This window comes from Caulobacter sp. GW821-FHT09B11 (assembly GCF_059418205.1).
Genome location: NZ_JBWKPK010000015.1, coordinates 44,177 through 133,992, shown reverse-complemented (window position 1 = coordinate 133,992; position 89,816 = coordinate 44,177). Strand labels below are relative to the sequence as shown.

Annotated in this window: 95 protein-coding genes; 48 read left to right on the top strand and 47 right to left on the bottom strand. The window is 69.7% G+C overall.

The window, feature by feature from the left end; all coding sequences use genetic code 11:
* The first annotated feature begins 497 nt into the window (after positions 1-497).
* From AC07N1_RS13255 to AC07N1_RS13245, 3 genes are all read left to right on the top strand, one after another.
* Positions 498-917, top strand: coding sequence for a Ros/MucR family transcriptional regulator (locus AC07N1_RS13255; protein WP_494672244.1), 420 nt, complete (start codon positions 498-500; stop codon positions 915-917).
* Positions 918-1,141: 224 nt separating this feature from the next.
* Positions 1,142-1,639 carry a motility/cell cycle regulatory protein MopJ gene (gene mopJ, locus AC07N1_RS13250; RefSeq protein WP_487287933.1) on the top strand — a complete coding sequence of 166 codons (498 nt, stop codon included), beginning with the start codon at positions 1,142-1,144 and terminating at the stop codon, positions 1,637-1,639.
* A 260-nt stretch (positions 1,640-1,899) separates the two neighbouring features.
* Positions 1,900-2,664: an alpha/beta fold hydrolase gene (locus tag AC07N1_RS13245; protein ID WP_494672243.1), complete on the top strand. Its 765-nt coding sequence runs from the start codon at positions 1,900-1,902 to the stop codon at positions 2,662-2,664.
* Positions 2,665-2,683: 19 nt separating this feature from the next.
* Here AC07N1_RS13245 and AC07N1_RS13240 read toward each other — a convergent pair whose 3' ends face one another.
* From AC07N1_RS13240 to AC07N1_RS13225, 4 genes are all read right to left on the bottom strand, one after another.
* Positions 2,684-3,043 (bottom strand): hypothetical protein, encoded by a 360-nt coding sequence (locus AC07N1_RS13240; protein ID WP_494672242.1) that lies wholly within the window; start codon positions 3,041-3,043, stop codon positions 2,684-2,686.
* A 184-nt stretch (positions 3,044-3,227) separates the two neighbouring features.
* Positions 3,228-4,139 (bottom strand): ribokinase, encoded by a 912-nt coding sequence (locus tag AC07N1_RS13235; RefSeq protein WP_487287681.1) that lies wholly within the window; start codon positions 4,137-4,139, stop codon positions 3,228-3,230.
* Between the two features lie 40 nt (positions 4,140-4,179).
* On the bottom strand, positions 4,180-4,977 hold the full coding sequence (gene fliP / locus AC07N1_RS13230; protein ID WP_494672241.1) for a flagellar type III secretion system pore protein FliP: 798 nt from the start codon (positions 4,975-4,977) through the stop codon (positions 4,180-4,182).
* A complete protein-coding gene (locus tag AC07N1_RS13225) occupies positions 4,977-5,297 on the bottom strand; it encodes a flagellar biosynthetic protein FliO (protein ID WP_494672240.1) in 321 nt (106 codons plus the stop codon). The genes fliP and AC07N1_RS13225 overlap by 1 nt, the downstream gene beginning before the upstream one ends.
* 110 nt (positions 5,298-5,407) lie before the next feature.
* On the opposite strand from AC07N1_RS13225, the gene flgB reads away from it, so the two are divergent.
* From flgB to fliE, 3 genes are read left to right on the top strand one after another with little or no spacing between them, the layout of a single operon-like run.
* On the top strand, positions 5,408-5,851 hold the full coding sequence (flgB, locus tag AC07N1_RS13220) for a flagellar basal body rod protein FlgB (RefSeq protein ID WP_494672250.1): 444 nt from the start codon (positions 5,408-5,410) through the stop codon (positions 5,849-5,851).
* An 11-nt stretch (positions 5,852-5,862) separates the two neighbouring features.
* Entirely contained in the window at positions 5,863-6,282 is a 420-nt protein-coding gene (gene flgC / locus AC07N1_RS13215) for a flagellar basal body rod protein FlgC (protein WP_110120876.1), read from the top strand.
* A 12-nt stretch (positions 6,283-6,294) separates the two neighbouring features.
* Positions 6,295-6,600, top strand: coding sequence for a flagellar hook-basal body complex protein FliE (fliE, locus tag AC07N1_RS13210; RefSeq protein WP_110120875.1), 306 nt, complete (start codon positions 6,295-6,297; stop codon positions 6,598-6,600).
* A 166-nt stretch (positions 6,601-6,766) separates the two neighbouring features.
* Here the strand turns inward: fliE and AC07N1_RS13205 are convergent, their stop codons facing one another.
* On the bottom strand, positions 6,767-6,940 hold the full coding sequence (locus AC07N1_RS13205) for a hypothetical protein (RefSeq protein WP_494595961.1): 174 nt from the start codon (positions 6,938-6,940) through the stop codon (positions 6,767-6,769).
* A gap of 110 nt (positions 6,941-7,050) precedes the next feature.
* On the opposite strand from AC07N1_RS13205, the gene AC07N1_RS13200 reads away from it, so the two are divergent.
* From AC07N1_RS13200 to AC07N1_RS13160, 9 genes are all read left to right on the top strand, one after another.
* Entirely contained in the window at positions 7,051-7,827 is a 777-nt protein-coding gene (locus AC07N1_RS13200; protein WP_494672239.1) for an ATP-binding cassette domain-containing protein, read from the top strand.
* Entirely contained in the window at positions 7,820-9,364 is a 1,545-nt protein-coding gene (locus tag AC07N1_RS13195) for a glycine betaine ABC transporter substrate-binding protein (protein WP_494672238.1), read from the top strand. Before AC07N1_RS13200 ends, AC07N1_RS13195 begins: the two co-directional genes overlap by 8 nt.
* Positions 9,365-9,422: 58 nt before the next feature.
* On the top strand, positions 9,423-11,096 hold the full coding sequence (locus AC07N1_RS13190; RefSeq protein ID WP_494672237.1) for an alkaline phosphatase family protein: 1,674 nt from the start codon (positions 9,423-9,425) through the stop codon (positions 11,094-11,096).
* 576 nt (positions 11,097-11,672) lie between these two features.
* Positions 11,673-11,936, top strand: a complete 264-nt coding sequence (fliQ, locus tag AC07N1_RS13185; RefSeq protein WP_110120873.1) for a flagellar biosynthesis protein FliQ — start codon at positions 11,673-11,675, stop codon at positions 11,934-11,936.
* Between the two features lie 13 nt (positions 11,937-11,949).
* On the top strand, positions 11,950-12,705 hold the full coding sequence (gene fliR, locus AC07N1_RS13180) for a flagellar biosynthetic protein FliR (RefSeq protein ID WP_494672236.1): 756 nt from the start codon (positions 11,950-11,952) through the stop codon (positions 12,703-12,705).
* Between the two features lie 9 nt (positions 12,706-12,714).
* Positions 12,715-13,797: a flagellar biosynthesis protein FlhB gene (gene flhB, locus AC07N1_RS13175; protein WP_494672235.1), complete on the top strand. Its 1,083-nt coding sequence runs from the start codon at positions 12,715-12,717 to the stop codon at positions 13,795-13,797.
* A gap of 173 nt (positions 13,798-13,970) precedes the next feature.
* Positions 13,971-16,034 carry a cell cycle histidine kinase CckA gene (gene cckA / locus AC07N1_RS13170; protein ID WP_494672234.1) on the top strand — a complete coding sequence of 688 codons (2,064 nt, stop codon included), beginning with the start codon at positions 13,971-13,973 and terminating at the stop codon, positions 16,032-16,034.
* A 33-nt stretch (positions 16,035-16,067) separates the two neighbouring features.
* Entirely contained in the window at positions 16,068-16,322 is a 255-nt protein-coding gene (locus tag AC07N1_RS13165; RefSeq protein WP_494672233.1) for a hypothetical protein, read from the top strand.
* Positions 16,319-16,540 (top strand): type II toxin-antitoxin system RelE/ParE family toxin, encoded by a 222-nt coding sequence (locus AC07N1_RS13160; protein ID WP_494672232.1) that lies wholly within the window; start codon positions 16,319-16,321, stop codon positions 16,538-16,540. The genes AC07N1_RS13165 and AC07N1_RS13160 overlap by 4 nt, the downstream gene beginning before the upstream one ends.
* 69 nt (positions 16,541-16,609) lie before the next feature.
* Here AC07N1_RS13160 and AC07N1_RS13155 read toward each other — a convergent pair whose 3' ends face one another.
* Positions 16,610-17,161, bottom strand: coding sequence for a GNAT family N-acetyltransferase (locus AC07N1_RS13155; RefSeq protein WP_494672231.1), 552 nt, complete (start codon positions 17,159-17,161; stop codon positions 16,610-16,612).
* 72 nt (positions 17,162-17,233) lie between these two features.
* On the opposite strand from AC07N1_RS13155, the gene AC07N1_RS13150 reads away from it, so the two are divergent.
* Positions 17,234-17,614: a YybH family protein gene (locus AC07N1_RS13150; RefSeq protein WP_494672230.1), complete on the top strand. Its 381-nt coding sequence runs from the start codon at positions 17,234-17,236 to the stop codon at positions 17,612-17,614.
* 124 nt (positions 17,615-17,738) lie between these two features.
* On the opposite strand, the gene AC07N1_RS13145 is transcribed toward AC07N1_RS13150, so the two are convergent.
* Positions 17,739-17,951 carry a hypothetical protein gene (locus tag AC07N1_RS13145; RefSeq protein WP_487287665.1) on the bottom strand — a complete coding sequence of 71 codons (213 nt, stop codon included), beginning with the start codon at positions 17,949-17,951 and terminating at the stop codon, positions 17,739-17,741.
* A 369-nt stretch (positions 17,952-18,320) separates the two neighbouring features.
* On the opposite strand from AC07N1_RS13145, the gene AC07N1_RS13140 reads away from it, so the two are divergent.
* Positions 18,321-19,421, top strand: coding sequence for a cell wall hydrolase (locus tag AC07N1_RS13140; protein ID WP_494672229.1), 1,101 nt, complete (start codon positions 18,321-18,323; stop codon positions 19,419-19,421).
* On the opposite strand, the gene AC07N1_RS13135 is transcribed toward AC07N1_RS13140, so the two are convergent.
* The gene (locus AC07N1_RS13135; RefSeq protein WP_494672228.1) at positions 19,384-20,181 is read right to left on the bottom strand and encodes an SDR family oxidoreductase; all 798 of its coding nucleotides are present in this window, start codon (positions 20,179-20,181) and stop codon (positions 19,384-19,386) included. The genes AC07N1_RS13140 and AC07N1_RS13135 overlap by 38 nt on opposite strands.
* Positions 20,182-20,265: 84 nt before the next feature.
* The gene (locus tag AC07N1_RS13130) at positions 20,266-20,448 is read right to left on the bottom strand and encodes a YegP family protein (protein ID WP_494672227.1); all 183 of its coding nucleotides are present in this window, start codon (positions 20,446-20,448) and stop codon (positions 20,266-20,268) included.
* A 145-nt stretch (positions 20,449-20,593) separates the two neighbouring features.
* Between AC07N1_RS13130 and AC07N1_RS13125 the strand changes: the two genes are divergently transcribed.
* The gene (locus AC07N1_RS13125; RefSeq protein ID WP_494672226.1) at positions 20,594-21,145 is read left to right on the top strand and encodes a DUF1003 domain-containing protein; all 552 of its coding nucleotides are present in this window, start codon (positions 20,594-20,596) and stop codon (positions 21,143-21,145) included.
* A gap of 131 nt (positions 21,146-21,276) precedes the next feature.
* Here the strand turns inward: AC07N1_RS13125 and AC07N1_RS13120 are convergent, their stop codons facing one another.
* Positions 21,277-22,218: a GlxA family transcriptional regulator gene (locus AC07N1_RS13120; protein ID WP_494672225.1), complete on the bottom strand. Its 942-nt coding sequence runs from the start codon at positions 22,216-22,218 to the stop codon at positions 21,277-21,279.
* Between the two features lie 98 nt (positions 22,219-22,316).
* On the opposite strand from AC07N1_RS13120, the gene AC07N1_RS13115 reads away from it, so the two are divergent.
* Positions 22,317-23,018, top strand: coding sequence for a DJ-1/PfpI family protein (locus AC07N1_RS13115; protein WP_494672224.1), 702 nt, complete (start codon positions 22,317-22,319; stop codon positions 23,016-23,018).
* 107 nt (positions 23,019-23,125) lie between these two features.
* Here the strand turns inward: AC07N1_RS13115 and ygiD are convergent, their stop codons facing one another.
* Positions 23,126-23,896 carry a 4,5-DOPA-extradiol-dioxygenase gene (ygiD, locus tag AC07N1_RS13110; RefSeq protein ID WP_494672223.1) on the bottom strand — a complete coding sequence of 257 codons (771 nt, stop codon included), beginning with the start codon at positions 23,894-23,896 and terminating at the stop codon, positions 23,126-23,128.
* Positions 23,897-24,087: 191 nt separating this feature from the next.
* On the opposite strand from ygiD, the gene AC07N1_RS13105 reads away from it, so the two are divergent.
* Entirely contained in the window at positions 24,088-25,212 is a 1,125-nt protein-coding gene (locus AC07N1_RS13105) for an acyltransferase family protein (protein ID WP_494672222.1), read from the top strand.
* A gap of 175 nt (positions 25,213-25,387) precedes the next feature.
* On the opposite strand, the gene nadC is transcribed toward AC07N1_RS13105, so the two are convergent.
* The 5 genes from nadC to AC07N1_RS13080 form a co-directional block, all read right to left on the bottom strand.
* Complete coding sequence (gene nadC / locus AC07N1_RS13100) at positions 25,388-26,230, bottom strand: carboxylating nicotinate-nucleotide diphosphorylase (protein WP_494672249.1); 843 nt, start codon at positions 26,228-26,230, stop codon at positions 25,388-25,390.
* 14 nt (positions 26,231-26,244) lie between these two features.
* Positions 26,245-26,871: a Uma2 family endonuclease gene (locus AC07N1_RS13095; protein ID WP_494672221.1), complete on the bottom strand. Its 627-nt coding sequence runs from the start codon at positions 26,869-26,871 to the stop codon at positions 26,245-26,247.
* Positions 26,872-26,900: 29 nt separating this feature from the next.
* The gene (locus AC07N1_RS13090; RefSeq protein ID WP_494672220.1) at positions 26,901-28,415 is read right to left on the bottom strand and encodes an L-aspartate oxidase; all 1,515 of its coding nucleotides are present in this window, start codon (positions 28,413-28,415) and stop codon (positions 26,901-26,903) included.
* Between the two features lie 160 nt (positions 28,416-28,575).
* Complete coding sequence (gene nadA, locus AC07N1_RS13085) at positions 28,576-29,661, bottom strand: quinolinate synthase NadA (RefSeq protein ID WP_494672219.1); 1,086 nt, start codon at positions 29,659-29,661, stop codon at positions 28,576-28,578.
* Positions 29,662-29,868: 207 nt separating this feature from the next.
* Positions 29,869-32,262: a hybrid sensor histidine kinase/response regulator gene (locus AC07N1_RS13080; RefSeq protein ID WP_494672218.1), complete on the bottom strand. Its 2,394-nt coding sequence runs from the start codon at positions 32,260-32,262 to the stop codon at positions 29,869-29,871.
* 78 nt (positions 32,263-32,340) lie between these two features.
* Here AC07N1_RS13080 and AC07N1_RS13075 point away from each other — a divergent pair, with 78 nt between their 5' ends.
* The gene (locus tag AC07N1_RS13075; protein WP_494672217.1) at positions 32,341-32,817 is read left to right on the top strand and encodes a Dps family protein; all 477 of its coding nucleotides are present in this window, start codon (positions 32,341-32,343) and stop codon (positions 32,815-32,817) included.
* 15 nt (positions 32,818-32,832) lie between these two features.
* Entirely contained in the window at positions 32,833-34,074 is a 1,242-nt protein-coding gene (locus AC07N1_RS13070) for a cell wall hydrolase (RefSeq protein ID WP_494672216.1), read from the top strand.
* Between the two features lie 223 nt (positions 34,075-34,297).
* On the opposite strand, the gene trxB is transcribed toward AC07N1_RS13070, so the two are convergent.
* Entirely contained in the window at positions 34,298-35,305 is a 1,008-nt protein-coding gene (gene trxB, locus AC07N1_RS13065) for a thioredoxin-disulfide reductase (protein ID WP_494672215.1), read from the bottom strand.
* 27 nt (positions 35,306-35,332) lie between these two features.
* Here trxB and AC07N1_RS13060 point away from each other — a divergent pair, with 27 nt between their 5' ends.
* From AC07N1_RS13060 to AC07N1_RS13040, 5 genes are all read left to right on the top strand, one after another.
* Positions 35,333-35,578 (top strand): DUF433 domain-containing protein, encoded by a 246-nt coding sequence (locus AC07N1_RS13060; RefSeq protein ID WP_494672214.1) that lies wholly within the window; start codon positions 35,333-35,335, stop codon positions 35,576-35,578.
* On the top strand, positions 35,575-35,907 hold the full coding sequence (locus AC07N1_RS13055; protein ID WP_494672213.1) for a DUF5615 family PIN-like protein: 333 nt from the start codon (positions 35,575-35,577) through the stop codon (positions 35,905-35,907). The genes AC07N1_RS13060 and AC07N1_RS13055 overlap by 4 nt, the downstream gene beginning before the upstream one ends.
* Positions 35,908-35,924: 17 nt before the next feature.
* Positions 35,925-36,257 (top strand): glycine zipper domain-containing protein, encoded by a 333-nt coding sequence (locus AC07N1_RS13050; RefSeq protein WP_494672212.1) that lies wholly within the window; start codon positions 35,925-35,927, stop codon positions 36,255-36,257.
* A gap of 54 nt (positions 36,258-36,311) precedes the next feature.
* On the top strand, positions 36,312-37,367 hold the full coding sequence (gene pseI, locus AC07N1_RS13045; protein WP_494672211.1) for a pseudaminic acid synthase: 1,056 nt from the start codon (positions 36,312-36,314) through the stop codon (positions 37,365-37,367).
* Between the two features lie 79 nt (positions 37,368-37,446).
* The gene (locus AC07N1_RS13040; protein ID WP_494672210.1) at positions 37,447-37,671 is read left to right on the top strand and encodes a hypothetical protein; all 225 of its coding nucleotides are present in this window, start codon (positions 37,447-37,449) and stop codon (positions 37,669-37,671) included.
* Between the two features lie 369 nt (positions 37,672-38,040).
* Here the strand turns inward: AC07N1_RS13040 and AC07N1_RS13035 are convergent, their stop codons facing one another.
* From AC07N1_RS13035 to AC07N1_RS13015, 5 genes are all read right to left on the bottom strand, one after another.
* Positions 38,041-39,042 (bottom strand): mitochondrial fission ELM1 family protein, encoded by a 1,002-nt coding sequence (locus AC07N1_RS13035; RefSeq protein ID WP_494672209.1) that lies wholly within the window; start codon positions 39,040-39,042, stop codon positions 38,041-38,043.
* 97 nt (positions 39,043-39,139) lie between these two features.
* Positions 39,140-39,613, bottom strand: a complete 474-nt coding sequence (gene greA, locus AC07N1_RS13030) for a transcription elongation factor GreA (protein WP_110121313.1) — start codon at positions 39,611-39,613, stop codon at positions 39,140-39,142.
* A gap of 165 nt (positions 39,614-39,778) precedes the next feature.
* Positions 39,779-41,392, bottom strand: a complete 1,614-nt coding sequence (locus AC07N1_RS13025) for a methyl-accepting chemotaxis protein (protein ID WP_494672208.1) — start codon at positions 41,390-41,392, stop codon at positions 39,779-39,781.
* On the bottom strand, positions 41,389-41,646 hold the full coding sequence (locus AC07N1_RS13020) for a hypothetical protein (RefSeq protein WP_494672207.1): 258 nt from the start codon (positions 41,644-41,646) through the stop codon (positions 41,389-41,391). The genes AC07N1_RS13025 and AC07N1_RS13020 overlap by 4 nt, the downstream gene beginning before the upstream one ends.
* Before the next feature lie 249 nt (positions 41,647-41,895).
* Positions 41,896-42,561, bottom strand: coding sequence for a glutathione S-transferase (locus AC07N1_RS13015; protein WP_494672206.1), 666 nt, complete (start codon positions 42,559-42,561; stop codon positions 41,896-41,898).
* 114 nt (positions 42,562-42,675) lie between these two features.
* Here AC07N1_RS13015 and AC07N1_RS13010 point away from each other — a divergent pair, with 114 nt between their 5' ends.
* Positions 42,676-44,889, top strand: a complete 2,214-nt coding sequence (locus AC07N1_RS13010; protein ID WP_494672205.1) for a methyl-accepting chemotaxis protein — start codon at positions 42,676-42,678, stop codon at positions 44,887-44,889.
* Between the two features lie 180 nt (positions 44,890-45,069).
* Here AC07N1_RS13010 and AC07N1_RS13005 read toward each other — a convergent pair whose 3' ends face one another.
* The 5 genes from AC07N1_RS13005 to AC07N1_RS12985 form a co-directional block, all read right to left on the bottom strand.
* Positions 45,070-46,173 carry an HPP family protein gene (locus AC07N1_RS13005; protein WP_494672204.1) on the bottom strand — a complete coding sequence of 368 codons (1,104 nt, stop codon included), beginning with the start codon at positions 46,171-46,173 and terminating at the stop codon, positions 45,070-45,072.
* 58 nt (positions 46,174-46,231) lie between these two features.
* Positions 46,232-46,513, bottom strand: a complete 282-nt coding sequence (locus AC07N1_RS13000) for a DUF1294 domain-containing protein (RefSeq protein ID WP_233245151.1) — start codon at positions 46,511-46,513, stop codon at positions 46,232-46,234.
* The gene (locus AC07N1_RS12995) at positions 46,510-46,959 is read right to left on the bottom strand and encodes a hypothetical protein (protein ID WP_494672203.1); all 450 of its coding nucleotides are present in this window, start codon (positions 46,957-46,959) and stop codon (positions 46,510-46,512) included. Before AC07N1_RS12995 ends, AC07N1_RS13000 begins: the two co-directional genes overlap by 4 nt.
* A gap of 284 nt (positions 46,960-47,243) precedes the next feature.
* A complete protein-coding gene (gene carB, locus AC07N1_RS12990; RefSeq protein ID WP_494672202.1) occupies positions 47,244-50,540 on the bottom strand; it encodes a carbamoyl-phosphate synthase large subunit in 3,297 nt (1,098 codons plus the stop codon).
* Positions 50,541-50,722: 182 nt separating this feature from the next.
* A complete protein-coding gene (locus AC07N1_RS12985; RefSeq protein ID WP_494672201.1) occupies positions 50,723-51,343 on the bottom strand; it encodes a DUF2306 domain-containing protein in 621 nt (206 codons plus the stop codon).
* A gap of 118 nt (positions 51,344-51,461) precedes the next feature.
* On the opposite strand from AC07N1_RS12985, the gene AC07N1_RS12980 reads away from it, so the two are divergent.
* Positions 51,462-52,220 carry a LytTR family DNA-binding domain-containing protein gene (locus tag AC07N1_RS12980; RefSeq protein ID WP_494672200.1) on the top strand — a complete coding sequence of 253 codons (759 nt, stop codon included), beginning with the start codon at positions 51,462-51,464 and terminating at the stop codon, positions 52,218-52,220.
* On the opposite strand, the gene AC07N1_RS12975 is transcribed toward AC07N1_RS12980, so the two are convergent.
* On the bottom strand, positions 52,217-53,395 hold the full coding sequence (locus AC07N1_RS12975) for a patatin-like phospholipase family protein (protein WP_494672199.1): 1,179 nt from the start codon (positions 53,393-53,395) through the stop codon (positions 52,217-52,219). The genes AC07N1_RS12980 and AC07N1_RS12975 overlap by 4 nt on opposite strands.
* A gap of 172 nt (positions 53,396-53,567) precedes the next feature.
* The gene (locus AC07N1_RS12970) at positions 53,568-53,777 is read right to left on the bottom strand and encodes a cold-shock protein (protein WP_110118155.1); all 210 of its coding nucleotides are present in this window, start codon (positions 53,775-53,777) and stop codon (positions 53,568-53,570) included.
* A gap of 277 nt (positions 53,778-54,054) precedes the next feature.
* Between AC07N1_RS12970 and AC07N1_RS12965 the strand changes: the two genes are divergently transcribed.
* A complete protein-coding gene (locus AC07N1_RS12965) occupies positions 54,055-54,255 on the top strand; it encodes a hypothetical protein (RefSeq protein WP_110118154.1) in 201 nt (66 codons plus the stop codon).
* 143 nt (positions 54,256-54,398) lie between these two features.
* A complete protein-coding gene (locus tag AC07N1_RS12960) occupies positions 54,399-54,545 on the top strand; it encodes a hypothetical protein (RefSeq protein WP_494672198.1) in 147 nt (48 codons plus the stop codon).
* A 4-nt stretch (positions 54,546-54,549) separates the two neighbouring features.
* Here the strand turns inward: AC07N1_RS12960 and AC07N1_RS12955 are convergent, their stop codons facing one another.
* The 3 genes from AC07N1_RS12955 to pgsA all read right to left on the bottom strand — a co-directional run bounded on the left by AC07N1_RS12955 (position 54,550) and on the right by pgsA (position 57,728).
* The gene (locus tag AC07N1_RS12955; protein WP_494672197.1) at positions 54,550-56,025 is read right to left on the bottom strand and encodes a hypothetical protein; all 1,476 of its coding nucleotides are present in this window, start codon (positions 56,023-56,025) and stop codon (positions 54,550-54,552) included.
* On the bottom strand, positions 56,022-56,984 hold the full coding sequence (locus AC07N1_RS12950; protein ID WP_494672196.1) for a hypothetical protein: 963 nt from the start codon (positions 56,982-56,984) through the stop codon (positions 56,022-56,024). Before AC07N1_RS12950 ends, AC07N1_RS12955 begins: the two co-directional genes overlap by 4 nt.
* Before the next feature lie 126 nt (positions 56,985-57,110).
* Positions 57,111-57,728, bottom strand: a complete 618-nt coding sequence (gene pgsA / locus AC07N1_RS12945; RefSeq protein WP_494595896.1) for a CDP-diacylglycerol--glycerol-3-phosphate 3-phosphatidyltransferase — start codon at positions 57,726-57,728, stop codon at positions 57,111-57,113.
* Positions 57,729-57,856: 128 nt separating this feature from the next.
* Between pgsA and AC07N1_RS12940 the strand changes: the two genes are divergently transcribed.
* From AC07N1_RS12940 to AC07N1_RS12930, 3 genes are all read left to right on the top strand, one after another.
* Complete coding sequence (locus tag AC07N1_RS12940; protein WP_494672195.1) at positions 57,857-58,600, top strand: SDR family NAD(P)-dependent oxidoreductase; 744 nt, start codon at positions 57,857-57,859, stop codon at positions 58,598-58,600.
* A gap of 177 nt (positions 58,601-58,777) precedes the next feature.
* Complete coding sequence (locus AC07N1_RS12935; protein ID WP_494672194.1) at positions 58,778-60,055, top strand: MFS transporter; 1,278 nt, start codon at positions 58,778-58,780, stop codon at positions 60,053-60,055.
* Positions 60,056-60,202: 147 nt separating this feature from the next.
* Positions 60,203-61,879 (top strand): sensor histidine kinase, encoded by a 1,677-nt coding sequence (locus AC07N1_RS12930; RefSeq protein ID WP_494672193.1) that lies wholly within the window; start codon positions 60,203-60,205, stop codon positions 61,877-61,879.
* A 148-nt stretch (positions 61,880-62,027) separates the two neighbouring features.
* On the opposite strand, the gene AC07N1_RS12925 is transcribed toward AC07N1_RS12930, so the two are convergent.
* The 5 genes from AC07N1_RS12925 to AC07N1_RS12905 form a co-directional block, all read right to left on the bottom strand.
* Positions 62,028-63,143, bottom strand: coding sequence for a hypothetical protein (locus AC07N1_RS12925; RefSeq protein WP_494672192.1), 1,116 nt, complete (start codon positions 63,141-63,143; stop codon positions 62,028-62,030).
* A 49-nt stretch (positions 63,144-63,192) separates the two neighbouring features.
* Positions 63,193-64,545 (bottom strand): lipocalin-like domain-containing protein, encoded by a 1,353-nt coding sequence (locus tag AC07N1_RS12920; protein ID WP_494672191.1) that lies wholly within the window; start codon positions 64,543-64,545, stop codon positions 63,193-63,195.
* 161 nt (positions 64,546-64,706) lie between these two features.
* On the bottom strand, positions 64,707-66,632 hold the full coding sequence (gene uvrC, locus AC07N1_RS12915; protein ID WP_494672248.1) for an excinuclease ABC subunit UvrC: 1,926 nt from the start codon (positions 66,630-66,632) through the stop codon (positions 64,707-64,709).
* Positions 66,633-66,651: 19 nt separating this feature from the next.
* Complete coding sequence (locus AC07N1_RS12910) at positions 66,652-66,903, bottom strand: type II toxin-antitoxin system RelE/ParE family toxin (RefSeq protein ID WP_494672190.1); 252 nt, start codon at positions 66,901-66,903, stop codon at positions 66,652-66,654.
* A gap of 33 nt (positions 66,904-66,936) precedes the next feature.
* Positions 66,937-67,320 carry a hypothetical protein gene (locus AC07N1_RS12905; protein WP_494672189.1) on the bottom strand — a complete coding sequence of 128 codons (384 nt, stop codon included), beginning with the start codon at positions 67,318-67,320 and terminating at the stop codon, positions 66,937-66,939.
* On the opposite strand from AC07N1_RS12905, the gene AC07N1_RS12900 reads away from it, so the two are divergent.
* From AC07N1_RS12900 to AC07N1_RS12870, 7 genes are all read left to right on the top strand, one after another.
* On the top strand, positions 67,319-67,939 hold the full coding sequence (locus AC07N1_RS12900; protein WP_494672188.1) for a TIGR02466 family protein: 621 nt from the start codon (positions 67,319-67,321) through the stop codon (positions 67,937-67,939). The two genes, AC07N1_RS12905 and AC07N1_RS12900, sit on opposite strands and share 2 nt — an antisense overlap.
* A gap of 126 nt (positions 67,940-68,065) precedes the next feature.
* Entirely contained in the window at positions 68,066-70,150 is a 2,085-nt protein-coding gene (locus AC07N1_RS12895) for a multicopper oxidase family protein (protein ID WP_494672187.1), read from the top strand.
* A 76-nt stretch (positions 70,151-70,226) separates the two neighbouring features.
* Entirely contained in the window at positions 70,227-71,936 is a 1,710-nt protein-coding gene (locus tag AC07N1_RS12890) for a tyrosinase family protein (protein WP_494672186.1), read from the top strand.
* Positions 71,937-71,972: 36 nt separating this feature from the next.
* A complete protein-coding gene (locus tag AC07N1_RS12885; protein WP_494672185.1) occupies positions 71,973-72,386 on the top strand; it encodes a hypothetical protein in 414 nt (137 codons plus the stop codon).
* Positions 72,383-73,201, top strand: a complete 819-nt coding sequence (locus AC07N1_RS12880) for a DJ-1/PfpI family protein (RefSeq protein ID WP_494672184.1) — start codon at positions 72,383-72,385, stop codon at positions 73,199-73,201. Before AC07N1_RS12885 ends, AC07N1_RS12880 begins: the two co-directional genes overlap by 4 nt.
* A 339-nt stretch (positions 73,202-73,540) precedes the next feature.
* Positions 73,541-74,299 (top strand): phosphocholine cytidylyltransferase family protein, encoded by a 759-nt coding sequence (locus AC07N1_RS12875; protein ID WP_494672183.1) that lies wholly within the window; start codon positions 73,541-73,543, stop codon positions 74,297-74,299.
* Between the two features lie 147 nt (positions 74,300-74,446).
* A complete protein-coding gene (locus AC07N1_RS12870) occupies positions 74,447-74,890 on the top strand; it encodes a hypothetical protein (protein ID WP_494672182.1) in 444 nt (147 codons plus the stop codon).
* Here AC07N1_RS12870 and AC07N1_RS12865 read toward each other — a convergent pair.
* Complete coding sequence (locus AC07N1_RS12865) at positions 74,887-75,807, bottom strand: phosphodiester glycosidase family protein (protein ID WP_494672181.1); 921 nt, start codon at positions 75,805-75,807, stop codon at positions 74,887-74,889. The two genes, AC07N1_RS12870 and AC07N1_RS12865, sit on opposite strands and share 4 nt — an antisense overlap.
* A 218-nt stretch (positions 75,808-76,025) precedes the next feature.
* On the bottom strand, positions 76,026-76,760 hold the full coding sequence (locus tag AC07N1_RS12860) for an SDR family NAD(P)-dependent oxidoreductase (protein ID WP_494672180.1): 735 nt from the start codon (positions 76,758-76,760) through the stop codon (positions 76,026-76,028).
* An 85-nt stretch (positions 76,761-76,845) separates the two neighbouring features.
* Here AC07N1_RS12860 and AC07N1_RS12855 point away from each other — a divergent pair, with 85 nt between their 5' ends.
* Positions 76,846-77,262, top strand: a complete 417-nt coding sequence (locus AC07N1_RS12855; protein WP_494672179.1) for a winged helix-turn-helix transcriptional regulator — start codon at positions 76,846-76,848, stop codon at positions 77,260-77,262.
* Here AC07N1_RS12855 and AC07N1_RS12850 read toward each other — a convergent pair.
* The 7 genes from AC07N1_RS12850 to AC07N1_RS12820 are packed head-to-tail and all read right to left on the bottom strand — an operon-like array spanning position 77,259 to position 82,976.
* On the bottom strand, positions 77,259-77,888 hold the full coding sequence (locus AC07N1_RS12850; protein WP_494672178.1) for a hypothetical protein: 630 nt from the start codon (positions 77,886-77,888) through the stop codon (positions 77,259-77,261). The two genes, AC07N1_RS12855 and AC07N1_RS12850, sit on opposite strands and share 4 nt — an antisense overlap.
* A gap of 36 nt (positions 77,889-77,924) precedes the next feature.
* Positions 77,925-78,323: a hypothetical protein gene (locus AC07N1_RS12845; protein ID WP_494672177.1), complete on the bottom strand. Its 399-nt coding sequence runs from the start codon at positions 78,321-78,323 to the stop codon at positions 77,925-77,927.
* Between the two features lie 19 nt (positions 78,324-78,342).
* Positions 78,343-79,104 (bottom strand): nucleotidyltransferase family protein, encoded by a 762-nt coding sequence (locus AC07N1_RS12840; protein ID WP_494672176.1) that lies wholly within the window; start codon positions 79,102-79,104, stop codon positions 78,343-78,345.
* The gene (gene bcerS / locus AC07N1_RS12835) at positions 79,101-80,255 is read right to left on the bottom strand and encodes a ceramide synthase (RefSeq protein WP_494672175.1); all 1,155 of its coding nucleotides are present in this window, start codon (positions 80,253-80,255) and stop codon (positions 79,101-79,103) included. The genes AC07N1_RS12840 and bcerS overlap by 4 nt, the downstream gene beginning before the upstream one ends.
* Positions 80,255-81,316, bottom strand: a complete 1,062-nt coding sequence (locus tag AC07N1_RS12830; protein WP_494672174.1) for an LptF/LptG family permease — start codon at positions 81,314-81,316, stop codon at positions 80,255-80,257. Before AC07N1_RS12830 ends, bcerS begins: the two co-directional genes overlap by 1 nt.
* On the bottom strand, positions 81,313-82,506 hold the full coding sequence (locus AC07N1_RS12825; RefSeq protein WP_494672247.1) for an LptF/LptG family permease: 1,194 nt from the start codon (positions 82,504-82,506) through the stop codon (positions 81,313-81,315). The genes AC07N1_RS12830 and AC07N1_RS12825 overlap by 4 nt, the downstream gene beginning before the upstream one ends.
* Before the next feature lie 32 nt (positions 82,507-82,538).
* Positions 82,539-82,976 carry an HIT family protein gene (locus AC07N1_RS12820; protein ID WP_494672173.1) on the bottom strand — a complete coding sequence of 146 codons (438 nt, stop codon included), beginning with the start codon at positions 82,974-82,976 and terminating at the stop codon, positions 82,539-82,541.
* Between the two features lie 72 nt (positions 82,977-83,048).
* Here AC07N1_RS12820 and AC07N1_RS12815 point away from each other — a divergent pair, with 72 nt between their 5' ends.
* Complete coding sequence (locus AC07N1_RS12815) at positions 83,049-83,534, top strand: DUF2141 domain-containing protein (protein WP_494672172.1); 486 nt, start codon at positions 83,049-83,051, stop codon at positions 83,532-83,534.
* Between the two features lie 195 nt (positions 83,535-83,729).
* Here the strand turns inward: AC07N1_RS12815 and AC07N1_RS12810 are convergent, their stop codons facing one another.
* Positions 83,730-84,617: a metallophosphoesterase family protein gene (locus AC07N1_RS12810; protein ID WP_494672171.1), complete on the bottom strand. Its 888-nt coding sequence runs from the start codon at positions 84,615-84,617 to the stop codon at positions 83,730-83,732.
* Positions 84,618-84,767: 150 nt separating this feature from the next.
* Between AC07N1_RS12810 and AC07N1_RS12805 the strand changes: the two genes are divergently transcribed.
* From AC07N1_RS12805 to AC07N1_RS12785, 5 genes are all read left to right on the top strand, one after another.
* On the top strand, positions 84,768-85,829 hold the full coding sequence (locus AC07N1_RS12805) for a CDP-alcohol phosphatidyltransferase family protein (RefSeq protein ID WP_494672246.1): 1,062 nt from the start codon (positions 84,768-84,770) through the stop codon (positions 85,827-85,829).
* Complete coding sequence (locus tag AC07N1_RS12800; protein WP_494672170.1) at positions 85,829-86,740, top strand: diacylglycerol/lipid kinase family protein; 912 nt, start codon at positions 85,829-85,831, stop codon at positions 86,738-86,740. Before AC07N1_RS12805 ends, AC07N1_RS12800 begins: the two co-directional genes overlap by 1 nt.
* The gene (locus tag AC07N1_RS12795; RefSeq protein ID WP_494672169.1) at positions 86,737-87,663 is read left to right on the top strand and encodes a hypothetical protein; all 927 of its coding nucleotides are present in this window, start codon (positions 86,737-86,739) and stop codon (positions 87,661-87,663) included. Before AC07N1_RS12800 ends, AC07N1_RS12795 begins: the two co-directional genes overlap by 4 nt.
* Positions 87,664-87,695: 32 nt before the next feature.
* Positions 87,696-88,241 carry a helix-turn-helix domain-containing protein gene (locus tag AC07N1_RS12790; RefSeq protein ID WP_494672168.1) on the top strand — a complete coding sequence of 182 codons (546 nt, stop codon included), beginning with the start codon at positions 87,696-87,698 and terminating at the stop codon, positions 88,239-88,241.
* Positions 88,242-88,475: 234 nt separating this feature from the next.
* Positions 88,476-89,687: an MFS transporter gene (locus AC07N1_RS12785; RefSeq protein WP_494672167.1), complete on the top strand. Its 1,212-nt coding sequence runs from the start codon at positions 88,476-88,478 to the stop codon at positions 89,685-89,687.
* Positions 89,688-89,816: the final 129 nt, after the last annotated feature.

Below are 89,816 nucleotides of genomic sequence, written 5' to 3'. Positions count from 1 at the left end.
GCCTTGTGCCCAGGATCCATCGTTCAGCTGCTCAGACCTTTGCAGGACGGCCTGGGTCTGAGCGGTCGCCGGCATGGACCCTCGCCACAAGGGCGAGGGAGGCGGAATTTCCCGATGTCGGAGGGCAAGGCGACCGACGCTTCGGAAGCTGAAAACCGGCCCCCTCCGTCGCTCCGCGACACCTCCCCCACAGGGGGAGGCGTGAAGTTCGGCGGAAGCCTTCTCCCGTACGGAAATCGAGCCCCTCCTTGAGAAAGCGACGCAGTAACTAGTCCGGCCGGTCAAGTTGGCTGAACGTGTTCAGTCAATATTACGGAAAATGCAAATTTCAACTCACGACCTTGAGTTGTCGTTTGGCTTATGTCGGCTATCCATCAGTCAATATTCCCTGGATTCAGCTATTGCCCGGATTTACTGGCAAGCTTATCCATATGTGCACTTCGCGTGTGAGGCGGCGCGCGTCGAATAAAAGAAAACAGAGAGAACGGGAGAGCGCCATGGAAGAAGACATCCCCCTGGTCGAACTGACCGCGAGCATCGTCGCCGCCTTCGTCGGCGGCAATGCGGTGTCGGCGGCCGAGATGCCGGCCCTGATCCGCAGCGTGCACGGGGCCCTGGCCGCCGTCGGCGCGCCGCAGGCGGCCGCGCCCGAGCCGAAGGAGCCGGCCGTGCCGGTCCGCCGCTCGGTGACGCCCGACTATATCGTCTGCCTGGAGGACGGCCGGCGCTTCAAGTCGCTGAAGCGGCACCTGCGCACGCAGTACGATCTGAGCCCCGAGGACTATCGCGAGAAGTGGGGCCTGCCGTCGGACTACCCGATGGTTGCGCCCAACTACGCCAAGGCGCGCTCGGACCTGGCCCGGCAGATGGGCCTGGGTCAGACCGGGCGAGGGACGCGCGGCGCCCGCAAGGGCTGAGTCTGAGCGTTCATTTACCTTAAATCAATCAATCACTTGTGGTTAAGCTCGAGCGAAACGCCGACGCCCGGTCGCTGTCCCAGCGGCCGGGCGTTGTGCTTCCAGATTGACTCGCCAGCAGAATCTTTGTTGGCGAACGCGATTTTTCGCTTCCGCCGATTCGGTGCTTAAGACATAGTGAATGCGCGGTGAATCACCGTGATTCCAAAGACTTGTTAAGGACTCTGAAGATGTCCGCGCAATTGAGCGCATCCGCCACGGCGGCGCGCGCTCATCAGGAAATGTTCGCTTACTGGGCGTCCCTGCGCCGTGGGGCGAACCTGCCTGCGCGTGTCGATCTTCAACCTTCCGGCATCAAGCGCCTGCTTCCGACCGTCAGCCTGACCGACGTGGTGCGCGAACCGCGCGACTATCGCCTGCGTCTGGCGGGCACCGGCCTCTACGGCGTCTATGGCCGCGAGATCACCGGCCGCAAGCTGGACGAGGTCTACAACACCGCCGCCGCCGACTACTGGCGCAAGGAACTGGACAAGGTGGTCGACGAGCGTCGTCCCGGCGTGGGCGTGCACAGCCTGGCCTGGCGCGGCGCGCCGCACGTCTCGATCCTGTGGCTGCGCCTGCCGCTGGCCAGCAACGGCAAGGACGTCGACATGATCCTGGGCTACGACGCCATCGTCGGCGCCCAGGCCGAAGGCTCGTTCAGCGGCATCCGCGCGGCCTAGAAGCGGCGCATCCAGCGCCTTGCGTGTTCGTCGTCCTTCGACAGGCTCAGGATGAGGAACAATGACAGGCCCGGGCGTTAGAAAAACCTCATCCTGAGCTTGTCGAAGGACGAGGTTTTCGCCCGTGGGGCAGTTCCTGTCTTCGACTTGATCCACCGCGCTCCTCCGGGAGGGGGTGTCCCCCAAGCTTGACCTCAAGTTGCGCCCGCCGCCCCGCTGCGCTAGCAATCGAAACGATTGTTTGAATTGTGGTGGATCGCATGCCCAGCTTCACGACCTCGGACGGCTTGTCGATCGCCTATCAGGTTTGGGGCGAGGACGCGGATCGGCCGCCGGTGGTGCTGCACCACGGCTTTTCGGCCAGCGGCCTGATCAACTGGAAGGGGCCGGGCGTGGTCGACGCCCTGGTCGCGGCGGGGCGCAAGGTCGTGGCGATCGACGCGCGCGGCCATGGCGCGTCGGACAAGCCGCATGATCCGGCCTTCTACGGCGAGGCGCGGATGGCCCGCGACGTCGGCGAACTGATCGACCATCTGGGCGTCCCGGCCATCGACCTGGCCGGCTATTCGATGGGGGCGATCGTGTCCCTGATCTGCGCCAGCCAGGAGCCTCGCGTGCGGCGGCTGGTCACCGGCGGGGTGGGCGAGGGCGTGGTCGCCACCGGCGGGGTCGACACCCGCCACGTGCCCAGCGACGCCATCGTCGAGGCGCTGCTGACCGAGGATCCCTCGACCATCCGCCATCCGGCGGCCGCGCCCTTCCGGCTGTTCGCCGACGCCATCGGCGCCGACCGCAAGGCCCTGGCGGCCCAGGCCAGCGTCGTCCACGCCAAGCCGATCGCGCTCGACCGCATCGCCGCTCCGACCCTGGTGATCGCCGGCGACGACGACCCGCTGGCCGTGCGGCCCGAGCGGCTGGCCGAGGCGATCCCCGGCGCGCGGTCGCTGCTGGTCGGCGGCGATCACCGCACGGCGGTGGCCAATCCGGCTTTCGCCCGGGCGATCGTGGACTTCTTCGCGGCATGACGGCTTGCGGCGCGCCCACTCAGGCGCATTCGTAGTCCCAGACGCTCTCGGTCCAGCGGGAGCCTTGCCTTATGTCGAGGGTGAACCCGTCGAAAAGGTCCTGCGGACGCTTGCCGCGCTCGTCGGCGATCTCCTGCAGTTCCTCGAAGTCGACGTTGTAGGTCAGGCCTACCCGAACATATACGGCGCCGAGGTCGTGGCCCGGGCGAGTCTCCAGCAGGGTTTCGGTCCGCGCCTGAGCAGGGACGCCGTTGTGGCCCAGTTCGCCGTCATACCCGTCGCGGCGGGCGTCGAAGAGGTCGGCCATCGAGCCGCAAAGCGCGCACTTCAGCCCAAGACCGCTAGCCTGCTCGTCGCCTTGCGGCCTGTGCTCGAACACCACGAACATGCCCCAGACGCAGTGCGTGCAGGCCAGCTCGAATCGCGCCGTCGGCGGGGTTCCGTCGTGGCTGCTGAAGGTGCTCTCAAAGCGTGCAACGACCGGAGGCGGTGCTTCGCGGGCCTGGGCCAGGATATCGGGTGTTGTCCTGTCCAGGGCGGCCTCCCTTGTGATCCGAAGGGCCTCAGCCCTCCAGGAACTGCTCGACTTCGCGCTTGCCCGGCATCGAGGGCGCGGCGCCCGGCTTCTGCACTGACAGGGCGGCGGCGGCGTTGGCCTGCTCGACGGCCTCGCGTAGGTCGAGATTGGCCGACAGGCCCGCGGCCAGGGCGCCGCAGAAGCAGTCGCCGGCCCCGACGGTGTCGACCGCCTTGACCTTGCGGCCCTCGACCAGGAAGGCCTCGTCGCGGCGCACCGCGGCGACGCCGGCCGAGCCCAGGGTTACGATGATCGTCTGGTCCGGGCGGCTCATCAGCTTGCGGGCGGCCTTGGAGACCTCTTCCAGCTTGGCCGGCTCGTGGTCGAGGCGGGCGTAGGTGGCCAGCTCGGTCTGGTTCAGGATCAGGATGTCGGTCAGCGGGAACAGGGCCGCGCCCTGGGGCAGGGCGGGGGCGGCGTTCAGCACCCGCAGGCCGCCCTTGGCCGCGCCGGCCTTGAACAGGGCCTCGATGGCGGCGGCCGGGGTCTCCAGCTGGGCCAGCAGCACGCGCTGGCCCTCCAGCGGGGTGGCGGCCACCTGCTGGGGCGTGATCATCATGTTGGCGCCGCCGGTGACGACGATCATGTTCTCGCCGCTGTTGGACACCCAGACGTGGGCCTGGCCGGTGGGGGCGCCCGACAGCTCGACGACGTCGGCCACCTGCACGCCGTAGCCAGCGAGCTTGGCCTTCAGGCTGGAGCCGCTGTCGTCCTTGCCGACCGCGCCCATCAGGCGGGTGGGCGCGCCCATGCGGGCGGCGGCGACGGCCTGGTTGGCGCCCTTGCCGCCAAGGAACAGCTCCAGCGACAGGCCGGCCACCGTCTCGCCCGGCCGCGGCAGGTCGTCGACCCGCGCCACGGCGTCCAGATTGATCGAGCCCAGTACGAAAACGCCCATCGGTCTTGGTCTTCTGTTCTTGTCTTCAAAGAGTAGCGCGTCAGCCTGCGCCGCCGCCGCGCTGGAAGCTTTCCACCAGGCTGCCGCAGACGAGTCGCCAGCCATCCACTAGCACGAAGAAGATCAGCTTGAACGGCAGGCTGACCGTCGCGGGCGGCAGCATCATCATGCCCATGCTCATCAGCACGCTGGCGACCACCAGGTCGATGACCAGGAACGGGATGAACAGCAGGAAGCCGATCTCGAAGGCGCGCTTCAGTTCCGAGATCATGAAGGCCGGGGTGACCACCTTCAACGGGGTCTCCTGGGCGGCCTTGGGCTTCTCGATCTTGGAGAGGCGGATGAACAGCGCCAGATCGTCCTCGTCGACCTGGCGCAGCATGAAGGTCTTCACCGGGCCGCCGGCGGCCTCGAAGGCCTCGGGCAGCTCCATCTGCTTGTCGAGCAGGGGTTTGACGCCGGCGTCGTAGGACTGCTCGAAGGTCGGGCCCATGACGATGGCGGTCAGGAACAGCGCCAGGCTGATGATCACCGGGTTGGGCGGGCTCTGTTGCACGCCGATCGCCGTGCGCAGCAGGCCCAGCACCACGACGATGCGGACGAACGAGGTCGTCATGATGACGATCGACGGGGCCAGCGACAGCACGGTCAGCAGGCCGACCAGCTGGACGACGCGCTCGGTGAGGCCCGCGCCGGTGCCGAGGTTCACGTTGACCGCCGACTGGGCCATGGCGAAGGACGGGCCCAGGGTGGTGGCGAAGGCGGCCAGCACGGCGATGACCGCGGCGCGGCGCAGGTCCTGCGGGTGGGCGCCGGTGAGGGACTTGAGCAGGCTCATCAGGCCACGGGCTCCGGCTGGGCGGGGGTCTCGGCGGAAGGCGTCGAAGCGGCGGAGACGCCGGCGGGCGTCCAGTCCAGCAGGCGGCCGTCGCCCAGCAGCACCAGGCGCTCCTCGCCGTCCATGCGGCACAGCACCAGGCGGCGGGCGGGGTCGAGCACCAGGGTCTCGATCACCTGCAGCCGGCGCTCGCGGCGCTGGGAGACGAAGCGGCTCAGGGCGTCGGGGCCGAATCGGCGCAGGGCCACGGCGGCCAGGCCGATGAGGCCCAGCGTGACGGCCAGCGCCGCGACGGCGCGGATGAGCAGAAAGACGTCCATGGCCGCGGCGCTGAAATCCCTGGCGTGAAAGGCGCGGCGTGGCGCCGCATCCCTGGTGTGCCTCACGGGTATTAATGCGCGATTAACCCTGTTTCTTCACCATGATCCGCATGGGTCCCGACGACATTCCCCTCTTTGCGATGCTCAAGAGCCGGCTCGGCTATCTGAACGAGCGGCAGAAGGTCGTCGCCCAGAACGTGGCCAACGCCGACACCCCCGGCTACCAGCCGCGGGACCTGAAGGCCTACACCTTCCAGGCCTCGCTCGACGCCCAGGCGACCGGCTCGTCCTATCGCGGCGGCGGCGCCGCGCCGGTCGGCCCGGTGAAGATGCTGGCGACCAGCAGCGGCCACATGGCCCCGGCCACGACGGCCAGCCCGTGGCGCTCGCCGCAGGGCGCCGACAGCGAGACCACCCTCGACGGCAACTCCGTGAGCCTCGAGGACCAGATGCTCAAGATGACCGATGCGCGCATGAACTACGACGCGGCGGTTTCCTTCTATCAGCGCTCGCTGGCGATGCTCCGCACCGCCTCGCGCAAGCCCAACGGTTGAGGACGCGCTAGATGGCTGAAATTCGATCCCAGTCGACGGCGGCGATGGCCGTGGCGGCCAGCGCGCTGAAGGCCCAGCAGGGCCGCATGCGCATCATCGCCGAGAACATCGCCAACGCCAATTCGACGGCCCGCACGGCCGGCGGCGACCCCTACCGTCGCCAGGTGCCGGTGTTCCGCCCGACCAAGGTCGAGGGGGCGGAAGGCGTCAACATGATCCGCGTCGACGGCGACGAGAGCGCGTTCAAGACCGAGTACGACCCCGGCAACCCGGCCGCCGACGCCAAGGGCTACGTCAAGCTGCCCAACGTCGACACCCTGGTCGAGGCGCTGGACATGAAGGAGGCGCAGCGCGCCTACGAGGCCAACCTCAACGTGATCGAGACCGCGCGCAGCATGCAGTCGCGCACGCTCGACATCCTGAAGAAGTAGGGGGCTTAAGCGATGATCACCGCGCTCGCCGCTTCCAAGGCCTACGCCGCCACCGGCTCGACGCCGCTGTCGCTGGGCAAGAGCTCCAGCGAACCCAAGAAGATGGACTTCGGCGACATGCTGAAGTCGGCCATGACCGACACGGTCCAGTCCTCGCGCCAGGCCGAGCACAAGATCGCCCAGCAGGCCGCCGGCAAGGCCGAGATGATCGACGTCGTCACCGCCATCTCGTCGGCCGAAGCCAGCCTGGAGACCGTGATCTCGATCCGCGACCAGGTGATCTCGGCCTATCAAGAGATCATGCGGATGTCGATTTAAGGACCCTTCTCCCCTTGCGGGAGAAGGTGGCGCGAAGCGCCGGATGAGGGGTTTCTCAGACGCAAAACGCCGCGACTGGCCGATCGGCCGTCGCGGCGTTTTTGTTCGTGCGACCCCTCACCCGACCTCCTTCGGAGGCCACCCTCTCCCGCAAGGGGAGAGGGATTTAGAGCGGCGGCAGCAGCCCCGCCACGTCGATCCCGCGCAGGGCGGCGACGACGCCGGCCCAGACGGCGAGGTTGGCCAGCAGCATCAGGGCGACGGCGACGCGCAGGCGGCGCTGGACGAGCTTGCGGCGCTTGCGGGCCTTGAAACCGGGCATGGATAGGGCCGTGGCCATTGTTCTGCTCCTGATCAGCCCCCCGTTAACCCACATTAACGCGTCTGATTTGGCTTGGTGCAAGCGGGACGGCTTGTCGCAGCGGTCGCTAGCGCGGAAGGTGAGGGGGCATGAGCCCCGCTCCAGTCCCCGCCATCGTTCTCGAGAAAGTCGGCAAGACGCACGGCGACGCCGTGGCGCTGGAGGCCGTGGACCTGTCGATCGCCAAGGGGCAGTTCGTGGCCCTGGTCGGCGGATCGGGGGCGGGCAAGACCACGCTGCTCAAGACCATCAACGCCCTGGCGACGCCTACGGCGGGCGTGGTGCGGATCGACGGCCAGGCGGTCGGAGCGCTGGACGGCCCGGCCCCGCGGCGGCGGATCGGCTACGTCTTCCAGGAGATCGGGCTCTTTCCGCACATGAGCGTAGCCGAGAACATCGGCGTGGTCCCGGATCTGCTGGGCTGGCCGAAGGCCGAGATCGCCGCGCGGGTGGACGAACTGCTCGATCTGGTGGACCTGCCGCGCGCGCTGGCGCAGCGGCGGCCGTCGGCGCTGTCGGGCGGGCAGAGGCAGCGGGTGGGCGTGGCCCGGGCGCTGGCCGGGCGGCCGTCGATCCTCTTGATGGACGAGCCGTTCGGAGCGCTGGACCCGATCACCCGCACCGCCCTGGGCGACGACGTGCGGCGGCTGCACGAGACCCTGGGGCTGACCACGGTGATGGTCACTCATGATGTGGCCGAGGCCTTGCTGCTGGCCGACCGGGTGGTGGTGCTGGAGCATGGCGGGATCATCGCCGACGCCGCGCCGCGCGACCTGATGGCCGGCCACGCCGATCCGCGCGTCGAGGCCCTGATGGCGGCCCCGCGTCGCCAGGCCGAGCGGGTGAGGGCGCTGCTGGATGGCTGAGCTGCTCGCGCTTCTGCCCCAGCGCCTGGCCTGGCACGCGGCGCTGTCGGCGGCCGCCCTGCTGCTGGGCCTGGCCGTCGCCCTGCCGCTGGGCTTCGCCGCGGCCAAGCGGCCGGGGCTCCGCTGGATCGCGCTGGGCGCGGCCAGCCTGGTGCAGACCGTGCCGAGCCTGGCGCTGCTGGCGCTGTTCTATCCGCTGCTGCTGCTGGCCTCGAACCTGACCAAGGCGACGTTCGGTTTCGGCTTTCCGGCCCTGGGCTTCCTGCCGGCGTGGCTGGCCCTGGCGCTCTACGCCATGCTGCCGATCCTGCGGAACACGGCGGCGGGGCTGTCGGGCGTCGATCCGGCGGTGACCGAGGCGGCCAGAGGCGTGGGCATGACCCCGCGCCAGAGCCTGCTGCGGGTCGAGCTGCCGCTGGCCGCGCTGGTGATCCTGGCCGGGGTGCGGACGGCGGCGGTGTGGACCATCGGCGGGGCGACCCTGGCCACGCCCGTCGGCCAGACCTCGCTGGGCGACTACATCTTTTCGGGGCTTCAGACCGAGGCCTGGGACATGGTGCTGGTCGGCTGCGCGGCCTCGGCGGCGCTGGCCCTGATCGTCGACCAACTGCTGGGTCTGGTCGGGCGCGGGATCGAGCATCGCCGGCCCATGCTGTGGGGCGGAGCGCTGGCGGCGCTTGGCCTTGGCCTGCTGGCGGCGCTGGCGCCGATCGCCGCGCCGGCCCTGACGCCGCGCCCGCAGGCCTATGTGGTGGGGGCCAAGAACTTCTCCGAACAATATGTGCTGGCCGAGCTGATCGCGAACCGGCTGGAAGCGCAGGGCGCGCGGGTCGAGCGACGGATCAACCTGGGCTCGGCCGTGGCCTATCGGGCGCTGGCCGCCGGCGAGCTCGACGCCTATGTCGACTATACCGGCACCCTGTGGGCCAACGTCCTGCACCGCACCGACAGTCCCGGCCGGCAGGCGGTGCTGGACGCGTTGCGGACCGAGCTGAAGCGCCGCGACGGCGTGGTGCTGGCCGCGCCGCTGGGTTTCGAGAACGCCTACGCCTTCGCCATGAAGCGCCGGCAGGCCGAGGCCTTGGGCGTGAAGAGCCTCTCTGACCTCGCGGCCAAGGCGCCGGACCTGGTCATGGGCGGCGACCTGGAGTTCTTCTCGCGGCCCGAATGGAAGGCGGTCGAGACGGCCTACGGCCTGCGCTTCAAGGCGCGGCGGCAGTTCCAGCCGACCTTCATGTACCGCGCCCTCGGTTCGGGCGAGGCCGACGTGATCTCGGCCTTCTCCAGCGACGGGCGCATCGCGGCCGACGACCTGGTGGTGCTGGAGGATCCGAAGGGCGCGCTGCCGCCCTATGACGCGGTGCTGCTGGTGTCGCCCGGGCGGGCCGACGATCCGCGCCTGAAGGCGGTGGCGGCGCAGCTGTCGGGCAAGCTGTCGGTGCAGGCCATGCGGCAGGCCAACTACGCCGTCGATCGCGACACCGACAAGCGCTCGCCCGCCGCCGTCGCGCGCGAATTGAGCGACGACATTCCCTGAACGCCGTCCGCCCAAGCTTCATTTGCGACGCTTTTGTGAATGGGGCAGGTTGCGCGCCATGAGCAAGCTTACCTCCACGGCGGCGCTTTCGGCGCTGGCCGGCGTCGCCCTATTCGCTTCCGTGCCCGCTCAGGCGGCAGACCAGGTGAAGCCCAATCCCAAGCTGGTGGTGGTGATCTCCATCGACCAGTTCAGCGCCAACCTGTTCGAGCAGTGGCGCGGCCAGTGGAAGGGCGGTCTGGGCAAGCTGGGCCGCGAGGGCGTGGTCTATCCCAACGGCTATCAGTCGCACGGCATGACCGAGACCTGTCCGGGCCACTCCAGCCTGCTCACCGGCGCCTATCCCAACCGCACCGGCATCGTCGGCAACAACTGGTACGACCCCGAGACCGGCAAGAAGTCGTACTGCCTGCTCGACACCTCGGTCACCCTGGCCGCCCCGTCCGACCAGGACCCGGTCAGCGACAAGAACCTGATGGTCGGCACCTATGGCGACTGGCTGAAGGCCGTGTCGCCCAAGAGCCGCGTCTACGGCGTGTCGGGCAAGGATCGCGGCGCGATCACCATGGCCGGCCACAAGGCCGACGGCGCGTTCTGGTACCAGGCCGGCTACGGCTTCAACACCTTCGTGCGTCCCGGCGAGGACGCGGCGACCAAGCTTGCGCCCGTGGCCGCGCTGAACGCGCGCCTCGCCGCCGAGCAGAAGAAGAAGCCCTTCGTCTGGACCTACGAGAACAAGGCCTGCGCGGCCCTCGAAAAGACCTGGACCACGGGCGACCGCACCTGGGACGCCAAGCTGCCCCGCCCGCTGCCGACCAACGAAGCCGAGACCCTGCGCGACCTGGCCGCCAGCCCCTATACCGACGCCGTGACCCTGGAGGCCGCCGCCGCCCTGCGCGACGAGTTCGGCCTGGGCGACGGCCCGCAGGTCGACGTGCTGACCGTCAGCCTGTCGGCCACCGACTTCATCGGCCACCGCTACGGCACGCGCGGTCCGGAGATGTGCGATCACCTCAGCCGCCTGGACGCGCGCCTGGACGCCTTCCTGTCGCGCATCGGCAAGGCCAAGGGCGAGGTGCTGGTGGTGCTGAGCGCCGACCACGGCGGTTCGGACTTCCCCGAGCGCCTGCACGACGAAGGCTACGACGTCAGCCGCATCGCCACCTCGGCCTGGCTGAAGGGCCTGAACGCCCAGCTGCGCACCGATCTTGCGCTCGACTACGACCCGGTGATCGCGCCGGGCGGCATCGACACCCTGGTGATCGTCGGCGCCGACAAGAAGGTGCTGCCGGCCACGGAGCGCGCCCGCGTCGCCTCGGCGGCCCTCGCCCTGGTGCGCGGCCGCCCCGAGGTGGCCGAGGCCTATGAGATCAACGACCTGCTGACCACGCCGCCGGTCGCCAAGGGCACGCCGCCGGATGCGATCAACGTCAAGGAACGCCTGCGCCGCAGCGCCTGGCCGGGCCGTTCGGGCGACATCCTGGTGGCCTTCAAGCCGAACCTGGTGCCGGCCACGGCGGCGGCGACCTATGTCGCCACCCACGGCACGCCCTGGGACTACGACCGTCGCGTGCCGATCCTGTTCTGGTGGAAGAGCGCCCAGGCCCGCGAACGCATCCTGCCGATCGAGACCGTCGACATCGCCCCGACCATTGCGGCGGTCACCGGCGTGCCGGTGCCGACCCCGATCGACGGCCGCTGCCGTCCGCTGGGCGCGGGCCACGATTGCTGAGCCGCGGAGCCCTCTCCCCCTTGCGGGAGAGGGTGGCCTCCCGGAGGGAGGTCGGGTGAGGGGTCTCTCAGACCTCAAAGCCGCGTGCAGCTGTCAGGCTTGGTGAAGGCGTCTCACATCTGAGAGACCCCTCATCCGACGGCCTTCGGCCGCCACCTTCTCCCGCAAGGGGAGAAGGGCGCTTAGAATCTCAGCGAAGCAGGGCGAAGCCCAGCACGTCCGCGCCGACGAAGGCGATGATCGCCCAACCAATGACCAACCCGGCGAACGGGTGGCGCTGCCACCAGCGCAGCTTGACGTCCGAATGCATGACAGTTCCCCAACTGAAGGTGGCATTCTGTACGCAACCGGATAGTTTCGCCAGCAACCATCGCGCGGCGCCGTAGCGTAAAGTCGTACAAATCGGTGCGGCGCGGTGTCGCAGGCCGCGGGGCGGGGCTCAGCGACCATGCGCCGCGCCCGGCTTACCGCCGGCGGGGGCGTCGTGTTAACAGTCCCTAACTCCCTGTTAACCATGTCGGCCCCATGGTGCGGGCCGTACCAAAACCGTCCAGAGCGCCCGCAGAAAGCCCGTTCATGACCGGAGCCGAAGTCCTCGACGTGGGTCGCGACGCGATCTGGCTGACTTTGCAGCTTTGCGCGCCGGTGCTGATCGTCGGCCTGGTGGTGGGCGTGGCCATCGGCCTGTTCCAGGCCCTGACCCAGATCCAGGAACAGACCCTGGTCTATGCGCCCAAGATCGTCGCCATCTTCATCGCGCTGCTGCTGTGCCTGCCGCTGATGGGAGCCCTGATGTCGGGCTTCATGCGCCAGATCGCCGCCCGCATCGCGGCGATGTAGGGAGGGGCGGGGCGTGGACAGCTTCGCGACGACCGCTCAGGTCTATGTCGCCGGTCTGGTCTTCGCCCGGATCGGGGCCATGCTCATGCTGATGCCGGGCATCGGCGAGACGGCCGTGTCGCCCCGCATCCGCCTGTCGCTGGCCCTGCTCATCGCCCTGATCATCACCCCGACGGTCGCCAAGGGCGTGGGCCCGCTGCCGACCACGGTGGGCGGTCTGGCCGGCCAGCTGATCCACGAGATCCTGATCGGCCTGATGATCGGCGCGGTGCTGAAGATGTTCATGAGCGCCATGACCACGGCCGGCGAGATCATCTCGATGCAGACGACGCTGTCGTTCGCCCAGACCACCAACCCGATGGGCGTGCAGTCGAGCACGGCGGTGGCCACCTTCCTGTCGATGCTGGGCCTGACCCTGATCATGGCCACCAACCTGCATCACCTGTTCATCGGGGCGATGGCGCGGTCCTACGACCTCTTCCCGTTCACCAAGACCGTGCCGGTCAACGACGCCGCCGCCCTGGCCGTGCGCACCGTGGCCCAGAGCTTCACCCTGGGCGTGCAGCTGGCCGCCCCGGTCATCGTGTTCTCGATCGTCTTCAACCTGGCGACCGGCCTGGTCGGGCGGGTCATGCCGCAGTTCCAGATCTTCTTCGTCACCTCGCCGCTCAGCGTCATCCTGGGCCTCTCGTTGCTCGCCCTGTCGTTGGGCGGCATCGCCATGGTGTGGAGCGATCGCTACCGCGATCTGCTCAACGTCTTCAGTTAGGAGGGCGCCGTGGCCGACGACACAGACGACGCCTCGAAAACAGAAGAACCGACACAGAAGAAACTTTCGGACGCCCGGAAGAAAGGCGACGTTCCCAAAAGTCCCGACTTCTCGCAGCTGGCCTCGCTGGCCGGCGCGTTCGGCGTCGTCGTCATCGCCGGCGGCTGGCTGGCGCGCGACCTGGTCTCGGCCCTCGTGCCGTTCATCGCCCACGCCGGCCAGATGGACGTCGAGGGCGGGGCCAACCTGATCGCCAAGAAGGTGGTGCTGGCGGCGCTGCCGCCGCTGATCCTGGTGATGCTGGTCTCGGGCTTCATGGGGGCTGCGGCCAACATCGCCCAGTCGGGCTTCCTGTTCTCGGCCGAGAAGATGAAGCCGGACTTCGCCAAGCTGAACCCGATGAAGGGCCTGGGCCGCATCTTCGGGCCCGACGGCCTGATGCAGTTCGCCAAGTCGGCCCTGAAGTTCATCGTCACCGGCGTCATCGCCTGGTTCGTGCTCAAGCCCGACGCCAAGATGGTGATCGGCCTTGTCGGCATGGACCCGGCGGCCATGCTCCCGCTGGCCATCGACCTTTGCAAGAAGCTGTTCTGGGCGGTGCTGATCTTCCTGCTGGTCACTGCCGGCTTCGACTGGTTCTGGCAGCGCATGCGCTTCAACAAGCGCATGCGCATGACCCTTCACGAGGTGAAGGAAGAGCACAAGCAGTCGGACGGCGACCCGCACATCAAGGCCAAGCGCCGCCAGATCCAGATGCAGCGCTCGCGCCAGCGGATGATGCAGGCCGTGCCCAAGGCCACCGTCGTCGTCATGAACCCGACCCACTACGCCGTGGCGCTGAAGTACGAGCAGGGCGAGACCCCGGCTCCGATCTGCGTGGCCAAGGGCGTCGACGAGTTGGCCCTGAAGATCCGCGCCCTGGCCGAGGAGTCCGGCGTGCACGTGCTGGAGGATCCGCCCCTGGCCCGCGCCCTCTACGCCGCCGTCGAGATCGACCAGCAGATCCCGGCCGAGCACTTCGAGGCCGTCGCCAAGGTCATCGGCTTCGTGATGAGCAACAAGAAGGCCAGGCGCCGCGCCTGGGCCGACTGACGGCCCGCCTGATCCTTCGGACGCTTGTCCGGGATCATCGGGACATCACATTTCCGCCGTAGAATCAGAGACCTGCTTTCTGAACGCGCTCTTGCGCCGCGTAAGGAGTATCCTTACCGGACGAATCGTCGGGGCCTTCATCCCCGCCAAGTTGCAGAAGGATTTCGGTCGGCATGGCCGAGACGCCCGCGAAAGACATGACGGCGGCCCGCCGCCGCGCCGACCCCCTGATCTGGGGCGCGGCGATCTTCTTCGTCCTGGCCGCCGGCTTCGCCACGGCCCCGGCCCTGAGCGCCGGACCCGCCACCCTGGCCGGCCTGCTGCTGCTGGCGGGCGTCGCCGGCGTGGCGATCCTGGGGCTGGTGGCGATCCGCGCCTCGGCCGCGCACGACAACGGCCTGGACGTGGCCGACAGCTTCATCGAGGCCCTGGGCGAGCCGGCGGCCCTGACCGTCGCCGACGGCCGCATCCTGGTGGCCAACCAGGCCTGGCGCGACACCATGGGCGAGGCCCGCCGCCTGCCCAAGGACGCGGCCCTGTTCTCGGCCCTGACCCGCGCCCGCAAGGGCGAGACCGCCGAGACCCTGGTCGTGCTGGCCGGCCAGGAGCGCTCGGCCGTGGCCGCCCGCGTGGCCGGCGGCCGTCTGCTGGTGCGCCTGCCCGTCGCGGCCGAGCCCGTCGCCGCCCCGCTGCCGCCCGTCGCCGTTCCCATTCCTCAGGCCGCCCCGCCGCCGCGGGCCCTGGACGCCTTCTCCGGCGCCTCGCCCTTCGGCGCGGCCCTGCTGGAGGGGCTGGATCCCTTCAACTCGCAGGTGCTCGAGGCCAATCCGGCCCTCTCGGCCATGACCGGCGCGGTGAGCGCGGGCATGACCCTGGGCGAGCTGATCGACCCGCCGTCGCGCGCCGAGGCCGAGACCCGCCTGGCCGAGGGCAAGGCCGGCCCCTTCGAGGTGCGGCTGGCCCGCGATCCCTCGCGCATCGCCCATCTCTATCTCTACCGCGCCGAAGGGCGGCTGGTGGCCTATCTGATCGACGTGTCGGAGCAGAAGCAGATCGAGCTGCAGCTGGCCCAGGCCCAGAAGATGCAGGCCATCGGCCAGCTGGCCGGCGGCGTGGCCCACGACTTCAACAACCTGCTGACCGCCATCCAGCTGCGCCTGGACGAGCTGCTGCATCGCCACCCGGTGGGCGACCCGTCCTACGAAGGCCTCAACGAGATCCGCCAGACCGGCGTGCGCGCCGCCGACCTGGTGCGCAAGCTGCTGGCCTTCTCGCGCAAGCAGACCGTCCAGCGCGAGGTGCTGGAGCTGGGCGAGCTGATCTCGGAGTTCGAGGTCCTGCTGCGCCGCCTGCTGCGCGAAGACGTCAAGCTGATCACCGACTACGGCCGCGACCTGCCGCAGGTGCGGGCCGACAAGAGCCAGCTCGAAACGGCGGTCATGAATCTGGCCGTCAACGCCCGCGACGCCGTGCGCGCGGCCAAGGGCGGCGGCGTCGTGCGCATCCGCACCGCGCGCCTCAACGAGGACGAGGCTCGTAGTCTCGGCTTCCCGGGCGCCGAGGGCGACCAGGCCTTCATCGAGGTCAGCGACGACGGCCCCGGCATCCCGCCCGAGGTGATGGGCAAGATCTTCGACCCGTTCTTCACCACCAAGCCGGTGGGCGAGGGCACGGGCCTGGGCCTGGCCACCGTCTACGGCATCGTCAAGCAGAGCGACGGCTGGATTCACGTCCACAGCCGTCCGGGCGAGGGCGCGGCCTTCCGCATCTTCCTGCCCGTGCACGAGCCGACCCCCGCTCAGGCCGCCGCGGCCGCCGTCGTGGCCGCCGAGCCGCCCAAGCCCCGCGCCGCCCGCGACCTGTCGGGCGCCGGCCGCATCCTGTTCGTCGAGGACGAGGACGCCGTGCGCGGCGTCGCCGCCCGCCTGCTCCGCGCCCGCGGCTACGAGGTGCTGGAGGCCAGCGACGGCGAGGAGGCCCTGGTCATCGCCGAGGAGAACGCCGGCAAGATCGACCTCTTGATCAGCGACGTGATCATGCCCGGCATCGACGGCCCGACCTTGCTCAAGAAGGCCCGCGGCTATCTGGGCAACGCGCCGGTTATGTTCATCTCGGGCTATGCCGAGGCCGAGTTCAGCGACCTGCTGGAAGGCGAGACGGGCGTGACCTTCCTGCCCAAGCCCATCGACATCAAGACCCTGGCCGAACGGGTGAAGCAACAGCTGCAGGCGGCTTGAGGACAAGGGTCCAGGCTTGAGGTAGGGTGAGCCATGGCCGATGGTTTTTCCTTCGATGTCGACGCCGATCTCGCCGAGCGATTGTCCGCCGCCGCGGCCGACGCCGGCGTATCGCGCGAGGCCTATGTGCGGGCGCTCCTGGAGCAGGAAAGCCATGGGGGGCTCGACTGGGTCATCGCGCGGGCGCGGGCCTACGATTTCGATCGAACCGGCGAGGCGATGACAATCGACGAGGCGTTCGCGGAGCTTGACGCCTTGGTGCTCGAACGGCGGGCGCACAACGCTTGAACCGCCGCCGCGTCGTCCTGGCCCTTGCCGTTCGACGCGACCTAGAACGGTTGGCCGATTTTCTGGCCGCCAAGAGCCCGCGAGCCGCCAAGCGGGCTGCGGCCGCGATCAAGGGGGCCATTCGATCTCTGGAGACCTTTGCGTCGCGAGGGCGGCCGGTCGTCCACGAGCTGCGTGAACTCAGCGTGGACTTCGGCCGGGATGGCTACGTGATCTAGTATCGCGTCGAACCCGAGCGGGTCGTCGTGCTCCGTATCTTCCACACGCTTGAAGACCGCGAAGGCTGATCACCCCCGCCGCAGCAGGACCGTCGGGCTTTCCTTGTAGGTGGTGCGGGTCTGTTCGACGAAGCCGGTCTTGGCCGCCAGGGCCAGGGAGGCGGCGTTGTCGGGGTGGATGATGCAGACGACCGGAGCCGCGCCCCAGCGGGTTTCGCCCCAGGCCAGGCCCGCCTTTACGGCCTCGGTCCCGAAGCCCTGGCCGTGCATGCGGCTGCCCAGCACCCAGCCCATCTCCGGCACGCCTTCGAACGAGGGGGTGATGTCGCGGTGGAAGTCGGCGAAGCCGACCTCGCCGACATAGCGGCCGGTGGCCGTTTCGCGCACCGACCAGTAGCCGTAGCCGAGCAGGGCCCACAGCCCCCGGGCGCGCAGCAGGCGGGCCCAGCTTTCCTCGCGCGTCGAGGCCCGGCCGCCGACATAGCGATAGACCTCCGGATCGGCCCACATGGCGACGCTGTCGTCGAAGTCGGACAGCTGCGGCGGGCTGAGCGTCAGCCGCGCGGTGACCAGGACGGGCGGGGCGGAGGCGCGGGGGGCGAAATCGTCGAGGGGCGGCATCGGGGTCCGGGTTTGCGGAGGAGCGACGGCGCAGCCTATATCGCCGTGCAGCACTAGGGGACCCGCAAGTTCATGACCTCGCCGCAGGACGCCGTCGCCGCCCGCCGCAAGCTCACCAACCGCCTGATCGCGGGCAAGGACGCGGGCCGGCTGATCCCGTTCTTCCTGCCCGACGCCAAGCTGATCGCCGGCGACGGCTCGCTGCTGCTGGGCCGCGACCAGATCATCGAGGCCTTCGCCGGCCAGTTCGCCGACCGCGACTTCGTTTCCTACGTCCGCACCAGCGAACTGATCGAGCTCGACGCCGACGGCGAGCGGGCGGCCGAGCGCGGACGCTGGGTCGGAACCTGGAAGGGCGAGGGCGCGACCCAGAGCGGGACGTACCTGGCCACCTGGCGCAAGATCGCCGGACAGTGGGTGATCGAGAACGAGCTGTTCGTGACCCTGGCCTAGGAACCGCTGCGCGGCCCCCTCAGTCGCTCCGCGACAGCTCCCCCAGAGGGGGAGCATCTTTCCGGCGAGGCGTCAGATCAGATCCTCCCCCTTTGGGGGAGGTGGCCCGGAGGGCCGGAGGGGGTCAGCGCCGCTTCTTCGGCGCGGGCTTCGAGGCGGCGTCCACCACGGCGCCGGCGCCGGCGCCCACGACCGCGCCCACGGGGCCGGCGACGACAGCGCCGGCGATGGCGCCGGTGGCCGCGCGCTGTTCCATGTTGTGGCCGCAGGCCGAGGCGAGGGCGGCCAGGGCGAGGATCGCGGCGAGGCGCGGGACGTGCGGCGTGAGACGGGTCATGGGGCTTTCCGAACGGCGAATTTACCGCACGGGTTAACGGTGAGGCTTGGTCGGGGTTCCGACAGAGGCAAGCGGATGCGTCGAAAATCCCGCTGCTGCGGCGTTTTCTCGCGCGTCGAGGTTTTTCCTGTGAATCAAAGTGTTAATAGCGCGGGCAGCCAAAAAGCCGGGCAAAATCAATGCTGCAGTGCAGCAGGCGCTTGCGACTCGGTCATAGTTCGGTCATAAGGCGAGGCATAAGCAGGATCTCGACCTTATTGCGAACGGTCGAACCTCGCTTCCAGACCGGCCCGATAGTGCTTTTTCCGGGTGTCTTGGAAGTGTTTTTGTCGGGGGGCCGGAGCGCCCTCGTCGCGCAGGACGCAAGCTTTGTTTATCAAGTCGCAGACGTGCGCTGACGCGCGCGGGCTGATCGGCGCTGTATTGGTCGGATCCGTCACGGGTCTGGCCTTGGGCGGCGTCTATCTGGCGGGGGGCATGGCCCAGACCGCCTCTCAGCACGCTCGCGTTACGCGCCTGGCCGACGGCGCCGCGGGAAGTTATTCCGAAGCGGCGCTGCATCAGGCCGCGTCTCGCATGGACGCCGGGGCGCTCGCCATCGCCCGTCGCCATGACCCCTATACCGTCGCCGGCGACGCCCAGCGCGATCGCCAGGCTTCCCTGCTCGCCGCCCGCCTTCAGAGCGGCGGCGAAAAGTCCGACGACCAACCGCTTCTGCTGCGCGCCAGCCTCGGCGGCGCGTTCAGCCCGGCCGCCGCGCCGTTCCACCTGACCAGCGCCCTCGAAAGCTCGCGCGAACTCGAGTGCCTGGCCCAGGCGGTCTATTACGAAGCCCGGGGCGAGACGCCCAGCGGCCAGGCCGCGGTGGCTCAAGTAGTCTTAAACCGCGTACGCCACCCTTCGTTCCCCAAGTCGATCTGCGGCGTCGTGTTCCAGGGCGCCTACGCCCGCACCGGCTGCCAGTTCAGCTTCGCCTGCGACGGCTCCATGCGCAGCCCGCACGAGCGCGGCGCCTGGAACCGGGCCAGGAAGGTCGCCTCGCGCGCCCTGGCCGGCACGGTGATGTCCGAGGTCGGCTCGGCCACCCATTTCCACACCACGGGCGTCGCCCCGAACTGGGGGCCGCGCCTGATGCGCGTCGCCCAGGTCGGCATGCACGTCTTCTATCGCTTCGGCGGCCGCGCCGGCGCGCCGGGGGCCTTTACCGGCCAGCCGCGCCCCTCGACGGTGGACGACCTGCCCGACGCGCCCGTGCTGACCAGCCTGCCGCAGGCCCCGAGCGCCGACGGCAAGCCGGTGATCTACGTCGCCAGCGCGCTCTCCGTCGCCAAGACGGTCGAGGGCGGCATGGGCGGTCCGGAAAAGGTCGGCCCCGAGCCGGCCTCGGCCCCGGCCATGCACCCGACCAAGACCGGCCCCGACAAGTCCGACGTCAGGCCGGTTGCGGTTGCGACCGGAGCCGGTTCCTGAGGAACCCGGGGGCCAGGCGGGCCATGAACCGCATCTGCCTGGCCCGCTTTCCCACCAGATAATAGAGCTCGCGGCCATGGGCCGCCTGCCACACCGTCTGGGCCGCCTCGTCGACGCCGTAGACAGGCATGCCGCTCTTGCGCAGCTCCTCGCCCATGTCGATGTTCTTGCCCGGCTGGGAGTTGTGCAGGATCGGCGTCTCGACGAACCACGGCATCACGCAGGCCACGCCCACGCCGTGGGGCGCGAACTCGGCGTCCAGCGCTTCGGAAAGGCCCCGGACGGCGAACTTGGTGGCCGAATAGACCGCCAGGCCCGGCGCGCCGTAGATCCCCGCGCACGAGGCCATGTTGAGCAGCCGCCCGCCGCCGGGCGTCGCCTTCAGGAAGGGCAGGCCGGCCCGCGCGCCGTTGATCACGCCGCGGATGTTGACGGCCAGCATCAGGTCGTCGCCTTCGGGATCGATCTCGGCGAAGGCCCCGAAGCGGGCGACGCCGGCGTTGTTGAACAGCACGTCCAGCCGCCCGCCCGAACGGCTCGTGAAGGCCTGGAGCGCCGGGGTCCAGGCCTCGCGGTCGCGGACGTCGAGGGGGTGGACCGAGGAGTCGTCGACGCCGAGCTCGGCCTGGGCGCGGGCAAGGCCCGCCTCGTCGATGTCGGACAGGCCGACCAGCCAGCCTTCGCGGGCGAAGCGCCGGGCGCTGGCCAGGCCGATGCCGCTGGCCGCCCCGGTGATGAAGATCGCCTTGCGAGCCGCCATGGCCGTCTCCCCGTCGTTGTTGATTATCGCCGATCAGACAGCGATCGACGGGGAGGGGTCAAGATCACTTGAGGGTTTAGGGGATCAGTCGTCGCTCTGGTCGTCGGTCGGCGCTTCGGGGCCGTTCTTCTTGATCGACTCGATGGCGTTCTTGGCGCCGGCCTTCGAGGAATAACCCTCGGTCCAGAAGATGTTCTCGCTGTTGTAGACGAAGTAGGCGACGAACTCGCCGGCCTTGTTCTTCTTGATCACGAACTTATGGGCCATCTGGAACTCCCACGATGATGGCGGGCCGTTGGTCGGCCAGCCGACGGATGCGAGCCTCGCGCTCAGGATGCGGTGGTGTCAACCGCGTTGCCGTGACGCTCGCGGCGCCGGATGATGCGATTTGCACCAAGCAGGCGGGATATCGATGAGCGCGGAAAAACTGGATCACCTGTCGCGCACCCTGCTGGGCGTGTCCTATGGCGATCTCACCGAAGTCCAGCGCAGCGTCATCGACCTGATCGCCGCCGAGGCCCCGACCGCCGTCGCGCCGAGCCTGCGCGAGAAGGAGGGGACCTACTGGGAGCGCTTGGCCGACAAGGTGGCGGCGATCGGCGGCTCCTGGGGCTTCATCGGCAGCTTCTCGGCGATCCTGGCGGCCTGGGTGATCCTGAACCTGGCCCTGATGCCGTTCCACAAGGCCTTCGACCCCTATCCCTTCATCTTCCTGAACCTGGTGCTGTCGACCCTGGCGGCGATCCAGGCCCCGATCATCATGATGAGCCAGAACCGCCAGGCCACGAAGGACCGCGAGGCGGCCGAGCACGACTATGTCGTCAACCTGCGCGCCGAGCTGGAGATCATGCGCCTGCACGACAAGCTCGACGCCCTGCGGGTGGCCGAGCTGTCGGAGATGGCGCGGGCCAACACCGCGTGCCTGGACGAGCTGCGGGCGGAGGTCAGGGCGTTGCGGGGCTGAACCCCCTTTCCTCCGTAAAATCCCCGCGAAAGCGGGGACCCAGGCTTTTTCTGAAACGCGTGGCGCTCGACGACAAAACACCTGGGTCCCCGCTTTCGCGGGGATTTTACGGGGGAAGAGAGATCGAGAGCCTAACTCGCCTTCGCCGCGCGCCTCAGCGCCTGGGGCGGCTGGCCGAAGACGCGAATGAAGGCGCGGCGCATGCGTTCGGAGTCGCCGAAGCCGGATTCCAGCGCGATGTCCTCGACCTGCAGCGGGGCGCTGTCGAGCAGGGCGCGGGCGGCCTCGACGCGCAGGCGCTCGATGGCCTTGGCCGGGGTCGCGCCGGTCTCTGCGGTGAACAGGCGCGCGAAGTTGCGCGGGCTCATGGCGGCGCGCTCGGCCAGTTCCTCGACGGTCAGCGGGCGGGCCAGGTTCTCGCGGGCCCAGGCCAGCAGCGGATCGAAGCGGCCGCCCTTCATCTCCAGCAGGGCCGAGAACTGCGACTGGCCGCCCGGGCGGCGGTGATAGACGACCAACTGCTGGGCCGTGCGCTTGGCGATCGCTTCGCCCAGATCCGCGCCGATCATGGCCAGGGCCAGGTCGATGCCGGCGGTGATGCCCGCCGAGCTCCAGATCGGGCCGTCCTGCACCCAGATGCGGTCGGCCTCCAGCCGCACGCCCGGAAAGCGCCGCTGGAAGTCCTTGGTGCGGCTCCAGTGGGTGGTGGCGCGCCTGCCTTCCAGCAGGCCGGCGGCGGCCAGGACATAGGTTCCCGAACAGACGCTGGCCGTGCGCCGCGCGGTGCGGGCGGCCTGCCGCACATAGGCCAGGGTGGTCTCGCAGGTCGCCGGGGCCTTCACCCCGTCGCCGCCGGAGACCAGCAGGGTGTCGAAGGCCGGCGCCTTGTCGAAGGGCAGGGTGTCGAACGCAGCGCCGGAACTGCTGGCCGTCCAGCCGCCGTCGCGCGAGACCAGGAACAGGCCGTAGGCGCCGGGATCGAAGCGGGCGGCGATCTCGAAGGCCGAGATCGGGCCGGCGGCGTCCAGGAGCTGGAAGCCGGGATAGACCAGCATGCCGACGGCGCGAGGCATCGCATTTCCCCGAGTGATGGCGGAAATCGAGGGATCTCCGTCATTTCCGCCGAACGCTACCTGGGAGACCCTTGGTCGTCAAATGAGGAGGGCTCTCCATGACCGACCAGATCCGCATCGTCTTCGCCCTGTTTCCGGGCGTGACCCATCTCGACTTCACCGGTCCGCACCAGATCCTGGCGCGGTTGCCGGGCGCGGCGATCACCGTCGCCAGCCTGGAGGGCGGCGAGATCGAGGCCGACGGCCTGATCTTCGCCCATCTGGCGCGGCTCGACCAGATCGAGGCGTGCGACATCCTCTGCATTCCCGGCGGTTTCGGCGTGACCCAGGCCATGGGCGACGCGGCGTTCCTCGAGCAGATCAAGCGGCTGGCCTGGAGCGCGCGCTACGTCACCAGCGTCTGCACCGGCTCGCTGGTGCTGGCGGCGGCGGGGCTGCTGGAGGGCAAGCGGGCCGCCTGCCACTGGGCCTGGCGCGACCAACTGGCCTTGTTCGGCGCGATCCCCGACGAGAGCCGCGTGGCCCGCGACGGCCGCTTCGTCACCGGCGGCGGGGTGACGGCCGGCGTCGACTTCGCCCTGACCCTGGTCGCCGAGATCGCCGGCCCGGGCGTGGCCCAGGCCATCCAGCTGGCGGTGGAATACGCTCCCGATCCGCCGTTCCAGTCGGGCCGGCCGGAACTGGCCCCGCCGGAGGTGCTGGCGAGGGTGCGGCGGATCTACGACAACGGCATGGACGAGCGGGTGGCGGCGGCCGTGGCCGCGGCGGCGAAGCTGAAGGGGGCGCTGGAGACGGCCTGAGGGGCCGAAACCTCGTCCTTCGACAAGCTCAGGATGAGGTTTCTATTGCACGACCTTTGCCATGATCCTCACCCTGAGCTTGTCGAAGGGCGAGGATCACGCAGGCCTCACCCCACCTGCACGCCCGTCATCGAGATCGCCGCGAAGACGTCGTCGGCGAAGAACGACACCGGCTCGTCCTTCTGCTGTGCGCCCAGCACGTAGAGCAGGGGCAGGTAGTGCTCGGCGCTGTTGATCGACAGGGCCGCGTCGTCGCCGAGGTTTTCCCAGTCGATCAGCGGCTGGTGGTCGCCCGAGGCGATCAGGGACTTGGCCGTCTCGTTGAAGCGCGGCGCCCAGTCGGGTGTCTCGCCGGTGCGGAAGTTCACGGCCCGCAGATTGTGGACGATGTCGCCGCTGCCGATGATCAGCACGCCCTCGTCGCGCAGGGCCGCCAGCCGGCGACCGGCCTCGTAGTGCCAGGCGGCGCCCTGGCCGCGGTCGAGGCTGAGCTGCACCACCGGCACGTCGGCGTGCGGATACATCGGACGCAGCACGCTCCAGGCGCCGTGGTCGAGGCCGCGGGTCGGGTGCTGGACAGTGCGCTGCGGCGAGAGGAGTTCGGCGGCGCGGGCGGCCAGGGCCGGATCACCCGGCGCGCGGTACTGCACGTCGAACAGCGCCTGGGGGAAGCCGCCGAAGTCGTGGATGGTTTCCGGACGCTCCGAAGCGCTCAGCGCCGTACCGCCCATGGTCTCCCAGTGGGCGCTGACCATCAGCACCGCCTTGGGGCGGGGGAGGTCGCGGCCGAGCTGCGCCCAGGCGCGGCTCCAGGCGTTGTCCTCGATGGCGTTCATCGGCGAGCCGTGGCCGATGAAGAGGGCGGGCATGCGGGTCATGGCGGCGAAGTCCAATTAGATACTTGTGCGGTTACAGATGGGGCTCGCGCGTCGGTGGTCAAGCATGGCCCAGCGCGACCTTCCGCCGCTTCCCCCCGGGGCTCGGCTTTGTTAAGGCCACGGGCGTGAGCAGTCCGTCGTCATCCTCGGAGTCGGTCCCCCCGGCCGGCGCCGCCCCCAGAGTCGCCCCCGTGGCGCCACCAGTCGCGTCACCCGTCGTCCACGCCCCCCGTCCGGCCACCCGCGGCGGCGCGCTGGACCTTCTGCGCCTGGTCGCCGCCCTGCTGATCGTGGTCTACCACTTCGGCGCCGAGAGCCCGCTGCGCATCGAGCGCTTCCACCCGGTGTTCGCGCGCGGCTACCTGGCCACGGACTTCTTCCTGATGCTGTCGGGCTACGTGCTGGGCCGCGCCTACGGGCCGTCGGCGATCTCGGGCCGCATCACCCACTTCCAGTTCTGGCTGCGCCGCGCGGCGCGGGTGTGGCCGGGGCACCTGATGGTGCTGGCGGCCATGGCGGGCCTGGTCTTCGCCCTCAACGTCATCGGCACCGACGCCCACAAGCCCTCGCGCTTCGCCTGGGACCAGCTGCCGCTGCAGGCCATGCTGATGCACGCCTGGGGCTTCAACAGCGACGGCTGGAACCTGCCCAGCTGGTCGCTGTCGGCGCTGATCGTCTGCTACGCCCTGTTCCCGTGGTTCTGGCGCGCCGCCAACCTGACCCGGCGGCCGTGGCTGCCGATCGCGGCGGCCGCCGTCGTGGTCGTCGCCTTCGACGTCGCCTCGCGCCAGACCAATGGCTTCGGCTTCTCGGAAGTCTCGATCGGCCTGTCGGACCTGCCGCTGCGGATCGGCGTGCTGCGGGCCTTGCCGCTGTTCCTGCTGGGCCTGTGCCTGGCGCGGGCGGTCGAACTGAACTGGCCGTCGGAAAAGGCCGCCAAGATCCTGCTGACCCTGGGCTGCGCGGGCCTGGTGATCCTGCAACTGATCGGCCGCTTCGACCTGCCCAGCCTGGTGTGCCTGGCCGCCATCATCCTCGGCGCCGGCCGCCTGCCGGTGAAGCATCCCCAGGCCTGGATCGAGGAGGGCGCCAAGCTCTCCTTCGCCCTGTTCATCACCCACATCCTGGTCGGCGTGATCTACTGGAGCGCCGTGCACAAGCTGATCGACAGCGTGCCGATCGGCATCGGCTGGCAATGGCTGATGTGGATCGCCGGCTTCCCGCTGGCCATCGGGGCTGCCTGGGTGTTCCACACCTATATCGACCAGCCCGTGCAGGACCGGATCATGCCTTGGGTGCGGGGCAGGGGACGCTAGGAGCGCTCCCCCCATTCTCCCGTCATTCCCGCCCTTGTGGCGGGAACCCCTGGTTCCGCTTGCACGAGAAGCGCCAGCGGCGTGCTCGGCACGCCGCCTCCTCAGCCCTTGCGGCTGATAGAGGGTTTCCCGCCACAAGGGCGGGAATGACGGGAGTTTAGAAGAGGGAGCGGCCTCAGGCCGCGTCCAGCCCGATGTCGAGCACCGGCGCGGAGTGGGTCAGGGCGCCGACGCTGATCACGTCAACGCCCGTCTCGGCGATGGCGCGCACGGTGGTCAGGTTGACGCCGCCCGAGGCCTCGAGCACCGCGCGGCCCTTGGCCAGCGACACGGCGGTCTTCAGATCGTCGAGGCTGAAGTTGTCGAGCATGACCACGTCGGGGCCGTGCCGCAGAGCGTCTTCCAGCTGGTCGAGGCCATCGACCTCGACCTCCACTTTCACCAGGTGACCGGCGAAGGCGCGGGCGCGGCGGACGGCTTCGCCGACCCCGCCGCAGGCGGCGACGTGGTTGTCCTTGATCAGGATGGCGTCGTCGAGGCCGAAGCGGTGATTGACCCCGCCGCCGCAGCGCACGGCGTACTTCTCCAGGGCGCGCAGGCCCGGCGTGGTCTTGCGGGTGTCGACGATGGTCGCAAGCGTTCCCTCGACGAGGCGCACATAGGCCCGGGTCAGGGTGGCGATACCGGAGAGACGGCCCAGCAGGTTGAGGCCCGTGCGCTCGGCGGCCAGCACGGCCCGGGCGTTCCCTTCTGCGCGGGCCAGAACCGTTCCCGGCGCGGCGTCGGCGCCGTCGGGCATGATGACCTCGAAGGTCGCGGTCGGATCGAGGGCGGCCAGGGCCAGGCGCGCGCAGGCCAGGCCCGAGACCCGGCCATCCTGGCGGCTGGCGAAGACCACCGATAGCCGGGCGTCGGCGTCGATGCAGGCCAAACCCGTGATGTCGCCGGCCCGGCCCAGATCCTCGGCCAGGGACAGATCGACGATGGGGCGGACGAGAAGGTCGGGCAGCGGCTCGATGCGGGGCAGGACGGTCAAAATACGCTCTTCAGGGCAATGTCGGCGTCGGGGGCGAACAGCGGTGAGACGCTGTCGTCGGCGGTGAGGAGCAGGCGCTCGGTCCAGTCGCCTTCGAACGGGCGGCGGAAGACATGCAGCTTGGCGCGCTTGACGTCGATTACCCAGTATTCGGCGATCCCGGCGGCGGCGTAGGCGCGGCTCTTCAGGCCGAGGTCGCGCGCGAGGGTCGAGAACGAGGCTTCGATGACCAGGAAGGCCTGATCGGAGCGCATGAAGAAGCCTTCGGCGTCGCGGGCGATGACCGCGCCGTCCGGGGTGAAGGCGGAGAGGTCGGAAACGCGGACGGTACCGCCGTTGAGCACTTCGTAGCGGTCGGTCAGGTCGAGCCGGGCGAGGGCCATATTGAGCGCCAGGCACAAACGGGCGGCGGTCCGGGCGTGGGGCATCGATTCCGGCGACATCCGCACCAGCCTTCCGTCTTCGAGTTCCACGCGGGTCGCATCGTCGCGATCGAAGACGCCGGCCCTGACCATGGTCTCCAGGTCGTCGACGGTCAGCAGGAACTCGGTCACGCCCTGCTCGGCGAGGCCTTCGCTTGAATAGTCGAATGCGCTGTCAGATGGACCGAACGGCGTGCTCATGGTCGCGTCTCCGTTCTCCTTCCGTACCATTATTCCGCGGCGTGGCGCAAACCGGCCTGGACGGGGTCGAGGGTTACGAAAGTGCGGACCGGATCGGCCTTTTCGGGGAAGTCCGAGCGGTAGTGACCGCCCCGGCTTTCCTGGCGGGCCAGGGCGGCGTCGACGATCAGGCGGGCGGCGACCAGGGGCGGGCAGGGGCCGTGGGCGGCCTCCAGGGCGGCGACCTCGGCTTGCAGGCGGGCCAGGCCCTCGGCGTCGCGGATGACGCCGGCGTCGCGGCTCATGGCGCGGCGCAGGGCCTGGAAGGCGTCGTCCGGCAGGTCGGGCAGGGGCGGGAGCGGCACGGGCTCGCCGCCGACTTCACCTGCGGCCGCGGCCGCGCGGCCGGCGCGGGCGCCGAACACGGCTGCTTCCAGCAGGCTGTTGGAGGCCAGGCGGTTGGCGCCCTGCACGCCGGTGGAGGCGCATTCGCCGGCGGCGTAGAGGCCTGGCAGACTGGCGCGGCCGTCCAGATCCGTGGCCACCCCGCCCATGTGATAGTGCACGGCCGGGACGACCGGGATCATCTCGCGGCGCGGGTCGATCCCGGCGCTCTGGCAGGCCTCGAACACGGCCGGGAACTCGTGCGGGAAGTGGGCGCCGACCGCCGTCGTGGCGTCGAGGAAGGCGCCGCGGCCGGCGGCGCGCTCGGCGTGGATGGCGCGGGCCACCACGTCGCGCGGCGCCAGCTCCTTGGCCGGGTGATAGTCGGCCATGAAGGCGCGGCCATCGGTGTTCCTGAGGATCGAGCCTTCGCCGCGCAGGGCCTCGGTGGCGAGGGGCGCGGGATCCCTGCCGATGTCGATGGCCGTGGGGTGGAACTGCACGAACTCGGGGTCGGCGATCTCGGCGCCGGCCAGGGCGGCCAGGCCCAGGCCCTCGCCGCGCACCTGGGTCGGCGTCGTGGTGACGGCGTAGAGCCCGCCGACGCCGCCGGTGGCCAGGATCACGGCCTTGGCGCGGACTTCCACGAGCTCGCCGTCGATCTCCGCGATCAGCCCGACGATGCGACCCGTCGCATCCTGAAGAAGCCTGCGGGCGCGGGCGTTCTCGCGGATCTCGATGGTCGGCGTCGCGCGCACCGTGGCGATGACGGCGGCCATGATCGCAGCCCCGGCCCCGTCGCCGCCGACGCGGGCGACGCGGGCCTTGGAGTGGGCGGCTTCCAGGCTCAGCACGAAGTCGCCGTCGGCCTTGCGGTCGAAGGGGGCGCCGAGGGCGGCCAGGGCGCGGACGGCGGCGGGGCCTTCGCGGGTCAGCAGCGCCACGGCGTCGCCGTCGCAGAGGCCGGCGCCGGCGGCGATGGTGTCGGCCGCGTGCAGCGACGGGGTGTCGTCGCCGGCCAGGGCGGCGGCCAGGCCGCCTTGCGCCCAGGCGCTGGAGCAGCCGGTCGCCAGCGGCGTCGGCGACAGCACCAGCGCCGTCTTCGCCGCGAGCGCCGCGCTGAGGCCGGCGAGACCCGCCCCGAGGATCACGGGGCCGTCGAAGGTGATGCGGTCGACCATCTCATACTCCACTCCCTTCCCCCTCGATGGGGGAAGGGCCGGGGATGGGGGTGAACACGGCGGTTCGGCCATCCGAGAAAGACGCGGGGAGGACGTTGCAGCGGAAAGGCCGCGCCAACGTCATCCCCAACCCTTCCCCCATCGAGGGGAAAGGGGGCTTTTAGATCAGCTCCACGTCCACGTGGTGGCGCGCCTTGACGAGGTCGTAGCGGGCCGGGGCGGCGGGCGGGGGCAGGTCGATCATCCGCTGCACGGCCTGGCGGGCGCGGTCGAGGATGTCGGCGTCGACCGTCACCTCGTACTGCTCGTGCACCAGGGCGTCGTAGATGTTCTGCAGGGTGATCCGCTTCATGTGCGGGCACATGTTGCAGGGACCGATGAACTGGGTGCCGGGGCTTTCGGCCTGGACGTTGCTGGCCATCGAGCATTCGGTGATCAGCACCACCTGGGCGGGCTTGCGGGCCGCGACATAGTCGTTCATCGCGGCTGTCGAGCCGGCGAAGTCCGAGGCCTCGAGGATCTCGGCCGGGCATTCGGGGTGGGCCAGCACCTCGGCGCCGGGCCAGGCGGCGCGCATGTCGGCGATGTCTTGCGTGGTGAAGCGCTTGTGCACCTCGCAGTGGCCCGCCCAGGCGATGATCTTGACGTCCGTCTGGCGGGCGACGTTGCGGGCCAGGAACTCGTCGGGGATCAGGATGACCTTGTCGGTCCCCCATTCCTTGGCGGCCCACTCGACCACCTGCACGGCGTTGGCGCTGGTGCAGCAGATGTCGGTCTCGGCCTTCACGTCGGCGGTGGTGTTGACGTAAGTGACCACCGGCACGCCCGGATGGCGCTCCTTGATCAGCCGCACGTCGGCGCCCGTGATCGACGAGGCGAGGCTGCAGCCGGCCAGCAGGTCGGGGATCAGGATCTTCTTCTCGGGGCTCAGGACCTTGCTGGTCTCGGCCATGAAGTGCACGCCGGCCTGGACGATGATCTGGGCGTCGCTCTTGGCGGCCTCCTTGGCCAGCGCCAGGCTGTCGCCGACGAAGTCGCCCACGCCGTGGAAGATGTCCGGCGTCATGTAGTTGTGGGCCAGGATGGCGGCGTTCTTCTCGCGCTTGAGCCGGTTGATCTCGACGATCAGCGGCGCGTGCAGGCGCCATTCCATCGGTGTGACATGGTGCTTGACCTTGTCCCAGACGGCGGCGGTCTCCGCCTCGATGTCGGCGGTGAAGGCGAGGGGCGCGAAACCGTCGGCCATGTCGTCCTCTCTTATGCTCAAAGTGAGCATTTCCTGGGCCTCAAAAAACGCCGAGACCGAGTTGCGGCTCCGTCCGGCGTCGCGACTTATGCTGAAACTGAGCATAAGGGGCTATCCACATATAGCCGCTCGTTCCGAAGATGCAAAGCATGCGGACGAAAAATCGTACGCGGCCGTACGATTAAGCGGCGGATAGGCGCCGGGGGCTCAGTGCATGCGGCGGGCCTCGAACGCCTGGTCGATGGCCCGGATCAGGGCGTCGAGGGCGTAGGGCTTGCGCAGCAGGGGCCAGGGCGTGGCGCGGGCCTGGGCCAGCTCCTGGCCGGTATAGCCGGAACTCAGCAGGATCGGCAGGTCGGGACGTTCGGCCGAGAGGATGGAAGCCAGGTCCACGCCGCTCTTGTCGCCCGGCATCATCACGTCGGTGACCAGCAGGCCAAGCTCGGGATGGGCGCGGGCGACGCTCAACGCCTCGTCGGCGTCGCCGGCCCGGCGCACGTGGTGGCCCAGCTCCGTCAGCATGGCCTCGACCAGGTCGCCGACCTCGGAGTCGTCCTCGGCCAGCAGCACCTCGACACCGGGGCGAGGGGCGGGGGCGGCGACCGGGGCGTCCTGCAGGATCGCGCCCTCGTGGCTGGCCGGCATCAGCATCGACACCGTCGTGCCCTTGCCGGGCTTGGAGGCGATCTCGACCTCGCCGCCGCTCTGGCGCACGAAGCCGTAGACCTGCGACAGGCCAAGGCCCGTGCCCTTGCCCGAGGCCTTGGTGGTGAAGAACGGCTCGAAGGCGCGGGCGATGGTGTCGGCGTCCATGCCGGCGCCCTCGTCGCGCACCGAGACGCGCAGATAGGCGCCCGGTTTCAGCTCGCCGCGGGTCTTGGCCAGGGTCTCGGGACCGGACTCCACGACGATGGTCCCGCCGGGCGGGCTGGCGTCGCGGGCGTTGACCACCAGGTTGAGCAGGGCGGCCTCGAACTGGCCGGAGTCGATCAGGGCGGTGCGGGTGCCCGAGCCGAGGCTGAGCTTCAGCGGCAGCACCTCGCCGACGGCCCGCCGCAGCAGGGCCTCGCTCTCGGCGATCACCCGGTCGACGCGGCAGATCTGCGGATTGAGCGGCTGGCGGCGAGCGAAGGCCAAGAGGTGCTGGGTCAGCTTCTCGCCGCGGCGGGCGGCCGACAGGGCCGCATCCACCATCTTGTCGCGCCGGCGGGCGTCGTCAGGATGCCGCTGCACCACGTCCAGCGCGCCGATCACCACGGTCAGCAGGTTGTTGAAGTCGTGGGCCACGCCGCCGGTCAGCTGGCCGATGGCCTCCAGCTTCTGCGACTGGCTGAGGGCGGCCTGGGCCAGGTCGCGCTCGGCCAGGGCGGTGTCGACCTTGTCGGCCAGCAGCTCGTTCATGCCGGTCAGCTGGGCTTCAGCCTCCTTGGCCTCGCTGACGTCGAAGGCGATGCCGATGAAGCCGGCGAAGGTTCCGCCGGGGCCATAGCGGGGCTGCGAAAACGACTTCAGCCAGCGCCATTCGCCGTCGGGCCGGCGGTAGCGGGCCTCCAGGCTGAAGGGCTTGCGCGAGGTCTCGCCGGCCAGCTGGGATTTCAGGATCGACGGCAGGTCCTCGGGATGGATGCGGGTGCGCCAGTCGAGGGTGAGGGCGGCGCGATAGTCGGCGCCGGCGAAGTCCACATAGGCCGCGTTGACGAAGTCGCGGGCGCCGCCCTGGCCGGTGATCCACATCAGGGCCGGGGCGCTGTCGGCCAGCGCCCGGAAGCGCGCCTCGCTCTCGCGCAGGCCTTCCTCGGCCTGGCGGCGCTTGGTGACGTCGAAATTGACGCCCAGAACGCGCACGGCCCGGCCGGCGGAATCCCGCTCGATCTGGCCGCGTCCGTGAATCCAGCGCTCGCCTTCCTGGCTGTCGGTCAGCCGGTATTCGACCTCGTAGATCGGTCCGCTCTTGATGGCCTGGCGGATCTGCTCGCGCACCTTGGTGCGGTCGTCGGGATGCACGGCGCCGGCGACGTCGTCGAAGCTCAATGGGCCTTCAAGCGGCAGGCGCAGGTTGCGGCGCGCGGCGGAGGAGAGATGCAGGGCGCCGCTGGCGACGTCCCATTCCCAGGGGCCGACCCCGGCGGCGGCCTGGGTGACGTCGAGCCGGGCCTCGGCCTCGACCTGCCGCCGCCGGGCCTCGCCCAGGTGCGCCACCGCTTCGCGCAGGCCGTGGGCCACGGCCGTCGTGGCCGTCGCCGAGATCAGGTAGAGCACCAGCGAGGCCGATTCCGCCTCGCTCAGGGCCTCGCCGTAGCGGCCGGCCCACAGCCACCAGCCCAGCAGCCCGCCGCAGACGAGCGGGGCGACGCCCCAGCGCCAGCCGGCGTACAGCGTGACCAGCACCATGGCGGGGAAGAAGGCCTGGGTGGCGCCGATCGCCTGGTCCGGGCCGAGCAAGGCGAAACGCATGCCCAGGGCCGTCAGCGTCGCCACGACGGCGGCCGTCGCCGCGCGCCAGAACGGCGGGGGAACCTCGGGTATCAGCCAGGCGCTTAGCAGGGCGGATGTCGAACGGTGTGGCTTCGACGCCGGGGGGAGCTGATCATTCTTGTTCATTCTTGCTCCGCGCTCAGAAGCGGGCTTGCCATGAGCATGGACACGCTTACCTAGGACACGCAACACGGGAGATCATGAATGGCGACCGCTCCGAACATCGGCATTTCGGCCAAGCAACGCGCGGACATCGCGCAGGGACTGAACAAGGTCCTGGCTGACAGCTATGCGCTCTACCTCAAGACGCACGGCTATCACTGGAATGTTCGCGGTCCCTACTTCCAGTCCCTGCACATCCTGCTGGAAGGCCAATACAACGAAGAGTGGGCCGCTCTGGACCTGATCGCCGAGCGCATTCGCGCCCTGGGCGAACTGGCCCCGCAAGGCTACGGCGCCTTCGGCAACCTCTCCAGCATCAAGGACGGCGACGGCGAGCAGGACTGGGAGGCCATGATCAAGGAACTCCTGGCCGACAACGAGACGGTGATCGCCACCCTGCGCGCGGCCTTCCCGGCGGCCGAGGACGCCGGCGACGAAGCCACCGCCGACCTCTACACCCAGCGCCTGGCGGCCCACGAAAAGCACGCCTGGATGCTGCGCTCGACCCTGAGCAAGTAGTCCGAACGCACCCGCGTGCCGTCCATCCGACGACAACGGGACCTGAAGGCCGCCGCGGCGCTGATCGCCGTCGGCGGCCTTTCTGCGTGCGCGACGGCCTATCACCTGCCGCGCCAGCACGGGCGCGCCGCGGGGCTGGCGAGCCAGGCCGGAACGCTGTCGGACGTGGGGCTCGCCCGCTACGTCGCCGACATGGACCCGGCCATGCTGGCCCTGGCCCGCCGGCACGATCCTCGGCCGCGCAAGGACTATTGGGGCCGGGTCAGGGGCTGGGAGGTGATCGAGATCGCCACCATCCCGACCCTCGGCGACACGGTTCCCGACTTCGAGGACGCCCGCCTCATCAACGCCTACCGCCTGCCCGCGCCCCTGCCGATCGAGGCGGCCCGGCCCTTCGTGCTGAGGGCCTCGGGCGAGGAGCGGGCCATGGCGCTGCACTGCCTGGCCCAGGCGGTCTATTTCGAGGCCGGTTTCGAGCCGGCGGACGGCCAGGCCGCCGTGGCGCAGACCGTGCTCAACCGGCTGCGCCATCCCGGCTATCCCAAGTCGATCTGCGGGGTGATCTACGAGGGCTCGCTGCGCAGCACCGGCTGCCAGTTCAGCTTCACCTGCGACGGCTCGCTGGAGCGGGCGGTCTCGCCGGCTCTTTGGAAACAGGCCCAGGCCGTGGCGCGGCGGGCGCTGTCGGGCTTCGTGATGAAGGACGTGGGCGTGGCCACCCACTACCACGCCGACTACGTCTCCCCGTACTGGGCGCCGACCCTGGTCAAGCTGCGCCAGGTGGGCACGCACATCTTCTATCGCTGGACCGGTCCGGCGGGGACGCTGGCGGCGTTCAAGGGGCGCTACGCCGGCGGCGAGACCAAGATATCGGCCGACACCCTGATGGGCGCCGATCCCCGCACCCTGGAGGCCGCGCCGCCCGAGGTGCTGGCCCAGACCCTGTCTGAGACGCTTTCCCAGACCCTGGGCGGCCCCGCGCCGGCCGCGGCCCTGAAGGACGCCCGCATCGTAGTCATCCCCGACGTCGCCGCGCCGGGCGGCGAGCGGTTGAAGGTCGAGGGCACGGTGGCCGGCCGTCGCATCGCCACCCCCGAGGAGATCGCCCGGATCAACAAGGCCCTGGAGGCCATGCCCGAGGTCCAGGCCCAGGCCGCCGCCAAGCCCGCGCCTGCGCCGGTGGTGACCGCTCCGCCGCCCCCGCCGCCCAAGCCGAAGCCGAGAGCGCCGAGCCTGCTGGATCCGCTGGGGAATTAGGATCCCTCTCCCCTTGCGGGAGAGGGTGGCCTCCCGGTGGGAGGCCGGGTGAGGGGTCTCTCAGACCTCAAAGCTGCATAGAGCGGTCAGGCCGGGTGAAGCGTCTCACATTTGAGAGACCCCTCATCCGACGGCTTCGCCGCCACCTTTTCCCGCAAGGGGAGAAGGGCAAAGAAAAAGGGGCGACCGGCGGCCGCCCCTCGTTTCTCGAATGTCCGAAGACCTACCAGGCCCCGATCTCGTTGGCCTCTTTGTGGCTGATCGGGTGGTGGGCTTGTCTGTGGTCTTCCTCGGCCAGGAAGCGGACGGCTTCCAGGGCGGCCATGCAGCCCATGCCCGCGGCCGTGACGGCTTGGCGGTAGACGTCGTCGGTGACGTCGCCGGCGGCGTAGACGCCTTCGATGGCGGTAGAGGCCGTGCCCGGCTTGACCTTCAGATAGCCGCCAGGGCCGGTTTCCAGCTGGCCCTTGAACAGCTCCGACGACGGGGCGTGGCCGATGGCGATGAACACGCCGTCGGTCTTCAGCTCGGTGGTCGCGCCGGTCTTGACGTTCTTCAGACGCACGCCGGTGACGCCGGCCGGATCGCTGTCGCCCAGGACCTCGTCGATGGCGCTGTCCCAGACCACCTCGATCTTCGGGTGGGCCAGCAGGCGCTCCTGCAGGATCTTCTCGGCCCGCAGCTCGTCCTTGCGGTGCACCAGCGTGACCTTGCTGGCGAAGCTGGTGAGGAACAGGGCCTCTTCGACGGCCGTGTTGCCGCCGCCGACCACCACGACTTCCTTGTTGCGATAGAAGAAGCCGTCGCAGGTGGCGCAGGCGCTGACGCCGAAGCCCTGGAACTTGCTCTCGCTCTCCAGGCCCAGCCACTTGGCCTGGGCGCCGGTGGCGATGATGATCGTCTCGGCGATCCAGTCCTGGCCGCTGTCGGTCTTCACGGTGAACGGTCGCTTGGAAAGGTCGACCGACAGCACGATGTCGTTGACCAGCTCGGTGCCCACGTGCTCGGCCTGGGCGCGCATCTGGTCCATCAGCCAGGGACCCTGGATGACGTCGGCGAAGCCCGGATAGTTCTCGACGTCGGTCGTGATGGTCAGCTGGCCGCCCGGCTGGATGCCGGCGATGAGCACGGGCTTGAGCAGCGCGCGGGCGGCGTAGATGGCGGCGGTGTAGCCGGCGGGGCCCGAACCGATGATCAGGCAGCGCGTGTGGCGGGGAGCGGTGGTGGACATGGCGGATATCTAGGCGCGATTCCGCTCGTGCGCTACATTGACGCCATGAACCCGCTGCTGGAACGCATTACGATCGAACCCGGCAAGGCCGGAGGCCGTCCCTGCATCCGCGGTCTGCGGATGCGCGTGCAGGACGTGCTGGAGATGCTTGCGGCCGGCATGACCTCCGCCGAGGTGCTCCAAGAGTACCCATATCTGGAACCGGACGACATACGCGCGGCGCTGGCCTACGCCGCCGCCGCGGTCGCCGACACCGCCGTCGTCGCCGCTTGAAGCTTCTGGTCGACGCCCAGCTTCCACATGCCTTGGCCGAGTGGCTGCGCAGCCAAGGCCTATCGGCGGATCATTTGGCCGAACTTGGACTGCTGTCGGCGTCCGACGGCGAAATCTGGGACCTCGCCTTGAACGAGGGCTACGTGATCGTCACCAAGGACCGCGACTTCGTCGAATGGTCTCGACACAGAACGCCGCGCGCCAAGGTGTTGTGGGTTCGGTTCGGAAATATGAGCCGGGAGTTTGTCCTGGCGCGAATGGAAGGCGCCTTGAGTGAGCTTCGGCAGGCTCTGGCGGGAGATGCGGCCGTCATCGAGATCGGTCGCTGAGAATTGAAGGGGGAGCCATGAAGGGCGGATTGACGATCGGCATCGGGGCCGGGACGGCGATCGGGGTCGCGCTTGGCGTGGCGACCAACAACATCGCCATGGGCATCGCGATCGGCGTCGCCATCGGGGCGGGCCTGGGCACGGCGCTGGAGGCGGCAAAGCCGGCCGGCGGGAAGCCCGGCAAGGGCGGCGACGGGGGCGATGCGTCGTCTTCGACGTATTTCGACAGCGGTTCCTCGACGTCGGATTCTTCGTCGAACGCGTCGGACTGCGGATCCTCATCCGACAGCGGCTCGTCGGACGGGGGAAGCTGCGGCGGTGGTGACGGCGGGGGCGGTGGCGGCGATTGACGCCTCGTCCACGATTTCAGGGTTAATATGGCGGGGACACGCGTGAGTTCGCCCATGACCGCTTCGCCCGAAATCGAGATCGCCGGCCGCAGGATCGGCGCCGACTATCCGCCCTATGTGATCTGCGAGTTGTCGGGGAACCACAACGGCAGCCTCGACCGCTGCCTTTCGATGGTCGACGAGGCCGCCGACACCGGCTGCGACGCGATCAAGATCCAGACCTACACCGCCGACACCATCACGCTCGACGTCGACCGGCCCGAGTTCAAGATCAACGGCGGCCTGTGGGATGGTCGCAGCCTCTATGAGCTCTACCAGGAGGCCCAGACGCCGTTCGAATGGCACGCGGCGATCTTCGAGCGCGCCAGGAAGCGCGGCGTGACGATCTTCTCCAGTCCCTTCGACGAGACGGCGGTCGACCTGCTGGCAGGGCTCGACGCCCCCGCCTACAAGATCGCCTCGTTCGAGGCCGTCGACCTGCCGCTGATCCGCTATGCGGCGGCCAAGGGCAAGCCGCTGATCATCTCGACCGGCATGGCCAACCTGACCGAGATCGAGACCGCCCGGAACACCGCCCTTGAGGCCGGGGCGGCCGGGGTGCTGCTGCTGCACTGCGTCTCCAGCTATCCGGCGACCTTCGCCGACGCCAACGTCCGGACCGTGGCCGACATGGCCGCACGCTTCGGCTGCCCGATCGGCCTGTCGGACCACACGCCGGGCACGGCCGCCTCGGTGGCGGCGGTGTCGGTGGGCGCTGCCGCCATCGAGAAGCACTTCACCCTGGCCCGCGCCGACGGCGGGCCTGACTCGGCCTTCAGCCTTGAGCCGACCGAGTTCCGGGCGCTCGTGAACGACACCAAGAACGCCTGGGCGGCGCTGGGCCGCGCGCACTACGACGTGCTGGGTTCCGAGCAGGCCAACCTGCAGTACCGCCGCTCGCTCTACGTCACCGCCGACGTGCCGGCCGGCGCGATCCTGAGCCGCGACAACGTCCGCTCGGTGCGTCCGGGCGTCGGCCTGCCGCCGGCCGACCTCGACAAGGTGCTGGGCCGCCCCGCCGCCCGCGCCCTGACGCGCGGCGAGCCGCTGGCCTGGGACATGGTCGGCTGAGGCCGGCCGCCGCATGACCGACAAGGCTTCCAGCGCCCTGGCCCTGTCCTAGGGCGGGGTGCGCTGGCGGGGGCTGTGGGTGGCGCGAGGCGGATATCTGCCGTGGGGCCGCGTCGCCGCCGTGCGCCTGGAGGCCTATCGCGGCAGGTATGTGGATCACACGCGGCTGCGGATCTCGCTGCGGCCGACGGGACAGCCGACGCTCATCACCGAGCCAATGATCGCGCTGGACGGCCTGGACGCCGATCCCGAGGCGATCCTCGAGGCCTTCAGCCGCTACGTCTTCGTGCAGGACGACCGCTAAGCGCCGTCAGCGACGGTCGAACCGGCTTACCAGCCACGCGGCCAGGAGGGTCAGCGGTACGAAGGAGAACGCGATCAGCGTCGATTGAATGAATGGGTTCATGCTCAATCCTCCACGCGACCCAAAACGTAGTGCAGGACGCCTTGTTAGACAAGAAACGCGGTTGCCGAGAGCAGGACAACGCCCAAGTCAAAGTGGCGAGCCGATAGGGGTTGCAGAACCGCAGTGACCAGCAGTGCGACCGAAATCGCATTGAGGGTAGTCGCGACCGCCTTGCGACGCTCGTTGCGCCCCGCCTTGCTGATCTCCGGTCTTTGAACCCCTGGCTCTCACGGTGAGAACATAGGGTGAACAATTCAAGATTGCAATTCAGTCCTTCGCTCGCGCCGCGTCCATCCGCGCCAGCACTTCGGCGGCCGCGCGGCCGGTCTCGTCGACCGGGTCGTAGGTCCAGCCGTGGAAGGCGCCGCCATAGGGGCGGGCCGCGCCCTGGCGTTCCAGTTCCTCGTGGAAGAGGCGGAACTTCAGGCTCTGGCCTTCCATCTTGAGGATGAACACCGGCTTGCCGGTCGAGGCCGCCTCGGTGGCCATGTTGGTCGAGTCCTCGGTGACGAGGATGTAGTCGGCCGCCGCCAGGAAGGCGAAATAGGGGTTGGGGCCGTCGCCGTCCCAGATGATCCCGGGCAGGTCGCGCAGGCGGGCGGCCAGCAGGGCGCGGGCCGGCTCGGGCGTGCGGCGCGAGAAGGTCAGCAGCAGGCTGCCGCCTTCCTGCTCCAGCGGCAGCTGGATCTCGTGGGCCATCTGGGCGGCGCGCTCGACCGACAGGTCGAAGGCCTTGGACTTGCCGCCCAGCAGCACCGCCACGCGCGGGCGGGGCAGGGCCTCGATGGCGTCCTTGAACTTCTCGTACTCGGCGTCCAGGCGCTCCTGGCTGACGCGGTGCGGCGAGCCGGTGATCGGGATCACGTTGTCGCCGGTCAGCCGGTCGTGCTTGGGCGGGATCACCAGGTCGAACATCTGGGCCGGGACGCGCGGGTCTTGGATCTGCACGACATAGGTCTTGCCGGCCGACCATTTCTTGAGGCGGATCGACAGGGGCAGGGTGGCGCGGCCGGCGGCGACCCACAGGTCGGGCCACGGCGCGGTGATCTCGCTTTCGGGCGTCAGCCAGCGCCTGGGCAGCCAGGCCAGCCACCAGGGCAGGCGGCCGGTGCGGCCCTTCCAGGACACGCGCTTGATCACGATCCTGGCCGGACGCCGGCGCGCGATCGCCTCGGCCAGGCCCACGGCCTGGGCCTCGATGCCGGCGCGACCGTCGGAGACGGCCCAGATGGTCAGCGGTTCGGGACGAGGCTTTTCGCTCGCGCTCATCAGTCCAGCCCTCAAACGGCGAACGCCGCGGACCCGCCTTCGAAAGGGCGGATCCACGGCGATTGGCCGAACTTCATGGCGGGGTTAGGGCTAAGCCCTAGACCCACTCGACCTTGAGGATCTCGTAGGCCTTCACGCCGCCGGGGGTGTTGACCTCGACGACTTCGCCCACTTCCTTGCCGATCATGGCGCGCGACAGCGGCGAGCTCAGCGAGATGCGGCCCGACTTCACGTCGGCTTCGTGGTCGCCCACGATCTGGTAGCGGGCTTCTTCTTCGGTGTCCTCGTCGACCACGCTGACCGTGGCGCCGAACTTCACCTGAGCGCCGGACAGCTTCGAGACGTCGATGACCTGGGCGCGGGCGATCTTGTCCTCGATCTCGGCGATCTGGCCTTCGATCCAGCCCTGGCGTTCCTTGGCGGCGTGGTACTCGGCATTTTCCGAGAGGTCGCCATGCGAGCGCGCCTCGGCGATCGCGGCGATCACGGCGGGCCGTTCAATCGTCTTCAAACGCTTCAGTTCTTCGTCGAGGGTTTGATAACCCAAGACGGTCATCGGCACTTTTTCCATTGCGGATTTTAGCTCGGTTCGCCGTAAGGGGAGGAAGACTCCCAGTCGCTGGCGCACGCGACCGGGGGCTGAGAGGATAGGCACCGCATTCTGGATAAGCAAGCCTCACGCGTCGGGCGACGCGCGCGGCCAAGCTGGCGGTGCTTCTTCCGCTTCAGACCCCCGTCAGGCCCGCTTCAGCGCGCCGGGCCGCGAGCCCAGGCGGCGATCGCCGGGCAGCTGGAACTGGCCGACCAGGCGGGCCAGCTCGCCGGCGTCGTCGTTGAGGGCGTGGGTGGCCGCGGCGGTCTCCTCCACCAGGCCCGCGTTCTGCTGCAGCACCTGGTCCATCTGGTTCACCGCGGTGTTGACCTGGGTCAGGCCCTGGGCCTGGTGCTGGGCGCTGGCGGCGATCTCGGAAACCAGGCCGTCGATCTCGGCGATCTGCGAGACGATGCGCTCCAGCGCCTCGCCCGTGCGGCCGACCAGTTCCACCCCTTCGCCGACCTGGCGGGTCGAGGTGGTGATCAGCTGTTTGATCTCCTTTGCCGCTTCCGCTGAGCGCTGGGCCAGGCCCCGCACTTCTGAAGCGACCACCGCGAAGCCCTTGCCGGCCTCGCCCGCGCGGGCGGCTTCGACGCCGGCGTTGAGCGCCAGAAGGTTGGTCTGGAAGGCGATCTCGTCGATGACGCCGATGATCCGCGAGATCTGGGTGGCCGAGGTCTCGATCGCGCCCATGGCGTCGACGGCCTCGCCGACCACCTCGCCCGAGCGGCGGGCGTCGTCGCGGGCCCGGGCCACGACGGCGGCGGCCTTGCGGGCGCCGTCGGCCGTCTGCCCGACGGTGGCGGTGATCTCGTCCATGGCGCTGGCGGTCTCGGCCAGGTTGGCGGCCTGCTGCTCGGTGCGGCGCGACAGGTTCGAGGCGGCGTCGGCGATCTGGTCGGAGCCTCGGCGCACGCCGCCGGCGCGCTCGTCGATGACGGCCAGGGCGTCGGCCAGCTTGACGGCCGCCTGGTTGAAGTCGGCGCGCAGCTGCTCGTAGGACTCGGAGAACTGCTCGACCAGGCGGACCGACAGGTCGCCCTTGGCCAGGCGCGACAGGCTCCGGGCCAGGGCGTCGACCATGTCGGCGCGCTGGCGCTCGGCGGCGGCCTGGACGGCGGCGTGGGCGGCGCGGCCTTCCTCTTCCGAGCGGCGGGCATGGTCGGCGGCGGCGTCGGCGTCGCGGGCCTCCTGCATGGCCTCCTCGGCCTTGGCGCGGGCGCGCTCGGCCAGGCCGATGACGCGGTGCAGGCCTTGGGTGGCCATGATCAGCGCGCCGGCCTCGACGATCAGGATCACGGCGTGGACCAGCACGCGGCCAAGGCTGGCCGAACCGGGGAAGACGGCGGCGGGGAGCAGGTAGCTGAGAGAAAGGTGGTGGACGGCGACGGTGGCGGCCGCGGCGGCGATGACGGTCCAGTCGCAATAGACGACCAGCAGCGCCAGGGCCGCGAAATAGGCCATGTGCATGTCGATCTGCCAGGCGTGGCCGTCGAGGGCGGCGACCAGCAGCGAGACCTGAGCCATCAGCGCCACGCCCGACAGGATGCGTCCCGTCTGGGTTCCGCCGCGCTGCAGGACGGCGCCGGCCGCCAGGGCGGCGGTCATCACCGCCGCGATGGCGATGCCGAGCACGTGCTCGCCGACCAGGAAGCGGGCGCCGATGACGATCGGGGCCATCACCGCGGTCAGGGTCAGGATCAGGCGACCGCCGAGGCGGCGCTGGACGTCGAGGTTCGAGGTCTTCGAGCTCATGGGCGGGGCTCCAGAACGGACTTGGCGGCGCAGACGCCGGCGGCCTCGGGATCGAGAAGGACCAGCGCGCCGGCGGCGCGCAGGCGCTGACCCAGGGTGGCGGGATCGCCGCGCAGGATCAGAATGAAGGGCACGGACCCGGCGCCGGCGATATCGCCGGCCGTGGTCGCCGCGCCGGCGGCGTGGGCGGCCGACCACCACGGCGGGAAGACGGCGGCGACGCGGCCCGGATCGCGGGGCGAGGCGCTGGACAACGTCACCGCCAGAAGCGTCAGAACAATCGCGCAGGTTGCGGCCAGTGTTCGACCCAGGGCGTGAAGCAGATCACGCCAGGTTCGAACACGCTGCAGGGACAACCTCGATCTCCGGGGCAAGGCGCGCCTGAATCGCGCACGTCAGGGGGCGATCTTTTGCGCCTTCGTGGTGATCATAATCTTAAGATCACGGTCGAGCGTCGCCATGTCGCAGGCGATGAGCTTGACCGTGAGTTGTGTTTCCTTTGTTCAGTCGGCGTAGGCGTACTCGCCGCCGCGCTCGAGGGCTGTGCGATAGGCCGGGCGGGCGTGGATGCGCTCGAGGAAGGCCTTCACCCGCGGGCGTGAATTGGCCCCGGCGCGCGAGGCGGCGGCCTCCAGCGGGAAGCTCATCATCACGTCGGCGGCGGTGAAGTCCGAGCCGGCGAGCCATGCGGACTTGGCCAGTTCGGCGTCCCAGTAGTCGATGTGGGCCTTCAGCTGCGGATCGACGAAGCCGCTCTGGGCCTTGCCGGCGATGGCTTTCACCAGGGGCTTGAGCAGGCCCGGCGAGCGGGCGGGCAGGGCGCTGAACACCAGCTTCAGCAGCAGCGGCGTCATGGCCGAGCCCTCGGCATAGTGCAGCCAGTAGGTATAGCGGAGGCGCTCGGGCGTTCCGGCGGCCGGGATCAGCCGGCCGTTCCCATAGGTGTCGAGGATATATTCGATGATCGCGCCGGTTTCGGCGATGGTCTTGTCGCCGTCGGTGATCACCGGCGACTTGCCCAGCGGGTGGATGGCCCGCAGCTCGGGCGGCGCCAGCATGGTCTGCAGGTTCCGCTCGTAACGCTTGACCTCGTAGGGGACGCCCAGCTCCTCCAGCAGCCAGAGGATGCGCTGGCTGCGCGAGTTGTTCAGGTGGTGGACGACGACCATGCGGGCTTTCCCTGCCTTCTGCTTAAGGGTCGGGACGATGGCTGGCCATTCAGCGTTCGGCAAGGTTTACCGCGTCTTGTTCGCCCTCAAGTCGAGTCGGGGGACCTGATGAGTATGCGTAGGACGTTCGGCCGGCTGTCTCTGGCCGGCAAGCTGATGGCCGCCGGCGGCGCCGCCCTGGGCGTGCTGCTGATCGCCGGCTCCCTGCTGATCTCGTGGCAGAGCGGCAAGGCGGTGAAAAGCCTGGCCCAGCGCTACGCCGCCAGCGTCACCGCCCAGACCGCCCAGGAGATCAAGAACGACCTCGACGACGCCGACGCCGTCGTGCGCTCTTCGGCGGGCCTGTTCGCGGCCAGCTACCAGGCCGGCCAACGCGACCGCGCGGTCTATCTGGCCCAGCTGAAGCCGATCGCCAGCGCCTCGCGCACCGAACTGGGCGCCTGGCTGATGTTCGCCCCCGGCGCCCTGGGCGACGACGCCGCCTTCGCCGGCCGCGCCGACCTGGGCTCGACCCCGCAGGGCCGCTTCATCGGCTACTGGGTGAAGAGCGGCGACAGCCTGAGCCTGGAGCAGGGCGAGGACGCCGAGTTCGGCGAGGACTTCTACACGACCAGCGCCGCCAGCGGCCGGCCGGCGATCCTGGAGCCCTATCGCGACAACATCACCGACGGCGGCGAAACCAGGATGCTGCTGATGACCTCGGTCACCTATCCGGTGATCGTCGACGGCAGGACCGTGGGCGTCATGGGCGCGGACCTGGCCCTGGACGATATCGCAAATCGCCTGACCGCCCTGAAGCCGTTCGACGACGGCCGGGCCATGCTGGTCTCGCCGGGCGGCCTTTGGGTGTCGCACCCCGAGGCGGACCTGCGGATGAAGCCCTACGCCGACCCCGGCCTCGACACGATCAAGGCGGTGATCGCCGGCGGCGGACCGACGGTGATCGAGGGCGTGAAGATCAAGGGCCAGCGGGCCGAGCGGCTGGTGGCGCCGGTGCGGCTGGCTTCGGGCGCGACCTGGGCCATGGTAGTGGACGTCACCGAGGACGCCCTGCTGGCGCCGGCCCGCAAGCTGGCCATGGGCCTGGCGATCGGCGGCCTGTTGCTGCTGGCCTGCGCGCTGGGCGTGCTGGCACTGGCCTCGCGCCGACTGATCGCCCAGCCGCTGCTGGCCCTGCGCGGCGCCGTGGGCGTGCTGGCCGAGCACCGCTACGACCAGCCGGTGGCCGAGGCCGCCCGCGCCGACGAGATCGGGGCCATCGCCCGGGCGCTCGACACGCTGCGGCAGGAGCTAGCCCGCGCCCAGGCCATGCGCGAGGAGCAGGAAGGCCTGCGCCGTGCCGCCGACGCCGACCGCGACCGGGCCGCGGCCCTGACCCTGTCGATCGACGAGCAGACCGACGTGGTCCGCCAGGTGGGCGAGGCCCTGGCCGCCGTGGCCGAGGGCGACCTCGGTCGTCGCATTTCCGGTCCCTTCGCCGAGGTCTATGAGCCGCTGCGCCGCGACTTCAACACCGCCGTCGAGAGCCTGGAGCAGGCGATCGGCGAGATCGCCGAGGCCAGCGCCGCCATCGGCGAGGCCACGACCGCGCTCAGCCGCGCCTCGGGCGAACTGGCCGGCCGCACCGAGCGCCAGGCCGCCGGCATCGAGCGGGCCGCGGGCTCGCTGAACGAGATCACCCAGGCCGTGGGCGAGGCGGCCGGCGGGGCCGACGAGACCCGCCGCCTGGTCGCCGCCGCCCGCGCCGAGGCCGACCAGGGCGGGACGGTGGTCACCCAGGCCGCCGCCACCATGGGCGAGATCGACGCCTCGGCCCGCCAGATCGGCGACATCGTCGGCCTGATCGACGAGATCGCCTTCCAGACCAACCTCCTGGCCCTGAACGCCGGGGTCGAGGCCGCCCGGGCCGGCGAGGCCGGTCGCGGCTTCGCGGTGGTGGCCCAGGAGGTGCGGGCCCTGGCCCAGCGCTCGGCCGGCTCGGCCAAGGAGATCAAGACCCTGATCGGCGCCTCGGCCGTGCGGGTCGAGGCGGGCGTCGGCCTGGTGCAGCGCACCGGCTCGGCCCTGCACGGCGTGGCCGGACGCATGGCCGGCATCGACGCGGCCGCCACCCGCATCGCCTCGTCGGTGCGCGAGCAGGCCCAAGGCCTGTCGGCGGTCAACGCCGAGGTCGCCGAGATGGAGCGCTTCACCCAGGAGAACCTGGCCATGGTCGACCAGACCCGCGCCGCCGATCAGGCCCTGGCGGGGCAGGGCGCACGGCTGGAGGCCCTGGTGGGGCGGTTCCGGCTGGGACGAACGGCGGGGCGGCGGAGAGTGGCGGCTTAGGCTTCGAGCCTTCGCCTTTCCCTTTCTCCCGTCATTCCCGCCCTTGTGGCGGGAACCCCTCTGTCAGCCGCAAGGGCGGAGGGGGCGGCGTGCTGAGCACGCCGCCGGCATTTCACGTGACAGCTGAACCAGGGTTTCCCGCCACAAGGGCGGGAATGACGGGCGGATAGGGGGAGCGGGCTAGATCACGCTCTCGACGATGTGCGCCCTGTAGAGCACGGCGATCAAATCCGTCTGGGTGATTACGCCGACCAGCTTGCGGTCGCGGTCGACGACCATGGCCTCGTGGGTCTGGCCGCTGGAGAGGATCGGCAGCAGGGCGGCGATCGGGGTGCCTTCGCGCACGCGGTGAACGAAGGGGTCGAGGGCGGCCTCGACGGTGCGGCGGCGGTTGGCCTGGAGTTCGGCGCGGCGGGCCATGCCGATGACGCGGCCCTCTTCGTCCACGACCGGGGCGACGCGCAGGTCGTGTCTCTGCAGGAAGGCCAGTGCGCTTTCGGCCGACTGGGCGCGGTCCAGCCGGATGACGTCGCGGGACATCACGTCGCCGCAGCGGATCTGCGAGTGCAGGCGCTGGTGGGCCTCGATCTCGACCTCGCGGAACAGGGCGTCGAGGTCTTCGCGGCTGACGTCGAGCAGTTCGCCGTAACGGGCCAGGGCCTTGTCGAGGTCGCCGGTGCTGTAGCCGATGCGCGAGGCGGGCGGGGCGTCGGCCGTGCCGTGCGGGCTGGGCGGCGGAGCCGGGGCCTTGTGCGGATAGGAGCGGCCGACCGCGCGGTTGTAGGCCATGCCGGCCAGGACCAGCAGGATCGAGTCCACCGCCACCGGATTGAGCGCGAAGAGATAGCCGGCCTTGGTCACGGCCGGTCCGCCGATGACGGTGATCAGGGCCACCGCGCCGCCGGGCGGGTGGAGGCAGCCCAGCAGCACCATGGCGGCTATGGCCAGGCCCACGGCCAGGGGCGCGGCGAGCAGCGGCTGGGTCGGCAGCAGCAGGGCCACGGTGACGCCGATCAGCGCCGAGACGACGTTGCCGCCGATCACGCCGCGCGGCTGGGCCAGCGGGCTGGCGGGCACGGCGAAGACCAGCACGGCCGAGGCCCCGATCGGCGCCACCAGCAGCGGATGCAGCCAGTCGCCGCCGCCGACGGCGAAGCGTCCCAGCACTCCGGCGAACAGCAGACCCAGCAGGGCGCCGCCGCCGCCTTTCAGCGCGTCGGCGGGCCGGATCGGCATCTTGCCGCGCAGCAGGGTCAGAAAATGGTCGGTGGTCAGCGCGCTCATGGGCGTTTTGATAGGCGATGCGGGCCGACGATGGCGCCGAAAATCGCTGTCGGACGGCTCAGCCGCGCTGGAAGGCGAGGGCGACGAGGCCGGCGACGATACAGGCCTGGGCGAAGACGATCAGGGCCAGCCAGGCGCCGAACGGCTGCTTGCGGGTCTTGTGGCGCAGCCAGCGCTGGGCCAGCAGCGCGCCGGGCGCCGCGCCCAGGCAGGCCGACAGCAGCAGCACCCGCTCGGGCACGCGGCGGTCGCCCTCGACGGCGGCGGCCTTGTCGTGGGCGAACAGCATGAAGCAGAAGAGGTTGGCCGCCAGCAGGGCCAGAACGACGATGAAGGTCACCGCACCCGTTCCGGCGGGACGTGGTCGAGGGGCGCCAGGTCCGGCTCGACCCAGCCGCGGCGGGCGGCGACGCTGAACAGGCGCTCGCGCGACCAGAAGCCCAGCGGCCAGGCCTTGTCGCCCAGCGGCGTGGCCAGCAGGCGGGCGGCGGCCTCGGCGTCGTCCGCATCGGCGGGCAGGGCGGCGGCGAAGGCGCGGATGGCGGCCAGATAGGCCTGGGTGATGGTCTCGTGATAGCCGCTGGTGTCGTCGTTCACCCCGCCGGCTGCCTCGTTGTAGGCGCGGATGATCCCCGGCAGGTCGCGCTCCAGGCCCGCGTCGCGGGTGCGCACCAGGCGCAGCGTCGCCGTCAGGTGGGCCGCGTGGGTCCACTCGTCCTTGGGCAGGCTGCGGTCGAGCAGGCGCTCGGCCAGGCGGGCGATTTGGGTGGTGGTGTAGGCGGTCATGGGCGGGTTCCGTGGAACCCGTCTGTAGGGGAGGCGGGCGAGCGAGGCTAGGCATGATCCTTCTCCCCTTGCGGGAGAAGGTGGCGGCTGAAGGCCGACGGAAGAGGGGTTTCTCAGACATCCGATATCGCACCCGGCCGGGCCGCCGCATGCAGCTTTGAGTTTTGAGAGACCCCTCACCCGACCTCCTTCGGAGGCCACCCTCTCCCGCAAGGGGAGAGGGGCAACGAAAAGGCCGCCCGGATCGCTCCGGGCGGCCTTTCTGTCTCGAAGCTATAGATGCCTTACGACGCGTAGCTTTGCAGCGGGCGCACTTCCAGGGCCTTGGCCGGGGCCGAGGAGATGGCCTGGGCGGCGGCCAGGGCGCCGGCGCTGGTGGTGTAGTAGGGCACCTTCATCATCAGCGCCGTGCGGCGGATGTCGAAGCTGTCTTCCAGGGCCTGCTTGCCTTCGGTGGTGTTGAACACCAGCTGCACGCCGCCGTTCTTCATCACGTCGACGATGTTCGGGCGGCCTTCCAGCACCTTCTTGACCAGCTCGACCTCGACGCCTTGCTGCGCCAGGTAGCCGCGGGTGCCGACGGTGGAGATGACCTTGAAGCCGGCCGCCTGCAGCAGCTTCACCGGCTCGACGATCCACGGACGGTCGCTTTCCTTGACCGACACGAACGCAGTCCCGGACGTCGGCAGGGTGACGCCGCCGCCCAGCTGGCTCTTGGCGAAGGCGCGGGCGAAGGCGGGGCCGAGGCCCGTTTCGCCTTCACGGATCCAGTCGAGGCCCATGACCTCGCCGGTCGAGCGCATTTCCGGGCCGAGGATGGTGTCGACGCCTGCGAAGCGGGCGAACGGGAAGACCGCTTCCTTGACCGCGATGTGGTCGTAGGGCTCGTCCTTCAGGCCGAACTCGGCGAGCTTGGCGCCGGCCATCAGCTTGGCGGCGATGGCGGCGACGGGTTGCCCAATGGTCTTGGCCACGAACGGCACGGTGCGCGAGGCGCGCGGGTTCACTTCCAGCACGTAGATGCGCGGGGCGTCCGAGTGCGGCTCCTCGATGGCGAACTGCACGTTCATCAGGCCGCGCACGTTGAGGGCCAGGGCCATCTGCACGGTCTGGCGCTTCAGTTCGGCGATGGTCTCGGCCTTCAGCGAGAAGGGGGGCATTGAACAGGCGCTGTCGCCCGAGTGGACGCCGGCTTCCTCGATGTGCTCCAGCACGCCGGCCACGAACACGCTTTCGCCGTCGCACAGGGCGTCGACGTCCACCTCGGTGGCGCGGCTCAGATAGTGGTCGAGCAGGATCGGGTGCTCGAACGAGATCTCGCCGGTGTTGGCGATGTAGCGTTCCAGCTGCTCGTGGTCGCGGATGATTTCCATGCCGCGGCCGCCCAGCACGTAGGACGGACGCATCACGAACGGGAAGCCGATCTTGTCGCCTTCGGCGCGCGCTTCGTCCCAGGTGCGGGCGATGGCGTTTTCCGGCTGGGCGATGTTCAGGCCGTTCAGCAGTTGCTGGAAGCGCTCGCGGTCCTCGGCCAGGTCGATGGCGTCGGGGCTGGTGCCCAGGATCGGCACGCCGGCCTCTTCGAGCGCGTGGGCCAGCTTCAGCGGGGTCTGGCCGCCGAACTGGACGATCACGCCGGCCAGCTCGCCCTTGCTCATCTCGACATGCAGCAGCTCCAGCACGTCCTCGGCCGTCAGCGGCTCGAAGTACAGGCGGTCGGAGGTGTCGTAGTCGGTCGAGACGGTCTCGGGGTTGCAGTTGACCATGATCGACTCCACGCCGATCTGGTCTAGCGCGAAGGCGGCGTGGCAGCAGCAGTAGTCGAACTCGATGCCCTGGCCGATGCGGTTGGGGCCGCCGCCGAGGATGACGGCCTTCTTGGCGCCCGACGGCTCGCTCTCGCACTCGGGAACCTGGCCCAGGACGCCGAACTCGTAGGTCGAGTACATGTAGGGCGTGGAGGCCAGGAACTCGCCGGCGCAGCTGTCGATGCGCTTGAAGACCGGGCGGACGTTCAGGCCCTGGCGGGCGGCGCGGACGGCCTTTTCGTTGGAGGCGGTCAGCTTGGCCAGACGGGCGTCGGAGAAGCCCTGGGCCTTGAGGGCGCGGAAGCCCTGCGCGTCGGTCGGCAGGCCGCCGGCGCGGACCAGGCCTTCCTGGCGGACGATCTCGGCGATCTGGCGCAGGAACCAGGGTTCATAGGAACAGGCGGCGTTGACCTCTTCCACGGTCAGGCCGTGGCGGAAGGCCTGGGCGATGACGCGCAGGCGATCGGGGGTCGGCACGCCCAGGGCGCGGATGACCGCGGCCTTGCCGGTGTCGGGATCATCGGCGCCGGCGATCTCGACCTCGTCGAAGCCGTTGAGGCCGGTTTCAAGGCCGCGCAGGGCCTTCTGCACGCTTTCCTTGAAGGTGCGGCCGATGGCCATCACTTCGCCGACCGACTTCATGGCGGTGGTCAGCAGCGGCTCCGAACCCGGATACTTCTCGAAGGCGAAGCGCGGGATCTTGGTGACGACGTAGTCGATCGACGGCTCGAACGAGGCGGGCGTGGCGCCGCCGGTGATGTCGTTCTTCAGCTCATCGAGCGTGTAGCCGACGGCCAGGCGCGCGGCGACCTTGGCGATCGGGAAGCCGGTGGCCTTGGACGCCAGGGCCGACGAGCGCGACACGCGCGGGTTCATCTCGATGACGACCATGCGGCCGTCCTTGGGGTTCAGGGCGAACTGGACGTTCGAGCCGCCGGTCTCGACGCCGATCTCGCGCAGCACGGCGATCGAGGCCGCGCGCATCCACTGATATTCCTTGTCCGTCAGGGTCAGGGCCGGGGCGACGGTGATGCTGTCGCCGGTGTGGACGCCCATCGGGTCGATGTTCTCGATCGAGCAGACGATGATGCAGTTGTCCGCCGTGTCGCGGACGACCTCCATCTCGTATTCCTTCCAGCCGAGGACGCTTTCCTCGATCAGGACTTCGGTGGTCGGCGACAGGTCGAGGCCGCGTTCGACGATCTCCTCGAACTCCTCGATGTTGTAGGCGATGCCGCCGCCGGTGCCGGCCAGGGTGAAGGACGGGCGGATGATCGCCGGCAGGCCGACGAAGGCCAGGCCTTCGCGGGCTTCGTCCATGTTGTGGGCGGCTTTGGACTTGGGGCTTTCGAGGCCCAGCTTGTCCATGGCGTCGCGGAATTTCTGGCGGTCCTCGGCCTTGTCGATGACCTCGGCCTTGGCGCCGATCATCTCGACGCCGAACTTCTTCAGGACGCCGGCTTCCTCGAGGGCGAGGGCGGTGTTCAGCGCGGTCTGGCCGCCCATGGTCGGAAGGAGGGCGTCGGGACGCTCCTTCTCGATGATCTTGGCGACCATGTCCGGGGTGATCGGCTCGATATAGGTCGCATCCGCCACGTCCGGATCGGTCATGATCGTGGCCGGGTTCGAGTTGACCAGGATGATGCGGTAGCCCTCGGCGCGCAGGGCCTTGCACGCCTGGACGCCCGAATAGTCGAACTCGCAGGCCTGACCGATGACGATCGGGCCGGCGCCGATGATCAGGATCGAGGAGAGGTCCGTTCTTTTGGGCATCGTAAACTCGCGCGCAGAGACACGGTCGCGCACATCCGCGCGCCCGCTGCCGACCATCTTGCAGGTTAAGCCGCCCCTTTAGAGACGGAGTCAGTTGGGCGCAACCCCAAAGCCGGGGAGTCTGGAAAAGCGCTGTTAGCTGTGAAGCTTAGGCGGCCGGCGCGGGAGGCGTCGGGGCGTTGTCAGGCCCCGATCGTGGAGGCCGGCGCCCAGGACGGGCGACGCAGCCAGAGCTCGGCGATCAACAGGTTGGGGATCCAGGCCAGGAAGGAAATCGCCAGGTAGGCCTCGCGCATCGGCAGGCCCGAGATCGCCGCCAGGGGCAGGTAGAGCCGCAGGGTGACGGCCGCGAAGGTCAGGGCGAAGGAGCGGATCATCCAGGCCCGGTGCTCCGGGATGCGGCGGGCGATGGCGTGGCGCACGGCCTGGCCGGTGGTCCACAGCCAGGCGAGGGCGAGCAGGCCGAAACCCGCCGTGGCGATCGGGCCGGCGGTCGAGCCGAGCGAAAGGACGAGGCCCGCGAGCCCGCCCACCAGGCAGCCGGCGACATAGAGCCGGCCGAGCGCGCGGTGCAGGGCGGGGCGACGGGCGCGCAGGCCGGCCAGGAACTGGAAGGGGCCTGCTAGCAGGGCGGTGGCCGCTCCGGTCACGTGCAGCAGCAGGAACGGCGAGAAGAACGGGTTGGCGCGGACGCCCGGCGGCGCGGGCGCGGCCGGCGCCAGGTAGCGGTAGGCGTAGAAGGCGACGGCGACGCTGAGCAGGGCGCCGAGCGTCCAGAGCGTGCGGGAAAGAGCGCGGGGCAAGAAGGGTCTCCGGTCGGGTTCTCGCCGAGATTGCGAGGGGCGGCGGAGCGCGCTACCGGGGTTGCGCGAGCGGCGCCCATTCTGCGCGAGCGGCGCCGCGGGATGTCGGGGACCAAGGATGACGCCCATAGACGGTTGGCCCATCGGGCGGCGGCTGGCGGCGGACCTGGCGCTGCTGACGGCCCTGGGTCTGTTCATGGGCGTGCTGGCGCCGTGGGGAACGGCCGACCTTGGCCCGGTCGGCAAGGCCACCTACTGGTTGGCCTGCATCGTCGGCGGCGGCGTCATCGGCGTTGCGGTGGACGAGGCCCTGGGCCTACGGCTTGGCGGCTTTTGGAAGCGTCTTGTCGTCGTGACCCTGCTGATGACGCCGCTGGTCACCGCCTGGGTGGCGTCGATCGAGGTCTTCTACGGCGCCGACGACGTCCATATGCCGCTCGAACTCTGGTGGCGGGTCTGGGTGATCAGCGCGCTGGTCATGGCCGTGCGAGCCCTGGTCTGGCGGGCGCCGCGCAGGGTGGTCGAGACCCGGGTGCTGGTCGAGCCGCCGCTGCCGCAGGCCGAGGCCGCCTTCCGTCGCCGCCTGTCGGCCCGGCGGCGGAGCGCGCGGCTGGTCGCGGTGGAGGCCCACGACCACTACCTGAAGGTCCACACCGATGCGGGCGAGGAACTGCTGACCTTGCGCTTTTCCGACGCCCTGAAGGATCTGGCCGGCGTTCACGGCCTGCAGGTGCACCGGTCCTGGTGGGTGGCGGCCGAGGCGATCGAGGGCGTGCGCTGGCGGCGCGGGGCGGGCGAGTTGCTGTTGGCGGGCGGGGTGAACGCGCCGGTCAGCCGGCGACATGCGCCGGCGGTGCGCGCGGCGGGCTGGGTCTAGCGCTTGGCCGGCGGCGCGGGGACCAGCGGGGGCTCGGCGGGCGGGGCCGCGAGGCTCCAGGCCCAGCCGGCGACGGCGCGGTCGTAGCCCATGCGGAACAGGGTCTCGCGGTTGCCGGAGGCGAAGTCGAGGCCCGAGGTGTCGGCTTCGGCGGCGTCGGGAATGGCGCTGTAGAACAGCTGTCCGCCGTTGCGTTGGGCGAAGCCGGCGCTGGCGGCCAGGTGGGTGCGGATCAGGGCCTTGCTCATGGTCTGCCACGAGCGGCCGACGATCGAGGCGGCGCTGCCCTTGGTGAAGCCGAAGACGCCGCTGACCTGGCCGTTGACGACGACGTAGATCCGGCCGGGGCGGGCCTCGCCCTTCTCGACGGTCCACAGCAGCAGGGACTCGGGCGCGACGAAGAACGGGATCGAGACGCCGCCGTCGACATGCATTTCCGACAGCCGCCGGCCGTGGCCCTCGACCTGGATCAGGGCGGGCGGGAAGACGCCGGGGATGCTGGCCGAGGCGACCAGCACGTCCTGGAACAGCTTGCGCGAGGCCTCGTCGCCCTTGGAGGCGATGGCGCCCATGTCCCAGATCACCGTCTCCTCGGTGTCGAGGTTGGTGGTGGCGATCAGCAGGCGGCGGCCGCGGCGGTGCTCGGCGGCGATGGCCTGCATCATGTTGGCGTCGGCGTATTTGGCGACCAGGCCGCGCAGAGCGTCGCTGTCGTAGAAGCTGGGATGGAACAGCACGCCCAGGCCGCGGGACTTGAGGATCCGGTCGGCGGCCGAGCCGGTGTAGACCTCGGTCAGCCGCTCGTCCCAGGTCGGGCCCAGGAAGGCGAAGGGGGCGGTGAGGGCGCCGGTCGAGACGCCGGTGACGATGTCGAACTCGGGGCGTTCGCCGGTCTTGGTCCAGCCGGTGATGACGCCGGCCCCATAGGCGCCGTTGGAGCCGCCGCCCGACAGGGCCAGGACGTCGAAGGTCTTCTGGCCGCGGGCGCGGTTGCGGGCGGCCTCGGCGAAGCGGATGCCGGCGGCGCTGTCGCTGGCGTTGAAGCGGATGTCCGACAGGCCGGTGGGCGGCGGGCCGACCATGTCGCTGGCCTTGAAGGCGTCGCGCGAAACCGAGCCGCAGGCTGTCAGGGCCAGCAGGGCGAGGGCGGCGAGGAGGAGACGGAGCGGACGCATGACGGACTGGGGAGCGGACTGGACGGGCGGGACTGGGCGGGAGGCGCCGCGCGAACCTAGGCGGGGAGGGCGCTCGCGTCCACCGGATGGCGCCGGCGTGCAAGCCATGAGCCGTAAACGCAAAACGGGCCGGCTTTCGCCGGCCCGTCGCGGGTCGTCAGGTCAGTGCGGCTTACGCCGACTGAAGTTGACCGGCCGACATCTTGCCGCTGCGACGGTCTTGTTCCAGCTCGTAGCTGACCTTTTGACCTTCGTTCAGCGAGCCCAGACCGGCGCGCTCAACGGCCGAGATGTGCACGAACACGTCGTTGCCGCCGTCGTCCGGCTGGATGAAGCCGAAGCCCTTGGTGCCGTTGAACCATTTCACGGTGCCGATAGCCATTTGGGTAGTCCTTTAGTTCATAGTTCGGGGCGTCGCGCGGCGCTTGCCGGCGACGATCAATTTCGTTGAGGGTCGGAGGGCTGGCTCGGCGCTCCTTGGAAGGAAGCATGGAGTAGCAGATCGAGCGGCAGCGAATTCGATGGGTGATCTGTAAAAGGCGCGGCCGGGGATGGCAAGCGAAATATGGGGATTTTATTTTTTCGCCCGCAAGCGTCACCTTCGAAGCTCTTTGCGCGTTGTGGTTAGCGACACCGCTGAATTTGAGTGGAGCGTGACCATGACGTTGATCGACCGCATTCCCACCTTGAAGGACTCTGAACTGGCGCAGTTGCTCAGCAACGTGCGTCGACTGGACGTGAGCGGCACGCCAGACGAACGCCGTCAGGCGGCCGAGGTTGCGCCTCACCTGGAGCGCGAGGCCTCCCGCCGTCGCGAGAAGGTGCTGATGTCGCGTCGCGCGGCGACCGCGCGCTTCTAGAGACAGGGCCGCTACGGCGCGCTTCTGAAGAGAGCGCGCGGCGGCTGCGCTTGCAGATCGGAAGCCCTAAGTGTCGAAATCGTCTTGATCAGGTCGCTATTGAGAGTCACTCTCAATAGCGACCTTGAGTCCTGGAGGCGATCATGGTGTTGCGGATGACGGGAACCCGCTGGCTGGCCCTGATGATGATGGCCGAACGCGCCGGCGGCGACGAGCGGCCCGACAGCGAATGGCTGCTGCACGGCCCCTCGGAAGACGACGAAGACGACGAGATCCTGGCCGGCGAGTAGGCCGCTACTTCTCGTCGTCGTCGAAATCGTCGTCCCAGGTCTCGGCCACCTTCTTGGTGAACATGCCGAACACGGCCTGTCCTCCCTGCACGCCCATCCAGGCGATGGGCAGCAGGATGAGCCGGTAGCTGAAGACCGACAGCAACAGAAACGCCAGCAACAGCATCAACTGGTTCTGTTTCATCCAGCCGACAGGCCAGAAGTCCATCTTCCTGAGCTGCTGCTGAAACGACCTCTGGGTGACGCCATACTCCTTGGCCAGGATCGCAAGATTGTCCTTGCTGTGCTGACGCGCCGAGCGTGCGGTCTGGCGGAGCAGCCACCAGCTCAGGCCCACAGCCACCAGCATCGTCAGCGCCATGAGGATAACGCCCAGGCCTGTCTGGGGATTGGCCGCCACGCGTTCGGCCGGCTCGAAGAGCCACATCACCCATTTGAATTCGACCAGATCGTCGATCTTTCCCCCGGCAATCTTGCTCTTCAGCGTGGAGGCGTCGCTAAACATGAAGTCGAAGATGTTCGAGCGTTCGGGGTCGCGCAGGTAGGCGTTCTGGATGATCATCGCCAGGCAGCCGATGACCACGGAAATGGACAGCCCGAACAGAGCGCTGAAGAACGGGCCGAAGATCTCGAAGCCGCCTCGGGTGTCGCCCTTGGCCCGCGGGACGGCGACATAGGTGAAGCGCTCGCTTGGCGGCGCCACGCCCCCGCACAGGTAGCCGATGAAGAGCACGGCCGCGAGGCAGCTGGCGAAGGCGCCGGCGGTCGCGATCACGGCGATGAGCAGATAGGCCACCGCTCCGAAGATGCCGTTGGCCACGCAGGAGGGACCGCCCGGATAGCGGCAGGCGATGGACCAGTCGAACTCCATGGTCGGGTGGGACAGTTTCACGTTCCGCAGTGTTTCGGCGTCGATCAGGGGGCGAAGGACGACCTCCCACCAGTCCCAGCCGACGAAGGCCGTGACGCAGAAGGCCAGTATCGCGAACAGTCCCACGCACTGGCGCTGGGCGCTCTTCCAGCGGAGTTCGACGGTGTCACTGTCGATGCGCTTGAGATTGGCGTCGCGCAGCATTCCGGTTTCGGCCGCTTGGCGCAGCACGGTCGGCATCAAGCGCCAGAGGCGGATCCCGAACAACGCCATCAGCGGGATCACGACGACGCTGTAGGGCCCCCAATTGAGGGCGAACATGTAGCCGACTTCCTTGGACGTCTGATGGGCGATATCCTTCTTGCCCAAGAAGGGGACGATGTAGTCGCGAATGGGGTCTTCCAGGCGGCCGTCGAACTGCACCGAATGGATGCCGACGGGCGCCGACAGCGCCGCGAGCGCCAGCATGATCGCCACGACGTAGAGCATGCACAGCACTTCGTGATCGGAGGCCCACTTGGCCCATCCGCCCAGCGTCGAGACGATCGACGACCAGAGGCTGGTCTTCGGCGCGGGAACGGCGGCCGTGTCCGGGGTGGTCTTGGTCATTGCAGGCAGCCCTTCGGATCGTCGGACTTCAGGAGGCAGGCCAGCTGCCTGCCGCGGGCGGGGCCGTGGATCTTCTCCAGCTCAGCCTCCAGCGAGAGCCAGCGGGCGCGGGTGTCGAGGGCGGCGGCCTGGACGGCGCGGGCGAAATTGCCGTCGGCGCCGCGGCCCTGGCCGCCGGTGCTGCGGTCGGGCGCGGCCTCGTCGATCAGGCCGGTGTCCTTGCTGAGGTCGGCGTGGCGGATCCGGCCGCGGCAGAACAGCGACTCCGGGATGAACACGAAGCAGCCGGACACCAGTTCGTTCGGCGGAAGAGCCGCCTGCGTGCGGTCCGAAAGCCAGGGCGAGGGGCCTGTCCCGCCCAGGCCCGGCGGCTTCAGCGTCGGGCCGGCGTCGGTCCAGTTGGTGTGCGAGTAGAAGTCCTGCACCGCGTGCAGCACCAGGCCCATGTTCTCGATCGCCCGGCAGCGGGCTGGCGAGCTGCGACGGTTGTTGAACCGGCAGCGTTCGGCCGCGACGACCTGGTCGGGCCGCAGGCGTCCGTCGGCGTCCAGCATCTCGCCGGCTGCGGCGACGGCGGCGGCCTGGCTTTCGAAGATGAAGGCGCGGCATTCGAACAGGGTGCGGCGCGCCTCCTCGGCCTTGTGCGGATAGTCGCCGCCGCCATGGTCGCCGTTGTCGCAATGGGCCTTGCTCTTGAGGATCAGGCCGCGGCCGAGCCGGTCGGGCGCGCCGACCGCGCCCATCTTGCCGCCGCCGCCCGCCAGGACGTGCAGGGTCTGCGGACCAAAGCCCAGGCCCGACAGCCCCGCGCGGGTTATCCGGGCGTGTTCTTCGTTCTGGCCGGCGTAGGACACCGTGCCGAAGGCCTGGCTCGGCGACGGCGGCGCGGTCGCCGCCAGCGTCGCGGCCAGCAGAACGCCCGCGAAGACGCGTCCGCGCGCGAACATAGGTCGTTTCATGATGATCCCCCGTTCCCCGGAAGGGATCATGCCTGAACAACCATAGGTGACAATGGATTATTTTCCTCCATCGCCGGTGGCGACGGAGACGCCGAAACGCCGGGCGTCCGGCGCCCGGCTCTTGTCCTAGGTCAGGGCTTTGCGGGCGGCTTCCCAGTACTGGGCGCCGGTGATCAGGGTGACCACGGCGGCCAGCCACAGCAGGCCGTGGGTGATCCACGAGGCCGGCTCGAAGACCGCTGGGTCCTGCGGCAGGTTGAACGCGCCCCACGAGACGATGATCATCTCGGCGCCGATGGCCACCAGCTGCAGGGTGGTCTTCCACTTGGCCAGCAGGGTCACGGGCAGCTTGATGCCCTTGCCGGCGCCGACCTCGCGCAGGGCGCTGACGGCGAATTCGCGGAACAGGATCAGGCCGGCCGGCAGGATGACCAGCGGGTTGGGACCCAGGGCCATCAGGCCCAGCAGGGCGCCGCAGACCAGGATCTTGTCGCCGATCGGGTCGAGGATCGCGCCCCAGATGCTGACGGCGTCGAGCTTGCGGGCCAGCCAGCCGTCGAAGAAGTCGGTCACCGCCGCCACCACGAACGCCCAGAACGCCCAGCGCTGCAGCGAGAACTGCTGGTCGGCGGTCAGCTGCTCGCTGAGCCACGGCACGCCGCCGGCGGCCGCCGCCAGGGCGACGAACATGAACAGCGCGATGACCAGGCGGGCGGAGGTCAGGATGTTGGGCAGGGCTTTCATGGCGCCGTTCTAACGCATGAGCGCGGCGGAGGGCTATGCCGCATGCGCGACATGGTGGCGCTCGACGACGGCCGTCCCCAGATAGCAGGGTGGGGCGTACAGTGTAACAGTAAGTGGAGTAGTCCCTGATGAGCACGGAATTCGCGAACAAGGTGGCCATCGTCACCGGCGGCGCCTCGGGCATCGGCGAGGCGGTGGTGCGCGAGCTGGCGGCCGGCGGCGCCAAGGTGGTGATCGCCGACTTCAATCTCGAAGGCGCGCAGGCCCTGGCGGCGCAGGTCGGTTCGGCCGCCGCCTTCAAGGTCGATGTCGGCGATCCGGAGCAGGTCGAGGCCATGGTCAGGTTCGCGGTCGACACCTATGGCGGCCTGCACCTGGCGGTGAACAACGCCGGGATCGGCGGCCCCAGCGCGCCGACGGCCGACTATCCGATCGACGCCTGGAAGCGGGTGATCGACGTCGACCTGCACAGCGTCCTCTATTCGATGAAGTACGAGATCCCGGCGATGCTGGCATCGGGCGGCGGCTCGATCGTCAACATGGCCTCGATCCTCGGCAGTCACGGCTGGGCAGGCTCAGGTCCCTATGTCGCCGCCAAGCATGCCCTCGTCGGCATGACCAAGACGACCGCCATCGAATATTCCGGCCAGGGCTTGCGCATCAACGCCGTCGGCCCGGGCTTCATCGACACGCCGGCGGTGCGCGCCTCGATGAATGATGCCGCCATGGCCGGCCTGGTGGCCCTGCACCCGATCGGGCGCCTTGGCCGTTCGGAGGAGGTTTCGGCCCTGACCTGCTTCCTGCTGTCGGACCGCGCCTCGTTCATCACCGGCAGCTACCACCTGGTGGACGGCGGCTTCTCGGCCCGCTGACGGGATCGGCCCCGCCGCCGTCGCGGCGGGGCAAGTCTCTTCCTGAACGGGCGGCCGCGCGAAGAAAACGCATCGATATCGGGGTAATTCTCCAAGGCGGCGGGTGATTTTTATCCGCTGCGCGGTTGACGTGGCGGTCTGCGGAAGCCAAGCCGTGGTCAAGTTCCCGAGGACGCCATGACCGCCAGCGCCGATCCGACCGCCAATTCCTCCCGCCGCGTGCTGCTGGCCAGCCTGGTGGGCACGGCGGTGGAGTTCTACGACTTCTACATCTACGCCACGGCCGCCTCGCTGGTGTTCGGGCCGCTGTTCTTCCCGTCGCACTCGCCGTCGATGCAGCTGCTGGCCTCCTACGCCAGCCTGGCGGTGGCGTTCTTCGCCCGGCCGGTCGGGGCGATCGCCTTCGGCCACTTCGGCGATCGCATCGGCCGCAAGTCGACCCTGGTGGCGTCGCTGATGCTGATGGGCGGCTCGACCCTGCTGATCGCCTTCCTGCCGACCTACCAGATGGCCGGCTGGCTGGCGCCGGCCCTGCTGTGCCTGCTGCGTTTCGGCCAGGGCTTCGGCCTGGGCGGCGAGTGGGGCGGGGCGGCGCTTCTCGCAGTAGAAAACGCTCCCGTGGGTTGGAAAGCCCGCTTCGGCATGTTCCCGCAACTGGGCGCGCCGGTCGGCTTCATCGCCGCCAACGGCCTTTTCCTGATCCTGGGCCTGCTGCTCAGCCCCGAGCAGTTCGAGGCCTGGGGCTGGCGCCTGCCGTTCCTGGCCAGCGCCGTGCTGGTGGGCCTTGGCCTGTGGGTGCGGCTGAAGCTGACCGAGACCCCGGCCTTCGCCGCCGCCCTGGCGCACGAGCCGCCGCCGGCCGTGCCGCTGGCCGAGCTGCTCAAGCGCCACTGGAAAGAGACTCTGGGCGGCACCTTCGCCGTGGTCTGCTGTTTCGCGCTGTTCTACCTGACCACGGCCTTCGCGCTGGGCTACGGGGCCAAGACCCTGGGCTACGACCGCCAGCTGTTCCTGGGCGTGCAGCTGTTCGCCATCCTGTTCATGGCCGGCGGCATCCTCGCCTCGGGCTACTGGTCGGACGCCTCGTCGCCGCGCCGGGTGCTGATGGCCGGCTGCGCCATGACCGTGGCCGCCGGGGCGCTGCTGCCGGTGATGATGGGGGCCGGCTCGCTGGCCCTGATCTGCGCCTTCCTGTCGCTGGCCCTGTTCGCCATGGGCTTCGTCTACGGCCCGCTGGGCTCGTGGCTGCCCGAGCTGTTCCCGGCCCGGGTGCGCTACACCGGCGCCTCGATGGCCTTCAATGTCGGCGGCATCATCGGCGGCGGCCTGACGCCGATGGCCGCCACGGCCCTGGCCGCGAAAGGCGGCCTTGTTCCCGTCGGGATCTATCTGGCGGTCGCCGCGGGCATCAGCTTCATCGCCCTGGTCTTCCTGAAGACGCGCACCGCCGAATAACGCCGATCTCTTGCCGGGTGACAGGGCCGACGCATCGCGTAAGGTTGCGTCATCCGGGGCGGGGCGGGAGACGACCATGGCGATGACGGGCGGGTTGAGCCATAAGGCGCTCGGCAACCTTCGGTCAGTCATCGCGTAAACCCTCCCATGGCCTCCGCTTACTCCGATACGCCCGCGTCCAGGCGGCGCGGGCTGCGCGGCTCGGTCCGGGGCCTGCTGGTGCTGCTGACCGTCAGCCTGCTGGCGCCGGCCCTGATCGCCACGGCCCTGCTGCTGGAGCGCGCCAACAGCCAGAGCCGCGACCAGCTGGACGAGCAGCTGATGGCGACCGCCCGTGCGCTGTCGGGCGCTGTCGATCGCCAGGTGGCCGAGGGCGTGGCCGTGGCCGAGACCCTGGCCACCGACCAGGCCCTGCTGAACGCCGACTGGAAGAGCTTTCACGCCCGCGCCAAGCGCACCACCGCCAACCGGCCCGGCTGGATCGTGGTCACGCGGCCCGACGGCCAGCAGATGGTCAACACGCTGGTTCCGTGGGGCGCGTCCCTGCCCAGAACCCCGCCGCCCGACTACATGGTCCGCGCCCGCGAGGAGGGCCGCACCGTCGTTTCGGACCTGCGCATGGGGGCGCTGGCCAAGCGCTATGTGGTGACGGTGGGCGCGCCGGTGACCATCAAGGACGAGCCCTTCGTCGTGGCCTATGTGGTCGAGGCGTCCAGCTTCACCTCGGTGTTCCGCCAGCAGCGCGCGCCCGACCGCTGGGTGGCGACGATCCTCGACAACCAGCGCAAGGTGATCGCCCGCTCGGTGCGCAACGAGCGCTGGATGGGGGCGACGGCCTCGCCCGACATGGCCCGCAACCTGGCGCGATCCACCGAAGGGATCAGCAAGAGCGTCTCGCTTGAGAAGGTGAAGACCCACGTGGCCTACACCCGCTCGCCCCGGACGGGCTGGACCCTGGTGGTGGCCATTCCGCGCGACGAGATGGCCCGCAGCGGCGTCTCGGTGGCCCTGGGAACGGCGGCGGTGTTCCCGCTGCTGCTGCTGCTGGGCATCGGCCTGGCCCTGTTCTTCGCCAACCGCGTCAACCGCGAGGTGGCCGACCTGGTCGAGGACGCCGCGACGATCGGGGAGGGGCGGCCGCTGGGTCCGGGACGGGGCTACGGCCTGGCCGAGATCGCCGCCGTGCGCGAGGCCCTGGTCGCCGCCTCCCGCGAACTGGAGGCGCGCGAGGCCCGTCAGGCGGTGATGATCAACGAGCTGAACCATCGCGTGAAGAACAACCTGGCCACGGTGCAATCGCTGGCCCGCCAGACCTTCGCCAAGCTCGACGCCGAGCAGGTGCGGATCTTCACCGAGCGCCTGGTGGCGTTCTCGGCCGCCCACGACCTCCTGACCCGCACCGGCTGGACCGAGGCCGACCTGACCGACGTGGTGGCGATCTGCGTGCGGGCCCATGGCGACCGCATCGACGCCGAGGGGCCGAGCGTGGCGCTGAGCCCGCACGTGGCCGTGTCGCTGTCGATGGTGCTGCACGAACTGGCGACCAACAGCGCCAAGTACGGCGGGCTGTCGGCGCCGGAGGGCCGCGTGGCCCTGCGCTGGAGCCTGGACGAGGAAGCGCGGCAGCTGCGCCTGACCTGGACCGAGACCGGCGGGCCGACGGTCAGCGAGCCGGCCACCTTCGGCTTCGGCGCGCGGCTGATCGAGAACCTGACCCAGCGCGAACTGAAGGGCCGCTCGCGCTTCGACTTCCGGCCCGAGGGCCTGGCGTTCGAGGCCTGGCTGCCCCTGGCCTCGATGCAGCGCTGGAAGAACGACTTCTAGGGCGAGCGATGTTCACGCACGGTGTGTGGTCCTCTTCCTTCGACAAGCTCAGGATGAGGACCAATTACAGGCCCGAGCAGTAGAAAAACCTCATCCTGAGCCTGTCGAAGGACGAGGTTTTCGTCTCAAACGCCGCATGTCGCCACCCTTAGGGCTCTGGGACGTAGGGCTCCTCGAGCGGGCCCTGGCCGGGGCATTCCCAGGTGCGCACGCGCTTGACGTAGCGCAGGTCGCGCAGGCCGGTGGCGACCACGCCGGCCACGCACAGGCTGCCCTGGCGGGCCAGGTCGCCTTCCTGCTTGGTCAGGACCCAGTCGGTCGGGCGGTCGGCGACGCTGACGGTCGCCTCGTAGTCCGTGGGGTTGGGGTCGTCGTGGTCGTAGCGCAGCTCGGTCAGCACGGCGGGGACGTCGGCTTCCGACCGCGTCAGCCAGCGGTTGGCGCGCAGCTGCAGCAGATCCGCGCTGAACGGGGTCAGCACCAGGGTGACCAGTCCGAGGGTCAGCAGCGTGCGGTGGGCCGCTGGTCGGCGCAGGCCCGCCAGCAGGTAGGGGACGAACGCGACGCCCAGCCAGACGCCCAGGCCCAGCCAGTCGATCTGGGCGTAGGTCTCGATCTGGCGGGCGGTGATGGTCTCGCTGTTCCAGGCGGCGATCGGCACGGCCGCCAGCACCAGGGCGGCCCAGCCCAGACCGATGGACTGGAAGACCGCGCCCGCGCTCGGCCCCGGGGCGGGACGCTCGGGCCACAGCGAGGCGACGGCGCTGATCGCGTCGCCGGCGGCGACCAGGTCGTGCTCGCCGTCGGGATCGTCCGGGCGCAGGCCGCCGGTCATGCTCGCCTGGACGCCGCTCTTGTCGACGGTGATGGTCTTGGCCCCGGCGTCGAGCAGGGCGATGACGGCGGCGCGCAGCGCCGGCTGGGCGCGGAGGATGTCGGCCAGGCCCGGGTCGTCGGTTCCCAGATAGACGCGGGCGTCGAAGTCGGGATCGCCGGTCTGGTGTTCGGCGGCGTAGCCGATCCGCTTGGCCAGGCGGTCGAAACCGGTCTCGGCGAACAGTTTGCTATGGCGAAGACCCCGCCGGTAGGCCGACAGGGTGTTGGACAGGCGCATGCTGTTGCGCTGGCCGTCGAACAGGCCCGAGCGCGAACCTGAAAAGGCCAGGGTCTCGCCGCTTGGACCCGCGCCGGTCCAGTCGTGATTGCCCTGGTCGGTCCAAAGGGAGCGAGAGGGCGGGGAAGCGGTGGATTCGGCCAGGGACATGGCTGCAAGCTAAGCTTGCAGCCATGGGTTCGTCATCCCTTCGGAAGGCTCAGAGCGCCTGTTCGATCCAGCCCGTGCCCGAGGTCGGCTTGCCCTGGAAGGTCCCCTCGGCCGAGGCGATCCCTTCGTAGATCGAGCCGGTGGGCAGGAGTGGGAACTCCTGGTCGGGAACCAGGGCCTTGAAGTTCAGCACCGCGTCGAAGCCGGCGATGTCGAGCTGGTAGTCGAGATAGTAGGTCGTCTTCGAGTGCGGGCTGATCCAGGGCCGGTCGGCGGTCATGACGCCCGAAACCAGGTACATCTGGCCCTCGGGATCCTGCAGCGTGACCTCGCAGGGCACGGGCTCGCCCGGCTTGGGCATCTTGTTGGGGCCGTACAGCACGTAGTGGTTCGACAGGGTCCAGCCGTTGTCGAGCTGGGCGTTCTGCAGCAGCCACTTCACCGGATTGGCGGCCGAGCCGAAGAAGCCGTACTCGTGATCCATCCAGGTCTTGCCGGTGACCTCGAAGACCTCGCCGTCGATGGTGATCGTGCCGGCGGCGGCGACGTTGGTCAGCGAGTAGTAGTAGTTGCCGGTCTGCAGGTGCGAGCCCCAGGCCGGCGGCAGGATCTGGCTGACGCCCGTGCCCCAGACCAGGAAGGGGTCGCCTTTCTGCGACATGGTCAGGTCGAACACCACCTCGGTTCCGGTGGCGTCGTCGGTCAGCTTGGTGACGACGGCCATGTTCTGGGTCGGATCGCCCCAGGCCGCGTCCATGGTGATGAAGGTGTGCACGGCCTTGGCCGTGGCGCCCGAGCCGACGCCGCTCGCGTCGGTGATGGTGATCTCGGGCAGCGAGGTATAGCCGCGGCCGAGGTTGGCGACCTGGATCGAGGCGATCATGCCGCCGACGATCACCGGATAGGCCACGGCTTGCGAGCCGCCGCCGCCCGAAACCGTCACGACCGTGTGGGCCGGGTCGTAGCCGGAGCCGGGATTGGTCACCTTGACGGCGGTGAACAGGCTGCCGGCCTTGCCCAGGCCCACGTGCCAGTCGCGGGCGACGTCGTGCTCGGCCCAGGTCGCCGGATCGTAGCCTGCGGGCGTGTTGTAGACCGTGGTGGCCTGGTAGTGCTTCTGGTTCTGCACGTCGGTCAGCATGATCTGCGAGAAGCCGAAGGCCGGCGCGCGGCCCGGGAACGAGGCGGCGTTGATCTCGAAGCCGAACACCCGGTCGCCGGCCTTCAGCGTGCCGATGTGCCACCACCACTCGGTGGGCGCGTCGCGGTGCAGATAGTGGTCGGCCGGCAGGTGGATCACCGACTGCGAGCGCGGGACCGGCGTGGGCGCGGCTGTGTCGGCGCAGGCGTCGGCGAGTGGGCGTGCGAAGCCGCGGCCCCGCAGGAACGGCAGAATGGTCATGGCGATGTTTTCCCCAGGCGGCTCCGTGCGGCGCGCCCGGCGCGCGCCGCATGTCGGGTTGCAGACATGTCCAGAGCGGCCGGAGGTTGCGTTCGGGGAACGGTGTTGTCAATCGCCGCCCCGGGTCGTTTTGGGCGGCGCTTTTCGCGAGGGGGAAGGGGTCAGCTCTTGCGGAAGAAGGCGTGGATGCGCTCGGCCAGGGCCTGGCTGACGCCGTCGACCTTCACGAGGTCCTCGACGCTGGCCCGGCCGACGCCCTTGGCCGAGCCGAAGGCGTGCAGCAGGGCCTTCTTGCGGCCGGGACCGACGCCCTCGATCTCGTCGAGCGGGTTCTTTTTCAGGTCCATCGAGCGGCGGGTGCGGTGGGCTCCGATGGCGAAGCGGTGGGCCTCGTCGCGCAGGCGCTGGAGGTAGTAGAGCACCGGCGACTTGGGCTCGAGCATGAACGGCGTCTGGCCCGGGATGAAGAAGCGCTCCAGCCCCGCGTCGCGGTCCGGCCCCTTGGCGACGCCGACCACCGGGATGTCGTCGACCCCCAGATCGGCCATGATCTCCAGCGCGGCGTCGAGCTGGCCCAGGCCGCCGTCGACCAGCACCAGGTCTGGACGGTTGGCGTCGTCGCCTTCTTCCTCTTCCTTCACGAGGCGGGCGAAGCGGCGCTTCAGCACCTCCTTCATCATGCCGTAGTCGTCGCCGGGCGTGAGCTCGGTGCTCTTGATGTTGAACTTGCGGTACTGGCCCTTCATGAAGCCTTCCGGCCCAGCCACGATCATGCCGCCGACGGCGTTGGTGCCCTGGATGTGGCTGTTGTCGTAGACCTCGATCCGCTCGGGCGGGGCGTCCAGCTTGAAGGCCTCGGCGACGCCGGCCAGCAGCTTGGTCTGGGCGCTGCCCTCGGCCATCCGGCGGCCCAGGGCCTCCCTGGCGTTGGTCAGGGCATGGCCGACCAGGTCGGCCTTCTCGCCGCGCTTGGGCACGGCGATCTCGACCTTGCGGCCGCTTTTCAGCGCGAAGGCCTCGCTCAGCAGCGCGACCTCGGCCGGCTGGACGTTGGCCAGGATCAGGCGCGGGATCGGCTTGTCGTCGTAGAACTGGCCCAGGAAGGCGGTGATGATCCGCTGCTCCTCGGTGGCGCCTTCCTCCTCGTCCCCGCCTTCTTCTTGGGTGGCCGCGCCGGTGATCCGCGGGAAGTAGGCGTGGTTGCCCCAGTTCTGGCCGGCCCGGAAGAAGAACACCTGCACGCAGGCCTGGCCGCCCTCGACGTGCAGGGCGACGACGTCGGCCTCGTCGACGGTCTCGGGGTTGATCTGGCTTTCCTGGGCGACGGCGGCCAGGGCGCGGATGCGGTCGCGCAGGCGTGCGGCGCGCTCGAACTCCAGGTCCTCGGCGGCTTCTTCCATCTGCTTGGCCATGGACGCCATGACGGCGCGGGACTTGCCACGGAGGAAAGCCTCGGCCTGGTCGACCAGGGCGCCGTAGTCCTCCAGGCTGACCAAGCCCGTGCAGGGGGCGGCGCAGCGCTTGATCTGGTGCAGCATGCAGGGCCGGTCGCGCGTCTCGTAGACGCTGTCGCTGCACGAGCGCAGGAGAAACGCTTTCTGCAGGGTGTTGAGCGTGCGGTTCACGGCCCAGGCGCTGGCGAACGGTCCGAAATAGTCGCCCTTGATGGTGTGGGCGCCGCGATGTTTCCGCAGTTGGGCGGCGTCGTGGTCGCGACGGATGAGGATTTCGGGAAAGCTCTTGTCGTCGCGCAGCAGCACGTTGAAGCGCGGCTTCAGCTGCTTGATCAGGTTGATCTCGAGCAGCAGGGCGTCGGCTTCGGTGCGGGTGGTGACGAACTCCATGGCCCGCGTGGCGTCGACCATGTGGGCGATGCGGTTGGTGTGGAAGCGGCCTTGCGCGTACTGCACCACGCGCTTCTTCAGGCTTTTCGCCTTGCCGACATACAGCACCTCGCCGCCGTCGCCGATCATGCGATAGACGCCCGGCGCGTCGGGCAGGCGCGTCACCTCGTCCTTGATCAGGGCGGCGCCGGCGAGGCGAGGGGAGGCGTCGGTGTCGGTGGTGGTGTCGGTCACGAGGCAGATATAGGCGAGTCCGGCGACTTCAGCGACGTTCGAGGCTGTGTCGAACACGCAGGATCACGACGGTGTCGCCGCGGACCTGATACTGGATGACGTATTGGTTCGAATGGAAGGTCACGTGGAGTTCGCGATAACGACCGTCTCGGCTCATCGGCGTGCGCTCGGGATGGTCGACGAGCGTGGCTGAAGCATCGGCGAGCGCGCCGCCGAGTTCGAGGCCATGGGCGAGGCTGCGTTCGAGCAGCCAGTCTTCCAGATAATCGACATCGGCCATGGCCGCCCGTGTGACGACGACCCGATACATGGATCAGCGGCGCTGTCCGAGGTTGCGAAGGCGCGCCTGGAAGACCTCAAAAGGAATCCCGCCGGTTCTCAGCGCCTCCTCGGCGATGCGATCCATTTCCTCGGCATAGGCTTCGGCGTCCTCACCGAAGCCGTTGTCCTGCGCGACGCGAGCCGGCGCCCCGTTCCACGGCGTTTCGGCCTCTTCGACGCCAGGCCGCTCGACGGCGCGCCACAGAATGTTGAGCGCATACTCTTCAACGCTCTGACCGGCAGCCTCGGCGAGGACCCGAAGGCGCTTGGCGCGCGCCGCGTCGATCTTGAGGGTGAGTGCACCGTCCGTCATGTTCTCATGATGTTCCAATAGCCGTTTGTCGTCAATCGCGAGGGGCGCTATGACCCGCGCCATGACCACCCGCTCTCTCTTCGTCACCCCGCTCTATGAAGCCAGTCTCGCCGGCGAGAAGGACTTCGAGACCTTCATCGACGAGTTGCACGACGCCTGCATCGCCGTGGCCGAGGACGACGAGGCCGGCCAGGCCTGGGCCGAGCGCAAGGGCTATCTGGGCTACACCTCCTACGCCTCGCTCGACGACCTGCCGCAGCGCGACAGCCTGTTCGCCGACCTCAAGAAGAAGCTCGACAAGCACGCCGCCGCCTTCGCCAAGGAACTGCGCTTCGACCTGGCTGGCGGCAAGCTGGTGATGGACAGCTTCTGGATCAACATCCTCGATCCGGGCGGCCAGCACACCGGCCACATCCATCCGCACAGCGTGATCTCCGGCACGGTCTACGTGACCATTCCGGCCGGCGCCTCGGCCCTGAAGTTCGAGGATCCGCGCCTGCCGATGATGATGGCCGCGCCGACCCGCCAGGACGACGCGCCCGAGACCTTGCAGCCCTTCGTCTATGTGCAGCCCGAGCCGGGCTCGATCCTGATGTGGGAAAGCTGGCTGCGGCACGAGGTGACGCCCAACCAGGCCGAGGAACAGAGGATCAGCATCAGCTTCAACTACGCCTGGCGCTAGGCTCCTAAACCTGTGCGAAAGCGCACAAAAATTATGACTTCAAGTTTAGTGGCGCAGGAGTACAGTTCTCCCAGGGGTTGAAGGATCGGGGAGGCTGCGATGGGCTATGCTCACGGGCGCTGGACTATGCGTGGACGACGTCTGGCTATGGCGGCGGGGGCGGCTTTGGCCGTCGTGGCGCTGCAGGCCGAAAGCGCGGCGGCGCAGGACCGGGTCGTCGATGATCCGCGGGTGCTGGGCGCGCCGCTTCCCTCGCCGGGCCTCGGCGCCGCCAAGCCGGCCGAGCCGCTGGCCCTGACCGGCACCGCCTCGAAGGACAAGAGCTACGTCATCGCCCCCGCCAGCACGGCCGAAACCAGCGACCGGCGGCTGAACCTCAACGTCGTCTACACCGACGGCCAGCTCTACAATCCGGCCAACGGGCGCAACGACAAGGTCCACCTGCGCAGCTACAACGGCACCGACGTCTCGCCGACCACGCCCTATGTGGCGCCGACCATCCAGGTGCGGCCGGGCGACACGGTGCGGGTGGCGCTGGACAACAAGCTGCCCGCCGACCCCAGCTGCACCGACCCCAACTGGCTGATCAACGTGCCGCACTGCTACAACGGCACCAACCTGCACAGCCACGGCCTGTGGGTCAGCCCGACGGGCAACAGCGACAACGTGCTGCTGTCGATCAATCCCGGGGTGCAGTTCGAGTACGAATACAACATTCCGCGCGACCATCCGGCCGGCACCTTCTGGTACCACACCCACCGCCACGGCTCGACGGCGCTGCAGGTCTCCAGCGGCATGGCCGGGGCCCTGGTCATCAGGGGCGACCGCAAGCCGACCCCGACCACCAACGGCGACCTCGACACCCTGCTCTATAAGGGCCGCTCGCCGATCCCCGAGAAACTGCTGGTGTTCCAGCAGATCCAGTACGCCTGCCTCGACAGCAGCGGCAACATCAAGGTCAAGACCGACGCCCAGGGCAATGTGATCGAGTGGGTCTGCGACCCGGGCGACACCGGCGTCATCGAGTTCTACAGCGACGCCAACGGCAACGGCTTCGGGCCGGGCAGCTGGGGGCAGTCGGGCCGCTACACCAGCATCAACGGCCAGGTGCTGGCCACCCTGCCGGCCAAGCAGGGCGAGCTGGCCCGCTGGCGGATGATCCACGCCGGGGTGCGCGACACCATCTCGCTGCAGTTCGTGAAGATGGCCGACGGCGGCGCCGCGGCCCTTGATCGCCTGGCCGCCGCCGACGGTCCCAAGTTCCAGAAGACCTACTGCGTCGGCGAGCCGGTTCCGGTCTACATCGTCGCCGACGACGGCCTGACCGACGCCCAGGCCCGCAAGACCACGGTCGTCACCCTGCAGCCGGGCTACCGCAACGACCTGCTGGTGGTTTTCCCCAAGGCGGGCAACTACTGCATGCTCGACGCGCAGACCTCGACCGCCGGCACGGTCAACGGCGAGGCCGTCGGCACCCGCCTGCTGGGCAAGGTCGCCGTCGCGCCGGGCCAGGAGGTCAAGGACATCCCGGCCTTCGTCACCGCCGAACTGGTCGCCGCGGCCAGCGTCCAGATGCCGACCGACGTGCGCGCCAGCGTCGTGGCCGACCTCAAGGACGGGCTGAAGCTGACCCGCTTCGTGCCGCACCCGACGATCACCGACGCCGAGATCAAGGGCTCGAAGACCGAGAAGGTGCTCTTCAACATCGCCATTCCCGGCCAGAACACCAACATGCCGGTGCAGTTCGAGGTCGGCTCGCAGGATTATGCGCCGCGACCCTACGCGCCCGACCGCATCGACCGCACCCTGGTGCTGGGCACCGCCCAGGAGTGGGAGCTGCGCTCGGAGTTCGTCAGCCACCCGTTCCACATCCATGTGAACCCGTTCCAGATCGTCAAGATCCTGGACCCGACCGGCAAGGACGTCAGCGTGCCGGGGGCGGTCGACGAATTCGGTCTCGACGGCGTGGATCCGCAGTATCCTGGCTTGAAGGGCGTCTGGAAGGATACCCTGTGGGTCAAGAGCGCCCAGAAGGTCGAGAACGGACCCTATCTGCCCTACACCCTGATCGTCCGCACCCGCTACCAGCGCTACATCGGCGAGTACGTCCTGCACTGCCACATCCTCGACCACGAGGACCAGGGCATGATGCAGAACGTCCAGATCGTGCTGCCCGACGGCGCCGGCGGCGTCTCGCACGGCCACCACTGAGCCCATGCCTTCCGGCCTCCGGCGCGATGAGCGCGCCGGAGGCCGTCGTTCGTCTTCAAATTCCGAGAGCCCTTCCATGACCCATGACCCTGCCGCCGGTCCCTCCCTGCCGCTGTCGCGCCGCGCCTTGATGGCCAGCGGCGGCGCGGCCGCCCTGGGCATGCTGACGGCGGGGCAGGGGCTGGCCCAGCCGGCCGCCCCGACCAAGGCCCGCTGGCGGCGCTGGAACGTTAGCAGCCCGCAAGGCCAGAAGGCCCTGGCCAGCTACGCCAAGGCCGTCAAGATCATGCTGGCCCTGCCGCCGGAGGATCCCAACAACTGGTACAATCACGCCCTGACCCACACCGTCGACTGCCCGCACGGCAACTGGTGGTTCGTGGTCTGGCACCGCGGCTATGTCGGCTACTTCGAGCAGGTCGTGCGCAAGATCAGCGGCGATCCCGATTTCGCCTTCCCCTACTGGGACTGGACCGCCGACCCGAAGGTGCCGGCGCAGATGTTCGAAGGGGTGCTCAACCCGAACAACGGCGCCTACATCCAGAGCCTGGACGCCTTCAACAAGGCCTATGGGCCGGTGCTGGAGACGTTCTGGAACAACCTGACCCCGGCGCAGAACGGGCAGCTGCTGATCCGCGGCCTGCGCTTCCCGGCCGACCTGCTGTTCGACATCGGGCCCAAGGGCGGGCCGATGTTCTTCGCGCCGCCCAACGCGCGCGGCTCGACCCCGCAGAACCCAGGCTTCGACGGCGTCACAAACCGGGCCGTGTCGTCCTGGATGCTCGACAACGCCCTGTCGCCGCGCGACTTCATCGGCTTCGCCAGCCCCAAGTCGCAGTTCCATAGCAGCATCACCGGCTTCGGGGTGATGGAGGGCCAGCCGCACAACAAGGTGCACAATTGCGTCGGCGGCATCTGGACCGACGACAAGGGCAACACGACCTACGGCGACGGCTTCATGCAGTCGAACCTGTCGCCGGTCGATCCGCTGTTCTTCCTGCACCACGCCAACATCGACCGCATCTGGGACGTGTGGACCCGCAAGCAGCAGGGCTACGGCTATCCGACCCTGCCCGACGACAACAAGAGCTACCTGAACCCGCGCGGCGACCTTGGCCAATGGCGCGCCGAGCCGTTCCTGTTCTTCCACGACTCCAACGGTCAGCTGGTGACGGGCGACAAGGCCCTGGCCGGCGCCTACGAGACGATCGGAACCTTCGACTACGACTACCAGCCCGGCTCGGGCGAGAACGTCGTGCCCCCGGCGGGGACGACCAAGCTGAAGGCCGGCAAGCCGGCGCCGGCGACGAAGTACGCCGCCAAGCTGAAGGCGCCTGGTCCGGGCACCCTGGGAGTGGGCGACGTCGCCGTGCCGGCCGCCGTCCTGGCGCAGGCCGCCAAGCCGGGCGGGACCAGCCTGCTGGCGACCATCACCATCGACCTGCCGCCGTTCGAGCACGCCAACGACTTGGCGGTGGTGGTCAACACGCCCGAAGGCCAGGCCGTCGATGTCAATTCGCCCGGCTTCGTGACCACCCTCTCGATGTTCGGCCGTCACCTGGTGACCCGTCCGGTCAGCTTCACCGTGCCGCTGTCGCCGCCGCTGGCGACCCTGGCCAAGGCCCGGGGGCTGGGCGCCGCCGCGCCGGCCTCGGGGCTGAACATCCGCCTGGTGCGGCTGGGCGGCGCGCCGCGCCTGTCGGCCGCCGCGCCGCACGCCCATCACGGCGACGCCGGGGCGACCGCGGCCGTGCCGCAGGTGCTGGACATCGTCGTACACGCCCAGTGACGGGGCGCGAACCGAAGGCCTGAGAGGGAGGATCCCATGACGTTCGACGGCAAGTGGACCTATCGCAGCTACCTCAACAATCCCGAGCTGGTGGACGGCGACGCCCAGACCGCGCTCAGCCTGATCTGGGGCGAGGGGGTGTTCACCTTCGAGAGCCCGACGCCGAACACCCTGGTCGGCACGCTCGACATGGGCGGCGGCTACGTGCTGGACCTGAAGGGCGTGATCACCACCGACTGCGAGGGGCCGGTCACCCTGGCCATCGACGGCTACGGCCGCGACGGCACGCCCACCGCCGGCTGGGAGTACGACTATCACTGCTGGCCGGGCTACACTTGGCCCGACGGCGTTGACCAGGTGCCGTCGCTGGTGGGCACGGTGGTGCGCGCCAAGCCGCACAACGGCGAGCCGGCCGGGGTGGTGGCCTCGTTCATCGCGGTGTCGCAATGAGCGATGCGCGACTGGCGGCCCCGCCGCAGCCCGATCTGCCGCCGTTCACGGTGGGCATCGTGCTCTACCCGGGCGTCGACATCCTCGACGTCTCGGGTCCGCATGAGGTGTTCGCCTTTTTCGACGCCTCGGTGATCGGCCGGACGAGCCAGGTGGCGGTGGTGGCCGCCACCACCCAGCCGATCCAGACCTCCGGCCCGCTGAAGGTGGTGGCGGAATACGACTTCTGCTCGTGCCCGCATCTCGACATGCTGTTCGTGCCGGGCGGCGGAAACGGCCTGCAGGAGACGATCGGCGACAAGGACCTGCTGGCTTTCCTGGTCGAGCGGGCCAAGACGGCGACCTATGTCGTATCGGTCTGCACCGGCGGGCTGATCCTGGCCTCGGCCGGCCTGCTGGACGGCTATCGGGCGACCACCCACTGGGCCTTCATCGACTGCCTGAAGCTGTTCCCCGACGTGACGGTGGTCAACGGCTGCCCGCGCTGGGTGAAGGACGGCAACCGCGTCACCGGCGGGGGCATCTCGTCGACGGTCGACGAGTCGCTGTTCATGGTTCAGACGATCGTGACCGATCTGGCGGGCGGGCCGGACGCGGCCGACAAGGCCGCCCTGGCGACCCAGAAGGTGCAGCTGTCGATCCAATACCATCCCGACCCGCCGTATCAGGGCGGCGATCCTTGCTCGGTCGACTACGCCGTCTACGAGCCGGTCAACGCCGGCATGGTGGACTTCCGAGCCAGCATCGACGCGGCGATCGAAAAGCGGCTGCATCCGACGGCGGCGGCGAAGGTCGGGGCTACGGTCGAGGCCTGATCCTCTCTGGTCGTCATCCCGGCCGAACGCCCGCGAAGGCGGGCGGTAGAGCCGGGACCCAGGTGACTGGGCGCGGCGGCGACCTCGAGCGTCTGGCCGCTCGGTGCGCCGGCCCTCGGTCCCTGACAACGGCTTCACCGTTTCCGGGATGACGATCGGGGGCGAGGGAAGGGCGCGCCGACCGGCGCACATTGTCGCAAATCGGGCTTTTGCGGGACGTCGGGCCTTGCCGCGGCTATGGTCGCGACCAATTTGCGCTGGTAAGGCTCGCTTCGAGTCGCTTCCTCGCCCTTTTCGTTCCGCCTTCGCCGCCTCGCGCGGCGCGTTCGAGTTTCCCGCATGCAGTCGCCGGTCAAAGCCATCATCCTCAGCGCCGGGCAGGGCAAGCGCCTGTCGCCGCTGACCGACACCCGGCCCAAGTGCCTGGTCGAGCTGTCGGGCCGTTCGGTCCTGGAATGGCAGATCCGCCACCTGCACCGCGCCGGCGTCGCCGAGGTGGTGGTCGTCACCGGCTTCGCCGCCGACCTGGTCGAGGCCGAGCTGGCCAAGCTGCGCCTGCCGGGCCTGACGCTGCGCACCCTGTTCAACCCGTTCTACAGCGTCAGCGACAACCTGGCCTCGGTGTGGATGGCGCGCGCCGAGATGCAGGGCTCGTTCCTGCTGCTGAACGGCGACACCCTGTTCGAGCCGGCCATCGCCGAGCGCCTGCTGTCGGCCCCGCCCGCGCCGATCACCGTCACCATCGACCGCAAGGGCGGCTACGACGCCGACGACATGAAGGTGCGCACCGACGGCGACGCCCTGCGCGAGATCGGCAAGACCATCACCACCTATGACGCCGAGTCGATCGGCTTCCTCCGCTTCGAGCCCGAGGGCGCGGCCCTGTTCACCGACATCGTCGAGCGGGCCCTGCGCACGCCCGAGGGCCTGCGCCGCTGGTACCTTTCGGCCATCGACCAGATCGCCCGCGCCCACGACGCCGTGGCCGTGCGCTCGATCGAAGGCCTGGACTGGGCCGAGATGGACTTCCCCGAAGACCTGCCCAAGAACCGCGAGCTGGCGGAAGCCTGGGCGGCCGCCGAGGCGACCCCGGCCTGAAACGGCGGAACGGCGCCCGCTCTTTCGGCAGGCGCGCGATCCTCTTCCTGGGAACGGCGATCGTCGTTCCTCCAAAGAATGTGTCATGCGTCAATGCGATCATAGGTTGCGCGAAATCGTCGCGCCGCCACGGATCGAGGATGCGCCATGCCCGACGCCACCACCCTCAAGCTGACGGTCTACAAGCCCGACATCCTGGCCGACGGCCAGGTGGGCTTCGAATACGAACTGGCCCTGGTCGTTCCCGAAGACAAGGTCGGCCTGCTGGCGGCGGCCTGCACCGCCCCCGAGGCGGCCTCGAGCGCGCGGTGCGAGGTGGTTCCGGTGACGGGAACGCTGTCGTTCCCCAATCCGGCCGCGCCGGTGATCTCGCCGTTCACCGGCCTGCTGTTCATCTATGACGACGCGCCGGCCATCGGCTTTCCGCTGTCGATCATGGCCGCCAGCACCAGCGACGAGCTGCTGAAATTCAGGCTGAACCTGTGCTTCCCGTCCGTGTCGACCGACCCGCTCTCGGGCTCCATCGTGTTCGGCGACTGGCCGGGGCCGCTCAGCAACGTCGCTGCCAGCTTCCTGTCGCCACAGGCCTAACGGGCGTTCGGCGCCCGCACGCCCAGATGGTTGGCCACCGGCCGTTCGCGACCGGGCACGCCGGTGTGGATCGGCGAGTTCAGCACGCGCGGGCGGCCGAAGCCGTCGTCCACGGCCAGGGTGGTCGAGCCGCCGCCGTCCAGATTGATGGCGTCGGCCGCGCCCAGGTCGCGGAAGAAGGCGGTCAGCTCGGCCAGGGTCGCGCCCTCGCTGATCACGGTCTGGCGGCCGTCGACCACCACCAGCCAGCCGGTGCGGCCGTCGGCCGAGACGCCCAGGGCGGTGCGCGGATGGCGGTCGGCGGCGTATTTCGGTCCCGCGTGCCTGAACGACTGCTCGGCCCCGTCGACCAGCAGCACCGGCCCGGCGGCCACCGCGTCGATCACGTCCCAACGGCAGGTGTGGCCCGAGCGGATCTCGACGAACGACGGGTGGATGCAGAGGATGGCGTTGACGCGCGGATCGACCTCCGGAACCTCCGGCGGGGCGACGACGGCGCCGGCGACGATCACCTTGCCGACCGGATCGACGTGCTCGCCGGCATGCGGCACGAAGTCGTCGCCGCCGCGCGCGCCGGGCTTGAAGGGTGTGAAATAGCTGGCGTTGACGGCCAGCAGGGCGCCCGAGGCGGTCACGAAGTCCGACGTGGTGCGGGCGTGATACTGGCCGGCCCCGTCATTGGGCGGCGAGACGAACAGCTGAACCTTCGGATTGGCCAGATCCAGCCGCACGACGTGGAACACCTGCCGCAGCGGGTTCTCGCGCGTCTCGCTCCAGTAGGTGACGCCTTCGGAGAGGGTGCTGGTCTCGCTGCGGCCGAAGGCCGTCTGCGGCGTGGCGGGGATATGGACGCTGGCGCAGGCCGACAGCAGCAGAAGACCGCCGAGGGCGGCGGCGCGGACGAGAGATCGGAACACGGACAAGCTTACGAGACTGTGGATCGGCCCCGTCACGCCGCAGGCGGACGGTTTCCCGCCAGATAGGCGCCGGACACGGACTTGGAAAGGCTCCTATCGGGCGATAGCGCCGAAAACCTTTGATTTTCAAGGTGCTGCTCGCCAGTCGGCGACCACTGGGGAGGGGAGTTGAGGGCTTCGGTTCGGCCGAAGCCCTCGTGTTCACATGGCGGGCCGTGTCAGACCTGGGCCAGGCCGCCGTCGACGAAGACCTCGCCGCCGGTCATGAAGCTGCTGTCCGACGAGGCCAGGAACGCGGCTGCCGCGCCCGTCTCGGACGGATCGCCCAGGCGCCCGACCGGCGTCGTGGCGCCCAGCGCGTCGAAGGTCTCCTCGCCGACGATCTCGAGCGCCAGTTCGGTGCGGATCGGTCCCGGCGACAGCACGTTGACGCGCACGCCCGTGCCGCGCAGGTCCAGCGCCCAGCTGCGCGCCAGGTTGCGGACGGCCGCCTTGGTGGCGCTGTAGATGCTGAACGCCGGGGTGCCCATCACCCCCGTACTCGACCCGGTGAGGATGATCGACCCGCCCTCCGACATCAGCGGCAGGGCCTTCTGCACCGTGAACACCAGCCCCTTCACATTGACGTCGAAGATCTGGTCGTAGTGCTCGGGCGTGATCTCGCCGAGCGGGGCGAACGATCCGGTCCCGGCGTTGGCGAACACGATGTCGAGCCCGCCGCGTTCGGCCTTCACCGTCTCGTACAGCCGGTCGAGATCGGAAAGGTCGGTGACCGAGCCGGCGATGGCCCGCGCCGAAGATCCGAGCTGGGCCACGGCGGCGTCGAGTTGCTCCTGTCGCCGTCCGAAGAGGTAGACGAACGCGCCTTCCTCGATGAACCGCTTGGCGGCGCCCAGTCCGATGCCGGTTCCGCCGCCCGTGATGACCGCCGTCTTGCCCTGTAGTCTGCTCATGATGTGCTCCTTCGATGAGGTTGCACAGAGCTGGCGAGCTACCCACCTATCGACAAGTATGCACCTTTTGGTAAGTGCCCAAGAAATGTCGTCAGACCCTTCGAACCCGTTCCCGCCGCAGGTCCAGGCCTGCACCCCGACGCTGCCCGGCTTCACCTGCGGCCTGGACGCCACGCTGCGGGTCGTCGCCGGCAAGTGGAAGCCGCTGATCCTCTACTTCCTCGCCCAGGGCGGCCCGACCCGCTACGGCGAGCTGCGGCGGGCCGTGCGCGACGTCAGCGACAAGATGCTGATCCAGCAGCTCAAGGAACTGGAGGCCGACGGCCTGGTGAAGCGGACCGACTACAAGGTGGTGCCGCCGCGGGTGGACTACAGCCTCACGCCGCTGGGCGTCAGTCTGGCGCAGGCTCTGGTGCCGCTGTGCGCCTGGGGCGAGGAGAACATGGCCGAGGTGACGCGGGTGTTCGCCCAGCGCGAGGCGCTGAACGTTGCGAGGCGCTAGCGCGGTTCGCGGCTTACGACGAAATCTGCGAACGGCGAGGCGGCCAGTTCGCGACCGATCACCTCGGCCGCCACCTTGTAGTCGACCACCAGACAGAAGGCCTCCATCGACCCCGACCCGTTGGAACCGCTGTCGCAATGGCCCAGGCCCAGCCAGCCGGTGATCTCGTCGAGGAAATCCTCCAGGGCGTGGCGGCGGTCGAGGTCTTCGACAGAGCCCATGCCGTCGATAGGAACGCTGACCAGCAGGCCGGCCATCCGCGATTCCGCAATGGCCTTGAAGCCGTCGGCGCGCGCGGCGGAGGCGATGCGCTCGATGATCTTGCGCTGGGTGCGGGCATCGGCGGCGGGGTGCTCGACGATCGCGCCGCATTCGCCGCAGGGACCGAAGTGCTCGACCACCGTATCGCCGTCGACCCACGCCTCGTGATAGTGCAGGCGTCCGTCGATGCGCTTGTGCAGCTTGATCGTCGCGACGGGCTCTTCGGCCGGGCGGAAGCTGGCCAGATAAGCGGCGATGTCGGCAGGCTGCACCTCGACCGGGCTAGTCGTCAGGAGCGAGGCCATGGCGGCTGGCGGCGGCATGAAGCCGATGGACTGTATTCCGCCCTCGGCCGTCGCATGCACGTAGATTGGCTTCAGGGTCGCCGGGGTCTCGGGCGGCTAGGCCTTCAGGGCCTTTGCCGCGCGATCGATGGCGGCGGTCATCGCGTCACGCTCGGCCGGCGTGATCCGCGTCTTGTGAACGGCGGTCAGGGCGGCCTTGGCGCCGGCGGTGACGGCCTCGACGCGGTCGGGCCAGCGCTGGCCGATCCAGGCGTCGTAGTCGAGGCCAGCGCTGGCGATGAAGGTCCGGTCGGCGCGCGAAAAGCTGCCGCTGCTCTCGCGCCGCGTGGACGAGGCGGGGTGATCGACGCCGAAGGCGAAGCAGAGTTCTTCGATGTGCTCAAACGGCGGGGCCGTCTCGCAGTCGGCGGCCAGCAGGGGCGCGAAGGCATCGACCGTCTGGCCGACGGCGTCGGTGTCCGGGTAGCCCCAGAAGATCCGCATGGTGACGCGCATGGTTCCCCCCAGTTCGCGTTCAGACCGTCTCGCCAACGATCCTGCGCACCAGGTCGAGGTCCGCCGGCTTGTCGACGTCGACCGCCGCCAGGCCGTCCTGGGCGCGGACGGCGGCGGCCTTGACGCCGGCCAGGGCGCCGAGGCGGGCGATGGCTTCGTCGAGGGTCAGTAGGCCCAGCAGGTAGCGGACCAGCAGGCCCGGGCCGAGCATGGCGGCGATCTTCCAGGGCTGCTTGCGGTTCTGTTCGACGCGGCGCCACAGGGCGATGGCGGGCAGGGCGGCCTCGCTGCGGAACAGGAAGAGATTGCAGCCCGAGAAGCGGCCGTCGCGGAACTTCAGATAGGTGCGCTGGGTGTCCGGCGCGGCGGCGCGCACGCGCTCTTCCGGGGCCAGCATCAGGGCGACGTCGGCGCCCTGCGGGGCGTCGGCCAGGAACTGGGTGATCCACTCGGGCTTCAGCAGCGCATGATCGACCGTGGTGATCAGCAGCGGGAAGCCCAGCGCCTCCGCGCCCTCGCGCACGCTCTGGCTGGGGCCTTCGGTCGAGGCGGCGATGGCCGCGACGCCGGCCGGCAGGGCCGAGACGATGGCCGCGTCGGAGGTCGAGACGCCGACCGATTGCGCGCCCGCCGCCTGCACCGCGCCCAGCACCCGGTCGAGCAGCGTGCGCCCCTCCAGCGTGATCAGCCCCTTGTGCGAGACGCCGGCATAGGCGGCGGCGCTGTCGATCTCACCCGGCCGCGAGCCGGCCAGGACGAGGGCCTTGAAGCTGGTCGTCACAGCGCCTTCTCGTAGACGCGATAGGTCTTGTAGATCTCCGAGCCGATGGCCTCGGCGATGCGGCGCATGGGCATGTTCTCTTCCAGCACCCACGAGATCTCGAAGCGCTCGTAGCCCAGCGCCAGGGCCGAGGTGCGGCCGGCGTGCATCATCTGGAACGGCAGCATGCGGCCGCGGATGCCTTCGGCGAACTTGCGCTTCACGCCCATCAGCGGAATGCGGGCCGACTTCACGCGCTTGACCTTCAGCCGCCACAGCAGCTTGGCCCAGCCGAACGGCAGCAGTTTCCCGCCCAGGTCGCGGATGGCCTCGTTGACGTTGGGCAGGAACACCAGGAAGCCGGCGGCCTCGCCGTCGATCTCGGCGAACCAGGTCAGGCGCTTGTCGATCACGGCCTTGAGGGCCTTGGCCAGCTGGGCGGTCTCGGCCTCGGTGGTGGGGGTGAAGCCCCAGTTGTCCTTCCAGGCGTCGTTGAGGATGTCGGTCAGGGTGGCGACCTCCTCGTCGTAGCGGCTCATGTCGAGTTGGCGCAGCACCACGCCGTCGGCCGGCGGGCGCTCGGCGCGGCGGCGCACGGCCGGCGGCAGGTCGACGTGCATCGGGGCGTAGTAGGCGTAGACGTCCTTGGCCTTGGCGTAGCCCTGCTGCTCGACGCGGCGGCCGGCATAGGCCGGGTCATGGCCCATCATCACCATCGGCGGGGTGTCGAAGCCGTCGACCAGCAGGCCGACCTCCTCGTTGATCGACAGGTTGAACGGACCCATGACGTGGGTGCGGCCACGCTCGCGAAGCCAGGACTCGGCCGCTGCGAACAGGGCGGCGAAGACGTCGGCGTCATCCTCGGCGGCGATCAGGCCGAAGTGGCCGTCCAGGCGGCCGGGGGTCTTCTGCGGCGTCAGCTCGTCGATCTGGGCGCTGATCCGGCCGACGTCGCGGCCGCCGCGCACGGCCAGGAACAGCTGCACCTGGGCGTGGGCGAAGAACGGGTTGGTCTTGGGCGACAGGGCCTCGGTCCGCTCAAGGAACAGCGGCGTGATCCAGTTGGGATCCCTGGCGTTGAGGCGGGCGGGCAGGGCGATGAAGCGCTTCAGCTCCTCGGGCGTGCGCACGGGCAGGACCGAGATCGCCTCGGCCGCGGAATCGAAAGGCATCATCCCTCCAGGGATACGAAGGCGCGCACCGCGAGGGCGGCGAAGACGGCGGGGGCGGCCCAGGCGGCCAGGATCGGCGACAGGGCGCCGGATTCGCCCAGGGCCGACAGCAGGCCGTCGGCGACCAGGTAGACGAGGCCGGCGGCTAGGCCCGAGGTCAGCAGGACCGCGCCCTGGCCGCTGCGGAAATTGGCCCAAGCGACGGGCGCGCTGAGCAGCAGCATGACCAGGGCCGCCAGCGGTCCGGAGAAGGCCGTCTGCAGGCGGGTGGCGTAGAAGCTCTGCGGCCGGTCCGAGCCGCCGTTCTCCAGCGCCCGGCGGGCCGAGGCGGCCGAAGGGGCGGGGGCGTCGGCGAACAGGGCCTGCACGTCGGCGGGGCGTAGGGCGGTGGGCCAGGTGGCCGAGGCGGCGACCATGGGTTCCACACGGTCGCCGATGAAGCGGGTGGTGACGGGCTTCACCAGCCGCCAGGCGCCGTTCTGGAAGCTGGCGACGGGGGCCGCGACCCGTTCGGTCAGGGCGCCGGACTTGTCGCGGCGATAGATGGTCAGGTCGCGCAGCTCCCCGCCGTTGGCGACCGCTTCCTTGGCGGTGACCAGGTCCTCGCCGGCGCGGAAGGTGCGGGCGGTCGGCGGCTTGCGGTCGGCGACCGGCGTGGTGGCGGCCCACCAGGCGCTGAGCGTCGGGTCGGTGCGCGGCGAGATCACCTGGGCGCACAGGGCGTCGAGCGACAGGACGGCGACGGCGACCGGCACGGCCATCAGCACGATGCGATAGCCCGAGATGCCGCTGGCGCGCATGGCGACCACGGCGTTCTCGCGGGCCAGCTGCGAGAAGGCGAACAGGCCGCCGGCCAGCACGCCCAGCGGCGCGACCTGCTCGAACAGGCGCGGGGCGCGCAGGGCGGCGTAGTAGAACACCCCGGCGACGCCGAGGCCGCGGTCGAGGATGTCGGTGGTGACCTCCAGCAGGTCGAGGATCTGCAGGATGGCCATCAGGATGAGGATGGCGCCGAGCACGCGGGTGGCCACGGCGCCCAGGACGTAGAGCGGCAGCTTCATGCGGCGCGCTCCTTGGGCTGGAGAAGTTTGATCATGCGGCGGAACCAGGCGCTCATGGCCAGGACGAGGCGCGAGATCGGCGTGTCGCCGGGCCGCGTGCGGCTGCCGACGAACAGCCAGACGGCCAGGCCCGTGAAGATCAGGAACGGCGCGCCGACGGCGGGGATTGCCGCCAGACGGCCGGACTCTGCCAGGCTCTGGCCCAGCAGCAGGCTGTGCTGGAAGGCCAGCAGCAGCACCCCGGCCAGCAGCAGGCCCGGCGCGCGGTTGCCGCGCTTGGCGGCCAGGCCCAGCGGGAAGGCCAGCAGCGGCAGGAACGGCAGGAAGGCCGCGCGGGCCAGCCGGCCGTAGAACTCGGCCCACAGGGTGGCCTTGGGCACCACCGGGTTGGGCGACTGCGCCTGGCGGACCAGCTCGCCGAGGGTCAGTTCGCGCTCGTCGCCGCCCCTGGCGCGCAGGAGCCCGGCGGCGGCCTTCAGCGGGGCCTGGGTGGTCAGGTCGTCGAAGGCCAGGCTCCGGTAGTTGCCCCGCGCGTCGCTGCCGATGCGGCGGCCCGACCTCAGGCGCATGGTCACGGTCTTGCCGTCGGCGGCGACCTGCAGCGTGGCGCTGGCGGCGGTGATCAGCTCTTCGTGGCCGGCCGCGTCGGGGCGGCGGATGAAGACGCGGGTCAGGGTCTGGCCGGCGAGGTCGGCGCTGTCGGCCGTCATCAGCGAACCGTCGTCGTCGATGAAGGCGCCGCCCGAGAGGCGGCCGTTCCAACCGGCGTTGACGGCTGCGTGCATGACGGCGCGATAGGCGTAGCGGCTGTAGGGCTGGACGTAGCCGAACACGGCGATGCTGAAGACGCTCAGCGCCAGGCCGATGCAGACGAAGGGGGCGGCGACCCGCTCCAGCGACTGGCCGCCGGCCAGCAGGGCGTCGATCTCCGAGCCGTCCGACAGCTTGCTGATGACGATGAACAGCGCCACGAAGAACGCCACCGGCAGGGCCAGGCCCAGATAGTGCGGCACCAGGTTGAGCGCCAGCTGGGTGACGTAGTCGAAGCGGGCGCTGCTCTGCGACAACAGGTCGAGCAGGCGCAGCACGCGCTCCAGCAGCAGGGCGACGACCGTCAGGCCCAGGCACCCGACCAGGGGCCAGACCAGCAGGCGCAGCAGATAGCGGTCGATCAGGCCAAGGACCGTCAACCGCCGCGGATCGGGTTTCTTCCTCTTGCGGCTCACGCGGCGACCCACGCCTCGGCGAAGTCCTGGGCCAGGCGGGCGACGGCGTCGTCGTCGAGCGCGACGGCCGTTCCCAGGGCCGGGGCGGCCGGCCAGCCGGCGTCGGGGAAGCTCGTCCCCTCGTGTTCGCGCGCGCCCTCGTAGCGGGGCAGCACGTGGAAATGGACGTCGCGGTCGACCATCATCAGCATCAGGTAGTTGATCTTCTCGTACGCAACCTTGGCCTTCAAAACGCGTTCGATCCCGGCGATCGCCGTCTGCATGTCGGCGAAGGCTTCGGGGCTCAACTCCGAAAAGGCGTGAGCCGGTTCCTTGCATACGAGGACGAGAGACCCGAAAGTCGGCTGCTTGGGACGGACCAGAACCAGCCAGCGATCGGTCTCCGCGACTTTCGAGCGGGGATAGCCGAACGCGAGGGCTGTGGGATTGGGCATGCGGCAACCGATACTGCGGGCGAGTCCGGACGCGGATCGCGACGCGGCGACAATAGGGACACGGCGTTTTACATGGAAGCACGAACCGTTCTTCCGGGCTTGGCGGCGCTAGGGACGCTGCTGGGCGTGCTGGGAATGGCGGCGCCGGCGACGGCGAAGCAGGACTGCGTCGGACGCGACACGGGCGTTCGGCTGACGGTCGAGGTCGGAAAGCTGAAGTCCGACTCGGGGCTGGTGACGGTGACGATCTATCCGTCCGATCCCAGCCGGTTCCTGGCCCCGCGTGGCAAGCTGCTGCGCCTGCGGGTGCCGGCCAGCGCCCCGACCACCGAGGCCTGCTTCAACCTGCCCAAGGCCGACATCTATGCGGTGGCCGTCTATCACGACAGCAACGGCAACAAGGACTTCGACCGCAACGCCGTGGGCGTGCCGACCGAAGGCTACGGCTTCTCCAACGACGCCCCGTCGCGCTTCGGCGTGCCGTCGTTCGATTCGGCCCGGTTCAACGTGAAGTCGGGGGAGAACACGATCCGGGTGCGGATGCGGTACGGGAAGTAGGGGGGTGGCTCCTACCTCTCTTCAGTTCCATTTTTTCTGCCTTCCTGGGCCTTGTGCCCAGGATCCATGCGTCCGCTCGCGAGGCGTTGGATGGCGCGGATCAGACGGTCGCCGCCACGCAAGCTGAGCGATGGGCCCTAGGCACAAGGCCTAGGGAGGCAAGAAAAATAGGTGAGGCGTGTGTCAGCGCCGCCTTCAAACCACCAAATACCGCCCCAGCTCCCGAATCCCGCCGGTCTGCGGATCCAGCCCGCGCGCCACGACCCGCAGCGAGAAGCCGCCGTCGCGCTCCTCGATCTCCAGCGCGTGCCAGCGCGCCGGCGAGTGGCCGCCGCTCCAGGCCGACGCGGAGGGCACGCCCAGCACCGGGATCGCCCTGCCGCCGGGGCCGGGAATCGTCGCCGTCAGCGATTCGTGGGCGTGGCCGTGCAGGACGAGGTCGGCGCCGCGGCGGGCGAGGACGGCGCGCAGGTCGGCCTGGTCCTCCAGGGCCTTGCGCGACGACACCGCCCCGGCGTTGGGCGGATGATGCAGCAGCACCACCTTGAAGCGGTCGCCATAGGCCGGGTCGGCGAGCAGGGCGTCGAGCTTTTCCAGCTGTTCAGGCCCCAGACGGCCGGTGGCCAGGTGCGGGGCGGTCGGCACGGCCGAGCACAGGTTGAACAGCGCCACGGGCCCGCGCAGCCGCACCTGCGGGAAGGCGGCCTCTTCGTCGTCGCCCAGCCAGGCGGTCCAGGGCGCGAAGCGGCCTTGCGCGCTCTCGCCGACCAGGGCGTCGTGGTTGCCGGGGCTGACGGTGACGGTCTCGGCCGGACCCAGGGTTCGCAGCCAGCGCGTCGCGGCGTCGACCTCGGCCTGTGAGGCGAAGTTGGTCAAATCGCCGGTGATCGCCACATGGTCGGGGGCGTGGGCCTGCAGGTCGGCGACCAGGGCGGCCAGCACTTCCGGCCGGTGGACCTTGCGCTTGCGGCGCCAGGCGATCCGGCTCAGCAGGCGCTTGGAGGCGACGTCGCGCAGCCGAAAGGCGCCCGGCGGTGGAGGCAGGTGAGGGTCGGAAAGATGGGCGAGGCGGAATATCGACAAGAGCGGCCGGTGCGATTGTGGCGGATTGCGACGAAGCTGCTTATCAATCGCCTCGGCTTTCAAGGGGTTTAGGTTCCGGTGACGGGTGAAATCAATCCGGCAGGTTCGCGCGCCGTGACGGTGGGCGAGAGCCAGGGACGCATCTGGGGCATGACCTCGGGCGAACGGCTGTCGCGCATCTATCGTCGGATCGGCCTGGTCGAGGGCGCTGGAGAAGGTGACCCCGGGGCGGGCCTTGTCGCCGTCCACGCCGGCTGGGTGTTCGATGAGTCGCTGATCAAGGCCCTGGCCGGACGGCCCTGGGCGGTGCTGGTCGACGAGACCGGCGCGGCTGTGGCGGTCAACGCCCCGGCCGAGGCGGCGGACGCCGCCGTCGCGGCCCTGGCGGCCGGCGGCGATCCCTCGAGCGTCGATCCGCGCTTCGTGCGCCTGACCGCGCTGGAAGTGGGCTCGGCCTACAACAGCGCCCTGCGCAAGCGCGAGCCGCCGGTGCTGGAGCGCCTGAACAAGGACACCGTTCGCGCGGTCGAGAAGCGCCTGTTCCAGGGCTCGTACAAGGGCGTCACCGATCTGGTCACCAAGTACGTCTGGCCGACCCCGGCGCGGATCGTCACCCGCTGGTGCGCCCTGGCGAAGATGACGCCCAACCAGGTGACGTTCATCGGCTTCCTGCTGACCATCGCCGCCTTCGTGCTGTTCTGGCGCGGCCAGTTCGGCTGGGGCCTGGTCTGCGCGTGGATCATGACCTTCCTCGACACCGTCGACGGCAAGCTGGCGCGGGTGACCCTGACCTCGTCGAAGTGGGGCAACGTCTTCGACCACGGCATCGACCTGGTGCACCCGCCGTTCTGGTGGTGGGCCTGGTACGTCGGCGTGTTCGCGGTCGGCCTGTCGATGCCTTGGGTGCCTTGGCTGCTGGCCATCGTCGTCGGCGGCTATGTGGCCCAGCGGGTGGAGGAGGGGATCTTCCTGTCGCTCTTCAAGCTGGAGATGCACGCCTGGCGGCCGTTCGACAGCTTCTTCCGGCTGATCACCGCCCGTCGCAACCCCAATCTCATCCTGCTGACCGCCACGGCCCTGGTCGGCCGCCCGGACATCGGCTTCGTGCTGGTGGCCGCCTGGACGGCGATCTGCTTCGTCGTCCACGCCGTCCAGATCCTGCAGGGCTTTGCCGCCCCTAAGGGCTCGATCCAGAGCTGGCTGTCGCGGTGATGCGCGTCGGCGTCGTCCGCAACCCGCGCAGCCACGCCAACCAGGGGCGGGTGCATGCGCCGACGCCCGAGGGCGTGCGCGTGGTCGAGCCGGCGACGCGCGAGGCGCTGTCCGAGGAACTGGCCCGCTTCGCCGACGAGAAGATCGACCTCTTGGTCATCGACGGCGGCGACGGCACGGTGCGCGACGTGCTGGGCCTGACGCCCGCGACCTTCGGCGACGACATGCCGATGCTGGCGGTGGTGCCCTCTGGCAAGACCAACGTGCTGGCCATTGACCTGGGCGCGCCGCGCGACTGGCGGCTGGAAGAGGCCCTGGCCGCCGCCGCGAGCCCTGAGCCCCGGATCAAGATCCGCGCCCCGCTGGAGGTGCGCTTCGCCGACGGCCGCCCGCCGCTGCGGGGCTTCTTCTTCGGCCTGGGCGCGCTTGTGCGGGCCACGGCCCTGTCCAAGCGGGTCAACCGCATGGGCGTGTTCCAGAGCCTGTCGGTGGCGGTGACCCTGGCCGGGGCCGCGATCGGCGCCCTGTTCGGCGGGGCGCGCGACCAGTGGCGCCAGGGCGTGGCGGTCAAGGTGGCCATCGACGGCGAGGCCCAGCCGGCCGGAGAGCGCTTCGTTCTGCTGGCCACGGCGCTGAAGCGCCTGCCGTTCGGCCTCAAGCCCTTCGGCCCGCCGCGCGAGGGGCTGAAGGTGCTGGACGTCGATGCGCCGCCCCGGCGCCTGCTGCGCATGCTGCCGACCGTGCTGTCGGGCAAGCCCAAGCCGACCCTCGAGGCGCGCGGCTACCGTCGCCGCGACCCGGCCGCGCTGTACGCTTCGGGCCAGTTCGACTTCGTGCTCGACGGCGAGGTGTTCGAGGGCGGCAAGCTGGCGGTGGCCCTGGGCGCGCCGCTGCGCTTCGTGGTCGGATGAGCGCGGTCCGGCCGCTGGTCGAGGCCGAGCTGGACCAGCCGATCCCCGCGCCGATCCGCGCCTTCGCCGAGCATCTGACGAGCCTGTTTCCGAGCGCCCAGGCGGTGCTGTTCTACGGCTCGATCCTGCGCACCGGCGACCTCTCGGGCGTGCTGGACTTCTACGTCCTCACAGAGCGCCCGCCGCGCGGCCTGCGGGGCGTGGCCACCCGCATTCTCTGGCCCGACGTCAGCTATCACGAGCTGGAGCACGATCTAGGCCATGGGGGCGTCACCCTGCGGGCCAAGGTCGCCTCCATGACCCTGTCGCGCTTCGCCCAGGCCGTGAAGGGCCGGGGGATCGACACCACCCTGTGGACCCGCTTCGTCCAGCCCTCGGGCCTGGTCTGGGCGGTGGACGCCGCCGCGCGCGAGACGGTGATCGAGGCCGTGCGCCGCGCGGCCCGCACCGCCGCCCGCTTCGCCACGGCGCTGGGTCCCGAGGAGGGCGCGCCGGAGGCCTATTGGACGGCGCTGTTCCAGGAGACCTACGCCGCCGAGTTCCGGGTCGAGAAGTCCGGCCGCGAGGCCTCGATCCTGGCCTTCGATCCCGGCCACTACCAGCGCCTGCTGCCGGCCTGCTGGGCCGACGACGGCCGCTTGGACGGCGAGGGGCGGCCGGTTCCCGAGATGTCGGCCATCGAGCGCAAGCGTCTGAAGAGCGCCTGGCGGCTGCGGCGCAACCTCGGCAAGCCGTTGAACGTCGCCCGGCTGGTCAAGGCGGCCTTCACCTTCCAGGGCGCGGCCCGCTACGCCGCCTGGAAGATCGAACGCCACACCGGCTTCAAGGTCGAACTGACCCCCTGGCGCGAACGCCATCCGGTGCTGGCCGCGCCGGGCGTGTTGCTGCGGCTGTGGAAATGGCGGCGGGCGCGGGGCGGCTAGCCTCCGCGCGGACGCGGCGTTACCCTGAAGCCATGCTGCACGACCTTCCCGTCGGCCGGGCCTTGCGCAGGTTCCGGCGCCTCAACGCCGTCAAGCAGGGCCATCTGGCCGAGCTGCTGGCGGTGTCGCAGGCGACCGTGTCGCGCTGGGAAAGCGGGGCGCAGGAGCCGGACGAGGTCCATCGCGAGCGGATCGTGGCGCTGATCGCCGCCCAGGCCGACCATCGCGGCGACGCGGCCCTGAAGCGGCTGGTCGAGACCTCAACCCTGCCGGTGCACCTGGTCTGCGACGCCACCCACCAGCTGCTGGCGGTGTCGCGGCCGCGGGCGGCGACCTGGACGATCGACGCGTCCGAGATGCTGGGAACCTCGCTGTGGCGCTTCGCCAGCCCCGGGGTCGTGGCGGCCCAGGGCGGCCTGGCCGACCACGGCTGGTTCGAGCGGCCGTATCAGCAGCTGCGCTTCGAGACCGGCGCTAACAGCAACGACGAGATCCCGATCCGTCCGGGTTTGCTGCAGTGGGAGACCATACCGCTGTCGGACGGCCGCACGGGCCGCCTGGCGACGACGGTCGGGTAGGCTGGCGCAAGCCTCTCCAATCTCCCGTCATTCCCGCCCTTGTGGCGGGAACCCCTCTGTCAGCCGCAGGTGCAGGTGAGGCGGGCTGCTAAGCAGCCCGCTTGCGCTTCCCGTTCAAGCGGACCCAGGGGGGGCCGCCGCAAGGGCGGGAATGATGGGAAGAAGAGAGGACGATCTCTTCCCACGCATAAGTTTTGCGTTCCCTCGCGCGACGGGTCGCCCTAGACCGCGCGCATGATCCGTACATGGCTGAACATCATCGCGCTCTGGCTCATCGGGGTGCTGGCCGCCGCGCAACTGCCCAAGATCGCCGTGCTGGCGCCGGTGCTGCGCGAGACCTTCCACCTGTCGCTGGCTCAGGCGGGCCTTCTGGTGTCGCTGCTGGAGATCGGCGGGGCGGTATTCGGCATCGCCGCGGGCCTGGCGCTGGGCCGGTTCGGCGGGCGGCGGTTCCTGGTCAGCGGTCTCCTGGTGCTGCTGGCCGCCAGCGTCGTCGAGGCCCTGGCGCCGAACGTCGGCGTGCTGTTCGCGGCCCGGGCGGTCGAGGGCGTCGGCTACGTGCTGGTGGTGATCGCCGCCCCGACCATGATCGCCGCCATCGCGCCCGACAGGATCCGCGGCCCGGCGCTGGTGCTGTGGAGCACGTTCGTGCCGGTCGGCGTCGCCGTCGGCAGCGGCGTGACGGGCCTGGCCGTGGCCGCGACCAGCCCGAAGGGGGCGCTGCTGCTGTGGGCGGTGCTGTGCGGCCTGGGCCTGCTGGCGGCGGCGCGGCAGGCGCGGGGAACGCGTAGCGAGGCCAGGATGACCTGGCCGGCCCCGGCGGCCGTGGTGCTGACCTTTGGTTTCGGGCTCTACACCGTCTTCGTCTGCGCCCTGACCATGCTGCTGCCCAGCTTCCTGACCGAGCGGGTAGGGGCGAGCCTGTCGGGGGCCAGCTTGGCTACCGGCCTTGTCTCCCTGACCGCCCTGCCGGCCTCGGCCATCGCCGTGCGCATCCTGCACGGGGCGGGCGTCGATCCGCGCCGGGCGGTGGTGGCCACCGTGGTTCCGGCGCTGGTGGCGGCGGCGCTGGTGTCGGTCTTCGTCTTCCATCCGGCGGTGATCGAGCGGGGCGCGGTCGCGGTGTCGATCGTCGCGGGCCTGGCCCTGCTGCTGAGCGGGATCGCCTCGCCGATGGTGTTCGCCCGCCTGCCCAGCCTGGCCGGCGCCAGCGCACCGGACGATCCGAGGATCGCCGCGGCCAACGGCCTGCTGACCCAGTTCGGGGCCGGCGGCGCCCTGATCGGCCCGCCGCTGGGCGGGCTGGTCGTCGGCCGCTGGGGCTGGCAGGGCCTGGGCGTCTGCGTCGCCGTGCTGGCGGTGGCGATGCTGGTCGCGCTGCTGGCGGCCGAGCGGATGGGGCGGACGGGGGTGGTGGACGCGAAACTGGCGCCTTCGCAGATCTAGGCGCTACCTCTTCACTCCCGTCATTCCCGCCCTTGTGGCGGGAAACCCTCCGTCAGCCGCAAGGGCGGATGGGGCGGACTGCGGGTTCAGATCCTCCCCCTCTGGGGGAGGTGGCCCAGAGGGCCGGAG

Bases quoted from the DNA above. Each gene is read 5' to 3' on its own strand.
- AC07N1_RS13255 (WP_494672244.1), top strand. From the start codon at position 498: ATGGAAGAAGACATCCCCCTGGTCGAACTGACCGCGAGCATCGTCGCC.
- AC07N1_RS13245 (WP_494672243.1), top strand. From the start codon at position 1,900: ATGCCCAGCTTCACGACCTCGGACGGCTTGTCGATCGCCTATCAGGTT.
- AC07N1_RS13235 (WP_487287681.1), bottom strand. From the start codon at position 4,139: ATGGGCGTTTTCGTACTGGGCTCGATCAATCTGGACGCCGTGGCGCGG.
- fliP (WP_494672241.1), bottom strand. From the start codon at position 4,977: ATGAGCCTGCTCAAGTCCCTCACCGGCGCCCACCCGCAGGACCTGCGC.
- AC07N1_RS13225 (WP_494672240.1), bottom strand. From the start codon at position 5,297: ATGGACGTCTTTCTGCTCATCCGCGCCGTCGCGGCGCTGGCCGTCACG.
- flgB (WP_494672250.1), top strand. From the start codon at position 5,408: ATGGGTCCCGACGACATTCCCCTCTTTGCGATGCTCAAGAGCCGGCTC.
- flgC (WP_110120876.1), top strand. From the start codon at position 5,863: ATGGCTGAAATTCGATCCCAGTCGACGGCGGCGATGGCCGTGGCGGCC.
- fliE (WP_110120875.1), top strand. From the start codon at position 6,295: ATGATCACCGCGCTCGCCGCTTCCAAGGCCTACGCCGCCACCGGCTCG.
- AC07N1_RS13205 (WP_494595961.1), bottom strand. From the start codon at position 6,940: ATGGCCACGGCCCTATCCATGCCCGGTTTCAAGGCCCGCAAGCGCCGC.
- AC07N1_RS13200 (WP_494672239.1), top strand. From the start codon at position 7,051: ATGAGCCCCGCTCCAGTCCCCGCCATCGTTCTCGAGAAAGTCGGCAAG.
- AC07N1_RS13195 (WP_494672238.1), top strand. From the start codon at position 7,820: ATGGCTGAGCTGCTCGCGCTTCTGCCCCAGCGCCTGGCCTGGCACGCG.
- AC07N1_RS13190 (WP_494672237.1), top strand. From the start codon at position 9,423: ATGAGCAAGCTTACCTCCACGGCGGCGCTTTCGGCGCTGGCCGGCGTC.
- fliQ (WP_110120873.1), top strand. From the start codon at position 11,673: ATGACCGGAGCCGAAGTCCTCGACGTGGGTCGCGACGCGATCTGGCTG.
- cckA (WP_494672234.1), top strand. From the start codon at position 13,971: ATGGCCGAGACGCCCGCGAAAGACATGACGGCGGCCCGCCGCCGCGCC.
- AC07N1_RS13165 (WP_494672233.1), top strand. From the start codon at position 16,068: ATGGCCGATGGTTTTTCCTTCGATGTCGACGCCGATCTCGCCGAGCGA.
- AC07N1_RS13155 (WP_494672231.1), bottom strand. From the start codon at position 17,161: ATGCCGCCCCTCGACGATTTCGCCCCCCGCGCCTCCGCCCCGCCCGTC.
- AC07N1_RS13150 (WP_494672230.1), top strand. From the start codon at position 17,234: ATGACCTCGCCGCAGGACGCCGTCGCCGCCCGCCGCAAGCTCACCAAC.
- AC07N1_RS13145 (WP_487287665.1), bottom strand. From the start codon at position 17,951: ATGACCCGTCTCACGCCGCACGTCCCGCGCCTCGCCGCGATCCTCGCC.
- AC07N1_RS13135 (WP_494672228.1), bottom strand. From the start codon at position 20,181: ATGGCGGCTCGCAAGGCGATCTTCATCACCGGGGCGGCCAGCGGCATC.
- AC07N1_RS13130 (WP_494672227.1), bottom strand. From the start codon at position 20,448: ATGGCCCATAAGTTCGTGATCAAGAAGAACAAGGCCGGCGAGTTCGTC.
- AC07N1_RS13125 (WP_494672226.1), top strand. From the start codon at position 20,594: ATGAGCGCGGAAAAACTGGATCACCTGTCGCGCACCCTGCTGGGCGTG.
- AC07N1_RS13120 (WP_494672225.1), bottom strand. From the start codon at position 22,218: ATGCCTCGCGCCGTCGGCATGCTGGTCTATCCCGGCTTCCAGCTCCTG.
- AC07N1_RS13115 (WP_494672224.1), top strand. From the start codon at position 22,317: ATGACCGACCAGATCCGCATCGTCTTCGCCCTGTTTCCGGGCGTGACC.
- ygiD (WP_494672223.1), bottom strand. From the start codon at position 23,896: ATGACCCGCATGCCCGCCCTCTTCATCGGCCACGGCTCGCCGATGAAC.
- AC07N1_RS13095 (WP_494672221.1), bottom strand. From the start codon at position 26,871: ATGAGCACGCCGTTCGGTCCATCTGACAGCGCATTCGACTATTCAAGC.
- AC07N1_RS13090 (WP_494672220.1), bottom strand. From the start codon at position 28,415: ATGGTCGACCGCATCACCTTCGACGGCCCCGTGATCCTCGGGGCGGGT.
- nadA (WP_494672219.1), bottom strand. From the start codon at position 29,661: ATGGCCGACGGTTTCGCGCCCCTCGCCTTCACCGCCGACATCGAGGCG.
- AC07N1_RS13080 (WP_494672218.1), bottom strand. From the start codon at position 32,262: ATGAACAAGAATGATCAGCTCCCCCCGGCGTCGAAGCCACACCGTTCG.
- AC07N1_RS13075 (WP_494672217.1), top strand. From the start codon at position 32,341: ATGGCGACCGCTCCGAACATCGGCATTTCGGCCAAGCAACGCGCGGAC.
- trxB (WP_494672215.1), bottom strand. From the start codon at position 35,305: ATGTCCACCACCGCTCCCCGCCACACGCGCTGCCTGATCATCGGTTCG.
- AC07N1_RS13050 (WP_494672212.1), top strand. From the start codon at position 35,925: ATGAAGGGCGGATTGACGATCGGCATCGGGGCCGGGACGGCGATCGGG.
- pseI (WP_494672211.1), top strand. From the start codon at position 36,312: ATGACCGCTTCGCCCGAAATCGAGATCGCCGGCCGCAGGATCGGCGCC.
- AC07N1_RS13035 (WP_494672209.1), bottom strand. From the start codon at position 39,042: ATGAGCGCGAGCGAAAAGCCTCGTCCCGAACCGCTGACCATCTGGGCC.
- greA (WP_110121313.1), bottom strand. From the start codon at position 39,613: ATGGAAAAAGTGCCGATGACCGTCTTGGGTTATCAAACCCTCGACGAA.
- AC07N1_RS13025 (WP_494672208.1), bottom strand. From the start codon at position 41,392: ATGAGCTCGAAGACCTCGAACCTCGACGTCCAGCGCCGCCTCGGCGGT.
- AC07N1_RS13015 (WP_494672206.1), bottom strand. From the start codon at position 42,561: ATGGTCGTCGTCCACCACCTGAACAACTCGCGCAGCCAGCGCATCCTC.
- AC07N1_RS13010 (WP_494672205.1), top strand. From the start codon at position 42,676: ATGCGTAGGACGTTCGGCCGGCTGTCTCTGGCCGGCAAGCTGATGGCC.
- AC07N1_RS13005 (WP_494672204.1), bottom strand. From the start codon at position 46,173: ATGAGCGCGCTGACCACCGACCATTTTCTGACCCTGCTGCGCGGCAAG.
- AC07N1_RS12995 (WP_494672203.1), bottom strand. From the start codon at position 46,959: ATGACCGCCTACACCACCACCCAAATCGCCCGCCTGGCCGAGCGCCTG.
- carB (WP_494672202.1), bottom strand. From the start codon at position 50,540: ATGCCCAAAAGAACGGACCTCTCCTCGATCCTGATCATCGGCGCCGGC.
- AC07N1_RS12980 (WP_494672200.1), top strand. From the start codon at position 51,462: ATGACGCCCATAGACGGTTGGCCCATCGGGCGGCGGCTGGCGGCGGAC.
- AC07N1_RS12975 (WP_494672199.1), bottom strand. From the start codon at position 53,395: ATGCGTCCGCTCCGTCTCCTCCTCGCCGCCCTCGCCCTGCTGGCCCTG.
- AC07N1_RS12970 (WP_110118155.1), bottom strand. From the start codon at position 53,777: ATGGCTATCGGCACCGTGAAATGGTTCAACGGCACCAAGGGCTTCGGC.
- AC07N1_RS12965 (WP_110118154.1), top strand. From the start codon at position 54,055: ATGACGTTGATCGACCGCATTCCCACCTTGAAGGACTCTGAACTGGCG.
- AC07N1_RS12960 (WP_494672198.1), top strand. From the start codon at position 54,399: ATGGTGTTGCGGATGACGGGAACCCGCTGGCTGGCCCTGATGATGATG.
- AC07N1_RS12955 (WP_494672197.1), bottom strand. From the start codon at position 56,025: ATGACCAAGACCACCCCGGACACGGCCGCCGTTCCCGCGCCGAAGACC.
- AC07N1_RS12950 (WP_494672196.1), bottom strand. From the start codon at position 56,984: ATGAAACGACCTATGTTCGCGCGCGGACGCGTCTTCGCGGGCGTTCTG.
- pgsA (WP_494595896.1), bottom strand. From the start codon at position 57,728: ATGAAAGCCCTGCCCAACATCCTGACCTCCGCCCGCCTGGTCATCGCG.
- AC07N1_RS12940 (WP_494672195.1), top strand. From the start codon at position 57,857: ATGAGCACGGAATTCGCGAACAAGGTGGCCATCGTCACCGGCGGCGCC.
- AC07N1_RS12935 (WP_494672194.1), top strand. From the start codon at position 58,778: ATGACCGCCAGCGCCGATCCGACCGCCAATTCCTCCCGCCGCGTGCTG.
- AC07N1_RS12930 (WP_494672193.1), top strand. From the start codon at position 60,203: ATGGCCTCCGCTTACTCCGATACGCCCGCGTCCAGGCGGCGCGGGCTG.
- AC07N1_RS12925 (WP_494672192.1), bottom strand. From the start codon at position 63,143: ATGTCCCTGGCCGAATCCACCGCTTCCCCGCCCTCTCGCTCCCTTTGG.
- AC07N1_RS12920 (WP_494672191.1), bottom strand. From the start codon at position 64,545: ATGACCATTCTGCCGTTCCTGCGGGGCCGCGGCTTCGCACGCCCACTC.
- AC07N1_RS12910 (WP_494672190.1), bottom strand. From the start codon at position 66,903: ATGGCCGATGTCGATTATCTGGAAGACTGGCTGCTCGAACGCAGCCTC.
- AC07N1_RS12900 (WP_494672188.1), top strand. From the start codon at position 67,319: ATGACCACCCGCTCTCTCTTCGTCACCCCGCTCTATGAAGCCAGTCTC.
- AC07N1_RS12905 (WP_494672189.1), bottom strand. From the start codon at position 67,320: ATGGCGCGGGTCATAGCGCCCCTCGCGATTGACGACAAACGGCTATTG.
- AC07N1_RS12895 (WP_494672187.1), top strand. From the start codon at position 68,066: ATGCGTGGACGACGTCTGGCTATGGCGGCGGGGGCGGCTTTGGCCGTC.
- AC07N1_RS12890 (WP_494672186.1), top strand. From the start codon at position 70,227: ATGACCCATGACCCTGCCGCCGGTCCCTCCCTGCCGCTGTCGCGCCGC.
- AC07N1_RS12885 (WP_494672185.1), top strand. From the start codon at position 71,973: ATGACGTTCGACGGCAAGTGGACCTATCGCAGCTACCTCAACAATCCC.
- AC07N1_RS12880 (WP_494672184.1), top strand. From the start codon at position 72,383: ATGAGCGATGCGCGACTGGCGGCCCCGCCGCAGCCCGATCTGCCGCCG.
- AC07N1_RS12875 (WP_494672183.1), top strand. From the start codon at position 73,541: ATGCAGTCGCCGGTCAAAGCCATCATCCTCAGCGCCGGGCAGGGCAAG.
- AC07N1_RS12870 (WP_494672182.1), top strand. From the start codon at position 74,447: ATGCCCGACGCCACCACCCTCAAGCTGACGGTCTACAAGCCCGACATC.
- AC07N1_RS12860 (WP_494672180.1), bottom strand. From the start codon at position 76,760: ATGAGCAGACTACAGGGCAAGACGGCGGTCATCACGGGCGGCGGAACC.
- AC07N1_RS12855 (WP_494672179.1), top strand. From the start codon at position 76,846: ATGTCGTCAGACCCTTCGAACCCGTTCCCGCCGCAGGTCCAGGCCTGC.
- AC07N1_RS12845 (WP_494672177.1), bottom strand. From the start codon at position 78,323: ATGCGCGTCACCATGCGGATCTTCTGGGGCTACCCGGACACCGACGCC.
- bcerS (WP_494672175.1), bottom strand. From the start codon at position 80,255: ATGCCTTTCGATTCCGCGGCCGAGGCGATCTCGGTCCTGCCCGTGCGC.
- AC07N1_RS12830 (WP_494672174.1), bottom strand. From the start codon at position 81,316: ATGAAGCTGCCGCTCTACGTCCTGGGCGCCGTGGCCACCCGCGTGCTC.
- AC07N1_RS12820 (WP_494672173.1), bottom strand. From the start codon at position 82,976: ATGCCCAATCCCACAGCCCTCGCGTTCGGCTATCCCCGCTCGAAAGTC.
- AC07N1_RS12815 (WP_494672172.1), top strand. From the start codon at position 83,049: ATGGAAGCACGAACCGTTCTTCCGGGCTTGGCGGCGCTAGGGACGCTG.
- AC07N1_RS12805 (WP_494672246.1), top strand. From the start codon at position 84,768: ATGACCTCGGGCGAACGGCTGTCGCGCATCTATCGTCGGATCGGCCTG.
- AC07N1_RS12800 (WP_494672170.1), top strand. From the start codon at position 85,829: ATGCGCGTCGGCGTCGTCCGCAACCCGCGCAGCCACGCCAACCAGGGG.
- AC07N1_RS12795 (WP_494672169.1), top strand. From the start codon at position 86,737: ATGAGCGCGGTCCGGCCGCTGGTCGAGGCCGAGCTGGACCAGCCGATC.
- AC07N1_RS12790 (WP_494672168.1), top strand. From the start codon at position 87,696: ATGCTGCACGACCTTCCCGTCGGCCGGGCCTTGCGCAGGTTCCGGCGC.
- AC07N1_RS12785 (WP_494672167.1), top strand. From the start codon at position 88,476: ATGATCCGTACATGGCTGAACATCATCGCGCTCTGGCTCATCGGGGTG.